Genomic DNA, 115,343 nt, shown 5'->3' on the forward strand with positions numbered 1-115,343 from the left:
CGGCATCTCTTTGCGGGACAACCCGTAAGCGAGCATGGCCGTGAAGACCAGATTCAGAAGCGTGCCCACGACGACTCTCAAAATCGTGACGCCGTACGCGTGATACAGCATCGAGCCTTCGGACAGCAACACCCGGTAAGCGCTGAAGTCGAGCTTCTCCGGCACGAGAATGAAGTTGCCCCTGCGGATCAGCTCGCTTTCCCCGACGAACGACGTGGATACGATCGCCAGAAAAGGAACGATGAACGCGAGCGACAGCAAGCCGAGCAGCGCATAATTGAATGCTTGGAACGCCGCTTCGCCGCCTCGCGGACGGCTTTGCGCGATTTTCGCCGACATGCTACCAGATCCCCTCCTGGCCGAATTTTTTCGCCAAATAGTTGGAGCCCACGACGAGGACGAGCGCGATGACCGACTTGAACAGGCCGACCGCGGACGCGTACGAGTAATTCACCTCGACCAGCCCTTTGCGGTACACGTACGTATCGATAATATCCGCCACTTCGTATACGGGCGGCGAGTACAGCAGGAAAATTTGCTCGAACCCGGCATCCATCACGTGGCCGATCGACAAAATGAGCAAAATGACGGCGATGGGGCGGATGCCGGGCAGCGTAATGTGCCATGTCTGCCTCAGCCGTCCCGCCCCGTCGACTTTGGCGGCCTCGTACAGCTGCTGGTCGACGCCGGCGATCGCGGCCAAATAGATGATCGTGCTCCACCCGACCTCCTTCCATATGCCGGACACGACGAGCACCGAGCGGAAGTAGGCGGGGTCGGTCAAAAACGGGATCGGCTCGAGGCCGAACGACTGCAGCAGCCCTTTGGCGAAGCCGTCGTCGGCGCTCAGCAGGGCGGTCAGCAAGCCGGCCACGATGACCATCGACAGGAAATGGGGCAAGTACGAAATCGTCTGGACGACCCGCTTGAACAAGCCGTGCCGCACCTCGTTGATGAGCAGCGCCAGCACGATCGGGGCCGGGAACCCGAACAAGATCCGATACAAGCTGATCAGAATCGTATTGCCCATAATGTCCCAGAAATAATACGATGACGCAAAATCGCGAAAATGCTTCAAGCCCACCCATTCGGAGGAGAAAATGCCCTTCAGCCCTTCGAACGGCGCGACTTGCTTGAACGCGATGATGACGCCGTACATCGGACCGTAATGAAACACAAGAAAGTACAGCATGCCCGGAATGACGAGCGCATAATGCAGCTTGTGCTTCCGGATCATGCGCAGCGCATTCCCGTTCAGCGCGAATCACCTCCGTCACGTTTCTTTGGTCTGCGCGGGCGCAAGCCGGCCGGAGCGGGGCGCCGGCCGAGGCGCCCGATCCCGGCCGATCCCGCACCGGCTACTTGCCTTTGACGCGGTTATACTCGGCGGTATACGCCTCGATCCACTTGTCCAGCCCGGCTTTGTACAGCTCGTCGACGAACTTGTCGTACTCGCCCATCGGTCTCGCCCCGGTGATGAACTTGATCGTTTCCTGCTCGATCATGCGGGCGATGTCCCCGGAGGTCGGCACTTTGTCGTTCAGCGCTTTCGTGTCGAACTTGTACTCGACGTCCGCGAGAGCCGACGTCTTCACCCGCTTCATGTCGGTCAAATAGTTGCGGATGAAATCGAATTGCGGTCCGAACGACGGATCGTTCTTCTCGTACTGCACCGTGTAAGCGAACGTAAGCCCGGGGACGAGGTCGCCCATATAGTCCGTATTCAAGCCCTCAATGATCCGCTTCGCTTTGTCCGCGTACTTCCAGTGCTTGCCCTCGATGCCGAAAAACAGCGTAAAGTAGTTCTCGATATCGGCGTGCACCCAGTCGATCAGCTTGACCGCCGCCTCCGGGTTTTTCGCGTTTTTGTTGATCATGATGCCGCCCGTGCTTACTCCGCCCAGCGTGGTCAAGTTGCCGTTCGGCCCTTTCAGCTCCGCGGCGACGGCGTACTTGGCTTCCGGTACGTTCTGCCTCAGCAAATGCTCGTTCGCGGTTATGGTCGTATTCCACACGATGCCGGAGGCGACGCGGTTTTGCTTGACCAGCTCGATTTGGCGCGTCCGGTTGGAGGAGAACGCCTCCTTGAACATGTACCCTTTCTTGTACCAGTCGGACATTTTGGCAAGAAAGTCGCGATAGCCCGGATGAAGCTGGGGCGGCTTCACCTTGCCGTCCTTGTCGACCCAGTTGCCGAAGCCGGTGTCCATAAATCCGGCGGCGAACCCTCCGTGCAGGGAGGCGAGGTCGGTCAAGAGCGGAATCGTCTGCCCGGAGCCGGCCGGGTCCCGGTCCTTGAACGCCTTCAGCACCGCCTCGTATTCGTCGATCGTCTTCGGCATCGACAGTCCGAGCTTGGCGAGCCAATCTTCCCGGACGAGTACGCCGTTTCCGGCGACGGGAGCGCCGGTCGGGATCGCCCATATGCGTCCGTCCGCCGTCGTCAGCGCATCCCAGGACTGCTTCCATTGCTCCGGCCACAGCTTGCGGATGTTCGCTCCGTACCGGTCCAGCAAATCGCCGATCGGCCGGGCGGCGCCGTTCGCCTGATGGACCGCCATCGAGCCGGCGAAAATATCGAGCGGCTCGTTGGAACCGAGAAGCACGTTCAATTTGTCCGCTTCCGATCCTTTGGGCGGAATGATCGGCACGATTTCGATGCCGATTTTGTCCATGACGACCTTCTTGACCTCCTCGACCGCTTCCGGCTTGCTGACCGTATTGGTGTTGGCCAAATTGCCGAAGTTGGCGTACACGTACACCTTCTCGATTTTTTGGGCCGTCCCCGGATCGGTTCCGTTCCCGCCGTCCCCGTCGCCGGACGAACAGCCGACGACGCCCGCCGTCAGCAAGATCGCCGCCGAGGCCGACAGCCCCCATTTGTTGTTGCGCATGCCGCATCCCCTTTCGTAACCGTTTGCAAGACAGCCGCCGGTTCGCGTCCCTTCCGCCCGTTCGGCGTCCTGTGATGGCAAGTATACGCCGGGGAGAGGACGGAACGGAATGCCGCACCCGTCACCCGCACCCCTTTCCGATGACAAATGTCATCATTCGGGTACGCCCCTCATCGTTGCGGTACGGTGCCGGCTTCCGCCTTCATACGCCGCCCCTCGCTTTCCGGTATTCGCCGGGCGTCATGCCGACGCATTCGCGGAACAGCTTGATGAAGTAGTCGCTTTTCAAGTAGCCGACCCGTTCGCCGATTTCTTTGATTTTCAAGTCGGTTTCGAGCAGCAGCTCCTTCCCGCGCTCCAGGCGCGCCCGCGTCAAATAGTCGGAAAACGTCTGTCCGCTGTGCTCCTTGAAAATGCGGCTCAAATAAGACGGATTCAGCCGAAGCCGGTCGGCGATCTGGACGAGCGAGACCGGCCGGTCCAGCTCGTCGCGGATGATCGAGACGGCCTGCTCGACGTACCGGTTGTTCTTCTCGCGGAAGGCGCTGCCGACGCCCGAGGCGAGCGCCGCCGTCAGCTTCCGCAGCCAGGCCACCGCTTCCTGCAGGTCTTCCCGGCGAAGCAGCTCCGCGTACAGGTTCGTCTTCTCCCCCGCCAGAGCGGACAGATCGATGCTCATCCGGTCGGCGGTCGCCACGAGCGAGCCGAGCAGCCTCATGAGCGCGTACTGGATTTGCCGGACGTGCACCCTTCCCTTGGCGCCGCATACGTCCTTGACGATTTGGTCCAGCACGCGTCCCGCCTGTTCCGCGTCGCCGTTCGCGACGTACGTGTTCAACGATTCTTCCTTGTCGGACGGGTAATGGAAAGCCGCGGTTCCGTCCAGCCGGACGTCTTCGATATAGATCACTTCGCCCGTCCCGACCATCCCGCGGTACCGGAGCGCCTCCAGCGCCTCGCCGTAAGCCCGGGGCAGCTCCCCGACGTCCCCGCACGGTTTGCCGATGCCGACGGAGCAGCCCGCTTTCGTCCGTTCCCCGATCGTGCGAATCCATCCCCCGGCGCATTCGAACAAGGCGGACATTTCGTCGGCCGGACAGTTGACGATGACGGCGAACGTGCCGTCCGCGATCTCGCTGACGATCCGCTTCCAATGGCCAGGCAGCCCCTCGCCGATCGAATCGGCGATCCGGACTTTGTCCATGCTCTCCGTCTCCGCATCGGCCGTTCGCCCCTCCGCCCGTTCCAGCGATACGACCAGGACGATCAGCCGCTCCAATTCGATATCGAAGCCGAGATAGCCGAGACGCTCCGCGACGTCGTCGCGCTTGTAGCCGTTCGGACGAAGCAGGGAGCGGACGAACGTTTCCTTATAGGCCGGGAGGCTCTCCCTCAACCGGTGGCGCAAGCTCCGCCGGTCCGTGAACGCTCCCTCCAAGCTGCTGCGGATGACGTGCCACTCGCCCGTCGTCCCGCTCTCGTACCGATCGTCCGAGCTTTTGATAAACTGGAGCATGCGCCCGATCGGCGCGTACAAATTCCGAGCCAGCAGCAGCGCGAACATGCAGGCCGCGGCGGCGAGCAAGCAGCCGTACAGCACGATCACCCGCTTCGCCTGCGCGACGCTTCCGTACCATTCGTTCAACGGGGACGCCGAGACGAACGTCCAGCCGAGCTTCTCCGACTTGACCCGCGTCACGAGCAGCCGCTCCCCGTCCACCCGCTCCTCGTAGGAGCTTTCCCCGCCGACTTGGCTCGCCGACCGTTCCGGGCCGCCGCCGAGCCGGACGTTCATCGGATTGGCCGGGTCGTACAGCATCGGCGTTCCTCCCGAAGAAAGAACGATGAACGGACGGTCCGCAACGGTGCCCGACCGGCGCACGAGGCTTTCGTAGATTTTGTCCGCGTCGAGATTGATGACGAGCACGTTGCCGTCGATCGACGTTTTGTAGACGAGGGGGATGACGTTCAAGGAGGTGCCCTCCGCCGTAGTCGCCCGGCGCATATCGAGTATCATCGGCAGTGCCGGATCGGTGCGCGAAAACCGATTCCATTCCTTGTCGTAGAAACGGTCCGGCTCGAACACGAGCAGATCGGACGTCAGAATCAGCTTCTTGACGCTGTCGAAGTAATAGACCGAGTAGATGAAATCGTTGGACAGCTTCAGCGCGCGCATGTTGCTGAGCGCCTGCTTCTTCCCGCGCAAATACGCCTCCAAGGCGGGCAAATCCTCGTCGTGCAGCGCCCCCGTCAACGTCTCGTAATACGAGCCTCGGGGAAACTGCTCGAACTGCCTCATCGTCGTCCCTTCCAGCGTCAATTGGCGGAAGCTGCTGCCGATCTGGTCGATCATCATTTCCATCGCGTTGGCCGTCTGGCTCAAATAAATGCCGTTCGCCCGGCGAAGCTCCTGCTGGACGGTCGATTTGACGTTATGGTAGTACACGACGCTGGTCGCGGTCAGGGGCAAGAGCGACAGGAGCAGCGCGACGACGACGACTTTGAAGTAGAAATGGCGCGATCGGACGGTTCGGAACCATTTCAGACGCGTGGACATGGGCGTCACCTCGAATCGATATTGATGTAAGCGATTACAATAAAAAGAAAACTTTCTTTGTCTTGCTATCTTTTTATGCCAAACCGCTTTTATCTATACTATGGTTCGACCAAATAGCGCATTACACCACTAGCGTATCCGATCCGTCCGGAACAATCAACCGGTTATTGCAAACAAGTAACGTATACTTCCGTTCGTCTTCCAAAACCAAGAGCCCGCCCTCGGCCTGAGTACGATTCAGACCGGGGCGGGCTTCTATGCCTGCGCGCGTTATTCGATGCGCACCGCCAACCGCTGCGCCAGAAGGCAAAGCTCCGCCGCCTTGAACGCATGGTCCTGCGTCATGGCGATTTCGGTGCGGTTCAGGCAGTCGAGAATGAGCTCCCCGAAAAACGGATAGCCCACTTGGCCGCTCAGCGCGAAGCGGAATTCCCCTTCGCGGTTGACCAAGTAAAGCTGGTCGCCCTGCGGATCGCGCGCAATGTCGATATATTTCCGCAGCTCGATATAGCCGTCCGTACCTTGGATGATCGTCCTTCCGTCCCCCCAGGTGCCGAGTCCGTCCGGGGAAAGCCAATCGACGCGGAAGTAGCCGGTCGCTCCGTTGTCCATCCGCAACAACGCATCGCCGAAATCCTCCAGCTCGGGGTATACCGTCTTGACGCTGTAGTTCGCGACCCGGCTTGCGACGACGGTCGCATCCTTCGCCCCCGTAAAGTGCAGCATCTGCTCGATCTGATGGCTGCCGATGTCGCAGAGGATGCCTCCGTAGCGCTCCCGGCGAAAAAACCAATCCGGCCGCGACGCGGCATTCAGCTTGTGCGGACCGAAGCCGGCCACGCTTACGACCCGGCCGATCGCGCCTCGTGCGATCAGCTCGGAGGCGTATACGGCGCTCTCCACGTGCAGACGTTCGCTGTAATAGACCATATATTTGCGTCCGGTCGCCCGAACCGCCGCCTTGGCCGCCTCGAGCTGCTCCAGCGAAGTAAACGGCGCTTTATCGGTGAAGTAATCTTTGCCGGCCTCCATCGCCCTCACGCCGAGCGGCCCCCGCTCGTTCGGTACCGCGGCGGCCGCGATCAGCCGGATCGACGGATCGTTCAGCACCTCGTCCAGCGATGCGGCGGCACGCGCCGAAGGGAATCGCTCGCGAAAACGCGATACTTTATCGGGATCCGGGTCGTAAACCGCGACGATGTCTCCGCCGGCCTCCTTCAAGCCGTTGCACATGCCGTAGATGTGCCCGTGATCCAGATGGACCGCCGCGAACGGAAACTCTCCTTTGGAAACGACCGGGTTCGGCTTCCCTTTCGGCGCGTAATGCATGCCGTCTTTCCGTGCTGCCATCGTTATGCCTCCGATCGTAGTCGCAATAGTAGTGTGCAAGACGAGACTGTTAGTCGTCCCGCCCAACCGGTCCGAGATCGAACATGTACGGCGTGAGCGGCTGCAGCAGCGCCATTTCCGATTCCGGCGCCGTGCCTTCGATCAGCTCGGCTTCGGGTACCGCGGGCCGGCCCCGGTCCAGGATGACGACGGAGATCGCCGTCTCCGTATCGTTCACCGCGCTTAGCAGCCTCCGTCCTTGCCAGACGGCGGTTCTCCATTCGACGCCGTAAACCGGCCGGCCCGTCTCCGCTTCGACGAGCATCGTCCCGCACAGCCCGGCGCTCGCAAGCTGCGGGAGAAGCCGGTCGCGGATGTGCGGCGCCGTCGGCGAATCGGACGGCAGCACAACCGCCCGGCCGAACAAGGCGCTCCGCTGCTCGTCGGGCAGCGGCCGATCATGCTGGTCCTTCCGCAGGGTGCCGTCTCCGATGACGACGACGGTGCCCGCGCCTTTTTCGACATACGCGCACAGTCCGCTTAACGTCTCCGGAAGCACATGCGTGGCGGCCGGAACGATCACGAAATCGTATCGTTCCGCCATTCCTTGCGCGACTTGCCGCTCCGAGAGGAAGCCGACCTTCACCCCGCTGAACGAGACGGCTTCGTACGCGTTCAGGCAGGCGGCCGGGTAGGCCGTCGAATAGACGGACGACGGAACCGCGTACAAGATGGCCACGCGCGTTTCCGCGTTCTGGAACGCGGTCACCTCCCGGGCGAGCCGGTTCAGGTCGTGGTTCGTCCTGCCGATCGCCGCCACCACGTCGGGTCTGTGCAGGACGCTTCCTTCCTTATCGTCCGTCGTGTCGTACGTCCGCTCCCATACCCAGATCGTCGTGGCGCTTTTGCCGTGCAGGGGCCCCTGCCAGAGCATCGCCCTTACATGCTCCGCATGGCCGGGAACATACCGCTGATCGCCGTCCGGGATGATATGATGCTCGGAATTAAAGACGGGAGCGGGTTTCATCGAAACCTGCAAATCGTAAAAGCTCATTTCCTTCGCGAACCCTCTGGCGCCTTCGCCCAAGTAGTTCCAGTTGTCGTTCCCGTTAATCTGGCTGAATGCGGAGAACGCCTCGATGTCGATTCCCCAGCCGAGGCTGCCCTGCGGGTCTCCCATAATTTTGGCGTGAACGGGCAGGTCGGGCGCGATGCTCCGGATGATCCCGGCCATCCACCGGTGCCATTCCGCGAATAGCTCCTGATTGAAGACGATCCAATCGTACGATATCGGAGCGGCGCCGACGCCGGGCGGCATCGGCACTTCTTCGAAGGAGGCGTAGGACGTCCCGTAGATCCGGTTCAGCTCGGCGATCCGCCCCTCGTACAGCCGCTGCAAATAACGATGCCAGGCCGGCAAGTAGTACGGATCTTTGTTCGTCTGATATACCGGCTCGTTCGTCAGCGTCACGCTGTGCAGCGAGCGGAAATCTTTGACCTGCGGAATGATCGTCCGCAGGAACTCCCCCACGATTCGGCGGGCGATCGGATGATCGATTTTGTAGAGCAGGCTGTGGCTGCATATCGAAGCGAGCTCCGGCCATTTGCGCAACGCCCAATCGGGAAAATAGTGCGGCGACAGCAGCAGGTTGACGGCAACGTCGTGCCGTTCGGCCTGCGCCAGCACGCGGACGATGTCGGCTTCGATTTCGGCCGTGCTGATCCCGTAATCGTCGTCCGGGGAGTCGGAACGACCGCCCGGATCGCCGCCCTGCTCCTTCTCCACGATGACGCTGCGCGGTCCGATTTCGATTTGAACGATGTTGGCGCCCAAATCTTGAAACTTCGGCATATCGGCGCGAACTTGGCCGAAATGGCCGTAGCCGTTAAAGAAAATCGGCTGCACCGTCTCCGTTCCGGTGCTTCGGGTCACGGTTCTGCCTACGAAGGCGCAGCCGTCGATCGCCGGCCGTCCGGTTGCGTAGCGGGGCACCGCTTTCGCGATTTTGGCGCCGGACAAATAATCGCTCAAGCTCCGGCAAGCCTCCCCGTGAAGCTTCTCCAGCTGTTCCGCCACATAGCGGGCCCGCCTCAGCCGGCCATGGCGGACATCGTCCTTGCCGTACGGAACGAAATCGCGAATGACCGCGGCGTGAATGCGCTCGTAGTCGACGGCGATCCCCTTCGCCTCGCATGCGGCCAGCAGCCGCTCCAGCTCCGGAAGCTTCGAGCCGGCTGCGTCCAGCCGGTCGAGCAGCGCTTCGGGGCGGTGCGGAACCTCGATCGTCGACGCCGCCCGCCTCGACGCGCCGCCGGCGGCCGTCAGCCGGAAGTCGAGCGTGTACGTGCCGGGCTCGACCGGCTCCAGCTCGAATCGCATGGCAAGGACCGATCGGGCCGGAACCGTCAAGTCCCGTACGAGGCCGAGCAGCCCGGATTCGAGCCGGTACGAAGCGGGGCGGTCGCTTATGTTCGGTACAACCAGCGTATAGGCGGTCGGCACGCCGGGCTGCGCTTCTTCCGGTCCTTCCGTCCAGACGGTCCACGGATCCAGCGCCGGGATGAGGTGAAGCCGGCCGTGCCGGCCGGGATCCTTCTCCCTCCCGAAGCCGGGCGTCCATTCGATCCAGCCGCGCCTTCTGCCCCCGTCGTTATCGTTGATCAGCAGGGCGAACGTCATGGAACCTTCCGGCGGCGGACCGGAGAATATCGCCTTCCAGGGCATTTTGACCGTATAGACGGTTTCGTCCCCGGTTCGGGTCGTCCGGGACTCGATCGCTTCCGGCCCGGACGTTCCGCTTCCCTGCTTCCATTGCGCAACGCGCGCGCCGTCCGACGCGCAGTTGAAGCCGAAATCGGGGCCGTACACGCCGTTCTCGCTGAAGGCGATCTGGATGCTGTCCCCCCGCCACATATCGCTGCCTTCCACCGGGACGTGGACGTCGTCCCGCACGCGGGCCGCCCAATACAAATGGCCGCTGTCGTAGGCAAACCGAATATCGGCCGACAGATCGCCCTCGCCTTTCCAGCCGTCCATGACGACCTGGGATGGGAAGGACGGCAGCCGGAAGCCGGCGCATCCCTCCCATCCGGCAAACGTGCCGTCGATCGTCAGGCTCCCGGGCCCCGCTTCCAGCACCGGCACGTGCCGGTAGGGCGAGGGACGGTGCCTGAACGACTCCCAATCGTAAACCGTTTCTTCGATACAGTCGGGGCGCAGGCGCGGGAATTCCGCTTCTGAACGGACGCGGGGCGTTCCCGCGTCGCTTCGGGATGTGTCGGACATGCCATTATCCTCCTGAACGTTCTGGATCCGGATCGCCGATGCCGGCGGACCCGTCTTTTCCCGCATGGCCGTTAAAGCGCTGCGGCGGAATGCGCAGCACGGGCTCGCCGGTCATGCTTCCGCCGCTCCATACTTGGAGCGAAACCGTTTCCGCCGCCGGACCGGTTTCCTGCGGGACATTTACCTGTAGGAGAACCGTATATTCGCTTCCTTGTCCGTCTCGGGCGGCCGCGAGCACGAACCGGTCGTTCCCGCTCCGCGCCGTCCGAACCGGACCGTCGCCGTCGAGACGCAAGCCTCCTCGCGGCTGGCGAATGGATATGCTGCCTTTCCATTCGCCCCGCTCGTCGAATCGGCCGTTGATGTGCAGCCGGACGCCCGAATCGCGGAACGTCCCGTTCATTTGAAGCGGACCGGCGCCGCTCTCGTAAACGGCGGCCGTTACCGCCGCCGTTTGGGCCGTCCGGTAATAGCCGTTCGGCGCCAGCTCCGCGGCGATTTCGTATACCCCCGGCGGCAGCCGGAGGTCAGCCTCCGCCGTGCCGGTTGCGTCGGTCGCGTACGATGGATTCGCGGCGGCGGCGTACGGCGTCTTCGTACCGTCCGCGCTCACCGTCCGAATCGCAAAGCGTACGGGCAGTCCGTCCAGCCGTCCGGGCTCCCCGTCCGGCTCCGGCAGCACCTGCGCGGCCAGCTTCGCGACGCCCGACGAATCCGCCAGCAGCATGCCGGTGTAGCGAATGGACGCCGCTTCCTTGCCGACGACGACCGTTCCTGCCGCCTCCGCCGCGGCATAGGGGCGGTCCGGCGGCGGCGAGTACCGTGCGGTAACGTCCCATGTCTGTGTCTCGTTCCCCGCGCTTATGCCGTGTTCCGCGCGATAGCGGAGAATAGCCGTTCCGTCCTCCCCGGTAACGGCGCTTCCTTCGAAGGAAACGCCGGGGATGGCATAGGTGATCGTCTCCCCTGCGACGGGATTCCCCTGCCTGTCGGTCAATCGTGCTGCAAGCGGCACGGTATCGCTGTACGAGCCGGATGCAGACTGCAGCTCGAGCGTCGTGCCGGCCTTCACAACGTCGCCCAGGTCGAACAAATACGGCGTCTCCGGCTTCAGAACGAGCGGGCCCGGGCTTGCCGGCACCCCTTCGATCAGCTCGGATACCGGCGTCAGTCGGCTCCCGTCCCGGTAAACCGATGCCGTTACCGGCGTATTGGACATATTCGTGGCGCTAAGCAGCGTGCGGCCTTCGTACTCGGCGGTTCTCCATTCGACCCCGTAAGCCGGCCGGCCCGTCGCCTCGTCGATCAGACGCAGACGCGCCAGCCCTTCCCGCTCGAGGACCGGAAGCAGCGCCGAGCGGATTTGCGGCGCCGACGCGCCCTCTTCGACCAGAACCGAACCGCCGATGACGTCCGCCACGTCCGTGGCGGAGGAAGGCCGGCTGCGCTCGTCGCGTTGAAGCGAGCGAGCGCCGACGACGAGCACGCTTCCGCCCTGCGCCTGGAACGCCTTGATGGCCTGCACCGTCTCCGGCTTCACGTGCGTCGCACCGGGGACGATCAACACTTTGTATCGGCTCCACAGGCCCTCGGCCATTTGCTTCTCCGTGATGAACGCCGCCTTCTCGCCCGTGAAGGATAGCGCCTCGTACGCCTGAAGCATCGTCTGGTGGGCGGATCCGGGGTTGTAAATCAGGGACGGTACGGCATACAGAATCGCCGCGTGCGGCTCCGCGTTCTGCAGGGCGACGACCTCCCGCGCCAGCCGGTTCAGGTCGAGGCCGGTTCGTCCGACGGCGGCAACCGATTCCGGACGATGCAGAATGCCCCCCGCCGCGCTGCTTTCGTCGTCATATGTCCGTTCCCAGATCCAGAGGGTGGACGCGCTTTTGCCGTGCAGGGCGCCCTGCCACAGCACCGAACGGATATGGGTCCCGTATTCGGGCCCGTACCGCCCGTCGCCGTCCTCGATCACGTGATGCTCGGAATTGTATACCGGCGCTTCGCGCAGCGAAGCCTGCAAATCGTAGAAGCTCAGCTCCTTCATATAAGCGGAAATGCCGCCGCCGATAAAATTCCAGCTGTCGTTGCCGCTTATGTCCGCGAACCCGGCCAACGCCTCGATATCGATCCCGTACTGGGGGCTTTTGTCGAAATGCCCCATGATTTTCGCGTGCACGGGCAGTGATGGCGCGATGTCGTGAATGATGCCCGCCATCCATTCGTGCCATCCGGTAAACAGCTCGCCGTTGAACATCGCCCAATCGTAGCCGGCGGGCGTCGGTTCCGCCCCTTGCGGCATCGGCACATCGTCGAACGACGCGTAGGAGGCGCCGTGGATGCGGTTCAGCTCGGCCAGATCGTCACCGTACGTACGGCTCAAGTAGCGGTGCCATTCCGGCAAATTATAGTCGTCCATATGCGAGTGATACTGCGGCTCGTTCGTCAGCGTTACGCTGTGGAGCGACGGGTGGTCCTTGACGAGCGGAATGACCGCGCGCAAATACGCTTCGATGATCTTCCTCGCCATCGGATGATCGAAAACGAAATCGAGATCCGGGCCGTATGCCGCGGACGTTCCGCTCTTCAGCTCCGGATACCTTTTGTACGCCCAATCCGGGAAATAGTGCGGCGATAGAAGCAGGTTGACGGCGATGTCATGCCGCTCCGCCCGCTCGAGCGTGTAGACGATATCGTTCTCGACCGCCGCGGTGGATACGATGTACTCGGTGCCCGGCGCCGCGTTCTCGAAGCCCGGGGTGAGGAGCAAATTGTTGTCGCTGCCCCGCTCGGTCATGCTGAGATCGTCGACCCATACCGTTCCGGCGTTCTCGGACAAAACGGTGAATGTGTAAAACGTTTCGTCCGGTCCCGTCGTATAGTCGGCGGTAACCTGCGTCCAATCGTACGTGCCGCTCGGGAACGGAGTCCGCTGCTTCCAGCCCGCGCCTCCGGGGAACCAGACGTCCTTCGCGTTGTCGCCTTTCACCCATGCCCGGAACGTATAGGTCGTGTTCGGCTTGACGGCCACGCGCTGCATCACGTTCACATAGACGTCGTTCTGCCTGGGAGTCCGGTTCGCAATCTTCAACGAACGTTCCCCCGAATGTCGTTCCGTATCGACGACCTCCACATCGGCGTCGACGCCTTTGTTTTTATTCACGCTGAACGCGTTGTCCGGGGAAAAGACGACGTGGCGCGGACCGATCTCGATCTGGATCATGTTGGCGCCGAAATCCTGGAAGTGCGGAATGTCTCGGCGCACCTGGCTGAAATGGCCGTATCCGTTGAAAAAGATCGGACGTTCTTCGGCCTTGTAAGTGCTTCGGACGACCGTATCGCCGACGAAGGCGTACCGGTTCAGCTCGGGACGGCCGGTCACGTAGCGGGGGGCGGCCTTCGCCGTCCGGGCTCCGGACAAGTAGTCGCGCAGCCCGCGCTCCGCCTCATCGTACAGCCGTTCCAGCTGATCGACGACATAGGCGGCACGGTCGAGCTCCCCGTTGGCGATATCGGCTTTGCCGTATTCGATAAACCGGCTGACGACGGTATAAGGGACCCGCTCGTAGTCCGTCGGAATACCGGCCGCCTCGGCCTGCGCCAGCAAGCGTTGCAGCGCCGGCAGCTTGGCCGCGACCGCATCGAGTCTATCGTTCAATTCGCCTGCGAACAGCGGAACGCGCACGACCAGCTCGGTTTGTCGGGATACGCCTCCAGCGTCCGTAAGCCGGAGGTCGATCCGATTGTCGCCGGAGCGCGTGAACGTGACGGGGAACCGTTTCGCCAGCACGGAGCGGGCCGGAACGTTCAGCTGCTGCCGGAGCCCGAGAAACGCCGAGCTCCACTCGAACGTCCGCGGTTGGTCGGAATCGTTGACCGTATACAGCGTATACGGCGTACCGGCGTCGGCCTGCGCCTTCCTCGGCCCGTCCGCCCAGAACGCCCAGTCCGCGCCGCCCGCAAGCCGGTACAGCGACGCCATAGCGTCCGGGTCCTTCGCGCCGGCGATGCCCGGCGTCCATTCGATCCAGCCGCGCCGGACTTTGTCGGTATTGTCGTTGTCGTTGATGACAAGCGTGAATACGCTCCGGTCGGTCGCGGGACGCGCCTTGTAAATCGTTTCCCACGGCATCCGCACTTCGTAGACGGTTTCGTCCCCGATGCGGGCACCCGCCGCCTTTATGTGCTCGAGTCCGAGCGAGCCGCCGCTCCCGCGCGTCAATTGCACGTTCACCGTTCCGTTCATGTAGTGAAAGGTCATTTCGGGACCGTAAATGCCGTCGTCGCCGAATGCGATCTGGATGCCGTCCCCTTTCCAGATCGAGCTTCCGGAGAGCGGGTTGTGTGCGTTATCCCGGACTTTGGCCGCCCAATACAGGTTTTCGTCGTCATAGGCGAAATGAACGCGTGCGGACAGATCGTCCTCCCCGCCCCATCCGTCCGTGTACACGACCTGCGCTTCCGATGCGGGGAGGGTGAGCCCCGACAGGGAGCCCCATTCGCTCAAATCTCCGTCCAGCGTGAAGCCGTCCGCCTTCAGCACGGCGGCCTGCTTTTGCCCGCCGAACGACTGCCGGAACGAATCCCACGGCAAGACCGCTTCCTCCGGCGGCGTCGTGTCGATCGTATAGACGAACGTCTGAACGGGACTCGCGTCGTACCCCTCCTTCACGGCGTACGCCTTTACCGTAACCGGACCGTTCACGGGAATCGGCGCCGAATACGCCGTCCTCGTATCGGACGACACCGGGTCGCTTTCGTCCAGCGTATAAAAAATCCGGGCTTCCGGCGTCGCCGTCGACAGCGTAATGGCGGTGCCGGGCTTTACGGCGCCGGCCGCGGGCGACGCGGTTACCGGCGCGGTCCGGGTAGGGGCGGTAATCCGAAGATTGTCGAAGCCGTAGGAAACCCGGGCGCGCCCCTCGAGCTCGGCATAGGTCGTTTTGACATACAGGTTGATCTGCGCCGCCTTGCTCTTGATCGCGGCGGATGCCTTCGACAGATCGAATTGGACCGTGTTCCAGCGGTTGGCCGCCAATCTCGGCAGCTGGCTTTCGAGGACGGTCCCCGCGCTTCCCGACAGCTTCAGCACGAGCGGCTCCTTCGACGACGCCGTTTGCGTCGTCGGATAGACGTCCAGGGTAACCGTTCCGGCGCGGGACAGGTCCGCGACCGGAAAGTTCCAGACGTGATTCAGCCACCCTTCCGCCCCCGCCGCCGGTTCATACGTCACGAGAGACGATTGCGCCCCTTCGGTCGCCGGCCCGAACGGCTCGTTTCCGATCGTGCCGGCCGTCCCCGTCGCCTCCGTCCAGACGGTCGGATGCTCGAAGCCTTCCTGCAGCAGCGTCTCCACCGGGTCGTCGAAGCCCGGATTGCGCAGCGCGTTCGCCGGTTGGCCCGCCTCCGTCATCCGGATGTCGTCGAACCAGACGGCGTCCGCCATGCCTTCGATCACGAAGCGGAGCGTGTAGCTCGTCTCCGTCGTCGTCCGGTGCGTCACCGTCATATCCTGCCAATCGAACGTGCCGGCGGGCACGAACGTTTTGTCCGTCCAGCCCCCGCCCGTGACGCCTCCGCCGAACCAGACGCCGTTCGCCTTTACGTTCGCTCCTCTGACCTGGACCGTCCAGCTGTAATCCGTATTCGGCTTGACCGGGATCGTCTGGTAGGCGGTCAAATAAACGTTCGGCGCCTTGGCCGAATCGTTCGCGAATTTCAGCGATTGCGTGCCGTTCGCCGCTTGTCCGGCATCCAGCGCATAGTCCGCCCGGGTTAATCCGCTGTAGTAAAACGTCCAGCCGGGCACCGACCTGACGGGCGATTCCGCCGCGCGGACGGTGCCGGAGCCGAGAAGTCCCGCCGGCGTCAGGCCGGAGAGGAGAAGCAGCCAAACAAGCGTGCATGCGATCCGTTTTTTGAACAATTCGTATCCCTCCCGTAGGGTCCTCATGTCCATCTTGGTTGAAGGCGTGTCCGTCTCGGCTCACGCTCCGTATTCGTCATGGCGCAACGATCTCCAGCTTGCCGTCCTCGTAACGGACGGCGATTTTCCCCGTCGGAACCGTCATTTCCAGCCGAAACGGCGGCATCGCTTTCGGCAAATGCGGCGTGAACGACACGGTCTCCCAGCCCGGCTTGCCGGGCTTCAGGCCGACGATGTCCTCGATCAGCACGGGGATCGGCGCGCTCGCCCACGCATGGCACAGGCTCGTATTCCATTTCTGCTCCTTGCCCCACGCTTCGAAGCAGCAGGTCGCCCCTTCCCGCAGCATATTGCTCCACGAGCGCTCGTCCTCGCACGTGATCAGCTCGTAGATCAGCTCGTATTCGCCCGCCTCCGCCAGCGCCTTCAGCACGAAGTAAGCCATATAGACGCCGCAGGACAGCCTTTTCTCGCGGATGAGCCGGACGATCCCGGGGACCGCCTCCTTGTCCGCGATACCGAACAACAGCGGAAGCGCATTCGCGTGCAGCGAGCTGTGGGCGCTGCCTTCGGCGTCGACGAACAAGCCGGTTTCGCGGTTCCCGAAAGCGGCGGCAAACGATCGCCTCAGCGCCGGAAGCCGATCCCGATATGGAATACCGAGAATATCGCGAATGTCTTGAACCGCTTTCACGCAGCCGTAATAAAAAGCGTTCAGCACGTTATGGCAGCCGCCGCCCACCGGCTTCGTCAGCGGAAAGTCGTAGCCGTCCCGCATCGGCTCCGGCCAGTCGACCAGATTCCATTTCTCGTCCACCCGCTCCAGCAAGCCGTCGGCCCGCGCTTACCGGCCGAAATATTCGAGAACGCCCTCGGCGTACGGATGCATCTCCCGCACGAAGTCGAGATCGCCGCTGTACCGGTAATACGTCAGCAGCTGCATCGGCCATTGGCACGAAAAATCGGCGATTTCCTGCATGAAGCTGCCCGGCGCGACCGCGAGAAGCCCGGGACAGACGGCGGACGACAGCGCGAAGTCGCGAATCGCTTTCTTGAACAGCCTCGAATCGCCGCTGATATACAAATGCGAATGGCCGATCACGGTGGTGTCGCCCGCATATTGCCCCTTCTCGCGGGTCGGGCAATCGACGAACGTCTCTTGGGCGCAGTTGAGCACGCCGTTGCGGCAAATGTCCCAAATCCCGTTCAAGAGGGGGCTGGACGATTCGAAACGGGAAGCTTCCGGGCCGAGCGGATAGAGGCGGACGACCGCCGCGAAGCTTGACGCGTCGATCGCGCTCTCCGGACCGATCACTTCCGCGTATCGAAACGCCTTATAGTCGTAAAACTCCGGCTCCTCCCCGGCGCGCCCCGACAATGTCCACTCCTCCCGATACCGGCAGTTGCAGCGCATCTCGTAACGGACCGCTCCGCCGTCCGCGGCCAGCTCCTCGCCGCATCGGATGTCGATCCGGTCCCCGGTTGCCCCGTTCGCCCGCATCGTGAATTGGCCGGTTATTTCCCGCCCGAAGTCGATCAAGTAACGGCCTGCGCCGAGCTTCCGGACTTGCGCCGGGTACGCCCGCGTCACCGCGACGGTCGGCGTCGGCTGCTCCACCAGCGTATAGCCGGGCTGCCGATTCACGACCGCGGCCGGCCACGACGAATCGTCATAATCCGGTTCCTTCCAGCCGTGGCGCCGGAGCCGGCCGTCGATCCGCTCGAGCAGCTGCGTATCGTTGCCGGTCGTCTCCGCCTCTCCGCCGCCGTATTCGAACGTCCGCACCCATTTCCAGGATTCGTCGCTCGCCAGCACCGTCCGGCCGTCGACCTCCAGCTCCGCGATCATCCCCTGCCGCAAATCGCCGCTGTTCAGCGCGCGATTGACGTACCCCATGTAAAACACGTGGACGGCGATCGCGTTCCGCCCCGGCCGCAGCCAACCCGTCACATCGATCCGGTTGTAGGGATAATGAAACGGGTACCCTTGCGCCGGTCCCTGCGCGGCGAATTCGCCGTTCACGTACAGCTTGTAGTAATCGTCGGCGGTGATGTCCAGGTACGCTTCGGCCGGCGAACGCTCCAGCTCGAGCGTTTTCCGGATCAGCATATGATGGTTTTTCAGATCGGCCGGATGCTCCATGGGTCCCGCGTCCGCCAGCTCCTTGCGAAGCGGCGAAACCGGCTCGAACCGTAGAAAGGCGGGGTCCGTAATCCATTTCGCGGTCCATCGCTTCGTCATGAATGTTCCCTCCTCCGCCGCGGGCCGATCGGCGAAGGGAAAGAACGCGGGCGTCTTTCCCTTCGCCGGGCGCCCTTACTGGGACTGCTTGGCCACCGTATCCCACAGGTCCTTCATCAGGAACGAAGAGTCCTTCTTGTTTTTGTACCAGTCGATCATGAAGTCGTCGATCTGTTTGCCGCCGGCTTTTTCCCACGTCGACAGGACGTCCTTGTACGCCTGCTCGACCGAATAGCTTTCGCCCCTCAGCACCGATTTCAGCCAAATGTCGTTGATGTCCTTGCTGACCGTGTTCATCGTCGTCTGCATCTCTTTCGGCAGTGTCGGCATATGCTCGCCGAGCGTGACGGTCCGGTACTGCTTGTTCGGATCCATGTACAGCTTTTTCGCCTTGCCGAACATGTCCAATCCCGCCTTCTGCTCCGGAACGCTCGGGTTGTATTGCGTCTCGTAAGCCGCGCATTTCGGGTCGAGCAGGTGCGAATACGATTGGGCGAAATCGCCGGCCCACGACACTTCGGTCTTCGTCTTCTCGGGGTCGATCGGCTGCGGGCAGCCTCGTTCGTTCAGCTTGTAGTGGGTGCCTTCGAGACCGAAGCGCAGCGTGCGGCCGGTCGAGAGACGATCGATGAAGTCGATGTACTTGATGGCCGCGACCGGATCCTTCGTCTTGGCGTTGATCGCGGTTGTCGCCTGAATCGGGTTTTGCAGCTCGGGGACGTATTCGCCCGCCGGACTTTTCGGCAGGGCGATCGGCTCGACGATCGCGCCCGGCGCCGCTTTTTTCAACGTCTGCATGTCCGTCACCGAAAAGTCGAACCAGCTGCTTACGAAAACGGGATAAATGCCGATTTTGCCGTTCAGGAAATCCTGCCTCGCCTTGGTCCCGTTTTTGTCGTTGGCGAAGTCTTTGTCGACGATGTTTTCGTCGTACAGCCGCTTCTTGAACTCGACGGCGGCTCTCGTATTCTCGAACGCGCGGCTCGGCAGGCCGTTGACGAGCCCGTAGCTGGAGCCGGGACTGCCGAACATGCCGTCGATGACGTTCTCCGACCGCCAGCTGAGCGCCATTCCGTACGTATCTTTCTTCCCGTTGCCGTCCGGATCCCGCTCGGCAAACGCTTTCGCAACCTGGTAAAGCTCCTCCGTCGTCTTCGGTACCTGCAAATTGAGGGCATTCAGCCAATCCGTCCGGATGAACATCGCGTTGAGCGGAATGGTCGTCAAGACGCGGCCGATTTTGTATATTTTCCCGTCCGGGCCCGTCGTCACTTTCTTCAAGGCCGGGTAATCTTTCAACAGCTGCTTGTACTCGACGCTATGCTTGTCGATCAGCTCGTCGAGCGGCATCAGCTGCTTCTGGTCGATCAGCGGGTTGAGAATGTTCGGATCGAATTCGTTCACGATATCCGGCGCACTTTGCGAAGCGAACAGCACGTTCCACTTTTGCCCCGGGTCGGTTCTCGGAATCGGCACGAAGGTCGCGTTCGCCGGGCCGTTCTCGTTGATCCATTTCGTCCATCGGTTGCTCTCGATTTTCCCTTCGGAAGCCGGCACGTTGCCCCGGTCGTACACCGAAACCGTAATATCGCCTTTTTTCGCCGGCGTGCCGGCCGCGGAACTTCCTCCCGGGTCGGCGGATTCGGCCGGATCCTTCCCGCCTCCCGAGCAGGCCGTCACAAGCGCCGCCGCTGCTACTGCTGCCAATGAAACGTACAACCATCTTTTCATTCGCGGTTGTGCCCCTTTCGATCATGAAGGTTGGTTTGCATACCCCTTGCCCCTTGCCGATTTTCTACAGATTACCATACTTCCGATCCCCGGCATCACCCCCTCTGTCGGTCCGTCGATCATCCTTTCACCGAACCGATCATCACGCCTTTCACGAAATATTTCTGCACGAACGGATACGCGATCAGCATCGGAGCGACCAGCACGACGATGCCGGCCGACTTGATGCCCTCCTCCACCACGTGCGCCTGCTCATCCGGCTGAACGAGCATGCTTTGCTGCAAGGCGCTCTGGTTTTTGATCATTTGCTGGACGAGCACGGACAAGTTCTGCATCGTCGAGTCGTTGATATAGATCAGCATGCTGAAGAAGACGTTCCAGTAGGCGACACCGTAAAACAACGTCAGTGTGGCGATGACCGGCAGCGAGATCGGCAGCAGCACCCGGACGAGCAAGCGCACTTCCCCGCAGCCGTCGATGCGCGCGGCATCCTCGATTTCCGAAGGGATCTGCTCGAAGTACGTGCGCAAAATCAGCATATTGTACGTGCTGACGAGGCCCGGCAGCCAGATCGCCCAGTACGTGTCGACGAGACCGAGAGCTTGCACGGTCAAGTAGGTCGGAATAAGCCCGCCGGAAAAAATCATGGTGAAAATCATCGCCAGCGTCAACGTCTTCCGTGCGTAAAACGATTGCCGCGATAACGGATAGGCGGCCAATATCGTCGCGGTCATGCTGAGCGCGATCCCGACCAGGGTAATGACGACGCTGTTCCAGAACGATCGGACGATGGATGTGCCGCTTGCAAGCAGCTTGTAGGTGTCCAGGCTGAATTCGACCGGCCAGAGGCCGACCTTGCCGGTTTGGATCGCCTCCGGGCTGCTGAACGACAGGGACAGCAGATGCAGCAGCGGAAACAGGCAGGAGCAGGCCAGCAAGGTCAAGAGGATATAGTTGACGGCATAAAACAGTCGTTCGCCGGGCGATGCGCGCATATCGATTCCTCCACGTTTTTCTTTTCGCTTCGCTGGGGGTCGTGCCTAGTCAGAACAATCCCCGCTGATACCGTCTTGCGATGCCGTTCACGGTGACGAGCAGGATGAACGAGACGACGGATTCGAACAGTCCCATCGCCGTCGTGAGGCTGAACTGCGCTCCCTGCAGGCCGACCCGGTAAATGTACGTGCTGATGACCTCGGATACGTCCTTGACCGCCGCGTTTTGCAATATAAACACTTGATCGAAGCCGACCTCCATCACCCGGCCCATCGACAAAATAAAAAGCAGAACCATCGTGGGGGCGATGCCCGGAAGCGTAATATGGATCGTTTGCTTCCATTTGCCCGCTCCGTCGATGTTGGCGGATTCGTAAAGCGACGGGTCGATCGCGGACATGGCCGCCATATAGATAATGGCGTTGAACCCCATGTCCTTCCAGATGCCGGAGCCGATGAAGATGGAAATCCAGGAGGCTTCGTTGTACAAAAACGGCACCGGCTCGTCGGCGATCCCATCCAGCCATCGGTTGATCGTACCCTCGATGCCGAAGATCGCGACGACGATGCCGCCGACGATCACCCACGAGAAAAAGTGCGGCAAATAGACGAGCGTCTGGACGATTCGCTTGAACCACATGCGGCGAACTTCGTGGAACAGAATCGCCAGCGCGATCGGGAACGGAAAGCCGACGAAAATGTGCAGCAAGCTTAGCAGCAGCGTATTGCGGATAATCATGACCGTATTGGGGTTGTCGAACAGCTTGTAAAAGTTGTCCAAACCGACCCAAGGGCTGCGGAATACGCCGTCGAAAAAATTGTAGTCTTTGAAGGCGATGACGGCCCCGACCATCGGCGCATACTTGAAGATCAAGTAAAACAGGATGACGGGAATAAACATGATAAGAAGCGGGGCGTTTTGCTTGAATCGTTTTCGGGCCGCCCGCTTGCCCGAATGGGCGATCATGGCGGCTGCTTCGTTCGTTTCGGCGATACTGCTCATCGGCATCTCCCTCTCCTGCGGCTGATCTGAGGCCACTATACGTCGTGCCGGCCGGCCGCGGCAATCGCCCGTTTTCCCCCGGATCAACGTATTTCCCGCCACAAGCCCGGAGAAGAAAAAAAGAACCGTGCGGCGGATGCGCACGATTCGCGACGATCGGTTCGGCCCGATCCCTATTCGGTTTAGACCCGATCCCTATAATGGAGTCCATCAACAAAAATCCGCATCAGGCTTTTCCCTGCACCTGCTTGCGATAATCGCCGGGCGTCAGCCCGACCTGCTTCTTGAACGAACGGATGAACGTATTCGGATGCAGGTAGCCGACCCGCAGCGTGATGTCCTGAATCGATTCGTCCGACTGTGCGATCAGCTCCTTGGCGCGTTCGATCCGGATCTGGGACAAGTAATCGATGAAGTTGACGCCCATCTCTTCCTTGAACAGCCGGCTGACCGTCTTGCCGTGAATGCCGAACGCTTCGCTCAAGTGCTGCAGCGACAAGTCCGGATTGTCGTAGTGCTCGCCCAGATAAGCGCGCATGTCCTGCACCAGCTTGTAGCTGCTCCGTGCCGACCGGATGTCGGACATCCGATCGGACAATCGCTCGAACACCGCTCGCAGCTTATGCTCCAGCTCGTCGATCGTCTCCCATTCCGCGGCCGCTTCTTCCAGCTTCGCCGCGCCTTCCCGCGTCCACGCCTCGTGAAGCTCGGACGGCAGCTCCATCAATTCTTTCTGCAGGAAAAACGCCATATAGCTGATCAGGTTCGTCATTTCGTCGCGGGAGTAGAGCCCTCCTCGCACCTCGGCGAACATGCGGTCGAAGCTTCCCGTCCATTCGGCGCCGCCGGTTCGGAGCGCGACGGCCAATTCGCGAATATGCTGAAGCGGATTGATCGAGCGGTGCTTGTCCGGCGTCTGAATTTGCCAGTAGCCGATCACCGGAGGCGCCCCGAGGGCGGGCTGGTAGGCAAGCGCTTCCCTCGCTTCGCCGTAAGACTCGTGAACCTGCTCGGCTCGGCGGACGGCGGATCCGATGCCCACGGATATACCGAAGTGAAGGTGCTGCACCGTCCAGCGGATCAAGTCGTCGGCCAGCTGTTTCACCCGTTCCTCCGGGGAACCGCCCGCCGCCGTTTCGGGGATCATGACGGCGACGGCCAGCCGGTCGTTCGTCATCCATTCCGCCCAACAGAACGCGCCGCCGGATTCCGACAATTCTTTGACGACGCTCGTCAGCACGAACTTGAGCAGGCTTTGATCGTGACGGGAATACGTATCGGTGAACGAATGATACTTGTTGATTTTGACCGTACAGACGACGAACTCGGCGAACGAATGCGGCAGCTCCAGGCTCTCCATTTCCCGGCGCCATTCTTCCGGCTTCAGCGGGCGTTCGCCCTCCAGCCATTCGGCGAAAAACGTTTTGCGCCGGTAGTACAAATTCTCCTCGTGCTGCCGCTGGAACACCTCGGCTTGATCCAGCAAGCTTTCCAGCGCGGAACCGATGATCTTGAATTCGTCGTCCGACTCCTTCTTGAACAGCTCCGTCTGCTTCTGCTCGGCAAAATACCGGATGCGGTCGACGATCGATTGCACCGGCTTGTAATTTTTTCGGGTCACGAGCACGATCCAGACGAGTCCGAGCAGAAAAAACGCCAGGCAGACGAGTATCCAATACTTCGAAAGCGTGGACACGATCCGGAACAAATTGCCGTTCACGACACCGTTGCGCACATTCCAGCCCAAATAGTCGGACCGGTACTCCGTCTTCAAAAATCCGTCCTCGTGCTCCTCCACATAGACGGGATGGCCGTCCCGGTCGTGAATGGCGATCCGGTTGCTCGGGATCGAGCTCGTCATCGACTTCACGAGCTTGGCGACCGATTCCGCCCGCACGTTGACGATAATCAGTCCGTCCGTACCCGTGAACAGCGGCGTGTAGCGGACAAGCGAGATCAGCTCGGCCGGCTCGTCGCCGGAGAAGCCTTTGCGGACGGTCATCCACGGCCGGTTCAGCGACAGCTGGCCCAGCGCTTCCAGAATGACCTTCTGGTCGTTGAACTGCTCGATCGAAAACACCGCGTACGGCGTCAAAACGGTCCCGTCCGCATGGCGGTACAAATAAATGGAATCGATCAGCGGCATGGCGGTCATCATCGTCTTCAGCTTGGTGCCCGGCTGCACCATCGAATAAAATCGATCCTCGCGCAAGCTTTTTTTGAAAAAGTCCATCATCGTATCGTCGGCCGCGATTTCGCCCGATACGAGATTGTCGATTTGCCGAAATTCGTTGTCCAGCGATTGAAGCAGCTGCTCCGCGAATAGTCGGTTGGACTCCACCGCCGTTTTGCGCGAAACGTCCCCGAGCGCCATCAGCAGCGTAATCATGATGAGCGGTATAATAAACAGAAGGATGGAAATGTATGAAAGCACCCATCGGTGAAACCACGTTTTCTTAAGCGAATAGGTTCCAGTCATCCCGCTTCTCCTTTGTCGGGTCGTCCCGATTGACGGGCTCGCTCTCCCGCTTGCCGTTCAGGCCTTCCTAGTCCGTATCCGTGGCCGCCAATACGGCCAGCGTGCGTCCGTCCGGGCGCAGGGCGACGATGCCGACGTCCCACGCGACTTGGCGAAACCACGGCGTCGGCGCCTCGAAATACGACCAATGGCAGCCTTCGATCCGCTCGATCGCGGAAGGAATATCCGCATCGTCGGGGACGCCGGCCAGCGCCATAGCCGATCGCCACGCGTCGAGCCGCCCGTAGGCGTTATGTCCCCCGCTGCTGTAGGCGCCTCCGTTGGCCGCCGCCCCGTATAGAAAGACGAACATGCGGTCGGCCGGCAGCGGCCGAAGCAGCACCGTCTCCGGCGCGGCCCCGTGCAGGCTTGCCAAGCCGAGCCGCAGCAGCAGCCCGGGCGTCACATGCTCGGGCTCGAAGCGGTCTGCGAACTCGAACACGGCAGCCTCCGATCTCCCGTTCGACCGTTCGCGCCAGTTTCGTACGGCCGCCTCCATACGCTCCGCTTCTTCGGCCGTATGGATGCTGCGGAAAGCGGCGGGCATGATTGCCGTCCGCTCGGCCAGCCCCCTCGCCGCTTCCCGATCCGTCTTCCCTGCGCGCCGTATAGGGCCGAAAGGGGTGGAATGTCCCCCGCTGCCGTCCGGGCCATACAGCCGGAGCGGAAGATCCCGCTCCAGCATCGTAACCCGCAGCGGAAGCCGGCTCAACGGGTGTCCCGCCTCCTGCAGCTTCTCGCGAATTCGCCGCACCGCGGCATGGCTTTCGTCGGCCTTCCCCCTGACCGCCATCTCGCACAGGAGAAGCGCGGAAGCCTCGAACGGCACCCGTTCGTTCCCGGCGGCGCGATCCAGCAGGCGATGCAGCTCGTCGGACGGCCGGTTATCCGCGATGACGGCCATGAAATACGGGAGGTCGTACAGCGCCGCATTTCTCGGAAAGGCCGAATCCGCACCGCGTCTTTCCGTCAACAGGCGGACTACCCAAGCCAGCGCGTCCGACTCGGCGGCAAGCTGCACCGCGTACAGATCGAGACGGTCCAAGACATGATTCACCTGGTTCCAGTGCCTCGGATCGGAGGGGCGTACATGTGCCTCCGCCCATTCGACGGACCGGAGCAGCAACCCGCCGTCACCCCGTTCCGACCATCGCTTCGCGATTCCGTACAGCTCGCCGGTTACGGATTCTTGGTAGCCGCTCTCGGCCAGCTCCGTCAGCTTTTGCCGAAACCGCTCGAACTCTTGGCGCTCCCCGGCTTGATCCGATTTCTCTTTCATGAAGCTTCCCTCCCGTGATGAACCGGCTTATGCCCGTTCGCCGCTCTCCGCTCCCCGTCCGGTCCGCTCTTTCTCGGACTTTGCGGAAGGAGTCTCCCCGATCAAGCCGTAAAAAAACAGCTCCATCAGCATGTCGATACGGCGATGCGGCCGTTCGGCATCGGTGGCCCCCCATAATCGCCCCAGCTCGTTTTTGTACATGTTGAAATAAACCGCCGTCGTCTCGTCCGACAAACCGTCGCGGATAAATCCTTCCCGTTTGCCGAGGGCCGCGTATTTCATGAAAAAATCGCGAACCTTCCCTTCGCCGTACGTCTCCAGCAGCTGCGTCAGCCGCCCCCGATCGGCGAACGGAGCTGTCGGCATCGCCTCCGCCAGCAGCTTCACGTTCGCCGCCTCCGCCAGCATAATCTCCCTCGTTTTCTCGGGAAACGAAAGGTCCGAATCGAGAATGCTCTCGTACCGCTCCAGCTGCTTGTCCATCCAGTCCGCCATCATGTCGAGATACAGCTGTTCCTTCGTACCGAAATAGTTGTAAATGGTGGCGGGGGAAACGTTCGCCTGCCGGGCGATTTCGTTTACGCTGACCTTGTGGAAGCCGAATTTCGAAAACAACGGGAACGAAGCCGTGAAAATCTTATCGACCTTCGCCTGCTTCCGCCGTTCGTAGCCGTCCATAACCTCACCTCGTCCACAGTAAGTGTAGCCGAAGTTTTGGAGTCGTTCAATGGGAACAGTATAAAACCTATTGAACTTGCCGGGACGACCGTGTCATAATAGTTATGGAGTCGATTGATATTTTTACTACAAAACTTGATGCATGCAATCGGAGAGGAAGTGGAAGCTTGAAGGCGATTCGAATCCCCGCTTTTTTGCATGACGTGTTCGGGGAGAGACAGACGGCCGGCGCCTTGGCGGCCGTCCTGCTGTTCGGCGGGGCGATGACGGCCGCGTCGTACGGCGCTTATCCCGGACTTGTCGACGGCGTAGCGTTCTGGCGCGGAGCGTTGGCCTTGCTGCTCGCCTTCGACATCTTCGCCGGATGCGTCGCCAACTTCACCGCCTCGACCAGCAACTTCTATGCGGAACGCCACACGAACCGCCTCGTCTTCATCGCGGTCCATATCCATCTTCCGCTTGTCGCATGGCTGTTGAACGCCGGTATCGGATTTGCGGTCGGGGTATGGGCGTATACGATCGGCGGCGCATTCATCGTGAACGGGCTGATCGGCCGACCGTCGCAGCGGTTCGTCGCAGGCGTTCTGCTGTCCGTCGGATTGGGAGGGATGCTCCTGCTGCCGGACGTCGATCCTTTCTTGCGAACGGTCGGTCTGTTCTTCATGGTCAAAGTGATGTACGCGTTCGCGGTCGATCATTACGGAAGGGCGTCGGCGGAAAGGATAAAGGGGGATGAACGCGATGTCGTATCGGGCGGTCGGGCCCGACGGGAAGGATAAGCACCTTCGAATCGCTTCGGTACGAGCGTACGGGGCGGTGACGACGTACGGGGAGCGGTCGAGAACGGAAAAAATGCTCGGCGGCTGCATCGTGAAAAAGCCGCGAGCGGGCGCGTTTCGGGGCGTATAAGTGCTGGTTTGTTTTCTCTTATCCCGCTGGCGTTCCGGTTCCGCCGCGCGTCCTGCGGCAGTTGAACGCGTACATGCGGCTCACCCTCCGGCGTCCCCGCCCGCCGCAAGCCGCAAAACGCCGTAAGGGCTGCAGCAGTCAGCATCCGCCGATCTGCCGCAGCCCTTACGGCGTGGAGGACTCACTTCCTTTTGCTCGCGCCGGAGAGCAGCATCTCCGTCTGCAGCTCGAGCTGCTTCTCCAGCGAGATCAAATCGCCCGCCGCGAATTGGTCGATGTTCAGCCGGTAGACGCGGCCGTTCTTCACGGCCGGCAGTGACTTCCACAGCTCGGAGTTCATGATGTCCTCCGCGCGCTTGTCTCCGCCGTCCGCCGCATAGACCGAGACGAACATGTGGTCGGCGGCGTACTGGGGCAGCGTCTCCAACGACATGTCCAAGCCCGAGCTGCCCCGCTTCCTGACGATGTCCTTCAACGAATCCGGCGGGCGGTAGCCCAGACTCGTATACAGGTTGCGCGTCCCGCGTCCGAAGCTTTCGCTGACCGCCCAGAAGCTCTTCGCCCATATTTCGTATACGCCGACCGTTTCGCCCGGGGCGACGACGCCCTCCAGTTTTTTCTTCGCCTCGGCCACTTTGCTTTCGAAATGAGCGATCGCCGCCTCCGCTTCCTTCGATTTGCCCAGCAAATCGCCGAAATCGCGGAGCTCCTCGTACACGTCCTTTTGCCCCCAAGGAATGACGATGGTCGGCGCGATTTTGGAGAACTGCTCATAGTTTTTGTCCGAGGGACGGATAATGAGGTCCGGCTCCAGCGAAGCGATCGCCTCAAGCGCGGAGGCGTCGTCCCCGATATCGACGATGCCTTCTATCCGGTCTTTCAGAAAATATTGCTTCATGGAAGCGCCGCCGGCTCCCACCGGCTTGACGCCGAGCGTAAGCAAATGTCCCAAATATTGCGTGGCGACAATTCTTTCGGGTTGCGCCGGTATTTCGATCACGCCCTTAATCGTCTCGTACTTGCGCGTCGCGCCCCCCGAATCGCCGCTTGAATTTGCCGATTGTTCCGGCCCGCCGTCTCCTTCCGGTCGCTCCGTTCCGCAACCGGCATCCAGAAGCAGCAATACGGCGATCAGCAGACCGGACATCCATGTTCGAAGTTGCACATGCTCGCCTCCAGTTGGTATTGATAATCATTATCATTCAATACGATAACAATCATCCCGTCCGGCGTCTATTTCCGAATATGGGACGTTCCATGGACTTTTGTAAGAAGCCGCGTCTGCACCTCGAGCTGAAGCTCCAGCGCAAGCGGATCGCCATGCTTGAACAGCTCCAAGTCGACCGGATAGACGTTACCGTTCCGAACGGCCGGCTGCGCCATCCACGGCTCGCTGGACAACACTTCCCTCGCCCATTGCTCGCCTCCCCTTTCGTTCCATACCGTAACAAAAATGCGATCGGGCGCGTACGCTTCGAGCTCGTCCGGCGACAGTTCGAGGCCGACGCCCGGATTCAATACGTACGGAGCCAGTTTCTCGGGCGGAGCGAAGCCGAGCGTTTTGTACAGATTGCGCACGCCTCTTCCGTAACCGATATTGACGGCCCAAATGCGCCCGGCCCATATTTCGTAGACGGCCGCGGTTTCCCCGGGGCCGATAACGGCCGACAATCGGCGCGCGGCCGCCTCCTCCTTCTCGGCGAAAGCGTCGATCCAGACTTGCGCTTCCTTCTCTCGGCCGAGCAGCTGTCCCAAATACCGAAGCTCGTCCAGGACGTCCGCCTCTCCCCACGGGATGGAGACGGTCGGCGCGATTCGGGAATAAGGCTCGCCGTTCGGACTCGACGTCAAGATCATATCCGGTTGGAGCGCGGCGATCCGATCCAGCGACCGGGGCGTGCCGATGTCGGCGACTCCACGCAGCCGATCCCGGTATGGGACGCCCTGCAGCAGCTTCGCGGTCGTGGCGACGGGCGTCACGCCGAGCGCGAGCAGATGCCCGACGTATTGCAGCGCGACGATTCGCTTCGGACGGTTCGCGTAGACGCTCGGCGGTACGCCGACAACCTGCTTGAATTTCCGGCTCAGGTACAAGCCGTCCCGATAACCGACATCGTGCGCGATCCGGTCGAGGCTTCGGCCGGGCCGCAGCAACAGTTCTTCCTTCGCCCGGGCGATCCGGATCTTCGACAAGTAGTCCAAAAAACCCGAACCGGTCGCTTTCTTGAACGCCGCGGAGAAATATTCCGGCGTCAACCCGACGCGCTCCGCCAGCTCGGCGCGCGTAACCGGCTCCCGGTAATGCCGCTCCACGTAATCGATCGCGTATTGGATTCGGCCGTCCGGCTCATCTTCCGGCGCCGGCTTCGGCTGCCTCAGCACGTAATGAAGCCATAGCGCGAATTCCGCCTCGAGGCGCAAGCCGTTCCCCTCCCCGCCTCGCTCCCACAGCCGCGCGAGCTGCCCGGCCGACGTCTGGGCGGCATCCGAAACGGCGGACGGGACGATTCCGGACGGTGCGATCGGGTCGAGTTTTTTCACATACGTGCGCTTGCACGGGCCGTCCTCCGCCAATTCCCACACTTCGAATCGAACCCAAAATAAGTCGAGCAAGCCCGCGGAATCGGTGCGCGCATCGATCGTAGAGCCGGGAGGACAATAAACGACCGTCTTGCCCTTTAGTCTGCAGCGGCTTCCGCCGCAGTAGAGGTAGCCGCTCCCCTCCGATACGATCGCGTATATGTGGGCATCCGCATAGGTCCCATACATGTTTTCCGCGGCATCCAATCGTACCCCTTGCACCTGTTTCAACGCGTAAAGTACCGAATCCGACGGCAGCATCCGATCCCCTTCTCCGCTATGCATCAATTAACTGAGAACAATTCTCAATTAATTCGATTGTATCGGAAACGGAAAAAGCTCGTCAACCACGTCGTCGGTCCATCCCCTATCAGCGGATGCTGATTTGAGGTGTGGGATGGCGTCAATGATTACCAGTACATAAAAATAATAAACGATTTAGCAATTCGGCCATTCCCCAATGACGGGAGTATGGGTTTTGCCCTTCCCCGTACTGTTCAGTCCAGAAAATGTCCAAAAAGTAAAACAAGATTTTAAAGGGAAAAAGCTAAAAGACGTTGAAGAAACGTTCCAGATGCACAACGATGATAGGACTTCGACGTAGGTACTCAATGAGGGACAAGACATGGTGATGAAGACCTCTTTTACAGCTGAGACGGAATTCTGGGGAAGATAAATGCATTCTTATCATCGGACAAAAGGAGTTGGATGAAAAAAATGATCTTCTTTAAATTCTTCGTGCCGATACTATCTCTTCTACTATTGGTATCCTGTCAAGAGAAAGGCTCAATTGTTGATGCCACTAGTACTCAGAAACCTGAAAAATTATATGACAGTAAGAGTCTGCCTGCAAATCATGTCGTTTTTGAGTTTCGGAACGACACCATGCAAAGGGATTTTACATTTCCTCTGAATGTAGTAGCTGACAAAGACTTTTATAAAAACAATCCGGTCCAGCGAGGCGATATTGTACTTGTCGAGCTACCTGAAGATATGGCGAAGCAAAATAAAAACGTTCCTGAAGAATCTCTCCATATCGAACGAAAACAACTTCTCCGTGTAGTTGGATTACCAGGAGAAACCATTGATATCCGAAAAGGACAAGTCTTTATCAACGATCGAAAATTGGATACCTTTTACGGTAGGGAGTATACGGGGGGAGTCCAAGCAGAGGGTAATGAGGCATTCAGTATGCCTAAACCCGTTGTTGTCCCGACAAAGCAATATTTCCTCCTTGCAGACCAATGGTCAAGGAGCGCGTACAGCAGTATCCGGACCTCAACATATGACGAGAGTGTTATACAAGGAAAAGTAGTTGGTTATATGAGATGAATATCACTACGATGCCATACCGATAGACCTCAAACTGGGGTCTATTTTATTTTTCACTGTTTTCTTCAATTCCCTTGCTATTTGAAGAAAAACTGTCCTAATCACTAGGATGCAGCCGCAGCGACGACCTGGCCAGTGTGCGGCCGACTAAAGTTGTATTCGGTCGGGCCGGGACTTGTACATTAGCAATCCATGAGAAACCGGTCATGCTGTTGGATGATAACATGTAGACATAAAGGAGGCTGTACATGGAACGGGTAAACCTGATGATGAATGTACAAGAAAACCAGGGGGGAGAGTCAGTCGCATGGCAAAGATCGTTTACGCATTGAACCAGTCTCTGGACGGGTTCGTCGACCACGACCACCCGGCATTCCAGCCCGACCCCGTGCTATTCCGTCATTTCATCGACGACGTGCGCGGCCTGGCGGGCATCCTGTACGGGCGCCGCATGTACGAGACGATGCGGTATTGGGACGGAGACCATATTGAATGGGATGCGCCGGAACGGGAATACGCAGCGGCGTGGCAAAGCAAACCGAAGTGGGTGGTGTCGAGGACGTTAACATCCGTCGGTCCGAACGCTTCTCTGATCGAGGGCGACCTGGCCGCGGCCATACGCGGGCTGAAGGCTCAGCATGAAGGGGAGATTGAAGTTGCCGGGCCGGAGCTGGCGCACAGTCTAACGGAGCTCGGTCTCGTCGATGAGTATCGACTCTATCTCCATCCGGTCGTGCTCGGTCACGGCAAGCCGTTCTTCGCCGGTCCGCGGCCGCCGCTGCGCCTCGCGGCAAGCGATCGAATTGGCGGGCAGGTGATCAGGTTGACCTACGTTCCGGCTTAGAGTTAGTGGTGCGGCTGACCCGGCGGCCTAAAGGGATACGTTAGTTCAACAAATACGGTCACTTGCATCCGGGAGCCCCGGCGGGCGGGATTGAAGCGGATCGCCCGGCGACAAACGAAGCCATGCAGGGCTTTCATTAGACCTTATCCCATTTTATATCTCATGGCTCTCTTTGGACTTTCTCAGCAAGTTAAGGGGACCTATCGGCCCCCTCTTCTTCGTTATAATCTGTCTACGAAATGCGCCGTCACTCCGAAGCGTCGCGGTACAGCTCGACTTCCTTCAGCTCGACGCCGCCCGGACCGCTGCGGTGCGTGAACATGAGCTTCACGTAGCGCTTATGCTGCATCGGTACGGCGATGTCGTCCGTCCCGCCGTCTCCGTCCTTGTCGTGCACGATGTTGTCGAAGGTTACGCCGTCGTCGGACACTTGGATTTTATACTTCGTCGAATACGTGTCGCCCCACTTCAGCAGCACGCGGTCGAACGAGCGGCTTTCGCCGAGATCGAGAACGATCCATTCCGAGTTTTTCGCGTCTCCCGTCCAGCCGCCGAACAGCTTGCCGTCGGTCAACGCATCCGTTCCCGCGTACACCGAAGCCGTTACCGTCGCTTGGCGGGCCAGGTTCGTTTGGTCACGGATGATGCGGGCCGCCATGGCGGTGTAGGCGGACTGGTTGTTGTACCAGGTCCAAGGATGCCCCTTGTCCAAATATTTCGCCTTCACGCTCTCGATATACGCGTCGACCCGCTCCCGATCCCCCATCTTCGCGGCCACGTAAGCAAGGTTCGCCCACGGGAACTGCGTCGTGTTGTTCAACGTTTGCCATTCCGGCCAATAAAGGTTGAACGCGTCGTACAAGCTCCGCGCCCGGTTCGCCGCGGGATCGATGACGCCGTTCAAAATCGGCCACATTTGGCCCGTGGAATCGGGGTAGAACTTGCTCCAGCTCGTCGTGGTCGACGGATTCGTGTAGTAGTAATGCTTGTACTTGTCCTGCGCGGACATCCAGAGCGTCTCGAGCCCCGCTCCGACCTCCGCCTGCTTCCCGGCGTAGTAGGCGGCTTTGACGGCGTCCCCGAACACGTACTCCTCGAGCCAGGCCGCCGCGCCGAGCCCTTCGTGCACCTCGGTGTTGTCCATCAAGTATTTGATCTTGTAGTTCATCTTCGCCCACGTCAAGCCGTCCGGCTGCTGGGTGGCCAGCGCCGCCCCCGCGATCCGCTCCAGCAAGGTCCGGTTCTGCACGAGGAAGGTGCGGTCGCCTCCCGCCTCCGCGTATTTGCGCGCCAGCATCAGGAACGTCGCGGCGGACGAATCGGACGAATCGTAATTGGCCGTCGAATACTCCTCCCCCGTCGCCCGGTCGATGTAATACACGTACATCGTCGCGTCCACGCCGAGATTGTCGGGAGCGTTCAAATGATCGAAATACCACTGCATCCAACGTTTGGCCGCGTCCAGATGGTCGGGAGTCGGATGCTCCAGCATGCCGACGGCGGCCATATTGGCGAAATACGGCTCCACTTTGTAGACGTATTTGCCTTCCCATAACCCGACCGCGTTGAACGACATGATCATCGCCCCGGAGGGCAGCTGCTGGTCGGCGATCCACTCGGCCTCGCTCTCCACGATCGCCGAATAGTCGACGGCCGCGTAAGCCGTACCGGCGGAGCCGGCGAGCATGGCGCCGGCGAGTCCGGCCAGCGCCCATCTTTTCATCTTCATCATCGTATCTCCTCCTTGAATTTAGAACGGATCGTAATACACGCCCGCTTCCCATATGGAAGCTTTGGCGGAGCCGGACGCCCGGGTCGTGAGCAGCAGCTTGACGTACCGGGCGTTCGCCGCGGCGAAGCGGATATCGTCCATGCCGCCGTCGCCCGTCGTCGTCGAATAAACGGTCGTGTAGGCGACGTCGTCATCGGACAGCTGGATCGAATAAGCGATGTCGTAGCCGGCGCGCAGCCAGTCGATCGCGACCCGGTTGATCGTCTTCATGGAGCCGAGGTCGATTCGGTACCATTGGTTGTCGGACGCCGCGCTCTCCCAGCGCGACGTCACGCTGCCGTCGACGGCTTGGGAAGCCGTGCCGCCGTTGCTGGAGGCGGTGGCGCTCCCGCCGAGCGCGAGATTCGGCCCCTCGGAGGCGTAGACTTCGACTTCCTTCAAGCTTGCCCCTCCGCTGCCGGACCGGTGCGTCAGCAGCAGCTTGACGTATCGCTTGCTCTGGACGGCCGTGTCGATCTCGTCGGTACCGCCGTCGCCGGCCGATTCGGTGTGGACGTCCGCGAACGTCACGCCGTCGTCCGACACCTGCACCTTGTACTGGTCGGCGTAATCCGCGTCCCATTTCAGGACGAGCCGGTTGAACGACCGCGGCGAGCCTAGATCGATCCGCACCCACTCGGCATTCGTCGCCGCTCCCGTCCAGTCGTTCAGCAGATCGCCGTCGGTCAGGCGGGAGGCGTCGGCCGCGTTCGATGAAGCGGTTACATGTTGCTGGTAGGCGATATTCGTCTTGTTTCGCATCAGCTTCGCCGCCCGAATCGCGAACCCGGATTGGTTGTTGTACCACGGATACGGATGATTGTTTTCGAAAAAGTTCGAGCGGGCGCTGGCCATGAAATTGTCCACCCGGCTCCGGTCGTCCAGCATCGCGGCGGCGAGCGTCAAGTTCGACCACGGGAAGCCGGTCGGGTTGTTCATCGAGGACCAGCCGGGATGGTAATCGTTAAACGTATCGTACAGGTCGGAAGCTCGGGAAGAAGCGGGAGAGAGGGCGCCGAACATCATCGGCCACAGCTGGGACGTCGCGTCCGCGTAGAAGGTCGTCCAATTGGTGGAAACGGACGGGCTGGTGTAATAGTAATGCTTGTACTTGCCGAAAGTCGGCTGCCAGAGCAGCGTTTCGATGCCGGTCTGCACGCTCGCCTGCCGGGCCGCGTAGTCCGCCGCCTTGGCGGCATCGCCGAACACGTTCGTTTCGAGCCAGGCGATGCTGCCGAAGCCGTCGTACACTTCGGCGTTGTCCATCAAATATTTGATCCGGTAATCCGGCTTCGCCCACGTCAGGCCGTCGCTTTGCTGATTGTCGATCATGACGTCGGCGATCGTCTCGATCGCGGACCGGTTTGCGTTCAAGTACGCCGTGTCGCCGCCGGCTTCGGCGTATTTTTTCAGCACGCTCATGAAGGTGGCCGAGTAGGAGTCGGTGGAGTCGTACTTGCCGCAATGCACTTCCGTGCCGTCGCTTACCTTGGCATAATGGACGTAGACGGTGCCGTCCAGCCCGTTGTAGTCGGGCGCATTGGCATGTCCGACGTACCAGCCGATCCAATCCTTGGCGGTCTGCAGATTGGCCGCGCTCGGATGCTCCAGCATGCCGAGAACGGCGAGATTCGCTTGGTACGGCTCGATTTTGTAATAATCGTCGCCGGAGCCGGTCGTGCAGACGCCGCCTGCGACCGTCATTTTGACCTTGGCCGTGCGCGACGACACGATCGCGCCCGACGGCTGCGCGAGGCCGGCGATATACGCCGCCTCGTTCTCGATGATGCGGGAATAGTCGACCGCGGCCGAAGCCGCGACCGGGCAGCCGAGCAGCAATGCCGCCGCGGCCGCCGTGCCGGCGAATCGTTTCTTCATGCGAATCGTCCCCTTTTCAGGTGGGATAATGAATTTCGGCCTTACTGGCGCTCGATTCGTAGATGCCGCACAGTATCTTCATCATCTCCACTCCGTCCTCCACCGGACTGATCGTCTCCGTCCGTCCCAGGCACGCGTCCACGAAATGGTCGATCTCGTTTTGAAACCCGTTGTTCGGATCGAACGTCAGGCTCGAAATTTGAGGCGTCGCATTCAGGATCGTATCGTATCTCTCGGTGACCAGGGACAGCTCCGGCTCCAGCTCCAACCCTCCTTTCTCGCCGTACAGCTTGACGGTCAGCTCCTCCTGCTTCGCGTGAAGCGAGAAGCTGACGTCGACGACGAGGGATGCCCCGTTCTCGAAGCGGACGATGGCGTTCGCCATGTCCTCCACCGTGTTGCGGCCCGGATCGTAATCCGACGACCGGTAGGATTGAAAGTTCCGCACATGGGAACGGTTCCCCAGCTTGACGTACGTGTTGCCGCTGACGGACTTCACCTTCGGCTTGCCCATCAAATACCAGCACAGATCGATGACGTGGACGCCGAGATCGATGAGCGGCCCGCCGCCGGACTTCTCCCGGTCCGCGAACCAGCCGCCGGGATTGCCGAGACGGCGAATACACGACGCTTTGGCATAGTAGATTTCGCCCAGCTCGCCGCCGTCGACGAATCGCTTGGCGACGATCGCGTTCGTGCCGAACCGGCGCACGTAGCCGACCTGCAGCGTCTTGCCGCTGCGCTTCGCCGCCCGCTCGATCGCGAGCGCCTCGTCCACCGTCATGCACAGCGGCTTGATGACGAGCGCGTGCTTGCCGGCGTCCATGGCGGCGATGCTCATCTCCGCGTGGAAGCAGTTCCACGTGCAAATGCTGACGGCGTCGAGCGCCGGGTCGGCGAGCATGTCGCGGTAGTCGGTATAGACGTGCGGGATTCGGTACTTCTCCGCCTTGTCCCGCGCCCGCCGCTCGTTCAGGTCGCATACGGCGTACAGCTCGGCGTGCGGGTTGTTCGCGTACGCGCGCAAATGCGTATCGGAGATCATGCCGGTGCCGATCATGCCTACTCGCAGCTTGTGGTCCATCGGTTCATCCGCTCCTTTAGCTTGTTATGGGCCCGGGAGGGCCGAGTCGGAGGTGCGCCCCAAGGGCCCCCGCTCACCCCACGATCCCCGTCCGCTCGATGCTCTTCATGAAATACCGCTGCAGCTCCAAGTAAAGGAGCAGCACCGGCAGCAGCACGAGCACGCACGCCGCCATGACGGTCGCCTGGTCGGGAATCGCCGTCGCCCCGCCGCTCATCGTGTTGATGCTTTGGCCGAGCAGCGGAAGCATCATCGGCAGCGTAAACTTGGCGTTGTCGACCAAATAGATCGACGGCTCGAAGAAGTCGTTCCAATGCCAGACGAGCGACAGGATGCCGGAGACGAGCAGCGCCGGCACGACGATCGGCAGCACGATGCGCACGAAAATGCCGACAGAGCCGCAGCCGTCCACCCGCGCCGCGTCCTCGAGCTCGTGCGGCAAATTGCGGAAAAACTGCCGGAAGATGAAGATGAACAGCGCCCCCCGCAGCCCGTGAGCGAAAAAGCTCGGCACGACCATCGGCAAGTACGTGTTGATCCAATCCAGCTGTTTGAACTGGATAAACAGCGGAATGATGATCGTCTGCGGCGGCACGATCATCGTGAACATCGCCAGCCCGAACAACATTTCTCGCCCCGGGAATTGGAATCGCGCAAAGCCGTAGCCGACGATCGAGCACGAGATCAGCTGGCCCGCCACGCCGAGCAGCGACAAGACCGCCGTATTTTTCAAATAAGGCAAGTAGTGCAGAGCCGCGTACGCATTGAAGTAGCTGTCCAGATTGATCGACTTCGGTATCCAGAAGACGGTCGGATCGACCAAATCCGTTACGGACTTGAACGACGTGGAGAGCATATACAGGAACGGGTACAGGAAGACGAAGGACAAGCCGATCAAGTACAAGTAGACGATCGCCCGGTAACCGAGCCCGAACACCCGGCGCATCCGGCCCATCCCGTTGTCCGCCAGCCGGCCCCGGCCCCCCGCTCGCCGGAGAAGCCGCGCGGCCGCCGTTTCCTTTTCCCGTCCGGGTAACCCGACCCGCTGTTCCATCGATAGGCACCTCCTTGACTTGAGTAAGGATCGAGCTTTCACCGTTCGCCGATGTAGACGACTTTCTTGCGCGTGAACGCGATGACGAGCACGACGAGCACGAAGACGAACAGGAAGTAGATCCAGCCGAGCGCCGACGCGTAGCCGAGCTCGATTTTGCTGAAGGCGGTATATTTGATATAGATCATCATGACGTTGCGCAGATCGGTAAACGAATCGACGAGCGTGAAAATCGCGTTCAGCAGCAAAATCGGCGTCATGAGCGGGAACGTAATTTTCCAAAACATTTCCCACGGCGTCGCTCCGTCGCACTTCGCCGACTCGTACAGCGAGTCGGAAATGCCCTGCAAGCCCGCGACGAACAGCAGGATGGGAATGCCCGTTTTCCAAAACGCCACGGTCAGCGTCCGGAGCACGTCGGACAGCGCCTCGGCCAGCTCCGGCGGCAAGTACGCCGCGACCGCGTCCGGGATCGCCAGCCCGCCGACCGCCTGGATTTGTCCGCCCCCGTCGCCCCCGGCCAGCTGCGTCATCGCCGCCTGCATCGGGTCCGCCTGCAGCCCGAGCAGCTGCTGCATGACGAACCCGCTGCCGATCAGCACCGGCAAAAAAAACGCGCCGCGAAAAAACAGCTTTCCCCTTACGTCCTGGTTGAGCATCGACGCGATAAAAAACGAAAACGACAGGATGAGCGGAATCTCGATCAGCGACGTCCGGATCGCATGCACGAAAAACGGCACGAACTGCGTATCCTTCAAAAACGCCCGCGTATAATTGTCCCACCCCACGAACGTCATCCTCAGCTCGGATACGTTGTTGATCGACTGGAAGCTCATGTAGAGCGACATCGCGAGCGGATAGACGAGGAAGGCGAGAAACCCGACGAACCAAGGCGAGATGAACAGATAGCCGCTCCACATTTTGCGCGTTTCCAATCCGACCTTAACCCTCGGCCTCCTCATCGTCCTCCTCCTCCTCCCCGGAACACTTCGTAGCTTTGCGGTCCGACCGCGATATCGCCCGACCGGTAGGCGGTTTTGCCGTAATTGACGACCGTCCGGACGCCGGACTCGTAAACCGTCTCGTAGACGCCCTCGGCCAGCCTCCGGTGGCCGGTCATCGGCTGCGCCCAGACGTCGCCGAGCTTCGTCTGCAGCTCCTTGTAGAGTCGCACGACCTCCGGCTCCCATTCGTCGAACGCCGAGCTGAACAGCTCGTTGTACCGCGTATACCGCAGCGGCTCCGGGCCGATCGCGGTCAGCTCGAAGTAAGGCATGCCGCCGTATTCGACCCATTTCAGCACGTGCTCCTTCGCATCGTAGTGCAAATTGTGCGGGATGTCGTCGCTGTACGGGACGTAGCCGTGCAGCACGAGCTGGACGAAAGGTACCGACTCGTCCGTGTACACGTAGCCCGAGCTGCGCATCGGGATGCCGGACAGCCGGTCCGCCGCCCGAAACGCGTAGCCGTTGCCGCCTCGGACCGCCGTCTTGCCGGACATGGAGCGCGCCTTGTCGATCAGCGCCATCCACCGTTCCGCCGACTGCCCGCGCGTCAGCCGGGCCCGGTCGTTGTAGTCGTTCACGACCGTCTCTCCGAGCCGGGCGAACTCGACGCCCGCTCCGTAGCCGGCCAGCTCGCCGCCGTCGGCTTCGAATCGCGCGTACGCCTGCGCCGCGTTCATCAGGAAGCGCGTGCCGAAATCGTTCGTCACCGGCAGCCGGTTCGGCGCCTTCACCGAATCGCGCTGCTCGGAGAAGCCGGGGTTGCCGGAGCGCGCATCGAGCAGGTTCACGCTTAGGAACAGGTCGTGCCCGTTGTCCCGGGCGAACGCCGACAGCTCCCGCAGCCCGGCCACCCCGCCCAGCTCCTTGGAGGCGCCGAACCGGTCCGGGACGATGCCGTAGCCGTCCGCCATCCAGCCGCGCGCGACGACGCTCATCGAGCGGACGCCGGCGCTTTGCAGCCGCTCCAGCATCCGCTTCGCCTGGGCGAAGTCGGTCGCCTTCACGAGCCGGTCGCGCAGCACCCGCTCCTCCTTCACCCCCATGAACAGGTCGAGTGCAAGCGGCAGCGGGGCGCCCGGACGAATGCGCCGGACAAGCTTGCCGCTATCGAGCAAGTAGCTCCGGTACGCCGCCGCCATGTCGGCGTATTCGGTCCGGCCCGGCTGCAGGAAGACGTAGTCGAGCGCGAAATCGGAGCCGGACCGCTCGCGCTCTACGTTCAGCACGCTCTGGTCTTTGCGGATCGCGGCCGAGAACGAGCGCCGGAACGTCCATTCCGCGGACACCCGGTTCAAGTTGACGACGTACCCGCTCGGGTAAAAATTGACGTTCGCGTCGTATTCGCCGCCGGTCATGTAGGCGACGAACGCCGCCCCGTTCTTCCGGACGCCGAACACGGGCAGGTAGGCGTTCTCCTCGCCCTCCCGGCCGGCCGTCACGCCGTCGTCGGGACCGTACACGCGGGCCGAATACGGCTTCGTATACGTCGGGTGCGACGGTTTGAACGTCGTGATGGCCCCGCTTCCGTCGGGATACAGCACGTATCCGTCGTCCTCGTCCGTGCCCGCGCCGAAATTCGGCAGCGGCTCGAGCGAGACGAGCACGACGCGCCCCGTCTCGCGGACGGAGGCGTCGGGGACGGCGACGCGCAGCTTGTCGCCGTCGAGCGTATAATCGATCGCGAAGCCGACGCCGTAAGCGGCGTACTCGTACGCGAACCGGACGCCGCCCGGGATTCGCTCCATCGCCGTCTTCGGCGCGTTCGCGACGGAATTCGTGCGGATCAGCTCGTGGATCGGCCGGCCCGTATCGGCGAACGTAACGTTGAACGCCGCCTTCGCCCCGTCCTTCAGCAGCTGGCTGCCGCCGAGCTTGTCGCCGGGCGCGTCGGAGGCGGACATCCAAACCGCCCCCGTCGCGGCGTCCTTCACCGCGATGTTCGACGTGACGGGGTCGGCGTAGAGCGCAAGCCGGGACGTCTCCGCCACCTTCGCGTACGCGGCCAAGTCGCCGAGCCGGGCGAGCGCCTCTTTGCCGGCGGGCGAGCTTTGCGCTCCGGCGAGGCCGCCGGCCGCCGCCTTTTGCGGCTCGTAGCGCTCCATCGCGAGCAGAAACGCGACGAACCCGGCCATGACGGCGGCCCAGACGACGAGACGAATCGTCATGCGCGCTTTTCGCATCGGTTGATCACCTCCCGGTTTTGTGCGTTGAATAGTCGGCTGCCGCTAGCGCGATCGTTCACCGTTACGGGCGGCGTCATGCGCTTCGTACGTACAGCTCCACGTACAGCTCCCGGAAAAAGCCGACCACATGGTCGAGCAGCATATAGAACAGAACGGCCGCAGCCATCAGCACCATCATCGTGAACAGGGCGACGAGGATGACGCCGACCGTCCGGAACACCGTGTAATCGTTCAGCGTCATAATCTGAACGAACAGAACATACCCCGCCCAGAGCAGGAACAGCCATTCGATTCCGCGCAGCAGCCCCTTCTCCTCGAGCGTCAGCACATTGCTGAGCAGCGTTACGAGCAGCTGGCCCACCCAGTAAGGAAGCAGCACGTAGGCGGACGCGGCGATCGTCTGCTTGAACGTCGATTCCCCGTCGAGGACGGTCGTCGTCGCCCACAGCGCCACGACGCCGGCGGCGATCGGCACGATCGTCTGCGCCGTCTCCAGCACGAGATTGGCGAACTCCGGACGCGTCTGGGCGAAATGGAAGCCGGTCGCGTAAATTTCGACGAAGCGGACGGCAACGACGCAGCCGAACAGGAGCAGCGCCGCGGGCAGCGAGGGCGCCGTCTGGATGCGCGCGAACGCCTCGCGCGGGTAGAAGACGAGCAGCGCGGCCTGCGACAGCGGCGTGCCGGCGGACGGCGACGACGCGAGGCGTCCCGCGTAGCCGCGCAGCCGGACGGCCGCGTAATACGCGGCGGCGAGCAGCAGCGCGCATCCGGCGGCGATCCAGCCGAACTGCCGCCGGAGCAGCTCGTGGCGCCAGCCGCCGAACGCCTTCGAGTAGTTCGCCGCGTCCTCGCCGAGCTTCAGCTGCACCATCGCTTCGCTCCACTTCTCCCGCTTCAGCAGCGCCTTGCCGACTCCGCGGTGGGCGAGCATGTAGTTGGCGTTCATCGCGAGCACCTCGTTCCAGGGCTCGAGTGCCTCCTCGTAGCGGCCTTCGTGGTACAGGGCGCTCGCCTCGTGAACGAGCGACGCGAACGCGTTCGGCCGGAGCACCTGCACTTGGCCGAGGGCGCGGTCGAGCACGTACAAGAGCCCTTCCGAATCGAGCGCGACGCTGACCGGCTCCTGGAAATAGCCGTTTTGCTGGCCGCCGCCGCCGAAGGCGAGCAGCATGTTGCCCTCCTGGTCGTACTGGTACAGCTTTTTGTGCCGCGAATCGACGGCGGTCAGCACGCCGTTCGGGGCGACCGCCAAATCGACGAGGTTGGCCGACGTCCGGAGACCGGCGCCGGATTGGCTGTATTCGCCGTACGTCTTGGCCGGGTACGTGTTCGTGCCGAGCAGGTTGAACCGCTTGATCTCCTCCGTCGTCGTGTTGCCGATGACGGTGTACAGATGCCCTTCCTTCGGGTCGACGACGACGCTGCGGTGGTTCGGCGGTACTTTTTTGCCCGATGCGTCGCGCTGGTCCTTCGTCGCGAAGACGCGGACGATCCAATCCTTCAGATCGAACTTGAGCTTGTTCGGCGCGATATAGCCCTGGAACGCGCCCGTGCTGTCCATGACGATCAGCCCGTGGTAGTCGTTGCCGCTTTGCACGTACAGGTTGCCCCGCTTGTCGAGCGCCACGTTGACCGGCTGGTACGGAAAATCGGCGTCGAGCAGATCGGACTTCGGCGCCGCGAACGTCTCGATCGGCTTGCCTTCGGGCGACAAATGGACGATGCGCGCATTGTTCGTATCCGCCACGTACAGATGGCCGTCGTCGTCGACGAACAATCCTTTCGGAGCGGCGAGCCCGAGCCGGTCCTCCTTCGTGCCGAACACCCGCAGCACGTTGCCCCATTTGTCCATCTGCACGACGCGGTTATGGTCCGTATCGGCCACATACAGCCGGTCTTGGGCGTCGATGACGAGCTCCGCCGGGTTTTTGAACGCGCCCGCGCCGCCGGCCGGCACGAGCACGCGTTCGACCGAATAGCCGAGCGGCGTCGGCATCGCGAACCCGTTGCCGTCGATCACGTAGCCTTCGGGCGGCGCCGCGGCGGCGGGGGCCGGGAAGACGGCGGCCGCCGCCGCGAGCGCGAGCAGCAGCGGCGCGAGCCGCAGCGCCGCCCGTCTCATTTTCGTTCGAAAGCGGTGCAATGTTTTCATCCGGATTCCCATCCTATGCCTCTATGACTTGATGCCCGAGTGGGCCATCGTGTCCATCACCTGCCGCTGCAAAATCATGAACAGGACGATCGTCGGGACGATCGAGACGAACGCGCCCGCCGCCGCGGCGCCCATCCGTCCGACCGCGCCGTTCGATATGCCGGCCAGGGCGAGCGGCAGCGTCTTCATCGTTTCGCTGGTCGTGTAGATGAGCGGCGAGAAGTAGTCGTTCCAGTCGGCGATGAAGGTGAAAATGACGACGGTCATCCAAGCCGGCTTGACGACCGGCATGACGATGCGCCAAAACGTCGTCCATTCGTTCGCCCCGTCCGTCCGCGCCGCCTCCAGCATCGGCTCCGGCAGCTGGTCCATGAACTGCTTCATCAGGAAGAAGCTGTACGGCACCGCGAGCTTCGGCAGGATGAGCGCCCAATACGTATTCACCATGTGCAGCCCCGAGATGACGAAGTACGTCGGGATTTGCGTCACCTGCGGCGAGAACATGAGCGCGGCGACGATGACGGCGAACAGGAGGCCCGAGCCCGGCAGCTTGTAGCGCGAAATGATGAACGCGCCCATCGCGCAAATGACGACCGTGCCGGCGACGGCGACGACGGTGATGAACACGCTGTTGAACAAATACCGCGTGAACGGCACGAGCAGACTGTCGGTCGCGATCAGCAGGTCGGTAAAGTTCCGAAGCGTCGGCTTCATGACGAAAAAGCGCGGCGGGTACAGGAACAGCTCGTCGAGCGGCTTGAACGCCGTCGAGATGACGTAGACGATCGGCGCGGCCGTCAGCGCGACCAGGACGAGCATGACGGCGTGCAGCGCGACGGCCGGGACGTAACGCGTAGCTTTCACGGACAAGCCCCTCCTTTACATGTCGTTCGACGAGAACAGCCGCATGCAGACGCGGCCGAGCACGAGAGTGAGCAGGAACAGAAACACTGCGACGGCGGAAGCGTAGCCGAGCTCGAACCGGATGAACGCGTAGTCGTATAGATGCGCGACGATCGTATGCGCCGCGTAGTTCGGGCTCGGCATGCCGACGAGCACCTTGGCGATGTCGAACACCGCGAACGAAGCGACGATCGCGTTCACCGCGCCGAACAGCAGCTGCGGCTTCATGAGCGGCAGCGTCAGCAGCCGCAGCTCCTGGAACTTGCCGCGGATGCCGTCGATCGCCCCGGCCTCGTACAGCTCGCCGGGCACGTTGCGAAGCCCCGCGAGGAAGACGAGGAAGCCCGAGCCCATGCTCATCCAGAGCGAGACGAACATGACGACCGGCATCATCGTATCGGGGTGCGCGAGCCAGATGAACGGCCGGTCCTCGAGACCGAGCTTCAGCATCAGCGAGTTGAGCAGGCCGTACCGGTCGCCGGAGAAGATATACATCCAGACGACCGACAGCGCGACCGAGCTCGTAATCGAAGGCGCGTAAAACCCGAGCGCGAAGACGTTGCTGAATTTCAGGTTGTTGATGATCCACGCGAACAAAAACGAAATCAAATAGCTGAGCGGCCCGGTCACGACCGCGAAGGCGAACGTGTTCTTGATCGCCGTCAAAAACACGTCGTCCTCCAGAAACAGCGTCCGGTAGTTGGCGAGCCCGACCCATCGGGGCGGCTGCAGCATGTTGTACGACGTGAAGCTCAAGCCGATCGACCAAAAGACGGGCACGATCGTGAACGCGACGAACAGCAGCAAAAACGGGGCGAGCATCGCATAGCGGAGTCCGTTGCGGCGGAGATGCGCCGCGACGGGAGACCGGAGCCTCGCCCGGACGGGCGGACGGCCGACGGCCGGTTGAAGAGCGTCATTCGTCGACGTCGAGCTCCCTTTCATGTCATCCGCCCTCCTTCCTGCCGCTTCCGGGTCCGGCCCGTTCCCCCGGCTTCGTCCCGGCGTCCGCTTCCCCGTATTCCTCGCGCTTCAGCTTCAGCTCCTTGTCGATTTCCTTGACGGCGTCCTCGAGCGACTCCCGCGGGTTTTGCCCCGACAGGACGACGCGGTTCCATGCGTTGTTCAGATGCCTGCCGGTGAAATAGCCGCCCAGCACGACCGGCTGCTCGCGGAACCACCGCCACATCTCCTCGAAGGCGGCCAAATCCTCCTTGCGCCACGGCAGCTCTCGGAACGCCTCGACGTTGGCCGTATTCCACCGCGCCTCGACGCCGAGCAGCGACTCGAGCTCCTGCCCGAACTGCACTTGGGTATCCTTGCTCATCCACCATTTCAAAAATTGCCACGACTCCTCCTGACGCTCCGACTGCTTGAAGATGAGCGCCGCCTTGAGCGCGCCTCCGGCCGTCCGGTCGATCGTGCCGTCCGGCCGCTTCGTGCCCGGCGCGGGGGCGATCGCCCATCGTCCGGCCAGCTCCGGCGCCGCCGTCGCCAGCTGCACGTAATGCTGGTAGCCGGCGAGACCGATCGGCATTTTGTCGGCGCGCATCCGGCTGAAAAAGTCGGCCTGGATCGGAATGCCGTAATTCGTATACAGGTCGGTCCATTTCTTGAACGCCTGGTACGCCTCGGGTGAAGACAACCCCGATTCCGCGCCGTCCGGGCTGTAATAGCTGCCGCCCTGCTGGTACAGGAACGGGTCGAACGAAGCCGGGACGTACGCGTCCATGCCGTTGCGCTGCAGCGCCGGCAGCATCGACAGCAGGTCGTCCCACGTATCCGGGATGCCGAGGCCGAGCTCCGCCAGCAAATCTTTGCGGTAAAACAGGACGTTGAAGTCTTGCGTCTCCGGCAGCGCGTAGTCGCCGCCGTCGTAGCGGAACGGGATGAGCGCGCCGGGCAGGAAGCGGGACGCCGTCTCCCGGTAATCGGCGAACCGGTTCAGGTCGACGACCGCGTCGCGGAACGCGAACTCCGCGGGCAGCGTGCCGTCCACGCCGACGGCGACGTCCGGCGCCTGGCCGGAGCTGAGCGCGAGCAGAAGCGTGTTGACGTGCCCGACCCCCAGCTGCCCGGCCGGAATCGTATTGACGTTGACCCCAATGCCGGTTTCCGGCGTGAAGCTTTCGTCCGCCAGCTCCTTGACGAGCTGGGCCCATTCCCTGCCGTTGCCGACCCATACGTCGATCGACGCCCGTTCGGTGCCGTCCGGCGCGTCGCCGATCCGGTCGTAATTTTTCGTGAACGACCGCCAAAAGTTTTTGAGCATGACGGCCCCCCGCTGCAGCGCGTTCGATTCGACCTTCGGCTTCTTCGCCCCGGCCGGGGCGATCCAGAAGTAGTCGAGCACGAGCGGCGAGTCGCCGAGACCGAGCAGCCAGTTGCCCAGCTTCGTCTGCCCGGCGGCGAGCTCCTCGAGCTGGCCCGGGATGCGGTCCGGGTTCGCCGCCATGTCGCGGAACTGGTCCTTCAGTCCGGCCAGACTGTTCACGATGGCCGGCGTCCGCCCCGTCAGCGCGCGCAGCTTCTCCATCTGCTCGCCGAGCTCGCCCTCGATCCGGTTCAGATCGGCCAGCAGGTTCGGGATGCGCTTCTCCAGCTCGTACCGGTAGTTCGGGTCCGGCGTCGAGCCGGTCACCATCTGGATGCGGCGGATCAGGTCGGCGATGCCGCGGATCGAGCCGTTCATCGACTCGATGATGTCGCTGTAGGGGCCGGTCTGGACGGTCATCCGGATCGTGTGCGTCCCTTCGGTCAGATGGAACCAGTAGGCGCCGTCGTCCGGCTTCCCCGGACCGCCGGGACCGGCCGGGTCGTCGTGACCGCCCGGTCCGCCCAGCACGTCCATGCGCCAATCCCGGTCGTACGAGAACCGGTATTGCTCGAGCTCCCGGAACGGCACTTTGCCGTCGATCTCGATTTTCCGGTAGACGGGCAGCCCGTCGCCCCACCATTGCCCCGCCTTCAGGCCGATCCGGTACAAGCCGGTTTCCGGCACCTCGAACGTCCAGCCGATCTGCTGGCCGCCCTTGCGCCACCGCCAGCCGCCCATGACGTTCAGCCGCTGGTAGCCGTCGGCCTTCGGCTCGACGAGCGGGTCCGAATTCGACTCGCGGCGCAAAGCCGGATCGGTCTTGTACGCGGCGTTCTCGGCCTGCACCTTGATCGCCGTCTTCGCCGTAGGGGCGCCTCCGGCGGCGGCCTCGTATCGCTTCCTCGCCTCCGCATAGGAGGGGATCGGCTCCGGCGATACGAGCGCGACGCTCGCCAGCGCGACCGGCTCCCGCAGCTTCGTCAGCCGGACGGTCCGCTTGCCCTGCGCGAAAGGAAACCGAAGCGGCTCCGCGTACTTCCCCCCGCCGTCCCCCATGCGGACCGTCTCCCAGCGAGCGGCCTCGACCTGCTTCGGCCGGACGTCGTCGCCCTGATCGTTTACCGTCGGCTCCCCGGCGTCGGTCCAAAACCGCGGCAGGATGAGCCGCTGCGCTTCGTTGAACGGATAGGTGCCGTCGATCCGCACGCTGCGCTCGATCGGCGCCCGGGTCCCCCCGACCGCGTAGTACGTCAGCTCCAGCTCGTACAAGCCGGTTTGCGGAACGTCGAACGTCCATTCGATCCAATCGGTCCCGTCGCCCCACAGTAGCGCCGGCTCGTTCCGGCCGCCGATGCCGCTCTTGCGCTCCGGCGGACCGGAAGCGGTCCCTGCCTCGGCCGGGGCGCCCGGCGGCGCGGATGCCGGGGCGGCCGAGGCGCCGAAGGCGCTGTACGACACCGCCGGCAGCTCGATCCGCAAGCCGCTCGTCGGGCGCGCCCCGGCCGCCTCGAGCTTTTGCAGCGCCTGCGGGTAAGCGGGCAGCTGATCCTCCGTATACGTGTCGAAAGCGATCGGCTTGAGCGTGTTCGCGCTGCGGTATTTCTCGGCCAGCGTCCGGTTACCCGAACCGACCGAACCGAGCGGACCGGCCGGACCGTTCGCCGCGCCGTCCGCAGCCGACGGCACGGAAGCCGTCCCGGCCAGCAAGCAGGCCGCGAGCGCGGCCGCCGCCGCCGCTTTCCGGCGTCTCGGGTGCAGCGCCATGGCCTTCTCCTCCTTCCCGGGAAAGACGTTTCCCGTTGGTCCGTTACTTATGCTGCTCGACGAGCGGCTTCATTTTGTCCGCGATCGTCTTGGCCGCGACCTCCGGACTGACTTTGCCGCCGAACACTTCGCTCGTGCCCTGGACGATCGCCTTCTGATAATCCTCGGTGAACGGGATGGAAGGGAACGTGACGACGTTTTTATGCTTCGACGCCTCGAAATACTCCTTGAAGCCCGGCACGTCCTTGAACGCCGGTTCGTCCATCGCCTTCGGCGTCGTCGGCAGGTTGCCGATCGCGGCGTCGAATTTGGCCATATTTTTCGGCTGCATGAACCAGTTGATGAATTCCCACGCCTCGTCCGGGTGTTTGGCGCCCTTCGGAATGTACAGGGTGCTCGCATTGACGACGGCGCTTCCCCGCTTATCCGGCGTTTCGGCGTCGTACGGCATCGGGGCGATGCCGTAGTTGAAGTTGGCCGGCGCGTTGTTTTTGATCATCGTGCCGTACCATTCGCCCGCGGACACCATCGCGTACTTGCCGACGAAGAACGGATCGTCCGGCTTGCCGTTTTGCCCGAACGTCTTGTAGAACGCGTTCAGCTTCTCCAGTCCGCCGACTTTTTGGTGCAGGTTGTTCATGAACGTCAGCGCTTTGATGAAGCCCGGCGATTGGGGCGAAATTTCCTGCTTGGCGAAGTCGTAGAAGCCGCCGCCGAACATATACGCGTAATGGTAAATGTCCAGGTTCGGGTTGATCGCGAGCCGCTTGATTTCGCCGCTCGGCTCGATGACGTTCAGCTTGTCGTAATACTCCTCGAGCTGCTGCACCGTCTCGGGCGGCTTGTCGTAGCCGGCCTGCGCGAGAATGTCCTTGTTGTAGAACAGCATGCGGATATGCATCGCGAGCGGCATCGCGTACGTGACGCCCTTGTACTGCGTCTGCTGAATGGCGGCCGGGATGAAATCCGACGCCTTCAGACCGGTTTTTTGCATGTACGAATCGAGCGGCGTCATGGCGCCCTGGATGCCCCAGGCGGCGCTGTTGTAGCCGAAATTGTTGGCGACGTCGGGCGGGCTCCCCCCGGTAATGGCCGTCAGCTGCTTCTTCTGGTCCGTCTCGAGCGTGCCCTTCACGACGATCCGGTCCTGGCTCGCGTTGAAGTCGGCGATCGCCTTCTCCATCGCTTCCCCTTCCGCCCCCCGCCAGCTGTACCAGAAGCTGATCTCGACCTTCTCCTTCGGCGCCTCCGTCTTCGGCGCCGTCGTACCGGGCGCCGGCGGCTCCGCCGTCTTGCCGCCGCTTCCGCCGGACGAGCAGCCGACGAGAGCGGCGAGGCACATCGTAACGACGGCCAGCCCTTTCCACTTGATCGATCCGATTGCTTGCATAGCTTCGACCTCCCTTATGGTTGAAAAAAAATGACGCTACACGGCATGAATGACCGGCCACGCCAGCTCGACGCCCCGGGCGGCCAGCAGCCGCCGGAATTCGGCCAGCTCCTCCGCGCCGTTGCGGACGTCGCGCGGCTTCGCGCCGCGGCTCAAGCAGTGCGCCGCCAGCGCGCCGGCCGCTTCCCCGACGTTCCACTCGACCGGGTGGAGCCGGTAGCAGCCGTTCGTAATGTGCGTCGTGCCGATGTTTTTGCAGGCGGGAAGCACGTTGTCCACCCGCTGCGGGATGAGGCTGCCGAGCGGAATTTGGAACGGCAGGCTGGAGATGTCGATATAATTGCGCCCGCCCGTGCTCGGGTGCAGGTCGATCCGGTAGCAGCCGACGCCGATCGAATCGGGATACGTCTCCGCCGCCGGGGACGCGGCGGCCGAGCCGTTCGGGCCGCTTGACCCGCCGCCGCGGCATTCCTTGGACAAATGCTGCTCCAGCACGGTGAATTCCGCCCGGATGCGCCGCGATTCGCGGATGTAAGGCGCCTTCGCGAGCCCGTCCTCGGTGCCGACGACGTCCGGGCGAAGCCGCAGCCCGCGGTAGCCGGCTTTGCCGTCCGGGCGAGGCGCCTCGGTCTGCATCCAGTAGAGCAGCGACAGGCTGAGCTGCTTCGCCCGCTCCAGGTGCGCCGTCCGCTCCTCCTCCGGCACGTCGATGACCGGGCCGAGCCAGTAGTCGTTTTGCGGCCAATTGACGAGTGTAATGTCGCTGTCGTACGTGCCGGGGGCGAAATGCTCCTTCGCCGCGATGCGGCGGTACAGCCAAAGCGACGCGCCGCCCTCCCCCGGGAACAGCCCGTACCGGCGGGGCTCGAGCGTGATCGGGTTGCTGCCGGTCCAGCTCAGCAGCGGCCCGGGCCAAAACGGCGGCCGGTAGTCCCGCCAAAACGCGTAGTCGCGCGGCCGGTCGATCGTATGGTCCTCGCCCTCGCGGTAATCCATCGCGAAGCAGTACGTGAAGCCTTGCATATCGTCCGGCCGGGCGTCGCCCTCCAGCGCGTGCGGCTCGCCGGTATCCCGCCGAGACTCCGCGCCGGCGACGTACTCGACGCCGGCGATCGGCAGCAGGTCGCCGCATTCGGTCGCGTCGAGGAAGTAGGCCGCCGCGATGTCGATCCGGTCGCCCGTCTCGAGCGAGCGGACCGTCACCGCCGTCACGGCGTCGCCCCGGACCGCCGCCGCGACCGGGACGTGCCGGTGCAGCAGGCGCACCCGGCCGGCGTGCACGTGCGGCGCGAGCATCTCGTGCAGCACGGCGAGCGCCGCGCGCGGCTCGTGGCACAGCCGGCTGACGCCGCCGCCGCCGGGGTTCAGGTCGGGCCGCGCCCGCGCCTCCGGCGTCAGCGGGAAGTGCCGGCGGTAGTACGCCCGGACGCCTTCCCGGAACCGCCGGTACGTCCGCGTGCAGCCGAACGATTCGATCCACGGATGCTCGTCGGGCGGCACCGCCTGGCTCGTCAGCTGACCGCCGATCCAGTCCGTCTCCTCGGTCATGACGACCGTTCGGCCCATCTCCGCCGCCGCCAGCGCCGCCGCGCACCCGCCGGTGCCGCCGCCGATGACCGCCACGTCGGCGTACAGTTCTTTGTGCATCTCGTTCAGCGCTCCTTTACGCGTAGGCCGCCGCCATGCGCTCGAAATTGGCATAGCTGCGGCGGATGCCTTCGACGTCGCTGCCGAGCCCTTCGTACTCCAGCACGAGCCGCCCCCGATACCCGGAGTCGGCCAGCAGCCGGAGCACCGCCGGCAGATCGGCATCGCCTTCTCCGGCCGGGACGCCTTCGTATACCCGACCGGAAAGCGATTTGTACCGGCCGCCCTCCCGCTCCTGGAAATCTTTGAAGTGGACGTGCCCGACGAGCGGGAGCAGCGCTTTCGCCGCCTCCGTCGGGCGCTCGTCGACGAGCAGGAAGTTGCCGGTGTCGAACGTCGAGCGCAGCGCCGGAGAGCCGACCCGGTCGATGATTTCCTTCACCTGCTCGCCGCGGCCGGCCAGCTTGCCGTGGTTTTCCAGACATAGCGTGACGCCCGCTTGCCCGGCTTCGTCCGCGGCCCGCTTCAGGCCGTCCACGATCCACCGCAGCGCGTCCCGGTATTCGATGCCGTCGGCCAAGTTGCCGGAGAATACGCGCATGACGTTCGTGCCGAGCCTCCGCGCCACGGGAATGTCATCCGTAATTTTGCGCAAGCCCGCCTCCCGCTCTTCCGGGTTCAGGCTGACGAGGTTGTTGGACACCGCGTAGCTGACCACCTCGATGCCGTTCTCGCGGGCGGTGTCGGCCGTCTCGTCGAGCTCGGCGTCGACGTCTTTCCAGAAATGGGCGAGCAGCTCCACCCGGAGCCACCCTTCCGTCTTGCAAAACCGCAGCCAATCGGCGGCGCTCCAGCCTTTCTCGCGGACCGTGCGGTGCATGCTGTACATGCTGAGCGACAATTCCATGTCGTCATACGCCCCTCTCTTCGTCTTCGGCCGACGGAGTCGCCGGTCGGTTGCACCCGCGCTGCATACGGCCTTGATCCGATTCGAGTTCATTATAGGATGCGGGGAGGGACGTTCCTAGACAACATCGATGACCTTTTGTTGAGCTTTCATGACCTACGTCGGAAGCCGGGAGCGCGATTAACGGCACACGTATTCAACGCCGCGAATAAAACGAAAAAGACACGGGCGTCCCCGTGTCCGTTTCTTGCCGTATGGCCCCACTCCTCGCGAACCGGCATCCTTGCGGCCCGCCCGCCGAACGCCCTGATTCGCGTATTCGATCCTGAAGCGGCAACGGTTTAGCCCATACCTCTTTCGCCGCATCAATCGCTCCCTCACACCGCTCCGTCTTTCGTCGGGCAGCCGTAGCCTCAAACCCGCTGCGCGCCGAAATTGTGCTTGATTTCGCCCGGCGATACGCCCCAATATTTGCGGAACACCTTCGTGAAATAGCTGACGTGCCCGTAGCCCGTCATGGCGGCCGCGTCGTACACCTTTACGCCCCGTGCGAGCGCCGCCTTGGCGCACTCCATCTTCCGCTCGAGCACGTACGCCGAAAACGTCTTGCCCGTCTCCTGCTTGAACAGCCGGCTCAAATACGACGAGTTGACGAAAATCCGGTCGGCGACGTCGTACAGGTTGAGCTCCTTGTCGATTTCCGCCTCGATCAGCGCAAGCACCGTCCGGACCGTCTGATGGCCGCCCGTCTTCCGCCGGGATTCGGCGTACCGGGCGAAGCCGCGGACGATCCGGCCGAGCCATTCCCGAATTTGCGACTTCTCCGTCAATCTCTGCAAGCCGTGAAAAAACGCGTAGTCGTCGCCCGCGACCTCCTTGAGCGGCCAGCCGTGCTGGTGCGCGGTGCGCACGAACAGGCTGCCCGCGAGCAGCAGCCGTTCGCGCACCTCCTCCGCCGAGCCGGCCCGCTCCATCCGCTCGTCCCACCACGCGTCCAGCGCGGACGCCGCCCGCTCGAACTCGCCCGTCTCGAGCGCCGTCTCGAGCGCCTTGAAGGCGGACGGCGCCTCCGCATCGGCGGGCGAGTCCGCCGATGGCTCGCGGAACGGAATCGCGAGGCCCGGCCCGAGCGCCGCCCGTTCGCTCAGCGCGCTTCTCGCCTCGCGGTACAGCCGCTGCACCAGCAGCGCCGAATCCGCGCAGCCGCTTATGCCCGCGCTGGCCGTTACCTTGAGGCACTCCTTCACGTTCGTCAGCACTTTCACGAGCTGCAAATGGACGCGCAGCGTGAAGGCGTCCGGCGGCTCGTCGGCCGAAGCCGAGAAGAGGACGACCGTCGCCCCTTCCGCATCGGGGAACAGACGGCACGACGCCCCTTGCAAAAACTCCTTGGCGATGCATTCGACGGAAAACCGCAGCAGCGACACGTCCTGCTGCAAAAACCGCGTCTCTCCCTCGAGCAGCGGATCGATGTCGAGAACGGCCGCGATATGCCGTCCCTCCTCGGCGAACAGGTCGAGCTGAACGTCCCTGCCTTTTTGCTCCATTTCCCACGAAGCGTACTTGCCGGCGAGACAGTTTTGCCAAAACAGCTCCTGCAGCCGCGGCAAATGGTCGTTCCACTTCCGCATGAGCGCCTCGCGCCCGTGCACCTCGTCGAGCCGGTCTCGCAGCTGCTCCGCCGCTTCGCGCACCGCCTCCATGATCTCCTGCTTGCCGGCCGGCTTGAGCAAATATTTGACGACGCCGTATTCGAGCGCCCGCTGCGCGTATTCGAAGCTGTCGTGGCCGCTCAGCACGATGACCTTGAGCGGCATGCCGCTCTCGCGGATGCGCCGGGCGAGCTCCAAGCCGTCCATGTCCGGCATTTGGATGTCCACGATCGCGATGTCCGGCATCTTCTGCTCCATGAGGCGAAGCGCCTCGTGACCGTTCGAGGCCGTGCCGATCACCTCGAAGCCGTACTCCTCCCACGGCATATGGACGGCCAAGCTGTTGCGAAGCCGCGCCTCGTCTTCGACGACCATAATGTTCACGCCGATTCCCCTCCCTCTGTCTGCCGTTCGCTCCCGTCCGCCTCCTGGTCCTCGCACGCCGCCAGCGGAAGCAGCAGCACGATCGAGGTGCCCGTCCCCGGCGCGCTGTCGATCCGGCACGACGCCTCGTCGCCGTAGACGATTTTCACGCGGGCGACGACGTTGCGCAGGCCGAACAAATCTTTCGCCCGGTTCGGATCGAAAGGCGACAGCACCGTGTTGTCGGTCGTGACCGCCCCGATTTCCCGGCGGATATAGGCGAGCCGGTCGGCGGACATGCCGACGCCGTTGTCCTCCACCCCGAGCGCCAGGTACGGCCCCTCGATCCGTGCGGATATCGTCAGCGTGCCGCCGAGCGGCGCTTTCTCGAGACCGTGCAAAATCGCGTTTTCCGCCAGCGGCTGCAGCAGAAGCCGGAGCACCCGCAATCGTTTTGCCGCCTCGTCGATCCGGTATTCGACCGTGAAATGGTATTGAAACCGCAGCTCCTGCACCCGGATGTAATGGTTCAAATGCTCGATCGTTTCCGCCACGGTGACCGTGTCCCGCCCTTTTTGCAAGCTCAGTCGAAAAAACTTCGACAAATGGTACACCATCTCCCCGATCTCCTCCGCCTCGTATTCCTGGGCCGTCCAATAAATCGAATCGAGCGTGTTGTACAGGAAATGCGGATTGATCTGCGACTGCAAAAACTTGAGCTCCGCCTTGGACAGCTGCAGCTGCTGCTCGTAATGGTCGCGGATGAGCGCCCGCTGGTCGTGGGCCATCTGGTTGAACGATTCCGTCACGTAGCCGAGTTCGTCCTTTCGCCGGTTGGCGAGCGTTACGTTCAAATTGCCGAGGCGAATTTGCTTCATGCCGAACGACAAGCTTTTGAGCGGCGAGGCGATGCCGCTGTACACCATCCACGAAATCCAAAACGCGAGCACGACGCTGATCGCGATTATGGTGAACGTGAACAGCTGGAGCTGGCGGTTTTCCTTATACAGCTCCGATTCGGGCTGCAGCGTGACGAGCGACCAGTGCGTCTGGGCCGACCGCACCTTCACCGCGAGCATCGTCTCGCCGCCGCCGGGCACGTCGGCCCGGGCGGTCACGGCCGCCTCGTCCTCCCCCTCCCACAAGTTCGGCCGCAGCGGGGCGTGCTCGGGATCGGTGCCGACGACGAGCCGGTTGTCGTGGTCGTATAAGTACGCCCGCGTATGGGCGGAAGGCAGCGAGGAGGCGATCAGCTTGAGCAGCGACTCTTTTTTGATGCCGAGAATGATGAAGTTCGGAAAGGCGGACCGGTTGTACACGTTCATGCTGCGGATCAAATAAACGCCGTCCTTGGCGAACACGTACTCGCCCCGTATCGGATAGGCGTTCTCGGACGGGAGGTGCAAATAGCTGAAGCCGTTCTGGTACGCCGCGTTCCGGTACCACGACTCGAGAGACGCGTCCTTCAGCCGGACGCCGCCGAAGCGGGACGACAGCAGCGTATCCGACGGGGAATGCAGCACCGACACCTGGTACAGCAAATTGTTCAGCGCCACGATTTCCGACAAATCGCCGATCAGCTCCCCGAAGTTGACGACCGACTCGACCGACAGCTCCGGCCCGGCCGCGGCCAGCCAGCCGTTCACCGCTTGGTTGCGCGTCAGCAGGTTGGAGATTTCCTCCATGTTGCGCATCGTCAAGTCGATGTAATCGATGGCGGACAGAAGCGAGCTTTTCGTCCGCTCGACCGTTTTGCGCTCCAAAATTTGGTGCGACCGGATGTTCGCGAACAAGCTGACCGCCACGAGCGGGACGAGAATCAGCAAAAAATGGACGGTCAGCCTCACCTGAATATGACGGGTGAAGGCGTCGTACGCCCAAGCCCACAATCGTTTCATGACCCCGTTACCGCCCCCCGCCGTATGCCGTCCGCTTCGCGAACCATTCGTTCGCCTCGTCGGTCATGTCCCGGCCGCCTTCGCGGTACCATCGTTCCGCGAACCGGTCGAACGCGTCGAGCGGGTCGACGCCCGTCACGATTCTCGTAAACGCGCTCTCCTGCATCGCGAGCAGATTGGCGCCGTGCATCGTCATCGCCGGCGTAGGCGGACCGTTGAACCGGTTGCGGATCAAGTTTTGCGAAATGCGCTCGAGGTTGTCGGACAGCCGGAACTGGACGCCGAGCGAATCGAGCCGTTCGCGGTCGACCGCCGGGTCGGCCGCATCGGCGAGCGCGCCGTAAATGCCGCGGTAGCTTTGCCGGTTATGCTCCTCGAAATTGGTGACGAGCTTGTCGCCGCGGCGCGTCCATACCTGGTTCTCGAACCCGAGGTTGAGCGTCTTGTAGCCGTCGCCGACGATGAAATTGAGCAGCTTGACGACCGCCTCCGGATGCTTGCTCGTCGCGGGCACGACGTTGAACATGCGGGCGACGGCGTTGTCGGCGACACCGTGGCGGCCGTCCGGACCTACCGGGTAATCGAGCGGGATCCATTCCGCCTTCGGGTCCGCTTTCCGGCTCGCCTCGATCGGGCCGCGCGTGTCGTACCAGACGGCGGAGAACAGGCCGGCTCGCCCGTTCACGATTTTCTCTTCCAGCGAAGCCAGCTTGTTCAGCGGGAATTCGGGATCGATCGCCCCTTCCCGGTACAAGTCGGCCATGAAGCGCAGCGCTTCCTTCGTTTCGGGCAGCACGCCGGAGTATACGAGCTTCCCTTCGCGCTCGTACCACGCGTTCATTTGCGTGCCGAAGGCGCCCAGCAGCGGGGCGGTGCGCACGAGGCCGCTGCCGATCAGCAGCCCGACCGTATCGTTCCGCCCGTTGCCGTCGGGATCGTCCCGCGCGAACCGGCGCATCACCTCCGCATATTCGGCGATCGTCCTCGGCGGCTGCAGGCCGAGCCGGTCGAGCCAATCTTTGCGGACGTACATGATTTCGTTGCCGCGCACCGAGTTCAAGCTCGGCACGGCGTAGATGCTGCCCTCGAAGCGGACGAGATCCCACGCTTCCGGCGGGATCCGCTTTTTCAAGTCGGGGCCGTACCGGTCGATATAGTCGTCGAGCGGCAGCAGCGCGTTCCGCTTCACGTAATCGGCGACCCAGGCGTTGCTCGTCGTGTTGACGAGATCGGGCATCTTCGACGATTCCATGATGACGTTCAGCTGCTCGTTGTAGCCGTCCTCGAGCGGAAGCTTGACGGTTACGTCGAGCCCGGTGCGGCTTTCGATGAAATCGAGGTACGGATTATGGTTCTCGTCGTAGCCGTCGGGGAACGAATAGTAGGCGCCCAAGGCCACGATCGTGATCGCCTCCCGGCTTGGGTCGGCGCGGCCTCTCCCTTCCGTCTTGGCGTCCGGCAGCGCGCCCATGAAGCCGTAGACCGCCGCCGCAGCGACGGCCGTGCTGAGCCCGATGCCGATCGCGGCGTACAGGCTGGATCTGGTTGCGAGCGGGGAGCTCGGCTGCTTCGGCTGCTGCTCGTTCAAGCGGGTTCGCCCCTTCCCTTTTCCGACGGGTGGCGGTTGTGGTTCGAAAGCCGTGCGGATTCCTTTCCATTGTAAAAGGAAACGCTTTCAACAGAACAGAAACTTTGATGACATCTTGTTGCACTTCGATGACCCGTTACTTCCATTGTAGGCGATGGCGGCTCGGAGCGACAAGAGAAAACGGCGGGCGATGCGGCAGCGGGGGGGGGGTGAAACGAGCGAAGCGAAGGCGGACGGGCAAATTCGTGTACGTTCGTGACTGCCTGCGGCTCCGTCGGAACCAGCGGATCGCGCCGCACGCTCCCCGGCCGGACTACGCAAAAAAGCCGCCTCCCGTCGCGGAAAGCGGCACCCAAGCCAAAGCCGGCCCGGCCGGTTTAGCCGATTGATTATGAACCCCGTTAACGGGTTCGACAACTTCCGAACGCTGCCCCGCTCCCTTTCGATACGCCGTTACGCCCGTATGCCCCGTTCATGCAAAAAAAGACCGATTCGACGCACCGCTTCCGCCAGCTTTTCCTCCTCCTGGACGAGCGCGATCCGTACGAACCCTTCTCCCTGCTCGCCGAACGCGTCTCCCGGAATTACGACAACGCCTGCGGATAACAAAATTTCCCGGGAAATTTGTCGAGATGTCCAACCCGCCGGAATCGGCGCCCAGACGAACATCGTCGCTTTCGGCCGCGGCACGTCCCAGCCCGCCTCGCGCAGCCCGTCGACGACGATGTCCCGCCTTCTTTCGTATATGGAGGCGACCTCCCAGCCGGAGCCGGCCATATGATCCTCCAAGGCGACGATGCCGGCTTCCTGCACGGCGGAAAATACGCCGTAATCGATGTTCGACTTCAGCGTCCGCAGCGCTCCGACCGCCTCCGCGTTGCCGACAAGAAAGGCGATGCGGCAGCCGGCCATATTGAAGCTCTTCGACAGCGAATGGAATTCGACGGCGATTTCCTTCGCGCCGGGCACCTCCAGCACGCTTCTCGGCCGAAAGCCGTCGAACGCCATCTCGGAGTATGCCGCATCGTGGACGACGAGCAGCTCCCGTTCGCGCGCATAATCGACAAGCCGTTCGTAGAAGTCGAAATCCGCTACCGCCGACAGCGGATTGCTCGGATAGTTGAGCAAAATAAACTTGGCGCGGGCCGCCGTCTCCTCCGGAATTTCGTCGAGACGGGGCAGGAAGCCGTTCTCCGCGCGCAGCGGCAGCAAGTAAGGAGTCACGCCCGCCAATGCGAGACCCGCCGAGTAGATCGGATAGCCCGGATCGGGCACGATGGCGGTATCGCCGGGGTCGGCGACGGCCATCGCCAGATGGGCCAGCCCGTCCTGCGATCCCATCAGTGTCGTCACTTCCGTTTCGGGGTCGAGCTCGACGCCGAAGCGGAACCGGTACCACCGGGCGACGGCGTCGCGAAACCGCGGCGTTCCTTCCGACGTCGGGTAGCCGTACTGCTTCGGATCGCGCACCGCCTTCGTCAGCGCTTCCATGACCTTGGCCGAAGGCGGCCGATCGGGGCTGCCGATGCCGAGGTCGATCATCTCGTGTCCCCGAGCAGCCGCTTCTTGCTTCCATCCCGCCACCTCGGCGAAAATAGCCGACCCCAATCGTTGAAGTCGGCCTGATTTCATCGGTTTCATCGCCTATTTCCCCACCTTAACGTTTGATCCCATTAACCGTTAGCGTCATTTTCGAAGCGCATGGAAAAAGCCGCCCTGCGACGCCATCAATCCTTCCACGATGTCGAGCATGACGAACAGGACGACGGCCAGCACGCCGTAGCCGATGCCGAACTTCCAGCGCACGCGGCTCGGCACGGTATAATAGTCCGCATTCTCGTGCGGCTCGTAATCGATCTGGTAGCGGAGGACGAGCGTCTTTGGCGTATGCTGCCACCGTCGTTCGACCTTCGTCCCGACGACCGAGCGGATGAGCCCTTGCTCGAGCAGCTTTACCGTTTTGACCGCGCCCGCTTCCTCCCAGACGATGTCGATGTACTGGTGTCCGTCCAAGTCCGAATACGTGCGGAACGGCAGCTCTCCGCCCTCGCGAAACGTCTGCAGCATCCAGCGATCCCCCGGAATGTCGCCGAACGGCACCTCGATTTTGCCCCAGACGGAGTAGTCCGCCGGCTTTCCCCGGTGCATGACGTATTTCGAGAACAAGTCCCAGACGAACAGCGCCCACAGCACGAAAAACAGCACCGAGCGCAAATGGATCGCCGCGAACAAGCCGCCGGCGGCCCCCGCGACCCACAGCCAGCGCGTCACGGTGGAAGCGATGCGCCCCCCGTCGAGCGGATGGATCGGAAGCAGATTGATCAGATTGATCGTGAAGCCGATATAAGCGATCGCGTAAAAGAGCGGGTTATCGGCCGCCAAGCCGATCAGAAACGCGACGATGGCGCCGATCGTCCCGACGAGCGGACCGCCCAGCGCCACATAAGCTTCCGTCTCCGCGTCCCGCGGGTTGCGCTTGAGCATGATCAGCGCCCCGAGAAACGGGATGAAGAACGGGGCCGTCACCGGAATGCCCTTATGGCGAGCCGCCGCGACGTGTCCCAGCTCGTGGACGAGCACCATAACCGTCACGCCCAGCGCGAACTCCCATTGATAAAACCACGTATAGACGGCCGTGGCGGCGGCCATGCTGAGCAGCGCCCCGCTTTTTTTGCCGAGCTGCAAAAACTTGAGCAGCGCCTTCACCCGGGCAAGGAAAAAGACGCCGAGCGCCCCCGGCGTCCACCGATCGTCTCTCGCTTGTTTCGTTTGTCGCCTCAACCGCGTTCGGCCTCCTTTCCCGTCCCCGAATCCCGGCGGCCGCAAGGGCCGTCCGATGCGCGTTCAACCTCCGCTGCGGTTCCAGACGCGTTCGTACTCGTCTTCCTTGTAGCCAACCGTCACCCGCTCCCCGTCATAGACGATCGGGCGCTTGATCAGCCTGCCGTTGGACGCGAGCAGCGCAATCATCTCGGCCTCGCTCATCCCCGGCAGCTTGTCCTTCAGCTGCATTTCTTTATACACTTCGCCCGACGTATTGAAAAACTTTTTGATGCCGAGTCCGCTCTTGGCGATGATCTCGGCGAGCTTTTCGCCGGTCGGCGGCGTCTCGAACACGTTGACGGTCTCGTCGGGCTTGACGCCCTTGCGTTCCAGCGATTTCAGGGCGTCCCGGCACGTGCTGCATTTCGGGTACCCGTAAAACGTCGTATGTACGCTCATGATGTCCTTCCTCCTATCCGTCCGAAAGCGGAACGTTACACGCAGCCGAGCTCCGCTTCGAATGCAAACATTTCCTATTATACATGAAAAGTCGCTGCAAAAAAGTGGCGCCTCACACAAAATCGCCGTTTCCGGCGGATAAAAACGGGCGGAACTTGAAAAAGTAAGCAGGAAAGAGACTGAAAGCCGCTTCCGGGCCACTGTCCCCGGAAACGGCCGTTATTCGGGAGGTATACGCTTTGAATCGAAAAGCTGCAAGCGCGGCCGCCGCCGTCCTTCTGCTGGCCGCTTTCGCGGTCGGCTGCGGACGGGAGCGGGAAGACCCTAGCATCAAGGCGCAAAACGACCCCCAGGGCGGCGCCGGCAACAAGCTGCACAAGGGCGATCTTCACTCCAAGTAACCGCCGCTCCCGCTGCCGCCGCGCCTCAGCAGGTCGAGCCAGCGCGCCATGTCGTCGGGCAGCGGCGCTTCGAAGGCGACGGGGCGCCCGTCGGCGGGATGCGCGAAGGCGAGCCGCGCGGCGTGAAGCGCATGACGGTCGAGGGGTTCCCCCGCGACCGTCTTTTCGCGTTCGGGGCTGACGCCGTACATCGCGTCGCCGAGCAGCGGGTGTCCGATATGGTTCATATGGACCCGGATTTGATGCGTCCGTCCCGTCTCCAGCCGCAGCCGGACGAACGTCGCCGCCTCGCCGAGCCTTTCCAGCACCTCGTAATGGGTGACGGACGGATAGCCGCTCGGCGTGACGATCCGGACGTGGGGGGATGCCGGGTCGCGGTCGATCGGTTCGTCGACGGTGCCGCTGTCTTCCCGAACACGGCCGTGCACAATCGCCACGTACGTTTTGTCCACCCCGTTCGCCTGCATCTGCGCGGAAATATGCTGATGCGCGTACGGGGTTTTCGCGATGGCGAGCACGCCCGACGTTTCGCGGTCGAGCCGGTGCACCGGACGGAACCGCACCTTTCGCCCGGCTTGCCGCCAATGAAACACGACGGCGTTGGCGATCGTATTCATATAGTGCCCGTGCGTCGGATGAACGATCATGCCCGCCGCCTTGTTTACGATCAGCAGCTGGTCGTCCTCGTGCAGGATGTCGATCGGGATGTCCTGCGGCAAAATGTCGTCGGACTCCTCCTCCTGCATCCGGATTTCCACGACGTCGCCGGAACGGACGCGGGACGTCGTATACCGCCGCTCGCCGTTGACGGTAATCCCTTCGGCCGTCAGCTTCAGACGGGACAGCAGCTTCCGGGACAGCTTCATCCGGTCGTGGAGAATCGTCTTCAGCATGATGCCGTCCTCGGCGGGCGGCACGACGTACGAAAGCGGCTCGTAATACCCGGTCATCGCTGCTTGCGGCGGAACACTTCGGGGCTTCGCTCGTATTCGACGTCCGGCTCGCCTTCGCGGAAGTTCGCCGTGCGTGCGGCCGTGAAGAAAAAGTCGGACAGCCGGTTCAAATAACGGCGCACCTCTTCATTGATGTCCGCCTGCTTGGACAGCGTCACGACCCGGCGTTCCGCCCGCCGGCATACGGTGCGGCACACATGGAGGAGCGAGGAGGCCGTCGACCCGCCCGGCAAAATAAAGCGGGTAATGTCCGGCGTTTCCGCGTCGTACTTGTCGATCCACGTCTCCAGCCGGTCGACCATGTCGGCCGTCACCTTGTACGGACGAAGCTCCGGCTTGAGCAGCGCGAGATCGGAGCCGCAGTCGAACAGCTCGTGCTGGATCAGCTGCAGGTCGGCCTTCATGTCGGCCAGCTTGTCGCTCGTCATGACGCTGATCGCCTGACCGACGAAGCAGTTCAGCTCGTCGGTCGTGCCGTACGCCTCCACGCGTACGTCGTCCTTGTCGACGCGCCCGCCGATGACGCCCGTTTGGCCTTTGTCGCCCGTTCGCGTATAAATTTTCATGCGTCCCGTCCCCTTTCGTTATCCCCGTTAATCATCACATAAATCCGCTCCATATCCAAATGGCTCCGTACATGATCCGCCAACCGGTCGAACGCCGCCTCGCGTCTGCTTCGAAACTTCAGCTCGCCCGGGAGCGGCGCCCAGCCTTTATCCGCGCGAATCCGATTGATCCACGCCCGCCGCAGCCCGTCGTTGTGCAGTATGCCGTGCATGTACGTCCCCCATACTTTTCCGTCGGGCGATACGGCGCCGTCCTCGTGATACGAAGCGGGCTCGTCCGGCGCGTCGTGCACGCGGATCGAGAACGGCCTCGCCACCGGCTCGACGAACGTCGTGCGGCCCATATGAATTTCGTAGCCCTCGACGGCGAGCGTTCCGACCTCGGGCCATTCGGCGACGCCCGTGACCAGTTCGGTCCGCTTGTCCGGCGTAAACGTCGTCACCGACGGGAACAGGCCGATGCCCGGCAGCTCTTCCGTGTCCGATTCGATCCGGTCGGGGTCGAGCAGCCGGCGCCCGAGCATCTGGTAGCCCGCGCAAATGCCGAGCAGCCGCCCGCCGCCCGCGACATACCGGCGAACGCTCGCCTCCAGTCCGGTCGAGCGCAAATAGGTCAAATCGTCGACCGTATTTTTGCTTCCCGGAATGATGACCGCGTCGGGCTCGCCCCATTCGGACAAGGAGGAGACGTAGCGGGCGTGAACGTCCGGCTCCTCGAAGAGCGGGTCGAAGTCGGTAAAGTTGGACAGGCGCGGCAGACGCAGGATCGCGATGTCCACTTGGCCGTCGCGCTTCGGCGCACCCGTCCCCTTCTTCGCGTCGAGCGAAGCCGAGTCTTCGTCCTCCAGCCCGAGCTCGGGCAAGTACGGGATGACGCCGAGCACCGGCTTGCCGGTCCGCCGCTCCAGCCAGTCGAGCCCGGGCTTCAGCAGCGAGACGTCGCCGCGGAACTTGTTGATGACGAACCCTTTGACCCGGTCGCGCTCCTCCGGGGTCAAAATGTCCAGCGTCCCGACCAGCGACGCGAAGACGCCGCCCCGGTCGATGTCGGCGATCAGCACGACGGGCGCATCGGCCCAGCCGGCCAGTCGCATGTTGACGATGTCGCGGTCTTTCAAATTGATCTCGGCCGGGCTGCCCGCCCCCTCGATGACGACGACGTCGTACCGGCTCCGCAGCCGAGCGAGCGCGTCCTTGACGATTTGCTCGGCCTCGCCCAAGTATGTTTCCCGGTAGGAGCGGGCGTCGTAATCGCGAAGCGGCTTGCCGTGGACGACGACTTGGGACACCATGTCCTTTTTCGGCTTGAGCAAAATCGGGTTCATGTCCGTCGTCGCGGCGATGCGGCAGGCGTCCGCCTGCATCCCTTGCGCCCGGCCGATTTCTTTGCCGTCCGGGGTGACGTACGAGTTGAGCGACATGTTCTGCGACTTGAACGGCGCCACCCTGCGGCCGTCCTGCAGCAAAATGCGGCACAGCGCCGTTGTCAGGATGCTCTTGCCCGCATCGGACGAGGTGCCTTGGAACATGATCGTCGGCGCGAGAGCCGGAGCGGCATCTTCCGAGTCGGCCGCATTCCCCGAATGGTCCCGAACGCCCGCGTCGGTCCCTTCCTCCGGCGCTTTCGCGCTCCGGACTTCTCCCGTCATCGCTTGCCGCAGCTTCGCGAGCATCGTCTCGTTCTCGGCGCGAAGCCTTATCGCCAGCCGGAAGTACGATTCGTCCAAGCCCGGAAACAGCGAGGCGTCGCGGATGAGAACGCCCGCTTCGCCCATGCGCCGCTGCAGCGTCTTGACGTCGAGGCCGATTGAGGCCGGAATCGAGACGAGCAGGAAGTTGACGTCGCTTTCGAAGACGCGCAGCCCGAGCTCCAGCAGCCGCTCCGTCAGCCAAGGCCGTTCCTCGGCCAGCCAGAGGCGCGTCCGATCCGCATACGCCGTCTCGCCGAATGCGGCTTGTCCGATCCATTGCGCGATCGCGTTGACGCTCCACGGCACCTGCAGCTCGGCCAGCTTGCGGATCGCCTCGGGGCGGGCGACCATGAAGCCGAGCCGGACGCCCGGGACGGCGTAAAACTTCGTCATCGACCGGATGACGTACAGCCCGTCCGTCTCCGCGGCATGACGGATAAGGCTTACTCGGCCTTCGTCCGGGACGAAATCGACGAACGCCTCGTCGACGACGAGCCGGACGTTGTCGCGGACGAGACGCAGCAGCAGCTCGCGGTCGGCAAGCCGCCCCGTCGGGTTGTTCGGATGGCCGAGCACGAGCAGATCGGCCCGCGCCGCCGCTTCGCGAAGCGTCTCCTCGCGCAGGGCGAAGCCGTCCTCGGCGGACAGCGGAACGTCGACGACGTCGCCGCCGATTTTCCGCACCGCCTCCTCGTATTCGGAGAAGGACGGCCGCGCCAGCGCAACGCTGCGCGGAGCGAGCACGCGGACGGACAAATCGATCAGCTCGGCCGCGCCGTTGCCGACGAGCACGCTCTCCTCCGGGATGCCGTAAGCCGCCGCGATCGCGCGCCTCAATCCGCGGACCGCCGGGTCCGGATACCGGGCCAGCTCCCGCCACCGTTCGGCCAACAGCCGGCCAACGGCGTCCGGCGGGCCGAACGGATTCATATTCGAGCTGAAGTCGAGAAATCCGCCCGCCGGCCGGCCGTATAACGTCTCCGCCGTCGTCAAATCTCCGCCGTGCCCGTACTGTTCCAACATCCCGTTTCCCCCTCGTATCCATGCTTTTCCACCCGCCGGACCGAGAATAACGTACGTTTGTACGCTAGTCCGACGATTGTACGCCAGTCTGACAATTGTACGCTAGCCCGACGACTCGCGGCCGCCCTACCGGCTTCCCGCCGCGACGGCCGCGAGCAGCAGCGCGCACTCGAGCAGCTCGATCAGCGCGCCGTACGTGTCGCCGGTCAAGCCGCCCAGCTTGCGCGCCATCGACCGCGCCAGCCAATAGCCGAGCAGCCCGCTCAGCGCGGCGAAGCCGACGGCGTACCCGACCGCGGCCACCCACGGGAAGCCGCACGCGAGCAGCGCGGCCACGCTGACCGCCGCCGCCCAGACGGTCGCCGTCCTCGCTTCCGACCGGGTCACCGCCGCGAACAGAGCGCCGAGCCCCTGGCCTTCCCTCGCATACGGCCAGCCCGCGATCGCCCAGACGGCGAACCAGCGGCTCCACACCGGGGCCGCGATCAGCAGCCCGAGCCACCGGTCCGGCGCCGGGACGATCGTCAGCAGCAGCGCAAACTTCAGCAGCAGCAGCAGCACGCCGGCGACGACGCCCATCGCGCCGACGCGGCTGTCCTTCATGATCTCGAGCATCCGCTCGCGCGACCGATGACTGAGCAAGCCGTCGGCCGTATCCATCAGCCCGTCGAGGTGGAGCGCGCCGGTCGCGGCCACCCAGACGCCGAGCGCGAGGACGGACGCCGGGGCCGGCGGCACGACCCGCCCGAGCAGCCATGCGCTGCCCGCGACCAGCAGCCCGACGGCCAGACCCGCGATCGGGTAATACGCCGCGCTGCGGCGGAACAGGTCGTTCGTATAGTCCAGCGATACCCGCACCGGCAGCCGCGTCAAAAACTGAAGCGCCGCCAAGCACGCCTTCCATTCCGTCATCCAGCCGCCGCGGCGGCGATCGCTATCGCGCATAAGAGCCCTCCCGCCACCAGATAGCTTACCCCATAGCATATTCGGGTCGCGAGGACAATATCTCCCCGTCCCTTCGCGCGCAGCGGCCAGCCCATCCTCGCCCGGTCGCTCACGACGTCGCCGTACCGGTTCAAGCCGCCGAGCTCGATGCCGATCGCCCCCGCGACCGCCGATTCCGGAATGCCGCTGTTCGGGCTCGGATGCAGCGACGCGAACGCGACGATCGACTTCGCCGCCCGCACCGCCGACAGCCCCCTGCCAAAGCAGCAGACGACGACGATGAAGAGGCCGGTCAAGCGGGCCGGCACGTAGTTCAGCACGTCGTCGAACCGGGCCGACGCCCAGCCGAAATACCGGTACTTGTCGTTGCGGTAGCCGACCATCGAATCGAGCGTGTTCGCCGCCCGGTACAGCATCGCCAGCGGCGCGCCGCCGAGCAGCGCGAAGACGACCGGCGACACGAACGCGTCGACCGTATTCTCCGCCACGGTCTCGACGGTGGCGCGGACGATTTCCGGCTCATCGAGCTTCGTCGTATCGCGGCCGACGATGTAGCCGACATATTTCCGCGCATTCGGCAGGTCGCCTTCGGCCAGCGGCCGGAATACTTGCATCGCCGCGTCCTTCAACCCTTTGACGGCGATCGTCGTCGAGATGAACCATACGTTCGCGGCGTACCCGAGCCACGGGTGAATCCAGCGGCAGACGAGCACGACGCCCAGCAGAACGGAAAAAGCCGCCCCGACCGTCAATACGGTCAAAGCGACGCCCGAAAGCCGCACCCGCGCCCGCACCCGTCCCGCCTCCGCGGACGCCGCCGGCTCCCCGCGGCGCAGCGCCGCCTCGAGCCGGGCGATCAGCCTCCCGATCAGCACGACCGGGTGGGTCGGCCACCGCGGATCGCCGACGAGCCAGTCCACGGCGATGGCCGCGACGATCATCCAAGCCGTTTCTTGCCAAGTATACAGCAGCATCGCCGTTTCCCTCCCGTCCCGTTAATCGAACCGGAAAGCGAGCCGCTTCAACTCCACGGGAATGCCGCTCGTCACGAGAAACACTTCCCCGCACGCTTCCGCGACGCGCTGGTTCATCCGTCCCGCCAAGTCGCGGTAAACCCGGCCGAGCTTGTACTCCGGCACGATGCCGCTGCCGACCTCGTTCGTCACGAGCAGCACCGTGCCCGGGTATTCGCGAACCGCCGCGGCCAGCTCCTCCACCCGATCCCCGACCGTCCGCTCCATGTCCGACTCGCTCTCATGGCGAAGCACCCAATTGGACAGCCACAGCGTCAGGCAGTCGATCAGGACGGCTTCGCCGTCGGCCGGCGCGTGCCGCCGCAACCATCCGGCGATGTGGAGCGGCTCCTCGATCGTCCGCCACGGAAACCCCGAATCGTCCCGCCGTTTCCGGTGCAGCGAAAGCCGCTCCTCCATCTCCGCATCGAACGCTTGCGCGGTGGCGATATAAACGCCGCATTTCGCCAGATGGGCCGCATACCGTTCCGCGAACGAGCTTTTCCCGCTGCGCGCCCCGCCCGTTACCATAATCCGCATCGCGCACGCCTCCTCGCCTCTGCCTTCCGCGAAACCGCCGGTCAATTCTCCGAAACCCCGGCGCTTTCGAACGTCGCCATCTCGTTCATCAGCTTGACGGCCGCTTCCACGATCGGGAACGCCATGACGGCTCCCGTCCCTTCGCCCAGCCGCATATCCATTTGCAGGATCGGCTTCAGCCCGATATGCTCCAGCAGCAGCCGGTGCCCCTGCTCGTGCGACAAATGCGACGGCACCATGTACCCCTTCGACAGCGGCGCGATGCGCGACGCCACGAGCGCCGCCGCGGACGAGATGAAGCCGTCCACGACGACCGGGCACCGGTTCGCCGCCGCGCCGAGAATGACGCCGACGAGACCGGCGATCTCGAGCCCGCCGACCTTCGCCAGCGCATCGATCGGATCGCCGGCGTCCGGCCGGTTCGCCTCGAGCGCGCGGCGGACGACGTCGCGCTTGCGCCGGAGCGCCTCGTCGCCGATGCCCGTCCCGCGCCCGACGGCCGTCTCGACGTCCGCTCCCGTCAGCGCGACGACCAGCGCCGCGCTCGGCGTCGTGTTGCCGATGCCCATCTCGCCGGTCGCGAACATCCGGTACCCGTCCCCGGCCAAGCCTTCGACGATCTCGATGCCCGCCTCGACGGCCCGCACCGCTTCCTCGCGCGTCATCGCCGGACCGGACGCCATGTTCGCCGTGCCGTACTTGACTTTGCGGACGACGAGATCCGGATGGCTCAAGTCGGCGTTGACGCCGATATCGACGCAGACGACGTCCGCGCCGACGTGCCGCGACAGCACGTTGACCGCCGCGCCGCCGTTCAGGAAATTCAGCACCATCTGCGGCGTCACCTCCGCCGGAAAGGCGCTCACCCCTTCCGCGCATACGCCGTGATCGCCGGCCATGACGACGACCGCCTTGCGCGACAAATCCGGGTTCAGCAAGCCCGTAACGCCCGCCGCCTGCCGGGCGATCTCCTCCAGGCGGCCCAAGCTGCCGGGCGGCTTCGTCAGCCGGTCCAGCCGATGCTCGGCGTCGCGCATCGCGCCTTCGTCCAGCGCGCGGATGCGGCCGACCGTTTGCTCCAATACGGATCGCGATTCGTTCATCTTTTCCCCGCTCCTTCCTTTATTTTACACGGTAAACGTCCCCGCCGTCTGCCTGTCCTCGTCGCTGTCCTCCCGGCCGCCTCCCGACGGGTACGAGCCCGGCTGCAGCAGCAGCTGCGGCGCCCCCGTCACCGGATGGGCCGTCACGATCGGCTCCGTCTCGTACACCTCGGCGATCAGACCGCGCTCGAGCACCTCCCACGGCGTGCCGAGCTTGGCGATGCGCCCGCGATGGACGAGCAGCAGCCGGTCGCAATATTGCGCCGCCAAGTTCAGGTCGTGCAGCACCGCGACGACGGTCAGCCGCTCGTCCTGCTGCCACTTGCGGACCGTATCCATCATCTGCATCTGGTAGCCGATGTCGAGATAGGTCGTCGGCTCGTCCAGCAGCAGCAGCCGCGGCTGCTGCGCCATCACCTTGCCGAGCGCGACGCGCTGGCGCTCCCCGCCGCTCAAATGCTCGAGCGTGCGCGATGCGAACGGCGCAAGCCGCAGCTTCTCGACGATGCCGTCGATCAAAGCGGCGCTGTCCGCCGGCTCTTCGCCGAGCCAGTTCTGGAACGGGAACCGGCCCATCTCCAACACTTCGCGCACCGTGAAGCCGACCGGCGGCAGCGCATCCTGCTGCAGCACGGCGAGCCAACGGGCGAGCTCCTTGCGCGCATAAGACGCGATCGGCTTGCCGTCGAGCCGGATGTCCCCCGCATCGGGCGTCTCCACGCCGGAGACGAGCTTCAGCAGCGTCGACTTGCCGCTGCCGTTCGGCCCGATAATGCCGAGCGTCTCGCCCCGCGCCACCGAAAACGAAATCCCGTCCAGCACGCGCCGGCCTTCGAACGATTTCGACAGTCCCTTCACCTCGATCATACGATCAACCTTTCACCATCTTCTTTTGTCTCGATAGCAAATAAGCGAAAAACGGCGCGCCGAGAAACGCGGTGACGACGCCGAGCGGAATTTCCGTCGGGCTGAGCACCATGCGGGCGAGCGTGTCGGCCCACAGCACGTAGATGCCGCCGAACAGCAGCGACAGCGGCACGAGCAGCCGGTAGTCCGGCCCGACCATCATCCGCACGAGATGCGGCGTGATGAGTCCGACGAAGCCGATGACCCCGCATACCGACACGGCCGCCGCCGTCAAGATCGTCGAGACGATCAGCACGATCCGCTTCGTCCGGTCGACCTTCACGCCCAGATGCGCCGCATGCCGCTCCCCGAGCGCGAACAGGTTCAGCGATCGCCCGTACGCAACAAGCACGACCGCCCCGACCGCCAAATACGGCAGGACGACCGTCGTATACGGCCATCCGCGAAGGGCGAGGCTGCCCATCAGCCAAAAAATGATTTCATTGACGACCTTATTCGCCGACAGCGACACCATGAACGAAACGATCGCGCTCAAGAAAGCGGAGACGACCGTGCCGGACAAGATGACCGTCTCCGTCCGGAACCGCCCCTGCACGCCGGCCAGCCGGAAGACGATCCACAGCGTGACGAGCCCGGTCATGAAGGCGACGATCGGAATCGTCCACATGCCGAACACGACATATTGGAGCCCGAACAGGATGAGAAACGCCGCTCCGACCGACGCGCCCGAGGCGACCCCGAGCGTGTACGGATCGGCGAGCGGGTTGCGCAGCACGCCTTGAAAGCCGGCCCCGGCAACCGACAGCGAAGCGCCGATCAGCACGCCGAGCACGATGCGCGGCAGCCGCACCTTCATGATGATCTGCTCGGAGGACTCCGGCCACGTGACCGGTATCCCGTCCCCGACGAGCGGCACGCGGTGCAGCAAAATGCGCCATACGTGAGGGATCGGAATGTGCGCCGAGCCGAGCGACAGGCTGACGACGACGGAAACAAGAAGGAGCAGCAAGCCCGCCGCTCCCCACATCAGCAGTTTCCGTTTCATGCTACTTCACCAGATCCGGATAGATGCTTTTGGCCATTTCGGCCAACGCCTTCGTAATGCGCGGTCCCGGACGCGACAGCAGATTGTCGTCGAGCCCGATAACCTTGTTCGCCTGGATCGCGGCGATCTTATCCCAGCCCGAGCGGCCGCGGATCGTCTTCTCCAAATCCGGAACCGCCTTGGCGAAGAAAATGACGTCCGGGTTCGACTGGATGACCTTCTCCTCGCTGATCTGCTTCCAGCCCTCCAGATCGGAGGCGACGTTCACGCCGCCGGCGAGCGTGATCAAGTCGTCCATGAACTCGCCCCTGCCGACGGTCCAGCCCGGCGAAAATTCGATGTACACGTTTTTCCTCTGCTCGGGCTTGAGCGACTTCAGAGCGTCGACGACCTGCTGCTTTTCCTTCCGCATCTGCTCGGCGATCTTCTCCGCCTGCTCCTGCGTATCCGTAATTTGGCCGAACAGCAGCACGCGCTCGATCGCCTGATCGACCGTCTTCGGGTTCGTCTGGAACAAGTTCATCTTCAGCTCGTTCAGCTTGTTCACCGAGTTTTTGTTCAAGGACAAGCCCGCGAATACGACGTCCGGATTCGCCGCGATGATCGCTTCCGGATTGCCCTGCAAATTGCCCATCTTCGGCTTGCTCTTCGCCTCCTCGGGATAGTCGTCCAAATTGGAGACGCCGACGATCTTGTTCCCGAGGCCGAGCGCGAACAGCACCTCCGTCTCCGTCGGCGACAGCGAGACGATCCGCTCCGGCGCCTTCGCGAACGTAAACTCCTTGCCGGAGCTGTCCTTCACCGTGAACGGGTACGTCGTCCGCTTGGACGCCGCCTCCTTCCCCGTCTTGGCGTCGCCGGCCGCTTGGGCCGGATCTTTTACGACCCCGCCGTTATCCTTGTTCGTGCCGCACGCGGCGACCGAAATCGCGAGCGCCGCCGTCAGCAGCGCCGTTCCCCATTTTCTCAACACGTCTGGAACCTCCCCTGCAAATGACCGAAAAAATAGCCCTCGCCTTCGATACGGCAGCACAACGGAAAAACCCCCATCCTCGGCGGGACGGGGGCGCAGCGAACGCGGGCAATCGTACGGCAATGGCACGAAAGGGACTTGCATTCCCGAATTAGCCGGTTCCTTTTCCTCGAAGGAAACTGGAGCTGTACGCGAACAGGCAGGTCTCCTGACTCCCGGATGCGCATCGTTGCCGCGCCGCCTCCTCGCCTTCCCGTCCGGTACGGACAGTGGCGTTACGAGTTGGCTTCCGGTTCACAGTGGCGGGACCGTGTCGGAATCGCACCGACTTCCCTTTTAACCCGAGCGTCGAACGCTGCGGGCACCTGTTCCGCTTATCGTCGTATACATGTCGAAGGCTTACGGACAAGCATCATGCTTACGGATCGATTATAGGCCAAATCCGACCGTCTGACAATAGGCCGCGCCCCGGAACGCGCCGCTGGACGACGCGCCCCGCACCGTATTACAATACGGGGGAAAGCTCGCGGACCCCATCGATCGCCGCTTCAGGCTGGAGGAGAGACCATGGCCCCGTTCCCCGAATATCAGGACGCGCTCGCCGCGGCGAATTTGAAAAAAGGGCAGCTTCCGTTCTACATCAAGCTGAATACGATTCATCGGATGACCCGCCTTCACCACCACGACTTCGCGGAGCTGTCGCTCGTCGTCGAAGGGCGCGGCACCGAAATCGTCAACGGGAAGGCTCACGAGATGAGACCCGGGGCGGCGACGTTTTTGCTCCCGCATCACGTGCACGAAATCTATAGCGAGCCCGGACGGCCGATCCGGCTGTACAGCTGCATGTTCGACTTGAGCGTGCTGTTCGGCCCGCAAGCCGACGACGAGCTCGGCAGCCTGCTGCTGCAGGCCGGCGACGCGCTGCCGTCGTTCAACCAGCTGGACGAACGGCAGACGGCGGAGATGAAGGACGTCTGCGCCAAGCTGCTGCGGGAATATGCCGAGTCGAACGTCGCCCGGAACAGCTACATGCGGACGAAGCTCGTCGAGGCGCTGCTGCTGTACGTCCGCTCCCACGCCCCGGCGCTCGCCGATCGGGCGGAACGAGCCGCACCGGATGGACACCGGCCGATTTGGGACATCGTGCAGTACGTGCATACCCATTACTTGAACCGGCTGACCTTGGACGACTTGGCCGAACGGTTCGGTTCGAGCGTATCCGGCATCAGCCGGTCGTTCAAGGAGGCGCTCGGCCTGAACTTCCTCGACTACGTCCACGCGCTGCGCGTCCGCCGGGCGACCGGCCTGCTCGCCACGACCGGCATGACGGTTCAGGACATCGCCGAGGACGTCGGCTTCGACTCGTACCGGACGTTCTCCCGCGTCTTCAAGCAGCTGAAGGGCGTCACGCCGAGCGAATTCCGCCGCGGCTACCGGGAAAGCTTGGCGCGGGAAGACGGCGAGCCGGGCGCCGGCGACATCGGCGGGAGCGAACGGAAATAAGCGAAGCCGCAGGCGAAAGGGCCGGCGGCTTCTTGTTGTTCCGTTAGACGGCCGAATATCGGCGCGGCCGGCGCTGCAGCAAAAAAAACGGCCGCGCATCGCTGCACGGCCGTCCTCGTATCGCGTTCCGTTCTTACCGTTCCGCCATCGCCTTCAACACCTGCTTCGCCTTCTCCTGCTCCTTCACCCGGACCGTAATGAAGGCGAACACTTCCTCGCCCTTATAGCCCGCATCCTTGAGCAGCTTCGAGTCTTTGAGCGGAATGCCGATGAGCTTGTCGTTATGCACGCCCTCGGGGAAATCTTCCTTCTTCAACACGTCGTCGAGCGGCACGAAGCCGTCGTCCTTCTTGAAGTTGTCGAACTGCTCCTTCGGCAGCACGAACACGCCGTGATCGCCGGCGGCCAGCTCGACGATCATTTTTTGCAGCTCGAACATCGGGCTGACGCTCACGTCCACGGTCGGCGCCTCGCCCACCTTGGCCTGCAGCGCCGTCTTGAGCTCGTCCTGCTTGTTGAACGGCGAATTTTGCGGGAACATCATGAATACCGACACGTCCGCCTTCGGCCCACCGCATGCGGCCGTCACGGCGACAAGCAACGCAAGAACCGCCGCGGCGACGCCGATTTTCCACGATCTCGCTTTCATCTGGTTCTCCCCTCCGAGTGCGCTCCTGACTCTTTTGATGTCTATATGATACCACGGGAGCGGAGACAAACGAAAGTTTACGTTCGCGCCGGACCGATCCGCATCAGCTTACGACGAATTTGCCGATTCCGTCCTTCACCCGGTCCGCCGTCTGTCTCACATCTTCGGAGGAGGCCGCCAAGGCGTCCATCGTCTCCACCTGACGCTCGACCGCGGAGGCGATTTCCTGGGCGTTGCGCGACGACTGCTCCGCCGCCCGCGCCAGCTCCTCCATCGTCGCCGCCATTTCCTCGGAGCTTGCGGAGAGCTGCTCCGTCGCGGCGGACACTTCCTCGACCTGGGCGGTGATGCTGTTCATCGCCTTCGCGATCCGGTCGAAGCCTTCATGCGCCTGATGGACGATTTCCGCTCCGCTTAACGCTTTTTGCGCCCCGATCGTCATGCTCTCGGCAATTTCTCCGGTCACCTCGTTCGTGCCGCGGATCAGCTCGGCGATTTCTTCGGACGACGCCCGCGTCTGCTCGGCCAGCTTGCGGATTTCTCCGGCGACAACGGCGAAGCCGCGGCCGTGCTCGCCCGCCCGGGCCGCCTCGATCGAGGCGTTGAGCGACAGCAAATTCGTCTGCCCGGCGATTTCGCTTATAATATCGACGATGCCCTGGATATCCGAGGAGCGCTCCAGCAGCAGACGAAGCTTCTCCGCCGCGAGCTGGACGCTTTCGTTGATGCTCTCCTTCTGCGCGACGGTCTGCGCCATCAGCTGCCGGTTGGAGTCCGTCTCCGCCGATACGCCCATCACGTGCTCCGTGACGTCGCCCGCGGACTGTGCGATCCGTTGGACCGCGACCGCCATTTCCTCGATCGCCCGCTTCGCTTCCTCCGTGCTTTGCAGCTGCGTCTCGCCGTTCGCCGCGATTTCCTGGATACGCCCCGCGATCGATTGGGCGGCGCTCAAGCTTTGACCGGAGCCGTCGCGCATCGTATGGGAAGAGGCGACGACTTCCTGCGTGGAGCTTCGGATTTCCTGCAGCAGCGTGGAGACGCTTCTCAGCATCTCGTTGAAATTGTGCTTGAGCCGACCGAACTCGTCCTTTCTCGTCACCACCATCTGGAACGAGAAATCGCCGCCGGCCGCCCGCTGCGTCGCCGCCGTCAGCTCCTTGAAGGGCGCCAGCTGCCGGACGATGATATACCAGATCAGGCAGGAGAACAGCAAGCCGAGCACGAGGGCGATGCCGACCGACTCCAGCACCTTGTTGCGGAGCACCTTCTGGACTTCCCCGTATGTAAAGTCGAGCCCGAATATCGCGATTACTTTGCCGTTCGCGTCGGTAATGCGGGACAGCGTGCTGATGAACGTGCCGTTCGAATCGGTATACGAATCCGTAAGGACGACGTCCGACTTGTCCAAGCCGGAGACGGCTTTCATGAAGATGTCGTTCAGCTCGTAATCGCTATTGGACGGGAGCGCTTCGGCCAGCTTCGTATTCGATGCGAGCATCTTCAAGTACGTCTTGCCGTCCCGCTGGACCGAGTCCGGAAAAAACAAGTAAGCGTTTTCCACCAACTCCTGCCCGACCATCGAATCGAGAACGCTGACCACCGTGCCGGCGTCCGTGTCGTTCTTCACGTTCCCTCCGGCCTTCAGCTTGTCCTCCGTCGCCGCCACGAAGCTGCCGACGAGCGTGGCCGTCAAATCGTTCGTCTCATGGATCGTAACCATCGTATCCATGTGCTGAGCGCGCTGGGAAACGTACGAAATATAAGCCGCACACAGCGAGAAGACGATCAGAATGCAAAAGATCATGATGGTCAGCTTGCGGGAAACGCTTCGAGTTACCGTGTTGAGCATGAAGGCGACCCTTCCTTTTCCGTTAGTATGAATGGCAAATTCCAGTAAATTGGAATCTCCACTTCATGATAGCACGACGGGTCGAATTTTGTAAATTGAAATAGAACAGTGTCGAACTCCTGGAATCGATCCCCTTGAACGTAAAAAAGGACCAGGTTGCCCTAGTCCTTGCACGAGACTTTCATATACTCGTTGATCTTGGCGTCCAGCATCCGGCTAATTGCGACGACCGGATCGGAGGTCAGCGATTCGCATTCCAGAAAGGCGTCTTCCATTTTTCGGCGCAAGCTCGTAATCTCATCTTCCAAAGAAACCGCAGCGACCGCTGCGCCGGATCGGGACTTCCGTCTGACGCGGTGAGGCCAATGTACCGTTCGGACCGGTTCGGTGACGCCGCCGTCAAGCAGCATGTCGCCCTGTCCGTAATCCAAAACCATCAAGCCAATCCCTCCCTTTCGACGAATCTTTGCAGACGCTCGCCACAAGCCAGCGAGTTGCCTCCATTATACCAAAAATGCTGGAAAATGGGTATCTGTTTTCCATTCGTCTCAGGGACTTCGGTCACGCTTCCGCCTTCACCTTGCGGATAAACCCGTCTATGCGCTCCAACGCCTCCTGAAGCTGTGCGACGGAAGTCGCATACGAGCATCGGATGTAGCCTTCTCCGCCGAGACCGAACACGTGGCCGGCGACGGTCGCCACCTTGCCTTCGCGGAGCAGCCGCTCGCAAAACTGGTCGGACGTCAGACCGGTGGACTTGATCGAAGGAAACGCGTAGAAGGCGCCTTGCGGCTCGTGGCATTCGAGACCGATGTCGCGGAAGCCCTTCACGACGAGACGGCGGCGCTGGTTATACGACTCGACCATCCGGTCCTTTTCCTCGAGTCCCCGGGTCAGCGCTTCGTGAGCCGCCACCTGGCCCATGACCGGCGCGCACATGACGGTGTATTGATGAATTTTCAGCATCGCGGCGATCAGCTCCGGATGTCCGCACGCGTAGCCCATCCGCCAGCCGGTCATCGCGAACGCCTTGGAAAACCCGCTGACCAAAATGGTGCGGTCCTTCATGCCGGGCAGCGAGGCGATGGACACGTGCTTGATCCCGTACGTCAGCTCGGCGTATATTTCGTCCGTAATGACGAGCAGGTCGTGCTCCTGGGCGATTTGAACGATCGGCAGCAAGTCCTCGTACGTCATGACCCCGCCGGTCGGATTGCTCGGGTAGCACAGGATGAGCACCTTCGACTTCGGCGTCAGCTTGGCGCGAAGCGCTTCGGGCTTCAGCTTGAAGTTGTCCTCGGCGAACGTCTCGATGCCGACCGGCGTCCCTCCCGACAGCGTCGTAATCGGGGCGTACGGAATGTAGCACGGCTCGGGCACGAGCACCTCGTCGCCGGGGCTGATGAAGGAGCGCAGCGCCAAGTCGATCGCTTCGCTGCCGCCGATCGTCACGATAATTTCGTTTTTCGGCTCGTAGGTGACGGCGAACTGGTTATGCAAATATTCCGCGATCGCCTCGCGCAGCTCCGGCAGTCCGGCGTTCGGCGTGTACGTCGTCCGGCCGCGCTCGAGCGAGGAGACGGCCGCGTCGCGGATATGCCAAGGCGTCACGAAATCCGGCTCGCCTACGCCGAGGGAGATGATCTCTTTGTTGCCGCTGGCCAGGTCGAAATATTTCCGAATGCCCGAAGGCGGAATCGAGCGCACTTGCGGATTCAAAAAACGGTTCATCGATTGGGAATCGCGGGCTTGTTCCGTTTGTAACGGTTCCTGTTTGATCATCGGAATCTTCCTTTATGAATTTATGGGGAAATGTGCATCCGGTAATCTTCGACATGATCCTCGAAGATGATGCCGTCCTGCTTATATTTTTTAAGGATGAAATGCGTTTTCGTGGAAAGGACGCTTTCGATCGGCGACAGCTTGCTCGATACGAACGAAGCGACTTCCTTCAAGTTTTTGCCCTCGATCTCGACCAGCAGGTCGTAGGCGCCGGACATCAAGTAAACCGACTTCACTTCGGGGTGGAGATAGATGCGTTCGGCAATCGCGTCAAAGCCGCGGCCGCGTTCCGGAGTAATTTGCACCTCGATCAGCGCGGTCACCTTCTCGTCGTCGACCTTGCTCCAGTTGACGACGGTGGCGTATTTGACGATGATATGGTCCGCCTCCATCTCCTTGATCGCTCGCCGTACCTCGTCGACTTCCACGCCAAGCATCGTGGCCACCAGCTCCGGGGTCCGACGCGCGTCCTCCTTCAGCAATTCAAGCACCTTCAGCTTCAATTCGTCCATCTCCAAGTGTACCTCCCGTACGATTGGCGGATATCGCCCCGCAAACATGACAATCAACGTTATGTAAAACGTTAAAACCACTATACAACAATTCGGGGGCGAAGCAAAGCAAAATAAGCCGGAGTTCGGGCGCCCGCTCCTATGGGTTGACCCTTTATTCTATGCGGCCGGACACGAAAAAAACACGGGAGCGAAAACGTCCCGTGCCTTCGATCTCGTATCCGGTTATCGGCTCCGCCGCGTTCAGGCCCGCTTCGCCGTCAGGCGTGGGCGGGATGCGCCGCCTTGCGGCTCTTCAGCAGCTTGAAAATGGTGCCGACGATGTCGCGGCTCCGGTAGTCCGGCAGTACGACGATATCGAGCCGGCCGTCGATCTCCTCGCCGGAGGCGCCGCCTTCCACAAACCGTCCGAGCCCGACGAGCTCGTCGCGGTCGTATGCCGAGACGAACCGGCACCGCTCCCGGCCGACGTCGAAAAAGCGGTTCACGTCCCAATGACCCTCGAGCCCGCTTGCTTCTATTAAAGCCGCCACTTGATCTTTGGCCGGCAACGTATTGTCAAACGCGATTTTCATGTGCGCTCACCTCGTTAATAATCATACATCATAATGTATTTTTATGCAACGAAAGTGTGAATCATTCCCCCGCCCGATTTCGCACGGCTTGGACGGCCCGTCACTTCGGTTCTCTTATACCGTCGCCACTCGAACGCAAAAGAAGCCGCCCCCGTTGCGGCGGGTGGCGGCTCTTTCTTCGGCCGGCCGGCCGGCTATCGGCGGCAAGCCATCAGCAGATTGCCGTCCGGGTCGCGAAAGGCGAACCAGTGGTCGTCCATCGTTTCGGTCACGAGCTCGACGCCTTTGTCCTGCATATACCGGTAGGCGGCATGCAGGTCGTCGGTCAGGAACATAAAGGCCGGCGTCCGGAAAGTCGGCGGTCCGCCCGGTTCGTCGCCGCCCCACATCGGCATCTTGTCGAGAACGAGGCCCGGGCCCTCCATCGGCAGGGGGCACAAATGGCCGAAGTGGATTTCCGCCCGCTCCGCGGGCAAATTCAACATCTCGCAATACCAATCTCGCGCTTTCTCGATATCCCGGACCGGTACGAATACGCTGCCGATCCGGCTCAAAAACGGGCTGGACATCTCGGTTCTCCTCCAGGACGGTCGATTGAGATTGAGGTCTCGCCTTAATCAACGGTATCGCCGGCCGATTCCTTACGGAAGTACGGAAAAAAGAATGCTTGCTGCCGGATCGCCCCATGCGGCAGCACCGCATGCACGCCCTTGACGCCGTTCACGATTTGCGTCACCCGCAAATCGACGACGAGGCTCGCCAAGGCGAGCGCCTCCTTCCGCCCGTACCCGTACCGCTCGCCCATCGGGTCGAGCATCCCTTCCAGTGCAAGCGCCGCCGCTTCCTCCAAGCTTTCGTGAAAGCCGAACGTCAGCCACCCGGACGCCGTCTCGGCTCGAGGCATGCGCGGCCGGACGTCGTCGCGGCGGTCGTCCCTCCTCGTCTAGGCCAACTGTCGGCTTGCACCTACAAGCCCGCATCGTCTCCCGGCCCCAGCGCAAGCCTTCCGATGTACGTCAGCGCCTCGGGCTCCAGCCCGTCGGCCGCACCGTCGAGAATGCGCCGGACGCCGTCCAGCGTGTCGGCGAGCGGCGTCCATTCCCCGGGGCGGTTCGTGAACGGCTCCGCCACGTAGAACGGCTGGGACAAAAACGCCTCCAGCCGTTCGCCCTGCCGGTAGGCGGTCTGCTCCGCCTCCGGAATGCGCCCGGCCCCCCAAGCCCGGGCGAGCGCGCGCAGCTCGCGATAACGGCGCAGCGTCTTCCGGGCGCGCTGCTGGACCGTCAAATGAGCCGCCTCCAGCTGGGCGCCCTCCAGCACCGTGGACGTCGAGCCGACCGGGTCGACGGCCGGGAACAGATGCCGCGCGGCCAGATCGGCGTCGAACTTCCACAGCGTATCGAGCGGGCCGTACGGCACGTCCTCGTCCATCGACTCCCCGCGCGTGTCGACGAGCACGATCGTAACCGGCCGGGCGCCGGCCTCCCGCAGCCGCTCGCGAAGCGTCTGCAGCTCGCCCGACAAGACGACCTCGCGGTCCGCCCCGAGCAGCACGTCGCGGGAATCGCGGGCGGCGCATACGGCCGCGTACGTCTCCTCCATCGACGCGCATACCGCTTCCGCCTCCCGCACCGCGTCTTCGACGCCCGCGCTCTCTTCCTTCGGCCGCCACAGCACGGTCGCATAGCCGCGCTGCCGGCCGATGCGGCGGAACAGCTCGGCCAGCAGCACCAGCTGGCCCATGCCCGGCCGCGCCACCGCGCCGGCGGTCCCTCCCCGGACGAGAGGCGCGAACAGATCGAGCGCCTTGATGCCCGTCTCCAGTACGCCCGCGCCGGCTCCGCGAATGACGAGTTCGTCCATCGTACAGCCCGCCAAGGCGGCGAGGATGGCGACCGTGCGCACCTCGGCGCGGCCGACCGGAATTTTGCCCGTACACAGATTCGAAACGGTCGCGGGACGGAGCCCGGCCGCTTTGGCGGCGGCCGTCAAGTTCGGCACGCGGCGGCGAAGCAGCGGAACGTTCAGGTGCAAATCGTCGATCATCGGATCAACCTCCTTTGATTACTTTTAATAGTAACATTAATTACTCTATAGCGAAATACCCTTTTCCTTTATTTCACAAATCCGGCACAGTTCCCGTCTCGGCCCGTTTTTCCCGTGCCTCCCTTCCGCCCGGACGTCCGCTCCGGTATAATCGGTTTCGATCGAACCGAAATCCGGGATACCGTTCACCTATACGGAGGGAACCCTGTCATGCGCCTTCACATCCGCTACGATCACGATATTCCGGTCAACGTGTTCCGCTGGACGCCGAGCCCGGTCAAGCAGCCGCTGCACGTTCACGAAAGCTTGGAGATCGGCTGCTGCGTCTCCGGACGCGGGACGTTTTATTTCGGCAACAAAACGTACGGGGTCGGTCCCGGCGACCTGTTCATCGTCAACCATCAAGAAGAGCATATCGCGGAGTCCGATCCGGACGACCCGAGCGTCTACCTGTTCGTCAATTTCGATCCGTCGCTGCTGCTCGCCGAGGACGAGTCGCTGCTTCTGCCTTTCGCCTACAGCCCGGAGCGGTTCCAAAACCATATTCCGGCCGGCAGCCCGGCGTCCCGGTCGATCGTTCCGCTGATCGAAGCGATGCACGAGGAGCTGCAGCATAAGCGCGAAGGGTACCTGACCGCCGTCAAAAGCTTGCTGCTGCAAGCTTGCGTCGGCATTCTCCGCCATTTCGCCGGAAGCCCGGGACACCGGCTCCGCCGTCTGGAGTCCGGCACCCGACGCAAGCTCGGCCGGGCCGTCGCCTTCCTCGAGCGGCGCGACGGGAGCGGCGATATCGGGCTGAAGCAGCTTGCCGACCATCTCGGCATGACCCCGTCGGGCGCCGCGCGGTTTTGGAAGCAGACGATGGGCTACGGCTTTCACCGGTACGTCACGCTCCGCCGGATTCGCGACGCGAAGCGGGAGCTGGCGGCCACGGATCGCCCGATCGCCGACATCTGCTTCGACTGCGGGTTTCAAAGCTTGGCCACGTTTTACCGGCTGTTCAAGGAGCATGTCGGCGTGACGCCGCAGCAGTACCGGAACGAACATCCGGTTTCGGACATTTTTGAGAACGAATGAGCCGGAATTGCGAAGAAACGGCGCGGACGGCTTTCCTATAATGGAGACATCAAGCGGCGCTTGCCGCCGCGCAAGGAGGAATGACCGTGTACGATACGAACCGTTTGACTTCGCTGATCCGGCTGGAAATCGTCCAACGTCGGGAGGAAGGCTGCGACGTCGCCGGCTTCGGCGAACGGCTGGACGCCGCCGCCGGAGCGGGCCGCGATGCGCTGATGGCGCTTTATCGCGAGCTCGCGGAGCTGCCCGTCTCCCCGGACTTCCCGTTCGAGGAGCCGTCGGAGCTGGAGCCGATCCGCCGATCCCGCCCCGAAGGCCGGAGAAGCCTCGAGGCGAACGTCTCGTCGGACGAATCCGCTTGGAAGGACAAAATGTACGGCGCCTGGCTGGGTCGATGCGCCGGCTGCGCGCTAGGCAAGCCGTTCGAAACCGGCGCGTTCGTGTACGGGACCGCCGATGCGCCTCCCTGGAAGCACGTCCACCGCTGGCTGGAAGGCGCGGACGCCTGGCCGATCCGCGGCTACGTCCCGGAGACGTCCCGGGCGGCGGCCGAATTCGGCCTGAAGCTCAACCCGCAAGGCATGGACAGCACGCGCGAGCGCATCCGCTTCATGGAAACCGACGACGACATCCGCTACACCGTGCTCGCCCTGAAGCTGCTGGAGGAAAAAGGGCTCGACTGGACCTCGTGGGACATCGGCCGCCTCTGGCACCGGCTGCTGCCCGCGGGACAGACGTATACGGCCGAGTGGGCCGCCTACTTCAACGCGCTCGCGATCGATTACCCCGGCCGGGACGATGCGGACGCGGACGCGAAGCGGCATTGGGTGCGGACGCATCTGAACCCGTACCGCGAATGGATCGGAGCGCAAATCCGCGCCGACGGCTGGGCGTACGCGGCCGCGGGCCGCCCGGAGCTGGCCGCCGAGCTGGCTTGGCGCGACGCTTCGTTCTCCCACGTGAAGAACGGCATCTACGGCGCCATGTTCGTCGCCGCCATGATCGCCGCCGCCTTCGTCGTGAACGATCCGGAGGAGATCGTCCGGATCGGGCTCGGCGAAATTCCGGCCGGCAGCCGGCTAGCCCGCGATATCGCGCGGGCCGTCGACATCGCCCGCACGAGCGACGAACCGCTCGCGCTGGTCGAGCGTCTGCACGAGGCGTTCGGCCATTACCACCCGATCCATACGAACAACAACGCCGCCCTCGTGGCCGCCGCCCTTGTGTTCGGACGCGGCGATTTCGAGACGTCCATCGGCGCCGCCGTCCTCGGCGGCTGGGATACGGACTGCAACGGCGCGACCGTCGGATCGATTCTCGGTGCCTCGCTCGGCGCGTCCGGACTGCCGGCCCGTTGGACGGAGCCGCTTCGGGATACGCTCCATGCCGAGGTGCCCGGCTTCCACCCGATCCGCATATCCGAATGCGCCGACCGGACGTACGAGGTGTTCCGCCGGTTCCGGGAGACGACGACCGTGTAGCGCGGCCGCTTCGCCGATTCGATTTCCGCCCGGCCCGGACGGCCGGAGGGGCGTTGCCCGAAACGCCCCTCCTGTGCTACCATTAGGTTCTTATGGAAACGCTCGGCAGGCCGCTCCCGACCGAACGGGACGGGAGCTCGGCGAACGATCCGACGATGCCCTTCCCCCTTATGCGGCGGCGGCCGGTTGGATACACTGTAGCCAAGAAGACCGCATGGCGGACGACCAAACCGAACGGGCGAAGGAGCCGGAGGATCGAACGTGCAAAAACAAGTGAACGAAACGAACGAGAAAGCTTGGAACGAAAAGTCGTACGAAGCTTGGGTGAACCGGTACGGCCCCCCCGAAGCGGCGGCGGCCAAAATCGTGCAGGACCCGGCCGCGCGCATTCGTTCCTTTTCGCGTTATCTGGACGAGCTGGCCGGCGCGAAGATCGCGAACCTGCTCGGCTCGCACGGCCACAAGGCGGTGGCGATGGCGCTGCTCGGCGCGCGGGTGACGGTCGTCGATTTCTCCTCCGAGAATGCGGCATACGCCCTCCGGCTCGCGGAAGCGGCCGGGACGTCGATCCGCTACGTCGTTTCCGACGTGCTCGACCTGCCTCCCGGGGAGCTGAGCGGCGATTACGACGCGGTGCTGATGGAATTCGGCATCCTGCATTATTTTCTCGAACTGGCGCCGCTCGCCGCCACCGTCTCGAGGCTGCTCAAGCCCGGCGGCCGGCTCGTGCTGCAAGATTTTCACCCGGTATCGACGAAGCTGATCCGCTCGCGCGGGACGACCGCGAACATCCGCAAGCATAAAGTGACCGGCGACTACTTCGACGCCTCGCTGGAAGAAACGGACGTCGCCTACGCGAAATTCGTCCCGGAGTCCGAGCGGGCGGCTCTCCCCAAGGTGCTGCTGCGCAAATGGACGCTCGGCGAGATCGTGACCGGCTTCGCCGGCGCCGGCCTGATCGTCCGCCTGCTGGAGGAGGAGCCGAACGCCTCGTCGGACGTGTTCGACAAAGGCATTCCGAAGACGTTCACGCTTGTGGCGGAGAAGCCGTAACGGTTAACGGCGCGAACGGTTCGGCCCGTTAATCGTTAACGAGCCGAGATGAAGGAATTCGATTGGGGTTCGATGCACATTTCACGGGAGGTGGCACGCATGCGCTTGCCTTCATGCCTGATCGTGGAGCGAGGCTATCCTTTCGAGGGTGGCGCGATCATTCCGCTTAGGCATGCCGACTTGATATTGGGCCGAAAAGTCGAGTCATGGGAGCCGGATGTGGCGTTCGACAACGTCTTCGTTTCCCGGAAGCAGGCTTCCGTCTACTTCGATAACGGCGTCTACTTCATCATGGACATGGGCAGCAAGCACGGCACCGCCGTCAACGGCTGCCGGCTCGCCCCGTTCGCGCCGAGACCGCTCGGTCCGGCCGACTCGATCTCGTTCGCCAAAGGCTCGGTCGTCCTTTCGTTCTCGCCGGTCAACCTGGAGGAAACGCTCGACTCGATCCCCGCGGCGCCCGAAAGCGGCCGTCCCGCCGACGGCTATTCGCTGGATCCGGTCCGCCAGACGGTCCGGCTGCGGGACCGCGATTACCGGTTCACGGACAAGGAATTCCGGTGCGTCGAGCTGCTTCTCGGCAAAGAGCGCCAATTCGTCCCGCGGGACGAATTGATCCGCCACGTATGGCCGGAGCGGAGCGGCGAGGACGGGGGCGATTCCGCGGCGCCCGAAGAAATCAACTCGCTGCTGTACCGGATCCGCAAAAAAACGGGCCGCGCCTTCTCGATCGAAAACATCCGCGGCAAAGGCTACATCCTGCACGCGCTGCCGCCGGAAGAACGGAAGGCGGCCGGAAAAGGCGTCTCGGCTCCATGAGCCGGACGCCTTTCCTTTTCCGCGCGGCGGCGATTTCCGTCGTATCCGGCTTTTCCGGACGTTCATTCGTTACGGCTGCCGGTTCGCCTGCTGGAAAATGCGCTTCGCCTTCGGCGTCACGTACCCGCTGCCGCCCCTCCCCTTCACGTCCTCGACCATGATCGCGAGAAGCAGCTTCGGATCGGCCGCGTCGAAGCCGACGAACCAGCCGTTCTCTTGACCGTCCGCGTCCTTGCTCGCCTTCAATTCCGCCGTACCCGTCTTGCCGGCGATTGCCGCGCCGGGGACGTAGGCGCCGTGCCCGGGCCCGGCCGGGCTCGCGACCGCTTGAATCAAGTCGTTCCGCAGCAGCGCGGCCGTTTCCGGCGACATCGCGTTCGCCTTCCATACGTCCGGATGCGGCGCCCCCTCCTCCCGCGTCAACGCCGGGTAGACCATATCGCCTTCGCCCGCAACGGCGGAGAAGACGAGAGCGATATGCAGCGGCGTCATGATCACCTCGCCCTGCCCGTATCCCGTGTCGGCCAGCTGAATGTCGTTGCGGATGCCGTCGTTGGACAGCTGCGATTTCTTGAACGGATACGGAATCGGCAGCTCTTCGCCGATGCCGAATTTGGCCGCCGCCTGCGCGAAGGCCGGGGCGCCGATCCGCAGCGCCGCCTGCGCGAAATAGATGTTGTCCGAATAAGTCAGCGCATCCGTCAGCCGGACGGGGCTTTTCTCGTGAACGCGCTTGACGTAGTAGCCGCCCCACGAACGGTCCTTGCTCCAGGATAAGCCTTGGATCGGCACCGCTTCCCCGGGATCGAGCGTCTTCGCGTCCAAGCCGATGGCGGCCGTCACGAGCTTGAACGCCGAGCCGGGGGAATACCCCTTCGAGAACCGGTTCAAAAACTGCTTGCGCGGATCGCGGTTCCATTCCTCATACCGGGCGTCGGACAGTCCCCGCGCGAACGCGTTCGGGTCGTACGACGGACTGCTCACCAGCGCGAGAATGTCGCCGGAAACCGGATTGATCGCCGCCGCCGTCGCCGCGTCCTTGCGCAGCTCGTCGTAGGCGATTCGCTGCAGGTTCGCATCGACGGTCAGGCGGACCGTTTCACCGGCGGCGGGTTCCGTTTCGGCCAGGACGGCTTTTTCTTTGCCGCCTGCATCGACGATCGAGACGCGCACGCCGCTGCGGCCCCTCAGCCGATCTTCGTACAACTGCTCCAAGCCCGACTTGCCGATCCTCTCGCCCGCCGCGTAACCGCCGTCCTTCCGCTTCTCCAGCTCCTCCGCGCTGATCTCGCCTATGTATCCGGTCAGATGGGCCGCCGCCTCGCCGAGCGGATACGCGCGCACGCTTTTGCTCCGCTTGTCGACGCCGGGGATTTGCAAATAATCGCTCATCCGCTCCTCCTCGACGAACGCGATCGGGACGAACACGTCCGGCTTCACCCAGGGAGCGGCCAGCTTCCTGTCGATCTCCTCGGGCGCGATCCCGAGCAAGCCCGCCAGCTTCGCCTTGGACGTCTCGGCTTCGGCGGCCCACTTGCCCGGCACGATGCCGATTTGCGAAGCGGCTCCGTTCACGGCCAAGCCCACTCCGTTTCGGTCGACGATCTCGCCCCGCTCTCCCGGCGTCGTCTGCACCCGGACTTTATCTCCTTCGGCCATGCCCGGGAACAGAAGCGAAGGCTCCCAGGCGATTCTCCATTCCGTCCGCTTGCCGACGGCCGTCCGGCGCAGCTTCGCCCGATGGTCGAACTCGATCGGCCCCGCCACCGTATCCATCCGGACGTGATAGCCGATCTCGACTTCGTCGGCCGATTTGCCGGCATCGGGCCCGGGCGCGTCCGCCGCGACGGACAGCCGCTTCGCCTCGATGCCTTCGTATATCGTGCGGTACCGGCCGACGAAGTCCTCCTTCGCGATCGCCGCCTGCGCTTCCGGCGTCAGCCTGTCGTACATGCCCTCGAACTGCTGCCGGTCCCAAGCCGTCACATAGGCCAACAACGCGTCCTCCGGCCGCTCTTCCTTCTTCTCGCATCCGCCCAGCGCCGCCGCGAGCAGCAGCAGCGCCAAGGGGACGTATCGACGTATCGTTCGGATCGCTCGCATCTTGCGTCTTTTTCGCCTATTTCGCATCGCTGCGCTTCCCCCTTGACCGAATATACGGCGGCGGAGGAGAAGGAGCCGATCGGACGAAGCACCATCGATCGTCCTCCCCGTTCCGCCGGTTTTTATCATAGGGCAGCACAGGGAACCGTTCAATGGAACGACCGTCACAGCGGGATGACAAATCGATAAGAAAAGCTTCTGATCGAAGCCTTTCGACGCGGTACATTCGTGTTTTCTTGGTACAGAATGTCGCATTCGCTTTTTGCAAAGTTACACTTTCCGTAGCGTCAAGAAAAAAACACCCTCCTGGGGAGGGTGCCGGACGAAGCAAGGGAACGCTTGGGCGGCGGAACGCGCCCCGCCGATCGTAAAGTCGGGCTCGGCCGCGTCACGAGCCGGACCGCGCCGCAAGCTCCTTCGCCTTGTTCAAATATTTGACCACCGCCAGTACGAACGTCGCACTCGACCACGTCAGCGGCGCGACGGACAGCGGGCTCCCGTCGAACGGATCGAGCTGCTCGGGCAGGACGCCCGTCTCGAGCGCCTGCCGCGTCACCCATTCGAGCGTGGCGCGCGGGGCGGCTAGCTCCTCCGGCGTGCGGGCGCATTCGATTTCCCACTCCGCCATCCACAGCGTGCAGATGATCCACGGATTGCCCGGAATCCGGTCGATATCCGACGACCGTTGGAAGTAGTAGTCGTTTTTGTACCGCGCCACGCCGCCGACCTCGGTGCGGATCGTCAGCTCCTGCCGCAAGCTCCGCATCGTGCTGACGACGCGGGGATCGTCGGCGGCGAGCACGCCGAACTCGAAGATGCCGTATACGCTGCTTTCCGGCGTCATGTCCTTCACCCACACCCCGTCCTGCCAAAACAGCCCGCGCGCGAACCGGCCGGTCTCTTCGTCCCACAAATGCTCGAGCATCCCCGACTTGACGTATTCCGCGGACTGGGCGTACCGCTCGCTCCGCTCCTGATCGCCGAACAGCGCGGAAAATTGCGCCGCCGCCTTCAAGCCGCCGTAAACCGCCGCCACGGTAAACGTGTAGATGCCGTACCGTTCCTCCCACAAATCGTAGCTCGGCTTCGGCAGCTTCAGCTCCGGCTCGATGTAGCCGCGCAAAAATTTCGCCGACTTGCGGATGAGGCTGCCGTACAGCGATTGGCACAGCTCGATGTTGCCGGACTGCCGGTAAAATTGCCAAAGCGAGAACAGCACGAGCGCCGTCTCGTCCTCCTGGATCGGCAGCTGCGCTTGACCCCCGGCGATAAACGGATGCCAGCTCGAGCCGACCGTCCCGTCCGGATTGTATTTATGATGCAGATACCCCTCCGGCGCCAGCGTCCTTTCGCAAAATGCGTAGAACGGCACGACCGTCTCGTGATACCCCGCCATCGACATCGCGTAGGCGATCAGCGCGCCGTCCCGCGGCCACATGTAGCTGTAATGATCGCGATTGTAGTTCATGATATCGGTGTCGTTGGCCGCGATGATGGCGCCGCGCGAATCGGTCTGGGTGCGGACGATGAGCAGGCTTTGCTTGAACATGGAGACGACCGGCTCCGGCAAATCGGCGTAATCCCGCTCCTCCTTGTTGGACCACCGCTGCCAGTACACTTGGACGCGGTCCAGCAGCTTGCCGGGAGCGCTGTCGCGCACGTATTGGTCGAGTCGCTTCACTTCCTCGAGCGACTCGCCGACGGACAGCCAGTAGTAGGCGACGTCCGTTCCGCCCGCGGGCAGGCGCAGCCGGAAGCCGATCGTGCTGTCGACCGAGCCTTGGGCGATCGAATTGCCCATCAGATGCCCGTCCTCGGCGTCCCTCCACGTGCCTTCCGCCTGATGGAACCGCTTCACGCCCATCGAATATTGGACGATGCCTTCGCCTCCCGCCGAGCCGTTCGCCATGAAGTAGCGGTTTTTTTTGTAGTGAAACACCGTCCGGTTGTGCGGGTAAAAGGCGGCCGTATCCCCGACCTCGGTTTCGTTGATCGCGAAGTCTTGGGTGAAAAACAGCCGGACCTCCCGCTCCGCCGCCATCCGGTTCGACACGCGAATCCGCTTCAAATAAATGTTGTCCCGCTGGTGGACGCCGTCGTTGATGTCCAGCGTCAGGCCGAGCGCCTCGTGAACGGCTCGCACTTGCGTAACGAGCGAATCGGCCACGTAGCCCGCCTCGATCGTCCATCCGTCGTCGCCGAGCCACGTGAACGCGCCGTCGGCCCATACGCCGATCCGGCAGACGTAGCCGCCCACGTGGTTCAGCTGGCCGACGTACGGGTAGTACAAATCGCGGATGCGCGTAAACCGGTCCAAATTGATCAACATGTTGCCGTTACCGACGGCGAAATGGCGAGGCATACAGTCCGGTCACCCTCTCTTCGGTAGTCTAGTGCAAGTTCGCGCGCGGTCTGGCTCCGGGAGGCTCCGGGCGAGACTCCGCCTCCGCCCCGGCTCCGGCCGGCGCCGCCGCCAGCGCGCGGTACGCCTGCGCCGTCCGCTCGGCGACGTCGCGCCAGCGGTAGCCGCGCAGCGCGAGCCGCGCCCGGCGGGCCATCCGCTCGGCGGCGTCCGGCTCGCGCAGCTGCCGGGCGATCGCCACGGCGAGCGCGGCGGCGTCGCCCGGCGGCGCCGTGCGGCCCGTCACGCCGTCGCGGACGAGCTCGGCCAGCCCGCCGCAGCCGGACGCGACGAGCGGCGCGCCGTGGCGCATCGCTTCGAGCGCGGCGAGGCCGAACGGCTCGTACAGGCTCGGCACGGCGCAGACGGCCGCCCGCTTCAGCAGCGCGACCCGCTCCCGCTCGCCGACGAAGCCGGCGAACCGCACCTTCGCGCCAAACGGCGCGGCCCGGTCGCGCAGCTCCCCGAGCAGCGGCCCCGCTCCCGCGATCGTCAGCCGGGCGGCGGGGAACTCCCGCCAGACGTGCCGCATCGCGTCGAGCAGCACGTGCACGCCTTTCTCGTAGACGAGCCGGCCGACGTAGACGACGTGCGGCCCCTCCGCTTCTCCGCCGGCTTCGCCACCCGCAACGCCGCCGTCGCCGTCGCCGTCGCCGGCACCGCCTCCGCCGAACAGCCGGTTCGGCGGCTGGCCGAGCACGCCGTTCGGGATCGTCGCGATGCGGCCGAACGGCACGCCGTACAGCGCGGCGACCTCGTCGCGCATCGCGCCGCTGCAGACGATGACGCGCCCGGCCGCGCCGCACAGCCGCCTTTCCTCGGCGGCGATGCGCCGGTGCAGCTCCGCCGTCAGCCGCCCGAAGCGGCGGCCCGGCTCGGTCGCGTGGATCGTCGCCGCGAGCGGCGCGCCGTGCCGGCGCGACAGCTCGATCGCCGCGCCGGCGACGAGCCAGTCGTGCGCGTGGACGACGTCGGCGCGGATCGCGCCCGCGTCCAGCAGCCGCGACGCGCGGCGGGCGAGCCGCACGTTCAGCGACGCCACCTCGTCCCATAGTCCGCCGGAGCGGACCGGGGACGGCGCGGCGACGCGGTGCACGTGCAGCCGGTCGCCGATGCGGGCGTACGCGGCGGCGCCGTCGGAGCGGCGCGTTACGACGTGCACCGTGTGGCCCGCGGCGGCCAAATGGAAGGCGAGCCCGCACACGGCCCGCGACAGCCCCCCGACGACGAGCGGCGGAAATTCGGAGGCGAGCATGACGACGCTCATCGCGCCGCCGGCCGGGCCCTTCCCGCTCCCGCCGCCGTCCGCCGGGACAACTCCATCCGCTTCACCGTCGACGGCCTCCCAGACGTTCAGCGCCAAATCGTGCCGGGCGTGGACGAGCGGCGCGTCGGCATAGTCCGTGTACGCCGAAAAGGCGCCCGCCGCTCCTTCCGCCGCACCGGACGCGCAATACGCATCGTCCGCCCCGCCGTCGGCACCGCAAATCGCGGTCCAACCCGCAACGGCTTCCGCCGCGGCCGCCGCCGAACCGGAGCGCGCCGTTCCCGTCGCGCCCGGCGGTTCGAACGGCACGCTCTCCGTCAACGGGACGAAGGCGCCCTCGGCGCTGACGATGCCGAATACGGCCGCATACCGGAATTCCGCCGGCAGCGCGCCGAGCCGCAGCGCGCCTTCGTCCGCCTCGGCATCCGCCGCCGTCCGGACGTCCGGACGGAAGGGGGGGACGACCGGCAGCGGACAGTCCCGATACTCGGTACGCCGCCACGCCTCGGACGCTCCGGCCGCAAGCGGCGCCCGGAGGACGCGCACCCGTTTCGGCAGCGACGCCCACGGTCCGCCGTAGTAGAGCTCCGCCATTCTCCTCGTCCGGGGGGAGATCGCCCAGCGGACGATCGCGGCCGCGGCCGCGCCCCCGCCGAGCCCCGCTTCGATTCCGATCCGGTCGTCCGCCGCCCCGGGCAAGCGAACGCGGCTCAACTCAAATCCGCTTCCGTCCGGAACGTCAAATCGGCCGTTTGCTGGACCGAACGGCCGCTCGTCATTTTGACGAAGCAGTCGTATTTATTCGAGGACGCGCCCAGCACGGAATACTCCTCCCACGAGACGGGATAGATCCGCACTTCCCCTGTCGTGAAATGAGCGATCATGCACGAGCGCTCGCGGTCGTATTCGACGTAACCGACTTGCTTCGATTCGATCGGAATGACGTCCACATCGCACACCTTCCTTATCATTGGAAATGACGGATCAATTCCCGTCTGTACCGTTCGGCCAGCTCCGCCGCCGCCTCCGGGCGTTCCCCGTGGGCGATGAGCGTGAAGCTCGGCTCGTCGGTTTCGGGCAGCAGCAGCACCCAGCCGGATTCGTCGTACACCTTGATCCCGTCCAGCAAATCGGCTCGCCCGTCCTTATGCTGCTCGGTCAACAGCCGCATGAGTCTTCCCTTCTCGTCCCACGGCACTTCCACCGACGTCCGGTGAAGCGAGAAGGCGGGCAAAAACTCGAGCAGCTGCGATACGGACAGCCGGCTTTCGATCAAGTTCCGCGCCAGCAGCCCGACGCCGAACGGCGCGTCGTACAGCGGGTGGAACGGGCTTCCCGCGGATGGCTCCAGCACCGCGCGGGAGTTCCGCTTCGTCCGGACGACGCGGTTGCCGAGCCCTTCCGCCGCCGAGTCGAGAAACGACGGCGCGCTGAGCGGCACCCCGATCGTCCGGCCGCGGAAGCATTGGAAGTAAGACATGTACAGCAGCACGTTCGCCCGTTCGTGGGGGACCGGAGCGCCCGTTTCGTCGTACAGGCGGATCGTCTGGCCGCCCGCATCGAACAGGACGCCGAAATCGATGCCCGCGCCGTTGGCGGCCGCTTCGATGCCGGCGTCGCCGAGCGCCGGATCGACGAAGGACGCCTCCCACTGAAACGCATCGGCCAACCGGGCGACGATGCGGCGGACGACCGGATCGCCGGCGATGACGGCCAGCCGGAGCGGACGGCGTTCGGTATAGCCGATCTCCGCGATCAGCCGCTTGCCGTACGAATCCGTCAAGCCGTCGACGGTTTTCGCCGCCTCGATGGATGCGGCGTCCACCCGGGAATAATCCTCTTGAACGAACGCGTTCTCGACTTTCCGCTCGACGTTTTTGCCGATCGGAAGACCGGCCGCGTCCATGCATTCGAGCCGGCAGGCGATCCGTCCGCCCGAATCGGCGCACTGCACGTGAATGCCGCCGTCGACGTCGAGCAGGGCGACCCCGTACCGGGCGACCGACGACGCGCTTTCCCCCGCGTCGGTTACCCGGACGCCGACGGCCTGCAGCGCCGGAACGAGCACCGAGCGGATGAGCCGGGCGAAGCCGTCCGCCGACGAGCTGACGGCAAGCCGCTTTCCTTTGGCCAAGCTCGCCCCGTACGCGCCGGCGAATTTCGCCGCGAATTCGGGAGTAATTTCTTCGTTCGCGAATCCGCGCACCGCTCCGTCCGCGAACAGCGGCTTCGCCGCTCCGTCGCCCCAAATGACCGAGCTGTTCAGCGTCGCGTGCTCGCGCAGCCGTTTGTGCGGCCATATTTTCACATGGGGCAGCACGTGCGTCTTCGGCCCGATCGTGCAATGGCTGCCGACGACCGCCCCGTCGCCGATGACCGATTCCGGGTAGCTGCGGATCCGGCTGCACAGCGTCGCCCCGTCGATTTCATTATTCTCCGAAATATGATTGTTATCCCAAATAATGGCTTGTCGAAGCATGCTTCCTCGTCCGACCCGGTTCCCCGAGCCGATGACGCAGTACGGGCCGATCGCCGCCGCGTCCTCGACGACCGTACCGTCCCCGATATAGGCGGGGCCGTTCCAGACGATGCCGCCGGCCGGCAGCGTCACCCCCTCCCCGACGTATACGCCGGGTGCGACCCGCCGTCCTTTGATCGCCGCCTTCACTTTGCCTTCCAGCATATCGAACTGCGTCCGGCGGTACTGCTCCATATTGCCGATGTCCGACCAGTAGCCTTCGGCGGCATAGCCGTACAGCGGCTCCCCCCGCTTCATCAGGAGCGGAAACAAATCGTTGCTGAAATCCTGCTCCTTGCCCGTCTCGACCCATTGCAGCGCCTCCGGCTCCAAGACGTAGATGCCGGTATTGACCGTGTCGCTGAACACCTCGCTCCAATCCGGCTTCTCGAGAAACCGGACGATCCGTCCCGCGTCGTCCGTCATGACGACGCCGTACTCGAGCGGCCGTTCGACCCGCGTCAGCACGATCGTCGCGAGCGCTCCCCGCCGCTCGTGAAAGTCGACCGCCCGGCTCAAGTCGAAGTCGGTCATCGCGTCGCCGCTGATGACGACGAATCGTTCGTCGAGGAAGCCGGCGGCGTTCTTCACGCTGCCCGCCGTGCCGAGCGGCGAATCCTCCTCGAAATAATGGAGCTCGACGCCGAAGTCGCGCCCGTCCCCGAAATGGCTGCGGATGGCGTCCGGCATAAACTGCATCGTGACGCCGATTTGCGTAATGCCGTGATCGCGCAGCAGCTCGATGATATATTCCATGCACGGGCGATTCAACAGCGGTACCATCGGTTTCGGAAGCTGGCAAGTGAGCGGCCGCAGCCGCGTTCCTTTGCCGCCTGCCATGATGACTGCCTTCAAGCGTTTCCCCCCTGTATCGTTTCTTTGCGATTTCCGGCGCTCCCGGCCGGTCAGACCGTCGCCTCCAGCACGGGCGCCGTCCGGTACGTCAACCGGTCGTACTGCCGCTGCACCTCGGCGGCGATCGCATCCGGGTCGTACCGTTCGCGCAGCTTCCCATAAGCGCGCGACGCCATCCGTCCCCCCGATTCCGGCGCCAGCAGCAGCTCGGTCACGTGCCAAGCGAGCGATTCGACGTGACCGGGCAGCGCCCTGTAGCCGTCGACGCCGTGCTCGACCAGCTCGGCGAGACCGCCGACGTCCGAGACGACGAGCGGCGTACGCGACGCCATCGCCTCGAGCGCCACGATGCCGAACGGCTCGTAAAGGCTCGGGAAGACGCACACGTCGGCGGCCGCGTACAGGCGCGCCTTCGTCTCGTCGTCGACGAAGCCCCAGAAGGAGGCGCGATCGCCGAGGCCGAGCTCCGCCGCCCGCCGCTCCAGCGATTCGCGCATCGGCCCCGCTCCCGCTACGACGAGCCGGGCCCCCGGCGCGCGGGCGATGATGTGCGGCATCGCCTCCAGCAGCACGTGAACGCCCTTCTCGTAGACGAGACGCCCGACGTACAAAATGATCCGATCGCTATCGGCGAACCATTGCCGTCTGGCGCTCGTGCCATCGAAAGCGAGTCTGTCCGGCGCCTCGGCGATCCGGATGCCGTTCGGCACGACGTCGACCTTGTCTTCCGGAAGCTGGAACAGCCGGACGACCTCCTCCTTCATGTAGGCGCTGCAGACGAACACGCGGCTCGCCTCGTACGTCAGCCGCCATTCGAGCCCGTGAATGCGGTGCTGCAGCTCGCCGTGCAGCTTGCCCTGCTGCCGTCCCCACTCCGTCGCATGGATCGTCGCGACGAGCGGCAGCCCGTAGCTGTGCTTCAACTCGCGCGCGGCATGGAACACCATCCAGTCGTGCGCGTGCAGCACGTCGATCCGGCCGCCGTTTTCCTTCCAGGCGACGAGATGATCGACCATCGCCAGGTTCATTTCGAACGTCCAATGATAGAAGTCGGTATCCCCCGAGCAGAGGACGGGAACCCGGTGCACGTAAACGCCGTTTTGCCGTTCGAACGCCGGCGCCCCCTCGAACGACGTCGTCACGACGTGCACCTTCTCGCCGCGCGCCGCCAGCGCCTCGGCCAGATCGGCGACGGCGCGGGACAAACCCCCGACGTATTTCGGCGGGTACTCCCAGGCGAGCATGAACGTGTTCGGACCGTCGGCGGTTTCCTTCAAGAGCCGTTCCCACTCGCGCGCGTCCGGTATGAGCGGCACGGGCGAGGCGGGCCGTACGGCGACATAGTCGCGATAGTCGGCGTCCGGGAAGCAGTCGTCCTTGCGCTCCAGCGCGTCGAGGAACGTTTCGTCCACCTTACCCGCCTCGATCATCCCGCACAGCTTGTCGAAGCAGCCGAGATGGTCCTTCGTCCGCCGGACCGCGTACTCGACGACCGTGCGGCTGTCCATGATGAACGCCCAATCGCTCCCCTGCGCGAGCAGCAGCTCCCGGACCGCCTGATTGAGCGCCCGCTTGAGCGCCGACGCCGGAAGGGCGCGGGTGCCTTCCAGATGGGCATGCCGCGTCGCGAGACGGACCATGCGTTCCTCCGCCTCGTGAAGATGCCGGTATATCCAATCGTTGTTTTCCTGCAGCCATACTTCCGACGAATGGTTCCGGCCCCAGCTCGACTCGTTCAGGCGCCCCGTATCGGCCACCGGGTACTGGCGCAAATATTCGCTCGGCGTAATCATTTTGATCGTCTGCTGGTCGTGGAATATTTTGCGGCACAGCATATCGATCCAGATCGGGCCTTCATACCACCAGTGTCCGAACAGCTCGGCGTCGTACGGCGATACGATGATCGGCAGCCGGTCGAGCCACCGGCTCCACGCTTCCGCCTGCTTCTCGCGGTTGAACAGGAAATGGCCGGCATGCTCCGCCGCCGTCTTCCGCGCCCATTCCGGATTATAGGGCTCGCGGTGCTGGCCGCGGCCGGTAATGCGGTAATATTTCATCCCCGTATTGATTCTCTCGTTCGTCGGCAGCACGTAAGGACGGATATACTCCCATTCCTCGGGGTCGTTCCAGCCGAGATCCCAGCCGATGTCGCGATAATATTCCCGGTAGTCGTAGTGCCCGGGATAGCCGTCCGTCGAGCTCCACACTTGCTCGGACGATTCCGGGTCGCGCGGGAACGCCGTCACGCCGTACGGCGTCATGAGCGGCCCGAGCAGGTTGCGGTTCGGCGCCGGCGTCGCGAACGCGACGGCGGTCGAGTCGGCGATGAAGTAATCGAGCCCTTCCATTTTCAAAATCCGGTCGATCCCGGCCGTATAGCCGCATTCGGGTAGCCATATGCCGGACGGCCTGCGGCCGAAATGCCGCTCGTACTCGCGAACCCCCGTACGGATTTGGGCGCGGATCGCCTCTTCGGTTTTCATAAGGGGCAAGTAGCCGTGCGTGGCGGCCGACGTCATGATTTCCAGCTTCCCCATGTCCTGCAGCCGGCGGAACGCCGTCATGACGTTGCGGCCGCAGCTTTCGAACCGGCTTTTCAGCAGCCGGAACTTCTCGGCGTACATCGCCGCGAGCGGATAGAAGCGCTCGTCGTCCTCGAGCCGGATCCTTTCTTTGTCCGCCAGCCCGATCAGACGGTCCAGATGGGCGGCGTACCGTTCCTGCATGAGCGAATCCGCGCACAGCGTCATCAAGGTCGGCGTGACGGACATCGTGATGCGGAAATCGACGCCGTCGTTCACGAGCCCGTCGAATACGTCGAGCAGCGGCAAGTACGTCTCCGTCATCGCCTCGTAAAACCAACGCTCCTCCATCACGTCGTCCCGGTCGAAATGCCGGATATACGGCAAGTGGGCATGAAGTACCAAGGCCAAATATCCTTTCAATTCGGGACGCGCTTTCCACCGTTTATACATCGAACCCCCCGCTTCTGGCTTTTCTCGTTTTTTCGGCTTACCGGCTAGGAATGAAATGCTCGAGATCGTAAGGCGGTATGTAGGACGTAGAATGAGAACGGGACGCCTCCGGCACGACGGCCACGATCGGCTCTCCCCAGCCGGCCGGACAATCCCGCGGCGTCCGTACCGGGTCGGAGCGAAGAAACGGCACGAATTGGCGCTCCCACGTATACACCCCGAGATCGGCCATGTAGACGGCTCCGGCGCCGAGTCCGGTCGCGTACCAGTCCTGCGCTTCCGGCGTCAGCTCGATATCGAGGACCCGGTTCGCGTTATGGCCGTTGAACGTGATGTACGTGACGTCGTACAGACGAAGCACTTTCGGCAGCTGGCTCCAGTCGCATTGAAAATGCTGCGAGGCCAGCCATTTTTTCCGATCGGTGATTTCCCAGTAAGCGTAAAGCGTGTGCGCGTCGCGCACCATCAGGCGCAGCGTGTCTTTGCGGTACGCGTCGGGCGGCTCGTAGCCCGCAAGCTGCAAAACGTCGCTCAAAACGGATCCCCCTTTCCGCATGCTCATCGTTATCCCCGATTGGGATACGAATTAGGATACGAAGCCCGTTTCCCTTTTATACCATTTGACAACCGTTCGGTTTGCACGTTTCCTTCGTCTTTCTTATACTTGGGATTGTACGACATGCGGTCTTCCTTACGCCCTTGCGGTGTTGAAAGGGGGGGACGACGGAAATGGCGGGGTGTACGCGATGTCTTATGTGGAATGTCTTGTGCTCGGCCTGCTCCATTCCGGAGCGACGTACGGGCACGCCATCGATAAAATGCTCGACCGCTGGAACGCTAGGCTGTGGACGAAAACGAACCGGGCCGCCATCTACCAGGCGCTGAAACGGATGGAGAAAAAAGGGTGGGTCGTCACCTCCCGCGAGAAGGTCGGCAATATGCCGGAGAGGACGACGTACGGACTGACCGAGGAGGGGCTTGCGGCGCTGCGGACGATGGTCGCCGACGGGCTCGCCTCTCGCGAGCTCGTCACGTTCGACTATACGGTGCCGGCCGGGCTGCTGTTCGTGCTGCCGCCGGACGTCGTCGTCCGCCAGCTCGCGATCCGGATCGAAGCCGTCCGGGGATATATCGATACGTTCGCCCGGTCCGAAGCGGAGAGCGCCGGCGCCTATATCGGCAAGCGGGCCAACATCCGCTTCCTGCACGCCTATTACCGAACGGAGCTGGAATGGCTCGAATGGTTGACCAAGGAGCTGGACAACCCGGCGAAGCCCGACTTCGGTCCAGTATCGGACTGACCCGGGGGCCGTTTCCGACCCGGCGGCGCAGCTAGTATGCTGGATACATCTTGTGCGCCGACACGTTCGGGAAAGGGGATTTCCATGCTGGTCTTGTGGGCGTTCGACGCATTCGTCGGGTGTCTGCTCGCGATGCGCGTCATTCAGGACGGAGATGGCGAAGACGATCCGGAGCTGGCCGCGCTGCGCATCCGGTCGCTGCTCATGCTCGGCGCCGTCTCGGTCGGCTGCGCCGTTTCGGGTGCCGTCGACGTGCCGGAGCGGCCGTTTCGCGCGGACGTTCATATCGTCGTATGGATTTGCGCAGCCGCCGTCGTTGCGGCCATGCTGGCTGTCACGTTGGCCCGAAGGCCCCGGTCGTCCGCCAAAGCCGCCGGAGCGTACGCGATGGAGGCGGGAGCCGCGGCAATCGCGCTCGTGCCGATGTTCGCGACGCCCGAGCTTTACCGGTTCCAGCCGTTGGTCGTGCTGGCCGGAATGGGGGGCCTGTTCGGAGGATACGTCGGCCTGCGGAACATCCGCCGGCGCCGCCGGTAATGACGGCGAAAGCCGCCGTTCGTCCGACCTTTTTTATGAGCAATTGGTATGTGATATACTAGTTTATCCAATACTAAGGGGTGCACGTTTTCATGTTCTATGTGATGTACGGAATGGACTTTCTGCTCACGCTTCTCCTCCTGATTTTCGCTTGGATCGCCGGCTCGGGCGCCGGCAAGCTCGCTTTCCGCAAGCGGGAGAAAGCGCGCCGGAAAGCGTGGATGCTGGCGATCAGCGCCGGCATCGCCCTCTTCCTCGTCGTATGCAGAATCTTATGGGCGGCCGCCATTTGGCAAAGCTTCGGCCCCCGGTTCGCGATCGACAGGCTGATCGATTCGCTGCCGCCGGTCGTCGTCCCCGCGATCGCCGTTCTTGCCTTCACCGTCCCGCGGCTGCGGGCCGTCCTCCGACAAACGGCCGAAGGCCGGTTCGACCGGCCGAACGCCGCCGCGCCCGCTCTGGTCGTGCCGGTGCAAAGCTTGGCGCTCGGCGCGGCCGCCGGCTTGTACCTCGTCTTCTTCCCGCCCGCCCCGCCTTATTGGGGAACCGGGCTCGTCATGGCCGTTCTCGTGCTTGCCGGGACCGTTCTGCTCCATCTGAAGCAGACGGGCCGGGTCCGCAAGCTCGGCGGCGAAGCCGTCGAGACGGCGGTCGGGGCGATGCGCCGGCGCCATTCGCTGGCGTCGGCCGGCCTCGCCCTCGCCGGCATCGTCGCGCTCGGCGTCTGGTGGACGGCGGCGGAGTCCACCAGCCGACTGCCGGAGCGGCTCAACATGGGCAGCCACGGCTCCGTCGACTACGGCGGCGGTCCCGTTGTCGCGCACGGCTCGGGCCACGCCGGCCACGGCGGATCGACGGCAGCCGCCGCGGCTTCGGTCCGAACCGTCAGCGTAGCCGACTTGACCGGCCCGCAGTCGGGGACGCCCGACCGCCGATTCACGCTGACCGCGCGGAAGCAGACGATCCGCAAGGCGGACGGCCGGACCGAGGAGGGATGGTCGTTCAACGGCCAAATTCCCGGTCCGGAGCTGCGCGTCGCGCAGGGCGATCTCGTCGAGGTCGTCCTCGTCAACGAGGACGTCGATCAAGGCGTCACCGTCCATTGGCACGGACTCGACGTGCCGAACGCGGAGGACGGCGTCGCCGGCTTGACGCAGGACGCCGTCCTTCCCGGCCAAACGCATACGTACCGGTTCGTGGCCGAGCAGACGGGCTCGTTCTGGTATCATTCGCACCAGCAATCGTCCGAGCAAGTGCACCGGGGGCTGTTCGGTCCGCTGACCGTCGTGCCGAAGGACGCCCCGCCGGACGTGCGGGACATCGCGGTCGTCTCGCACGACTGGGCGGTAGCCGACGGCTCGGACCGTCAGGAGGTGAAGCCGGGTACGCCCGTCCGGCTCCGCGTGACGAACCCGAGCAGCTACCCCGAGCGGTTCACGCTGACGGGCACGCCGTTTCGCGTCGCCGCGATCGACGGCACCGACGTGAACGAGCCGTCGGAGCTGACCGACTCCCTTCTGCTGCTTGCGGGAGGCGGGCGGTACGACCTCGTCTTCGCGATGCCCGACCGCCCCGTCGCGCTTCGGGCGAGCTATCGCGACCGTCCGGTCGTCGTCTTGAGTCCGGACGGCAGCGGACAGGCGCCGGAGGCGCCGGCCGTTACGACCGACTTCGACCCGGCCTCGTACGGCAAGTCGGCCGAGACGCCGTTCGGCGCGGACAGCAAGTTCGACCGCGCGTTCACGCTCGTCTTCGATTCGCATCCGTTTTCGTTTTACGACGGGACATTCAACGACGGCTTTACGATCAACGGCAAGCTGTTCCCGCATACGCCGACGCTTCTCGTTCGCGAGAACGAGCTGATCAAGACGACGTTCGTCAACCGCTCGTACATGGACCATCCGATGCATCTGCACGGCCATCATATGCTCGTGCTGAGCAAAAACGGCAAGCCGGTCACCGGCAGCCCGTGGTGGACGGACACGCTCAACGTCGCGCCCGGCGAGACGTACGAGGTCGCCTTCCGGACCGACAATCCGGGCATTTGGATGGACCATTGCCACAACCTCATCCATGCGGCGGCCGGCATGACGATGCATCTCGCCTACGAGGGCGTGACGACGCCGTTCGAGGTCGGCAGCGCCACCGTGAACCGGCCGGAATAAGCGCCCGGCCGACGCCTTGCCGCCCGTACGGTCTTCCGCCGCGACGAAAAGCCCGCCTTCCGGCCGTTAGGCCGAGAGACGGGCTTCGTTCGGTTTCGGTCGCGCAAGCGGATCGGACGCCGGTCACACCCGGATCGTCTTCCACGCGCCCTTCTTGAACCGCCGGAAAATAAGCACCGAGCGGACGAACTGGTCCGCCGCCGCGGCAAGCCAAATACCGTACAGGTCCATCCGGAACGCGTACACGAACAGCAGGCTGAGCGCCACCCGGAATCCCCACACCCCGACGAACGTCGAATACAGCGGATACCGCGTATCGCCCGCGCCGCGCAGCGCGCCGCCCAATATGAACTGCGTCGCCTGCGACACTTGGATGAAGCCCATGATGCGGATCGACAGCGCGCCCTTGTCGATAATTTCCGGCTCCGTCGTGTACAGCAGCATGATTTGCGGAGCGAACAAGATGAAGCCGACGCCGAGCAAGCCGGCGACGTACATGCCGATTTTGCGCACCTGCCAGCCGTACCGCTCCGCGAGATCCGGCTTTTGCGCCCCGAGCGCCTGGCCGACGAGCGTCGACGCCGCGATCGCGAACGCCATGCCGGGCATGAACGTCAGCCCGAAAATGCTGAAGGCGATTTGCGTCGCCGCGACCGCCATCGTCCCGAGGCTGGCCGCCACCTTGACGAAGATGAGCATGCCGAGCCGCATGACGATTTGCTCGACGGCCGACGGGAAGCCGATCTTGCAAATGCGCGCGACGATTTCCCGGTCGAAGCGGAACATATGCCGGAACGACAGGCGGACCTGGCTTTTGCCGCCGAACATGACCGCCGTCATCCAGACAGCCGCGACGAATTGCGACGCGATCGTCGCCAGGCCCGCCCCGGTCAAGCCCAATCCTTCGAAGCTCCCGATGCCGTAAATGAGCGGGAAGCCGATGACGACGACGAGAATGTTTGCGATAACATTAATCTTCATCGGCGTCCGCGTATCGCCCGCCCCGCGCATCGTCGCCGAGAACGACATCGTGATCGTCGTGAAGCCGATCGACAAAAAGACGATTTTCGCGTACGTCAGCCCGTGCGCCACCACTTCCTCGGTGCCGCCCATGAGCCTCAGCAGCTGCGCCGCATAGATCGTGCTGAACGCCATCGTGACGACCGACAGCGCGATGTTGATCAGAAACGCCTGCCCGGCCGCCCGGTTCGCCTCGTCCAGCTTGCCGGCCCCGACCGAGCGCGCGACGATGACCGTCGTCCCGACGTTCAGCGTCATGAAGATCGCGAGCAGCAGGAAGAAGGGCTGATTCGTCAGTCCGACCGTAGCTACCGCCTCGGGACTAAGCCGCCCCACCATGATCATGCTGAGCATCTGCGTGAAGTTCGTCAGCATCATCTCGACCAAGGACGGACCGGCCAGCCGCAGGATCGACTGACGGACCGCTTTTTTGTCGTCGGGATCGACGAGATACGCCTCGTCGGCCGATGCGGCCGTGGCCTCAGGTCGCGCACCCGACGCGGCCGGACCCCGTTTCTCGGTTTCCACGTTCATGATATCGCACCTTCGTTCGCTATGATGTTAGATCCATCATACCACAGATCGGCGGACACGAACGGACGAAAAACGTCGAAGGCCGCAAAAAACGGTTTTCCCGGCGGCTTCATGAAGAAGCCGCGCCGCCGCCAAGCCGGCAAGCCCCGAGCCGAAACGCCCGGGGCTTGTTTACTTATCGCCATCGCACCGGCTCATCGCTTCCCGGCCCGATCAGTAGTAAGTCTTGTCCTTCTCCGCGGAAGCGACGACGTCGATTTCGACGAGCAAATCGTAGTTCAGCTCGCAGTAGACGACCGTCCGGGCCGGATACGGCTCGCGGAAATACGTCTTGTACAAATCGTTGAAGGGCACGTACAGGCTGCGGTCCGCCAAGTAGACGGTCGCTTGCACGACGTCTCCCAGCGTCATGCCGGCCCGGGCCAGCACCTCCTCGATGTTGCGCATCGTAAAGGCCACCTGGGTATCCAAATCGGGCCCCGCTACCGTATTCGTGCTCGGGTCGATGCCCGCTTGGCCGGATACGTACAACGTTTGCCCGTTGCGCACCCCCATCGAGAAGGGCGGGCCCTTCAGCACTTCCTGCGGCGAGTATCGTTCCATGCTCCTCGTCCTCCATCCGTATTATCTATAGTCGGACCGACCGGCGATCGATCGGTCGGTCCGCGTCCCTTCACTCGCGAGCGTTCGCGCAAGCGTGCCCTTGCCCATACGGGATGCGGAGCCCGGCCGTGTCGATCGGTCGCTGCAAGTAGAGCGACGCCATGCCGGCATTGATCAGCCCCGTCGAATACAGGATGCGCTCCATCGGACACGGGGGCTCGCCGGTCGCGACGAACGTCTCGATCAGCCGCGTCAGACGCCCGAAATGGCCGAACGGACGGTCCGTCTCGCTGTTGCACCGCGCCGCCGTCACGCTCCCGTCGCCGCCGCGGAACGCATAGCCCCATTGCTCGATCAAATCGCGAAATTGGACGACGTATCCCTTGCACCCGTCGTCATATTCGACGGCAAACAAAACCGGTTCGGTCTGCGTCTCGCGCGGATGCCCCTCCGGCAGCCCGTCGTAGACGGACAGCGCCGCATGCATCAGCGCCTCCGGCCACTCTCCCCGGTCCATCGCCTCCCACACGTCCGCTCCTTCGAGCGCCCATACGCGCCGCACTCCCTTCTCTCCGCCGTCCCGCTTCTCTGCGATCGACTGGAGCACCTCGAGAGCGTGGTAGCCGTAAGCCTCGACGGACGTCGAGAAGCTGACGACGAGCCATTCCCTTGCCCCGCCGAGCAGCGAAGCGTCGTAGGCCGGCACCGGGTCCGTATGCGGAATCGACGAGCCGCCGAAAAACGGGATCCCCCTTCGCTTCAGCTGCGCGTACATCCATTCCGCCTCGTCCGGATCGTAAGACAGATGCTTGTCGGAGAATATCGGGACGCGCAGCCCCAGATCGTCGAGCGCCGCCAGCGTCTCCCGCAGCAGCCGGCAGCGCGGGTACATCTTCTGCCGCTTCTCGTTCGTCGGATAATCGCCGTGCTCGCCGATAATGAGGACCCCATCGATCGGCGAATCGAGATGCGGCGCCCGCACCGCCTCCGCGATCGTCGGGTAGATCGGCACGCCGTGACGCGCCGCCATCTCCCGGCTCATGTCGTTGTCCGGCACCTGATCGGTGTAGATCGACGCCGCCGCAAGCTCCGGCTCGTAACCGAAATCGCCGAGCAGCCGGCCTACAATGACGTCGGCGTGCGAATTGTACCGGTATTCCGTCACGATGACGGCGACCCGCTTGCGGCGACCGCCGTTCCCGTCATTCCGTCCGCTCATAGCGTCTCCTCCCCCCGCTCCATCGCCCGGATCGTCCGGACGAGCCAACCCGACACGCTGTCCGCGATCGTCTCGAGGTACAGCCGTCCTTTCCCGGCCGTCGCCAGCTTCGGCGCGTCCGTATACCCGTCGCAGCCGGTCAGCTCGCCGTGCCGGCCGACGAATGCGCCCGGCGGACCGGCGAATATCCAATCCCGCTCCGGATGGCTGTCGCCGATCCGGTCCTCGCGGACGAGCTCGGGGCGGAGCGCCATGACCGCCGCCGTCTCGAACCCGCCGGCATGTCCCGGCACCGGACCGACCTCGCTCGCGCGAATCGCGGCGAGACTTTCCCGCGCGAGCGACCAATACGAGGCCGCCGCCGTCCAGATCGGGTGCCGGACGGCGAGGTCGTTCGCGACCTGCTGCATCATCGGCTCGTTGCCGCCGTGCCCGTTCAGGAAGACGATTTTGCCGAAGCCGGCCTTGACGAGGCTTTCTCCGATGTCCCGGACGACTTGGAAATACGTCATCGGCGACAGCGAGATCGTCCCGCCGAACGACAGATGGTGCTCCGAGCAGCCGATCGGCAGGAGCGGCGCGAGCAGAACCGGCACGTCGTCCGCCGCCCGGCGAACGGACCTCTCCGCCACGTCGCCCATAATGAAGCTGTCCGTGTAGACCGGCAAATGGGGACCGTGCTGCTCCGTAGCCGCCAGCGCCACGACGACGGCGCCTCCCGACCGGGCGAACTCGCCGACCTCCTCGCGCGTATGGTCGTGCATCCAAATCGATTTCACGCTCACAGATGGTACCCCCCGTCCACCGAATAAAGCGAGCCCGTTATGTACGACGCCAAGTCCGACAGCAAAAACGCCGCCACCCGGTTCACCTCGTCGCTGCTGCCGCTTCGTCCCAACGCCGTCTCCCGGCGCATCATCTCCTGGTGCGACTCCGGCAGCGAATCGAGCCGCTCCGGCGACTTGAAGTCGCCCGGCACGAGCACGTTCGCGCGGACGCCCCGGTCCGCGTAATCGGTGGCGATGACCCGCGTCAGCTGGTTGACGCCCGCCTTGCCGGCGCCGTAGCCGAGGCAGCCCTTCTTCGGCAGATGGCCGAGGACGGACGACGTATTGACGATCGCCCCGCCTCCCGAGCGGATCAGGAGCGGCAGCGCATGTTTGCAGACGAGGAACGTGCTCGTCAGCGTGCCGCGCATCGTCCGCTCCCATTCGTCGAGCGACAGCTCGAGCGCCGGCTTCCAAATGTTCGTGTACACGTTATGGTACGTGCCGTCGAGACGGCCGAACTTGGCGTCGGCGGCGTCGACGACCATGCGCACCTGCTCCTCGTCCGTCGCGTCGGCCGTCAGGAACAGAAACCGCCCGTCGCCGTATCGCTCCAGCGCGCCCTGCAGCTCCGGCGACCGGTCGAGCGGCACGATGTCGCAGCCGACGACGTTCGCCCCGTATTCGAGAAACATCGGCACGGCGGAACGTCCCAGCATCCCCGCCGCGCCCGTAATCAGTATCGTTTTCCCTTGCAGCATAAGTCTCCAGCACTCCTTTACCGTTTCGCTCCCCGTGTATGTCCCTTATCCTTTCACCGCTCCGAGCGTCGCCCCTTCGGCGATCCGTTTCTGGAACGCCATGTAGATGAGCAGCGACGGAATCATCGCGATCGTCACGCCGGCGAACAGCGTCACCCAGTCGGCGCTGTACTGCATCTTCTGGTTCGCGTGGAACATGTTGACCCCGATCGTATATTTTTTGGCGTCGGTCAAGTAGATGAAAGGGCCCAGGAAGTCGTTATACAGATTCAAAAATTTGAAAATCGCCACTGTCACGATGCCCGGCGTCGACAGCGGCACGATGATGCGCCAAAACGTCTGGAACAACGAAGCCCCGTCGATGTACGCGCTCTCCTCCAGCTCCTTCGGCAGCGAACGCATGAACCCGCCGAGCAGCATCAAGTAAAAGACGCTTTCCCCGAGACTGTTCAGGATGATCAGTCCGGTCAAGCTGTTCGTCAAATGCAGCTCGCGCATGAGCACGTACTGCGGAATGAGCGCGTTGATGCCCGGCAGGAACAGCGACAGCATGATAAGCCCCCAGATAAACCGCCGTCCGCGGAACGTCACCCGGGTGAGCGCGTACGCGTTCAGCGTCGTCAGGAATACGCCGAGCGCGAGCCCGCCTCCGACGTAGTAGAGCGTATTGAGCACGGACCGTCCGAGCTCGTACGTCTTCCACGCCTTCGCGTAATTTTTCCATTGCAGCGCGTCCGGGAACGCCCAGATGTCTTGGAAAAACTCCCGGTTCGTCTTCAGCGACTGGTACAGCATCCAGACGATCGGCAGCAGGATCGATATCGCCCACAGCAGCAGCAGCAGCCTTAGCAGCGGGTCGAGCCAACTCCGTTTGTTGTCGATAGCCGGTCCCTCCTCTCCCGTATCCCGGTCGCGGTCAATATTCGTAGCCGTCCTTCTTCGTGTATTTGTCCACGATATACTTCGCGACGACGAGAATCGCGAACAGCAGCATGCCGATCGCCGACGCGTAGCCGTAATTGTGGCTGTCCGCGCCGAACGCCAGATTGAACATGTACAGCCCGATGACGTCGGTCGAGCCCGCGGGGCCGCCGTTCGTCAAGATGAGCACCATCTCGAACCCTTTCAGCACGCCGAGCACGAGGAACAGCGTGCTGACGTAGATGACCGGGCTGATGAGCGGAATCGTAATCCGGAACAGACGCGTCCAATGCGAGGCGCCTTCCATGACCGCCGACTCGTACAGCGACTCCGGAATCGAACGCATCGCGTTCATGAAGATGACGATGTAGAAGCCGACGCCGCCCCAGATCATCGGCGGGAGCAGCGCCCACAGCGCGGTGCTCTTCTCCCCGAGCCAGTAATATTCGCCGATCTCGATGCCGAGCAGGCGGATGAGCCCGTTCAGCAAGCCGTAGCTGCCGTCGTAGATGAACGCCCACAGCAGCGTGACGACGACCGTGGCGAGCACGTTCGGGAAGAAGAACAGCACCTTGTAAATCGACGCCTCGCGATACTTCTTGTAAATGAGCAGGTAGGCGAGACATAGCGACAGCAGCACCGTCAGCGCGGGGACGGTCAGCATGAGCAGCGCGTTGTGCCCGAGCGCCCTCCAGACGAACTTGTCTTTGATCATGTAGACGAAGTTTTCGAACCCGACGAACTTCTTCTCGGATATGCCGTCCCAGCTCAAAAACGCGTAATAGACGGACAGCAGGTTCGGATACAGCGTGAACAGCAAATATCCGGCCAGGCAAGGGCCGACGGCGAGCAGAACGAACACCCGTTTCTGCACCTTCGCCCGGGCGGTCCATCCTCTCTTCGGCGCCGCCGGAGGCCGGGCCGTTGCAGGCGAGACGGTATCGGACAAGCCGATCCCTCCTTTCCGTGTGAAAGGCGGCGGCGGGCCGGGGAAGCCCGCCTGTCTGTCGCATCCCCGGCCGCGGCCGCCGCGATCCGCTTATCGCGGGTCGAACAAGTCCGCTACTTCTTCTGCGCGTCAAGCCCTTCCTTGAACAGCTTCTCCAGCTCCTCGAGGAACGCGACCGGGTCCTTGTTGCCGAGCGCCACGTCGGGAAGCTGCTCCTTGTAAATTTTCGCTACTTGGGCGTGGGCCGGGTGAGGGTCCAGCACGACGTCCTTTTGCAGCGTTTCGAAGCGGGTTTTGTTTTTCTTCGTATATTCGAGCACCGAGCGCGGGGCGTCCTGCATTTGCTCGAGACGCTTCGGATCGTCGGCGAAATCTTTGCGGATCGGCAGGATGCCGGCGTTTTTGTTGTTGAACGCCTGCACGTCGTTCGTGAACAGCCACAGGTTGAATTCCTTCGCCCATTTCTTGTTCAGCTCGGGCTTGTTTTTCCAGATCATCATGCCGCCGGAGCCGGTGCCGTTCTGAATCCATTTCGTCTGCTCCGGCTTCGTGCCGAACGGAATGACCATGAAGCCCCATTTGAACCCGTCCGGTACCGAATCCTTCATCTCGTTCTGCACCCAGTCGCCCGTAAACACCATCGCCGCCTTATGCTGCAAAATTTGCATTTGCGACTGCGTGTGGGTGAGCGCCGACACCCCTTGCGGGAAAAAGCCTTTTTTGCCTAGCTCGGCGAGCCGTTTGTACGCCTCCACGTTTTCCGGCGCCATGTAGTTCGGCAACTTCTGGTTTTTGTAGTCGGAGAGCGCCTTGTCGAGCGTGCCGTTGATTTCCGCGAGCTCGAACCGCTTCAGCGCGAAGCCGTAATCGAGATAGGTGGCGTAAATGCCAGGGAACGTGAGCGGCACGATTCCTTTCGCCTTGATGTCGTCAAGCAGCTTGACGAATTCGTCCCACGTCTGCGGGTTTTGATTCCAGCCGTTCTTCTCGAAAAACGCCTTGTCGAAAAACAACCCCGTCGCGTAGCCCCCCATCGGCAGGTCGTACGTCTTGTTGTCGAAGCGGCGCTGGTTTTTGTACGCGCCGTCGATCAGCATGTCTTTCAGCTTCTTGCCCGGAGCGTCGGGAAGCTCGCGCTCCCACAAGTCGTCGAGCGGCTCGAATTTGCCCGCCAGGATGAGCGACGTCTTCTCGTTGTCTCCGCCCGTGAACGACGGGGAAATGATGTCGAACATGTCGTCGTCGTTGTTCGCCGCCACCTTCGTGCTGATGACGGTGTTGATCTTCGGCGAGTACGTGACGTCGAACTTGACGTTCGGGTATTTCTTCGTGAACGATTGGATCGCATTGTCGATCCATTCCCGGCCGTAGCCGTTTTCCCAAAATCCGAATTTCAGCGTCACCTTCTCGTTTTTGGGCAGTCCGTTCTCCGGGTAAACCTCCTTTTGCCCCGCGGCGCCCGCGGGATCGGACGGTTTCGCCGTGGTACCGCTTTCATCTTTGCCGCAGCCGACCGCCGCGACGGCAAACGTCAATAGCGCCGTCGCCAGCACGGAAAACGATTTCCATCGATTCATTCGCGACCCTCCATATGGTTGAAGATGCGGGACCGCAGCGGATCGGGAGACGGACTGAGACGGGCTTGCTTGAAGCGTCCCCTGCTTCCCGCTCTCATCGTAACCCGATCCAGAAATTATTTCAAGACTGTTTTTACAAGGTTGTGAATTTTATTTTTATACATGAAATCAACGAATGAATTTAGATCCTAAATCGTTATCGCCGTTAATCGTCCATGAAACAAAAAGAGCCGGAGAGACGCTCCCCGCGTCCGTCCGGTCGGCATTCAATTTTGGCAGTACACTTTGTAGCTGAGCTCGCGGCATCCTTGCCGGATCCATTCCTTCGCCCGCGCCCATAGGTCCTCCGAAATGCGGATCGTCGGGATCGAGACGCTCATCGAAGCGACGATGACGCCTTCCGGATCGTAGATCGGTCCGGCGATGCAGTGCACGTCCCCTACCGTTTCTCCGAGGTTGTAGGCGACACCTTCCTTGCGGGCCGCGTCGACCTGCTTCACCAACTCGTCCACCGTGGCGATCGTGCGCGGAGTAAGGGACTTGAGCGGCTCGCTTTCGTACAGGTCGCGGATTTCCTGCTCCGAGCAGTTGCCGAGCAATATTTTGCCGGACGCGCTGGCGTACAGGGGAAGCGTTTTCGTAAACTGACTCGTAAACCGGAGAGGCGCGGCGACGAGCTTCTCGGCGATATAGATCAGCTGGCTGCCTCCGCGGATGCCGAGGAAGACGGCCTCGTTCACATCGTCCACGATCCGCTCGGCCACCCGGTAAAACTCCGAAATGAGGCTCGTGTTGCGCATGTAGCGGGTGCGGATTTCGAATATTTTGTACCCCATCCGGAACTGCTTGCCGGACCGGTCCGTCTCCAAATAGCCGCGTTCGAGCATGTTCTGTACGAGCATGTAGGCGCTGCTCGCCGGCATTTGCAGCTTCGTCGCGATATCCGTCACGCTGTACGATTCCTGCTCCCCGGTGAACAGCTCCAAAATGTCGAATACGCGATCCGCCGACTTCACTTTGTGCGCTTGTTTTTCCAACGGCTCCAAACCTTTCGCAAAAAGATTTTCACAGATATGAATTCAGTCTATTCCACCCGGACGGGAAAATGCAAGCGAAAGTTGGGGCGAAGAGACGGAGCGGCCGGACGCCGGTTAAGGCTCTTACAAGTAATCGCTCCGCGGTTCCCAAGGTGTAAACGTCGTCGTCAGCCCGTACCGTGCGCCCGTCTCGGCGGAGCGGTAGGCGCCGAACAAAATTTCGTGCACATGAAGCTGCTGCCAGGCGGACTGAACGGTTAGACGTGTGGCGCTGCGTTGCTGTTCATCTTGTAGCCGATCGGATACGATTGGGGTTGCCGGGACATGAGCGACTCGAGCTTTGGGAAAAGCGGTACAATGACGCCGAGGCCGAAAGGAAATCGATGCCATTTCGCCGAATAAGGGAATGCCGGCCGCCGAGGGCGCCGGCTATCAGTTACTTAGCGGCAGGAGGAGAGCCCATGCCCGACCGTTCCGACCCGTCCATCCCGTCCCGTTTCCCGCATTACGATTCGTTGAGGCGATACTGCCGCATGCTGGCGGGCACTCCGTGGGACGGGGAAGATTTGCTGCACGACACCGTGCTGAAAGTGCTGAAGGCGGTCCCTTCCGAACGGCAGCGCGATCAATTGCCGCTCTCGTATTGGTTTCGGGTCGCGACCCGCACGCGGATCGATGCTTGCCGCAAGCGGAGGCTCGCCGTCGAGCCTTACGAGGACGAGCGCATGCCGGCGACGACGGGACCGGCGACGACGGCTGCGATCGATATCGCCGAAGCTATAGAACGGCTCGTCTATATGCTGCCGCCCAAGCAGGCGGCCATCCTGCTTCTCGTCGACGCGTTCCGCTTCACGACCCGGGAAACCGCCGAGCTGCTGGAACATACGAGCGACGGGGCGGTCAAGACGGCGCTCCGCCGCGCCAGGGCGAAAATCGCCGACTTCGCGGGACGCGAGACGGCTGCATCGGACCGGCGCCTGCCGGATGCGAAACGATGGATCGATCGGTTCACCGATGCGTTCCGGCGCGACGATCCGCTTGCCGTCGTTCGCGCCTATCGGGCGCTGACGGATGCCGGAATCCGCGTGGAGCGAAGGGTCGTAGCGAACCGGATCAGCTTTGCGTTCACCGATCCGGAAGGCTATTGCATCCTGCTGTCGATGAATTCCTGATTTTTTTTTCGAACGATGTTTCTTTTCGCGCATGCGATTCGTTTATCATACGCAACCATTCATTCCGAAGGGAGGTCGTGATCGAGCCGATGGGAGAGAAGGACAATCCGCTGCGGCTGAGCGGCTGGGTTCAGTTTTATCATCATGTCCGGGACGTCGATCGGGCGAAACGGTGGTATGCCGACGTAATCGGCATGGAGCCGAGCCACGAGGCGGAGCATGGAGGCGTGAAGCTCGCGTTTTTGCGCATAAGCGATTCCCGCCCGAACGTGGAGTTCGCGTTGGTCCAATCCGACAAGGAGAACCCGAAAACGCATGCCGTCCTCGACTTCCGCGTGGACGACCTGGAAGCGGCGAGAGCGCGGATCGCGGCGAAAGGCGTGGAAGTCAGCGATATTCGCCGGGTGACGGAGACGCGGCGCGACGTCGAGCTGATCGATCCGGACGGCGTTCCCGTTCTGCTGCACGAACGGGTGGAGGTCGGCGCGGCGGAAGCCAAGCCTCGCCCGGCTGACAAGGAGCGGGAGCCGGTATGAGGAACACGCCGATATTGGAGACGATCTTCTGGCAGCATGTCCGCTCGCCGGACCGAGCCTTGGACTGGTATACCGGGGTGCTCGGCTTGCGCGATACCGGCAGGCGCATCGGCGACGGCACGCCCGTGCTGGAAGTTCCCGGCCAAGGCGCCATGGCGGTCGCCCTGACGGTTACCGGCCTCGAAAACCCGAAGACGCACGGCATTCTGGATTTGCGGACGTCCGATATAGACGAGGCCCACCGGGTATTAACCTCGCGCGGGGAAAACGTTACGCCGATCGACAATATATTCGATAATTACTACGAATTTCACGTCACCGATCCGGAAGGCCATATGATCAAAATACATAGCTTCGCCGATACGGGAAGCCTCGGAGGGCATCGTCGATGACCAACCCTTTATTGAACCGCGTAGACACCATCTTCGTGCACGTGACCGACTTGGAGCGGTCGATCCGCTGGTACAGCGAATTGCTCGGCTTGGACGTGCGGGAAGGCCCCCATGCCGGTCCCATCTATACGCTGGACATGGGGCCAGGACGACCGGGACTGACGCTCGACAATCACGGTCTGGACGACGACTACCAATTCGTCCCTTCCAACCAGCCCTTGTTCAATTTGACCGCAACCGACATCGAGGCCGCCTATGAACGGGTGAAGTCGCACGGCGCCGAAATCGTGTCCGGCATCGTCCGGTTCCCCGATTTGTCGGAGTTTACGTTCAAAGACTTGGACGGCAACATCATCATGGTGTGCCAAATGCACGGGGCGTAACCCGACAAGATGACCGTCCGGCGAATGCCGCGACGGTCATCTTGTCGGAAGCGCCGGAGCGTGCCGTTTTATTTGATGTACCGGATGTTGATATCTTTCGCCGACTTCAGCTTTTCCGCCAGCGCGTCCTTCAGCTTGGAATCGTCGTTGATTTTCCAGGTGGCCGACAGCCTGCGCGTCACTTCCTCCCGCAAATTTTCGTACTTGTCCTTCTGCTTCTTGTGCTGCTTCGACAGCGAGCCCGCGTAGATGAAGGTGGAGATGCCGACCAGGACGAACAGAACCGAGGCCTTGCTTTGGGCGAAATAGTCGAGCACGTCCATCATATTGCCCCCCGCATCGCTTTGCAGCTTGAACAGCCATAACGCGATCGTCGCCGTCACGCACGCGTTGACGATCGTCACGTACACGAGCCTCGCTTTGTAATACCGCTCCTTCTCCTTGCGGGCGATCAGCTCCTTCAGCATCCGCTTCGTATCCTCGGCGACGGCCATTCGGTCGATCCATTGGATCGTCTCGTCCATACGAGCACCCCCTCCTTCGATATGTATGAGCTTGACCGGCTTTTCTTGCCGCCCGCCGCCGAAGAAACAAAAAAAGAGCCGGGGTACCGAAAGGGTACCCCGGCTTCGTTAGCCGTTTACGATCCGCGCTTTCTCACTTGGAAAGAAACGGTAGCGCCTTCGCCGGCAGCGCTCGCAATGTCCAGTCCCCTGCCAAAGATTTGGCGGAGACGGCGGTTCGTGTTCCGCAGCCCGATCCCGACGGACGGGTCGGGCGAATCGTTCGACAACCGGCGCAAAACGTCCTCGGCAAAGCCGACCCCGTCGTCCGACACCCGAATCTCGACGCAGTCGCCGCGATCTTCCGCGCGAATGTGCACGGTTCCGCCCCGACTCCGCTTCATAACGCCGTGGCGCACGCCGTTCTCCACCAAAGTCTGGATCGAGAGGGGAGGGACCGGGGTCGACAGCAGCCCCTCGGGAACGTCCCATTGTACGCGAAGCCGCTCGTTGAAGCGCGCTTGCTCGATGAACAAATAAGCGCGAACCAGCTCCAATTCCCGCTCCAGCGGCACCAAGCGCTCGAAGTTGCGGAAGTCGAAGCTCGCCCTCAAGTATTTGCCGAAGACGGAAAGCAGGGATTGCATCCGGGGCGCATCCAGCTCGCTCAAAGCGGCAATCGAATTGAGCGTATTGAACAGAAAATGCGGCTGCACCTGCGCTTGCAAAAAGGCCGCCTCCAGACGCATCCGTTCCGCGGTCGTCCGCTTCAGCTCGGTCAGCGCCCGCACCCGGTGACGCAGCTCCAATCCGTCCGCCGGCTTGGTCATGTAGTCGTTGGCCCCGGACTGGAAGCCGGCCGCGATATCTTCGGGCCGACTTCGGGCCGTCAGCAGTAGCACCGGCAACTCGGACATCGCGAATCGCCGTCGGATCATGCGGGTCAGCTCGTAGCCGGACATGCGGGGCATCATGACGTCCGTCACGACCAGATCCCACTCTTCTTCGTCGATCCGCTTGAGCGCCTCCTGCGCCGAATGGACGGCCGATACCCGGTAGCGGTGCCGGGGCAGCGTCTCTTTCAAAATGTGAAGGTTGACCGGGTCGTCGTCCACGATAAGCACGTTCGGCTTTTCCGCGTCCGCATCGACTGCCGAGTCCGCCCACGAAACACCCGGCTCTTGCTCCACCGCCGTTTGCCGCCGGGACAGCTCGCCCGGCTCCGCCGCATCGGATGGCGGACTCGCCGTCTCGCCTATTCCCTGCGCGATCGGCAACGTTAGCCGGAAGACGGACCCTTGGCCGAGTTCCGAATCCGCCTCCAGCGTCCCTCCGTGCAGTTCGGCAAGCTGCCGGCTGATACGGAGCCCGAGGCCAAGCCCGCCGCCCATAGCCGTCAGGCTGGAATCCGCCTGCTCGTACGGCAGGAACATCCGCTGCAGCATATCCCGGGCGATCCCGACCCCGGTATCCTCCACTTCCAGCACGGCCCATTCTCCGCGAACGAACCCCCTAATGGCGATATGGCCCTCAACCGTGAACTTGACCGCAT

87 protein-coding genes, 1 pseudogene and 1 riboswitch (2 of these 89 cut by a window edge) are annotated in these 115,343 nt (G+C 63.1%); of the genes and pseudogenes, 16 read left to right on the forward strand and 72 right to left on the reverse strand.

All coding sequences use genetic code 11. From position 1 onward, the window contains the following. The 14 genes and pseudogenes from DLM86_RS03280 to DLM86_RS03345 all read right to left on the reverse strand — a co-directional run. Positions 1-339 carry the start of a carbohydrate ABC transporter permease gene (locus tag DLM86_RS03280; protein WP_110838511.1) on the reverse strand. Its footprint begins 564 nt before the window's first position, so the window shows 339 of its 903 coding nt (coding positions 1-339); the start codon lies at positions 337-339; its stop codon lies off the left edge, out of view. A gap of 1 nt (position 340) precedes the next feature. Next, a complete protein-coding gene (locus DLM86_RS03285) occupies positions 341-1,237 on the reverse strand; it encodes an ABC transporter permease (RefSeq protein WP_110838512.1) in 897 nt (298 codons plus the stop codon). Between the two features lie 121 nt (positions 1,238-1,358). Next, the gene (locus DLM86_RS03290) at positions 1,359-2,894 is read right to left on the reverse strand and encodes an extracellular solute-binding protein (RefSeq protein WP_110838513.1); all 1,536 of its coding nucleotides are present in this window, start codon (positions 2,892-2,894) and stop codon (positions 1,359-1,361) included. Between the two features lie 202 nt (positions 2,895-3,096). Beyond that, the gene (locus tag DLM86_RS03295) at positions 3,097-5,451 is read right to left on the reverse strand and encodes a helix-turn-helix domain-containing protein (protein WP_110838514.1); all 2,355 of its coding nucleotides are present in this window, start codon (positions 5,449-5,451) and stop codon (positions 3,097-3,099) included. A gap of 270 nt (positions 5,452-5,721) precedes the next feature. Beyond that, complete coding sequence (locus DLM86_RS03300; RefSeq protein ID WP_110838515.1) at positions 5,722-6,801, reverse strand: Gfo/Idh/MocA family protein; 1,080 nt, start codon at positions 6,799-6,801, stop codon at positions 5,722-5,724. A gap of 49 nt (positions 6,802-6,850) precedes the next feature. Then, positions 6,851-10,066 carry a sugar-binding protein gene (locus tag DLM86_RS03305; RefSeq protein WP_158289299.1) on the reverse strand — a complete coding sequence of 1,072 codons (3,216 nt, stop codon included), beginning with the start codon at positions 10,064-10,066 and terminating at the stop codon, positions 6,851-6,853. A gap of 4 nt (positions 10,067-10,070) precedes the next feature. After that, on the reverse strand, positions 10,071-15,992 hold the full coding sequence (locus tag DLM86_RS03310; RefSeq protein WP_158289300.1) for a beta-galactosidase: 5,922 nt from the start codon (positions 15,990-15,992) through the stop codon (positions 10,071-10,073). Between the two features lie 76 nt (positions 15,993-16,068). Next, positions 16,069-18,234 (reverse strand): annotated as a pseudogene (locus DLM86_RS03315) (family 78 glycoside hydrolase catalytic domain). A 75-nt stretch (positions 18,235-18,309) separates the two neighbouring features. Next, a complete protein-coding gene (locus DLM86_RS03320) occupies positions 18,310-19,965 on the reverse strand; it encodes an extracellular solute-binding protein (RefSeq protein WP_110838518.1) in 1,656 nt (551 codons plus the stop codon). Between the two features lie 119 nt (positions 19,966-20,084). Next, positions 20,085-20,960: a carbohydrate ABC transporter permease gene (locus DLM86_RS03325; protein ID WP_110838519.1), complete on the reverse strand. Its 876-nt coding sequence runs from the start codon at positions 20,958-20,960 to the stop codon at positions 20,085-20,087. Positions 20,961-21,009: 49 nt separating this feature from the next. After that, the gene (locus DLM86_RS03330; protein WP_425453936.1) at positions 21,010-21,927 is read right to left on the reverse strand and encodes an ABC transporter permease; all 918 of its coding nucleotides are present in this window, start codon (positions 21,925-21,927) and stop codon (positions 21,010-21,012) included. Between the two features lie 262 nt (positions 21,928-22,189). Further along, a complete protein-coding gene (locus DLM86_RS03335) occupies positions 22,190-24,442 on the reverse strand; it encodes a helix-turn-helix domain-containing protein (RefSeq protein WP_110838520.1) in 2,253 nt (750 codons plus the stop codon). Between the two features lie 67 nt (positions 24,443-24,509). Next, a complete protein-coding gene (locus tag DLM86_RS03340) occupies positions 24,510-25,760 on the reverse strand; it encodes a DUF6183 family protein (protein WP_110838521.1) in 1,251 nt (416 codons plus the stop codon). 27 nt (positions 25,761-25,787) lie between these two features. Further along, complete coding sequence (locus DLM86_RS03345; protein WP_110838522.1) at positions 25,788-26,438, reverse strand: TetR/AcrR family transcriptional regulator; 651 nt, start codon at positions 26,436-26,438, stop codon at positions 25,788-25,790. Between the two features lie 167 nt (positions 26,439-26,605). Between DLM86_RS03345 and DLM86_RS03350 the strand changes: the two genes are divergently transcribed. Continuing rightward, positions 26,606-27,217: a hypothetical protein gene (locus tag DLM86_RS03350; RefSeq protein ID WP_110838523.1), complete on the forward strand. Its 612-nt coding sequence runs from the start codon at positions 26,606-26,608 to the stop codon at positions 27,215-27,217. A 311-nt stretch (positions 27,218-27,528) separates the two neighbouring features. Here the strand turns inward: DLM86_RS03350 and DLM86_RS03355 are convergent, their stop codons facing one another. Further along, entirely contained in the window at positions 27,529-28,512 is a 984-nt protein-coding gene (locus DLM86_RS03355) for an ABC transporter substrate-binding protein (RefSeq protein WP_245954318.1), read from the reverse strand. Positions 28,513-28,580: 68 nt separating this feature from the next. Continuing rightward, positions 28,581-30,188: an AraC family transcriptional regulator gene (locus tag DLM86_RS03360; RefSeq protein ID WP_158289301.1), complete on the reverse strand. Its 1,608-nt coding sequence runs from the start codon at positions 30,186-30,188 to the stop codon at positions 28,581-28,583. Positions 30,189-30,635: 447 nt separating this feature from the next. On the opposite strand from DLM86_RS03360, the gene lepB reads away from it, so the two are divergent. Both lepB and DLM86_RS03370 read left to right on the forward strand, forming a co-directional pair. Beyond that, on the forward strand, positions 30,636-31,259 hold the full coding sequence (lepB, locus tag DLM86_RS03365) for a signal peptidase I (RefSeq protein ID WP_110838526.1): 624 nt from the start codon (positions 30,636-30,638) through the stop codon (positions 31,257-31,259). Between the two features lie 307 nt (positions 31,260-31,566). Next, positions 31,567-32,103, forward strand: coding sequence for a dihydrofolate reductase family protein (locus DLM86_RS03370; RefSeq protein ID WP_110838527.1), 537 nt, complete (start codon positions 31,567-31,569; stop codon positions 32,101-32,103). A gap of 247 nt (positions 32,104-32,350) precedes the next feature. Here the strand turns inward: DLM86_RS03370 and DLM86_RS03375 are convergent, their stop codons facing one another. The 19 genes from DLM86_RS03375 to DLM86_RS03465 form a co-directional block, all read right to left on the reverse strand. Beyond that, on the reverse strand, positions 32,351-33,835 hold the full coding sequence (locus DLM86_RS03375) for a discoidin domain-containing protein (protein ID WP_110838528.1): 1,485 nt from the start codon (positions 33,833-33,835) through the stop codon (positions 32,351-32,353). Between the two features lie 18 nt (positions 33,836-33,853). Further along, the gene (locus DLM86_RS03380) at positions 33,854-35,752 is read right to left on the reverse strand and encodes a discoidin domain-containing protein (RefSeq protein ID WP_110838529.1); all 1,899 of its coding nucleotides are present in this window, start codon (positions 35,750-35,752) and stop codon (positions 33,854-33,856) included. Between the two features lie 16 nt (positions 35,753-35,768). After that, positions 35,769-36,836, reverse strand: a complete 1,068-nt coding sequence (locus tag DLM86_RS03385) for a Gfo/Idh/MocA family protein (protein WP_110838530.1) — start codon at positions 36,834-36,836, stop codon at positions 35,769-35,771. 73 nt (positions 36,837-36,909) lie between these two features. Continuing rightward, positions 36,910-37,890 (reverse strand): carbohydrate ABC transporter permease, encoded by a 981-nt coding sequence (locus tag DLM86_RS03390; RefSeq protein WP_110838531.1) that lies wholly within the window; start codon positions 37,888-37,890, stop codon positions 36,910-36,912. A 38-nt stretch (positions 37,891-37,928) separates the two neighbouring features. Next, on the reverse strand, positions 37,929-38,852 hold the full coding sequence (locus DLM86_RS03395; RefSeq protein ID WP_146250143.1) for a carbohydrate ABC transporter permease: 924 nt from the start codon (positions 38,850-38,852) through the stop codon (positions 37,929-37,931). After that, the gene (locus DLM86_RS03400) at positions 38,849-41,077 is read right to left on the reverse strand and encodes a DUF5696 domain-containing protein (RefSeq protein ID WP_110838533.1); all 2,229 of its coding nucleotides are present in this window, start codon (positions 41,075-41,077) and stop codon (positions 38,849-38,851) included. The genes DLM86_RS03395 and DLM86_RS03400 overlap by 4 nt, the downstream gene beginning before the upstream one ends. A 76-nt stretch (positions 41,078-41,153) precedes the next feature. Then, on the reverse strand, positions 41,154-43,235 hold the full coding sequence (locus DLM86_RS03405) for a YIP1 family protein (protein WP_158289302.1): 2,082 nt from the start codon (positions 43,233-43,235) through the stop codon (positions 41,154-41,156). Between the two features lie 21 nt (positions 43,236-43,256). Next, positions 43,257-44,099, reverse strand: a complete 843-nt coding sequence (locus DLM86_RS03410; RefSeq protein WP_245954319.1) for a carbohydrate ABC transporter permease — start codon at positions 44,097-44,099, stop codon at positions 43,257-43,259. Positions 44,100-44,114: 15 nt separating this feature from the next. Continuing rightward, positions 44,115-45,083 (reverse strand): carbohydrate ABC transporter permease, encoded by a 969-nt coding sequence (locus DLM86_RS03415; protein ID WP_110838535.1) that lies wholly within the window; start codon positions 45,081-45,083, stop codon positions 44,115-44,117. Position 45,084: 1 nt separating this feature from the next. Beyond that, the gene (locus DLM86_RS03420; RefSeq protein WP_110838536.1) at positions 45,085-48,219 is read right to left on the reverse strand and encodes an extracellular solute-binding protein; all 3,135 of its coding nucleotides are present in this window, start codon (positions 48,217-48,219) and stop codon (positions 45,085-45,087) included. Between the two features lie 43 nt (positions 48,220-48,262). Next, the gene (locus tag DLM86_RS03425; protein ID WP_110838537.1) at positions 48,263-49,609 is read right to left on the reverse strand and encodes an ABC transporter substrate-binding protein; all 1,347 of its coding nucleotides are present in this window, start codon (positions 49,607-49,609) and stop codon (positions 48,263-48,265) included. 36 nt (positions 49,610-49,645) lie between these two features. Next, positions 49,646-51,256 carry an FAD-dependent oxidoreductase gene (locus DLM86_RS03430; RefSeq protein WP_110838538.1) on the reverse strand — a complete coding sequence of 537 codons (1,611 nt, stop codon included), beginning with the start codon at positions 51,254-51,256 and terminating at the stop codon, positions 49,646-49,648. 16 nt (positions 51,257-51,272) lie between these two features. Then, on the reverse strand, positions 51,273-52,103 hold the full coding sequence (locus DLM86_RS03435) for a sugar phosphate isomerase/epimerase family protein (RefSeq protein ID WP_110838539.1): 831 nt from the start codon (positions 52,101-52,103) through the stop codon (positions 51,273-51,275). A gap of 413 nt (positions 52,104-52,516) precedes the next feature. Beyond that, on the reverse strand, positions 52,517-54,130 hold the full coding sequence (locus DLM86_RS03440) for a response regulator transcription factor (RefSeq protein WP_245954336.1): 1,614 nt from the start codon (positions 54,128-54,130) through the stop codon (positions 52,517-52,519). Positions 54,131-54,135: 5 nt separating this feature from the next. Then, complete coding sequence (locus DLM86_RS03445) at positions 54,136-56,016, reverse strand: sensor histidine kinase (RefSeq protein ID WP_110838541.1); 1,881 nt, start codon at positions 56,014-56,016, stop codon at positions 54,136-54,138. A 7-nt stretch (positions 56,017-56,023) separates the two neighbouring features. Continuing rightward, positions 56,024-57,604, reverse strand: coding sequence for an extracellular solute-binding protein (locus DLM86_RS03450; RefSeq protein WP_245954320.1), 1,581 nt, complete (start codon positions 57,602-57,604; stop codon positions 56,024-56,026). 453 nt (positions 57,605-58,057) lie between these two features. After that, complete coding sequence (locus tag DLM86_RS03455; RefSeq protein ID WP_110838542.1) at positions 58,058-59,245, reverse strand: aminotransferase class I/II-fold pyridoxal phosphate-dependent enzyme; 1,188 nt, start codon at positions 59,243-59,245, stop codon at positions 58,058-58,060. 45 nt (positions 59,246-59,290) lie between these two features. Next, the gene (locus DLM86_RS03460) at positions 59,291-60,385 is read right to left on the reverse strand and encodes a site-2 protease family protein (protein ID WP_110838543.1); all 1,095 of its coding nucleotides are present in this window, start codon (positions 60,383-60,385) and stop codon (positions 59,291-59,293) included. 63 nt (positions 60,386-60,448) lie between these two features. Further along, the gene (locus tag DLM86_RS03465) at positions 60,449-60,826 is read right to left on the reverse strand and encodes an arsenate reductase family protein (protein ID WP_110838544.1); all 378 of its coding nucleotides are present in this window, start codon (positions 60,824-60,826) and stop codon (positions 60,449-60,451) included. Positions 60,827-61,065: 239 nt separating this feature from the next. Between DLM86_RS03465 and DLM86_RS31980 the strand changes: the two genes are divergently transcribed. Next, positions 61,066-61,227 (forward strand): hypothetical protein, encoded by a 162-nt coding sequence (locus tag DLM86_RS31980; protein WP_158289303.1) that lies wholly within the window; start codon positions 61,066-61,068, stop codon positions 61,225-61,227. Here DLM86_RS31980 and DLM86_RS03470 read toward each other — a convergent pair. The 10 genes from DLM86_RS03470 to DLM86_RS03515 all read right to left on the reverse strand — a co-directional run bounded on the left by DLM86_RS03470 (position 61,215) and on the right by DLM86_RS03515 (position 71,946). Continuing rightward, the gene (locus DLM86_RS03470) at positions 61,215-62,177 is read right to left on the reverse strand and encodes an RluA family pseudouridine synthase (RefSeq protein ID WP_110838545.1); all 963 of its coding nucleotides are present in this window, start codon (positions 62,175-62,177) and stop codon (positions 61,215-61,217) included. The two genes, DLM86_RS31980 and DLM86_RS03470, sit on opposite strands and share 13 nt — an antisense overlap. Then, on the reverse strand, positions 62,174-62,746 hold the full coding sequence (locus tag DLM86_RS03475; RefSeq protein ID WP_110838546.1) for a cob(I)yrinic acid a,c-diamide adenosyltransferase: 573 nt from the start codon (positions 62,744-62,746) through the stop codon (positions 62,174-62,176). The genes DLM86_RS03470 and DLM86_RS03475 overlap by 4 nt, the downstream gene beginning before the upstream one ends. Then, positions 62,743-65,460, reverse strand: a complete 2,718-nt coding sequence (locus tag DLM86_RS03480; RefSeq protein WP_110838547.1) for a cobyric acid synthase — start codon at positions 65,458-65,460, stop codon at positions 62,743-62,745. Before DLM86_RS03480 ends, DLM86_RS03475 begins: the two co-directional genes overlap by 4 nt. Positions 65,461-65,586: 126 nt before the next feature. Then, positions 65,587-66,405, reverse strand: coding sequence for an adenosylcobinamide-GDP ribazoletransferase (gene cobS, locus DLM86_RS03485; protein ID WP_245954321.1), 819 nt, complete (start codon positions 66,403-66,405; stop codon positions 65,587-65,589). Further along, positions 66,369-67,379, reverse strand: a complete 1,011-nt coding sequence (gene cbiB / locus DLM86_RS03490) for an adenosylcobinamide-phosphate synthase CbiB (RefSeq protein WP_110838548.1) — start codon at positions 67,377-67,379, stop codon at positions 66,369-66,371. Before cbiB ends, cobS begins: the two co-directional genes overlap by 37 nt. 21 nt (positions 67,380-67,400) lie before the next feature. Then, positions 67,401-67,958 carry a bifunctional adenosylcobinamide kinase/adenosylcobinamide-phosphate guanylyltransferase gene (cobU, locus tag DLM86_RS03495; protein ID WP_110838549.1) on the reverse strand — a complete coding sequence of 186 codons (558 nt, stop codon included), beginning with the start codon at positions 67,956-67,958 and terminating at the stop codon, positions 67,401-67,403. Positions 67,959-67,999: 41 nt separating this feature from the next. Further along, complete coding sequence (cobT, locus tag DLM86_RS03500) at positions 68,000-69,061, reverse strand: nicotinate-nucleotide--dimethylbenzimidazole phosphoribosyltransferase (protein WP_110838550.1); 1,062 nt, start codon at positions 69,059-69,061, stop codon at positions 68,000-68,002. A 24-nt stretch (positions 69,062-69,085) separates the two neighbouring features. Continuing rightward, positions 69,086-69,928 (reverse strand): ABC transporter ATP-binding protein, encoded by an 843-nt coding sequence (locus DLM86_RS03505; RefSeq protein WP_110838551.1) that lies wholly within the window; start codon positions 69,926-69,928, stop codon positions 69,086-69,088. Between the two features lie 4 nt (positions 69,929-69,932). Beyond that, positions 69,933-70,973, reverse strand: a complete 1,041-nt coding sequence (locus tag DLM86_RS03510; RefSeq protein WP_110838552.1) for a FecCD family ABC transporter permease — start codon at positions 70,971-70,973, stop codon at positions 69,933-69,935. A gap of 1 nt (position 70,974) precedes the next feature. Next, on the reverse strand, positions 70,975-71,946 hold the full coding sequence (locus DLM86_RS03515) for an ABC transporter substrate-binding protein (protein ID WP_245954322.1): 972 nt from the start codon (positions 71,944-71,946) through the stop codon (positions 70,975-70,977). Positions 71,947-72,127: 181 nt separating this feature from the next. Continuing rightward, a riboswitch (cobalamin riboswitch) is annotated at positions 72,128-72,330 on the reverse strand. A gap of 183 nt (positions 72,331-72,513) precedes the next feature. On the opposite strand from DLM86_RS03515, the gene DLM86_RS03520 reads away from it, so the two are divergent. Then, complete coding sequence (locus tag DLM86_RS03520) at positions 72,514-73,449, forward strand: helix-turn-helix domain-containing protein (protein WP_110838554.1); 936 nt, start codon at positions 72,514-72,516, stop codon at positions 73,447-73,449. Between the two features lie 133 nt (positions 73,450-73,582). Here the strand turns inward: DLM86_RS03520 and DLM86_RS03525 are convergent, their stop codons facing one another. The 9 genes from DLM86_RS03525 to DLM86_RS03565 form a co-directional block, all read right to left on the reverse strand. Next, positions 73,583-74,098 (reverse strand): hypothetical protein, encoded by a 516-nt coding sequence (locus tag DLM86_RS03525; protein WP_110838555.1) that lies wholly within the window; start codon positions 74,096-74,098, stop codon positions 73,583-73,585. Positions 74,099-74,201: 103 nt separating this feature from the next. Next, positions 74,202-75,950, reverse strand: coding sequence for a methyl-accepting chemotaxis protein (locus DLM86_RS03530; RefSeq protein WP_110838556.1), 1,749 nt, complete (start codon positions 75,948-75,950; stop codon positions 74,202-74,204). Between the two features lie 161 nt (positions 75,951-76,111). Next, complete coding sequence (locus DLM86_RS03535) at positions 76,112-76,387, reverse strand: aspartyl-phosphate phosphatase Spo0E family protein (RefSeq protein ID WP_245954323.1); 276 nt, start codon at positions 76,385-76,387, stop codon at positions 76,112-76,114. A 124-nt stretch (positions 76,388-76,511) separates the two neighbouring features. Next, a complete protein-coding gene (locus DLM86_RS03540; protein ID WP_110838557.1) occupies positions 76,512-77,732 on the reverse strand; it encodes an aminotransferase class I/II-fold pyridoxal phosphate-dependent enzyme in 1,221 nt (406 codons plus the stop codon). A gap of 20 nt (positions 77,733-77,752) precedes the next feature. Then, complete coding sequence (locus DLM86_RS03545) at positions 77,753-78,244, reverse strand: Lrp/AsnC family transcriptional regulator (protein ID WP_110838558.1); 492 nt, start codon at positions 78,242-78,244, stop codon at positions 77,753-77,755. A 260-nt stretch (positions 78,245-78,504) separates the two neighbouring features. Next, the gene (locus tag DLM86_RS03550; RefSeq protein ID WP_110838559.1) at positions 78,505-78,819 is read right to left on the reverse strand and encodes a hypothetical protein; all 315 of its coding nucleotides are present in this window, start codon (positions 78,817-78,819) and stop codon (positions 78,505-78,507) included. Between the two features lie 194 nt (positions 78,820-79,013). Next, positions 79,014-79,388, reverse strand: coding sequence for a VOC family protein (locus tag DLM86_RS03555; protein ID WP_110838560.1), 375 nt, complete (start codon positions 79,386-79,388; stop codon positions 79,014-79,016). Positions 79,389-79,432: 44 nt separating this feature from the next. Further along, a complete protein-coding gene (locus DLM86_RS03560) occupies positions 79,433-79,723 on the reverse strand; it encodes an acetamidase/formamidase family protein (protein WP_211326471.1) in 291 nt (96 codons plus the stop codon). Between the two features lie 62 nt (positions 79,724-79,785). After that, complete coding sequence (locus DLM86_RS03565; protein ID WP_110838561.1) at positions 79,786-80,865, reverse strand: F0F1 ATP synthase subunit beta; 1,080 nt, start codon at positions 80,863-80,865, stop codon at positions 79,786-79,788. Between the two features lie 210 nt (positions 80,866-81,075). Here DLM86_RS03565 and DLM86_RS03570 point away from each other — a divergent pair, with 210 nt between their 5' ends. From DLM86_RS03570 to DLM86_RS03585, 4 genes are all read left to right on the forward strand, one after another. Then, positions 81,076-81,942 (forward strand): AraC family transcriptional regulator, encoded by an 867-nt coding sequence (locus tag DLM86_RS03570; RefSeq protein WP_110838562.1) that lies wholly within the window; start codon positions 81,076-81,078, stop codon positions 81,940-81,942. 80 nt (positions 81,943-82,022) lie between these two features. After that, complete coding sequence (locus DLM86_RS03575; protein WP_110838563.1) at positions 82,023-83,423, forward strand: ADP-ribosylglycohydrolase family protein; 1,401 nt, start codon at positions 82,023-82,025, stop codon at positions 83,421-83,423. Positions 83,424-83,684: 261 nt separating this feature from the next. Then, complete coding sequence (locus DLM86_RS03580; RefSeq protein WP_110838564.1) at positions 83,685-84,476, forward strand: class I SAM-dependent methyltransferase; 792 nt, start codon at positions 83,685-83,687, stop codon at positions 84,474-84,476. A gap of 99 nt (positions 84,477-84,575) precedes the next feature. Further along, complete coding sequence (locus tag DLM86_RS03585) at positions 84,576-85,295, forward strand: FHA domain-containing protein (protein WP_158289304.1); 720 nt, start codon at positions 84,576-84,578, stop codon at positions 85,293-85,295. 69 nt (positions 85,296-85,364) lie between these two features. On the opposite strand, the gene DLM86_RS03590 is transcribed toward DLM86_RS03585, so the two are convergent. The 7 genes from DLM86_RS03590 to DLM86_RS03620 form a co-directional block, all read right to left on the reverse strand. Further along, positions 85,365-87,398, reverse strand: a complete 2,034-nt coding sequence (locus DLM86_RS03590) for a penicillin-binding transpeptidase domain-containing protein (protein WP_110838641.1) — start codon at positions 87,396-87,398, stop codon at positions 85,365-85,367. A gap of 388 nt (positions 87,399-87,786) precedes the next feature. Next, positions 87,787-89,760, reverse strand: coding sequence for a glycoside hydrolase family 15 protein (locus DLM86_RS03595; protein WP_110838566.1), 1,974 nt, complete (start codon positions 89,758-89,760; stop codon positions 87,787-87,789). Positions 89,761-89,788: 28 nt separating this feature from the next. Further along, on the reverse strand, positions 89,789-91,780 hold the full coding sequence (locus tag DLM86_RS03600) for a glycosyltransferase family 4 protein (RefSeq protein ID WP_110838567.1): 1,992 nt from the start codon (positions 91,778-91,780) through the stop codon (positions 89,789-89,791). Then, positions 91,777-92,016, reverse strand: coding sequence for a hypothetical protein (locus tag DLM86_RS03605; RefSeq protein WP_110838568.1), 240 nt, complete (start codon positions 92,014-92,016; stop codon positions 91,777-91,779). The genes DLM86_RS03600 and DLM86_RS03605 overlap by 4 nt, the downstream gene beginning before the upstream one ends. A gap of 17 nt (positions 92,017-92,033) precedes the next feature. Further along, positions 92,034-94,439, reverse strand: a complete 2,406-nt coding sequence (locus DLM86_RS03610) for a sugar phosphate nucleotidyltransferase (protein ID WP_110838569.1) — start codon at positions 94,437-94,439, stop codon at positions 92,034-92,036. A 50-nt stretch (positions 94,440-94,489) separates the two neighbouring features. Then, positions 94,490-97,366: a 1,4-alpha-glucan branching protein domain-containing protein gene (locus DLM86_RS03615; protein ID WP_342773046.1), complete on the reverse strand. Its 2,877-nt coding sequence runs from the start codon at positions 97,364-97,366 to the stop codon at positions 94,490-94,492. A gap of 85 nt (positions 97,367-97,451) precedes the next feature. Continuing rightward, entirely contained in the window at positions 97,452-97,949 is a 498-nt protein-coding gene (locus DLM86_RS03620) for a DUF4912 domain-containing protein (protein WP_245954324.1), read from the reverse strand. 211 nt (positions 97,950-98,160) lie between these two features. Between DLM86_RS03620 and DLM86_RS03625 the strand changes: the two genes are divergently transcribed. From DLM86_RS03625 to DLM86_RS03635, 3 genes are all read left to right on the forward strand, one after another. After that, positions 98,161-98,715: a PadR family transcriptional regulator gene (locus tag DLM86_RS03625; RefSeq protein ID WP_146250144.1), complete on the forward strand. Its 555-nt coding sequence runs from the start codon at positions 98,161-98,163 to the stop codon at positions 98,713-98,715. A gap of 84 nt (positions 98,716-98,799) precedes the next feature. After that, entirely contained in the window at positions 98,800-99,252 is a 453-nt protein-coding gene (locus DLM86_RS03630) for a hypothetical protein (RefSeq protein ID WP_110838573.1), read from the forward strand. A 92-nt stretch (positions 99,253-99,344) separates the two neighbouring features. Further along, positions 99,345-101,417: a multicopper oxidase family protein gene (locus DLM86_RS03635; protein WP_110838574.1), complete on the forward strand. Its 2,073-nt coding sequence runs from the start codon at positions 99,345-99,347 to the stop codon at positions 101,415-101,417. Positions 101,418-101,540: 123 nt separating this feature from the next. Here DLM86_RS03635 and DLM86_RS03640 read toward each other — a convergent pair whose 3' ends face one another. From DLM86_RS03640 to DLM86_RS03680, 9 genes are all read right to left on the reverse strand, one after another. After that, positions 101,541-102,971 carry an MATE family efflux transporter gene (locus DLM86_RS03640; RefSeq protein WP_110838575.1) on the reverse strand — a complete coding sequence of 477 codons (1,431 nt, stop codon included), beginning with the start codon at positions 102,969-102,971 and terminating at the stop codon, positions 101,541-101,543. A 213-nt stretch (positions 102,972-103,184) separates the two neighbouring features. Continuing rightward, positions 103,185-103,574, reverse strand: a complete 390-nt coding sequence (locus tag DLM86_RS03645) for a RidA family protein (protein WP_110838576.1) — start codon at positions 103,572-103,574, stop codon at positions 103,185-103,187. A gap of 70 nt (positions 103,575-103,644) precedes the next feature. After that, positions 103,645-104,793 (reverse strand): hypothetical protein, encoded by a 1,149-nt coding sequence (locus DLM86_RS03650; RefSeq protein ID WP_211326472.1) that lies wholly within the window; start codon positions 104,791-104,793, stop codon positions 103,645-103,647. Then, on the reverse strand, positions 104,790-105,578 hold the full coding sequence (locus DLM86_RS03655) for a creatininase family protein (RefSeq protein ID WP_245954325.1): 789 nt from the start codon (positions 105,576-105,578) through the stop codon (positions 104,790-104,792). The genes DLM86_RS03650 and DLM86_RS03655 overlap by 4 nt, the downstream gene beginning before the upstream one ends. Next, positions 105,575-106,321: an SDR family NAD(P)-dependent oxidoreductase gene (locus DLM86_RS03660; RefSeq protein WP_110838577.1), complete on the reverse strand. Its 747-nt coding sequence runs from the start codon at positions 106,319-106,321 to the stop codon at positions 105,575-105,577. Before DLM86_RS03660 ends, DLM86_RS03655 begins: the two co-directional genes overlap by 4 nt. A gap of 45 nt (positions 106,322-106,366) precedes the next feature. After that, entirely contained in the window at positions 106,367-107,116 is a 750-nt protein-coding gene (locus tag DLM86_RS03665) for a carbohydrate ABC transporter permease (protein WP_245954326.1), read from the reverse strand. 121 nt (positions 107,117-107,237) lie between these two features. Continuing rightward, positions 107,238-108,191, reverse strand: a complete 954-nt coding sequence (locus tag DLM86_RS03670; RefSeq protein ID WP_110838579.1) for a carbohydrate ABC transporter permease — start codon at positions 108,189-108,191, stop codon at positions 107,238-107,240. 113 nt (positions 108,192-108,304) lie between these two features. Beyond that, on the reverse strand, positions 108,305-109,768 hold the full coding sequence (locus DLM86_RS03675) for an ABC transporter substrate-binding protein (RefSeq protein WP_110838580.1): 1,464 nt from the start codon (positions 109,766-109,768) through the stop codon (positions 108,305-108,307). 266 nt (positions 109,769-110,034) lie between these two features. Then, positions 110,035-110,805, reverse strand: a complete 771-nt coding sequence (locus DLM86_RS03680; RefSeq protein WP_110838581.1) for an IclR family transcriptional regulator — start codon at positions 110,803-110,805, stop codon at positions 110,035-110,037. 461 nt (positions 110,806-111,266) lie between these two features. Between DLM86_RS03680 and DLM86_RS03685 the strand changes: the two genes are divergently transcribed. From DLM86_RS03685 to DLM86_RS03700, 4 genes are all read left to right on the forward strand, one after another. Beyond that, positions 111,267-111,977, forward strand: a complete 711-nt coding sequence (locus DLM86_RS03685; protein WP_158289305.1) for an RNA polymerase sigma factor — start codon at positions 111,267-111,269, stop codon at positions 111,975-111,977. 77 nt (positions 111,978-112,054) lie between these two features. Next, on the forward strand, positions 112,055-112,513 hold the full coding sequence (locus tag DLM86_RS31985) for a VOC family protein (protein ID WP_158289306.1): 459 nt from the start codon (positions 112,055-112,057) through the stop codon (positions 112,511-112,513). Continuing rightward, positions 112,510-112,905, forward strand: coding sequence for a VOC family protein (locus tag DLM86_RS03695; RefSeq protein ID WP_110838583.1), 396 nt, complete (start codon positions 112,510-112,512; stop codon positions 112,903-112,905). Before DLM86_RS31985 ends, DLM86_RS03695 begins: the two co-directional genes overlap by 4 nt. Continuing rightward, complete coding sequence (locus DLM86_RS03700; RefSeq protein WP_110838584.1) at positions 112,902-113,288, forward strand: VOC family protein; 387 nt, start codon at positions 112,902-112,904, stop codon at positions 113,286-113,288. Before DLM86_RS03695 ends, DLM86_RS03700 begins: the two co-directional genes overlap by 4 nt. A 68-nt stretch (positions 113,289-113,356) precedes the next feature. Here DLM86_RS03700 and DLM86_RS03705 read toward each other — a convergent pair whose 3' ends face one another. Continuing rightward, positions 113,357-113,812: a DUF2663 family protein gene (locus DLM86_RS03705; RefSeq protein WP_110838585.1), complete on the reverse strand. Its 456-nt coding sequence runs from the start codon at positions 113,810-113,812 to the stop codon at positions 113,357-113,359. A 116-nt stretch (positions 113,813-113,928) separates the two neighbouring features. Continuing rightward, a protein-coding gene (locus DLM86_RS03710; RefSeq protein WP_158289307.1) for a hybrid sensor histidine kinase/response regulator crosses the window boundary here: on the reverse strand, positions 113,929-115,343 show its end. The gene runs 1,543 nt beyond the window's last position; the window shows 1,415 of its 2,958 coding nt (coding positions 1,544-2,958); the start codon falls outside the window, past its right edge; the stop codon is at positions 113,929-113,931.

It is taken from the genome of Paenibacillus flagellatus, from assembly GCF_003217775.1.
Classification (GTDB): Bacteria; Bacillota; Bacilli; order Paenibacillales; family NBRC-103111; genus Paenibacillus_AB; species Paenibacillus_AB flagellatus.

Excerpts from the sequence above, each read along its gene's own strand:
- DLM86_RS03285 (WP_110838512.1), bottom strand. The coding sequence starts at position 1,237 with ATGATCCGGAAGCACAAGCTGCATTATGCGCTCGTCATTCCGGGCATG.
- DLM86_RS03290 (WP_110838513.1), bottom strand. The coding sequence starts at position 2,894 with ATGCGCAACAACAAATGGGGGCTGTCGGCCTCGGCGGCGATCTTGCTG.
- DLM86_RS03295 (WP_110838514.1), bottom strand. The coding sequence starts at position 5,451 with ATGTCCACGCGTCTGAAATGGTTCCGAACCGTCCGATCGCGCCATTTC.
- DLM86_RS03300 (WP_110838515.1), bottom strand. The coding sequence starts at position 6,801 with ATGGCAGCACGGAAAGACGGCATGCATTACGCGCCGAAAGGGAAGCCG.
- DLM86_RS03305 (WP_158289299.1), bottom strand. The coding sequence starts at position 10,066 with ATGTCCGACACATCCCGAAGCGACGCGGGAACGCCCCGCGTCCGTTCA.
- DLM86_RS03320 (WP_110838518.1), bottom strand. The coding sequence starts at position 19,965 with ATGAAAAGATGGTTGTACGTTTCATTGGCAGCAGTAGCAGCGGCGGCG.
- DLM86_RS03325 (WP_110838519.1), bottom strand. The coding sequence starts at position 20,960 with ATGCGCGCATCGCCCGGCGAACGACTGTTTTATGCCGTCAACTATATC.
- DLM86_RS03330 (WP_425453936.1), bottom strand. The coding sequence starts at position 21,927 with ATGATCGCCCATTCGGGCAAGCGGGCGGCCCGAAAACGATTCAAGCAA.
- DLM86_RS03335 (WP_110838520.1), bottom strand. The coding sequence starts at position 24,442 with ATGACTGGAACCTATTCGCTTAAGAAAACGTGGTTTCACCGATGGGTG.
- DLM86_RS03340 (WP_110838521.1), bottom strand. The coding sequence starts at position 25,760 with ATGAAAGAGAAATCGGATCAAGCCGGGGAGCGCCAAGAGTTCGAGCGG.
- DLM86_RS03345 (WP_110838522.1), bottom strand. The coding sequence starts at position 26,438 with ATGGACGGCTACGAACGGCGGAAGCAGGCGAAGGTCGATAAGATTTTC.
- DLM86_RS03360 (WP_158289301.1), bottom strand. The coding sequence starts at position 30,188 with ATGCTGCCGTCGGATTCGGTACTTTACGCGTTGAAACAGGTGCAAGGG.
- lepB (WP_110838526.1), top strand. The coding sequence starts at position 30,636 with ATGAAAAAAATGATCTTCTTTAAATTCTTCGTGCCGATACTATCTCTT.
- DLM86_RS03370 (WP_110838527.1), top strand. The coding sequence starts at position 31,567 with ATGGCAAAGATCGTTTACGCATTGAACCAGTCTCTGGACGGGTTCGTC.
- DLM86_RS03375 (WP_110838528.1), bottom strand. The coding sequence starts at position 33,835 with ATGATGAAGATGAAAAGATGGGCGCTGGCCGGACTCGCCGGCGCCATG.
- DLM86_RS03380 (WP_110838529.1), bottom strand. The coding sequence starts at position 35,752 with ATGAAGAAACGATTCGCCGGCACGGCGGCCGCGGCGGCATTGCTGCTC.
- DLM86_RS03385 (WP_110838530.1), bottom strand. The coding sequence starts at position 36,836 with ATGGACCACAAGCTGCGAGTAGGCATGATCGGCACCGGCATGATCTCC.
- DLM86_RS03390 (WP_110838531.1), bottom strand. The coding sequence starts at position 37,890 with ATGGAACAGCGGGTCGGGTTACCCGGACGGGAAAAGGAAACGGCGGCC.
- DLM86_RS03395 (WP_146250143.1), bottom strand. The coding sequence starts at position 38,852 with ATGAGGAGGCCGAGGGTTAAGGTCGGATTGGAAACGCGCAAAATGTGG.
- DLM86_RS03400 (WP_110838533.1), bottom strand. The coding sequence starts at position 41,077 with ATGCGAAAAGCGCGCATGACGATTCGTCTCGTCGTCTGGGCCGCCGTC.
- DLM86_RS03405 (WP_158289302.1), bottom strand. The coding sequence starts at position 43,235 with ATGAAAACATTGCACCGCTTTCGAACGAAAATGAGACGGGCGGCGCTG.
- DLM86_RS03415 (WP_110838535.1), bottom strand. The coding sequence starts at position 45,083 with ATGAAAGGGAGCTCGACGTCGACGAATGACGCTCTTCAACCGGCCGTC.
- DLM86_RS03420 (WP_110838536.1), bottom strand. The coding sequence starts at position 48,219 with ATGGCGCTGCACCCGAGACGCCGGAAAGCGGCGGCGGCGGCCGCGCTC.
- DLM86_RS03425 (WP_110838537.1), bottom strand. The coding sequence starts at position 49,609 with ATGCAAGCAATCGGATCGATCAAGTGGAAAGGGCTGGCCGTCGTTACG.
- DLM86_RS03430 (WP_110838538.1), bottom strand. The coding sequence starts at position 51,256 with ATGCACAAAGAACTGTACGCCGACGTGGCGGTCATCGGCGGCGGCACC.
- DLM86_RS03435 (WP_110838539.1), bottom strand. The coding sequence starts at position 52,103 with ATGGAATTGTCGCTCAGCATGTACAGCATGCACCGCACGGTCCGCGAG.
- DLM86_RS03440 (WP_245954336.1), bottom strand. The coding sequence starts at position 54,130 with ATGGTCGTCGAAGACGAGGCGCGGCTTCGCAACAGCTTGGCCGTCCAT.
- DLM86_RS03445 (WP_110838541.1), bottom strand. The coding sequence starts at position 56,016 with ATGAAACGATTGTGGGCTTGGGCGTACGACGCCTTCACCCGTCATATT.
- DLM86_RS03455 (WP_110838542.1), bottom strand. The coding sequence starts at position 59,245 with ATGAAACCGATGAAATCAGGCCGACTTCAACGATTGGGGTCGGCTATT.
- DLM86_RS03465 (WP_110838544.1), bottom strand. The coding sequence starts at position 60,826 with ATGAGCGTACATACGACGTTTTACGGGTACCCGAAATGCAGCACGTGC.
- DLM86_RS03470 (WP_110838545.1), bottom strand. The coding sequence starts at position 62,177 with ATGACCGGGTATTACGAGCCGCTTTCGTACGTCGTGCCGCCCGCCGAG.
- DLM86_RS03475 (WP_110838546.1), bottom strand. The coding sequence starts at position 62,746 with ATGAAAATTTATACGCGAACGGGCGACAAAGGCCAAACGGGCGTCATC.
- DLM86_RS03480 (WP_110838547.1), bottom strand. The coding sequence starts at position 65,460 with ATGTTGGAACAGTACGGGCACGGCGGAGATTTGACGACGGCGGAGACG.
- cobS (WP_245954321.1), bottom strand. The coding sequence starts at position 66,405 with ATGCGCGATAGCGATCGCCGCCGCGGCGGCTGGATGACGGAATGGAAG.
- cbiB (WP_110838548.1), bottom strand. The coding sequence starts at position 67,379 with ATGCTGCTGTATACTTGGCAAGAAACGGCTTGGATGATCGTCGCGGCC.
- cobU (WP_110838549.1), bottom strand. The coding sequence starts at position 67,958 with ATGCGGATTATGGTAACGGGCGGGGCGCGCAGCGGGAAAAGCTCGTTC.
- cobT (WP_110838550.1), bottom strand. The coding sequence starts at position 69,061 with ATGAACGAATCGCGATCCGTATTGGAGCAAACGGTCGGCCGCATCCGC.
- DLM86_RS03505 (WP_110838551.1), bottom strand. The coding sequence starts at position 69,928 with ATGATCGAGGTGAAGGGACTGTCGAAATCGTTCGAAGGCCGGCGCGTG.
- DLM86_RS03510 (WP_110838552.1), bottom strand. The coding sequence starts at position 70,973 with ATGAAACGGAAACTGCTGATGTGGGGAGCGGCGGGCTTGCTGCTCCTT.
- DLM86_RS03520 (WP_110838554.1), top strand. The coding sequence starts at position 72,514 with ATGGCCCCGTTCCCCGAATATCAGGACGCGCTCGCCGCGGCGAATTTG.
- DLM86_RS03525 (WP_110838555.1), bottom strand. The coding sequence starts at position 74,098 with ATGAAAGCGAGATCGTGGAAAATCGGCGTCGCCGCGGCGGTTCTTGCG.
- DLM86_RS03530 (WP_110838556.1), bottom strand. The coding sequence starts at position 75,950 with ATGCTCAACACGGTAACTCGAAGCGTTTCCCGCAAGCTGACCATCATG.
- DLM86_RS03535 (WP_245954323.1), bottom strand. The coding sequence starts at position 76,387 with ATGGTTTTGGATTACGGACAGGGCGACATGCTGCTTGACGGCGGCGTC.
- DLM86_RS03540 (WP_110838557.1), bottom strand. The coding sequence starts at position 77,732 with ATGATCAAACAGGAACCGTTACAAACGGAACAAGCCCGCGATTCCCAA.
- DLM86_RS03545 (WP_110838558.1), bottom strand. The coding sequence starts at position 78,244 with ATGGACGAATTGAAGCTGAAGGTGCTTGAATTGCTGAAGGAGGACGCG.
- DLM86_RS03550 (WP_110838559.1), bottom strand. The coding sequence starts at position 78,819 with ATGAAAATCGCGTTTGACAATACGTTGCCGGCCAAAGATCAAGTGGCG.
- DLM86_RS03555 (WP_110838560.1), bottom strand. The coding sequence starts at position 79,388 with ATGTCCAGCCCGTTTTTGAGCCGGATCGGCAGCGTATTCGTACCGGTC.
- DLM86_RS03560 (WP_211326471.1), bottom strand. The coding sequence starts at position 79,723 with ATGCCTCGAGCCGAGACGGCGTCCGGGTGGCTGACGTTCGGCTTTCAC.
- DLM86_RS03565 (WP_110838561.1), bottom strand. The coding sequence starts at position 80,865 with ATGATCGACGATTTGCACCTGAACGTTCCGCTGCTTCGCCGCCGCGTG.
- DLM86_RS03570 (WP_110838562.1), top strand. The coding sequence starts at position 81,076 with ATGCGCCTTCACATCCGCTACGATCACGATATTCCGGTCAACGTGTTC.
- DLM86_RS03575 (WP_110838563.1), top strand. The coding sequence starts at position 82,023 with ATGACCGTGTACGATACGAACCGTTTGACTTCGCTGATCCGGCTGGAA.
- DLM86_RS03585 (WP_158289304.1), top strand. The coding sequence starts at position 84,576 with ATGCGCTTGCCTTCATGCCTGATCGTGGAGCGAGGCTATCCTTTCGAG.
- DLM86_RS03590 (WP_110838641.1), bottom strand. The coding sequence starts at position 87,398 with ATGCGAGCGATCCGAACGATACGTCGATACGTCCCCTTGGCGCTGCTG.
- DLM86_RS03595 (WP_110838566.1), bottom strand. The coding sequence starts at position 89,760 with ATGCCTCGCCATTTCGCCGTCGGTAACGGCAACATGTTGATCAATTTG.
- DLM86_RS03625 (WP_146250144.1), top strand. The coding sequence starts at position 98,161 with ATGTCTTATGTGGAATGTCTTGTGCTCGGCCTGCTCCATTCCGGAGCG.
- DLM86_RS03630 (WP_110838573.1), top strand. The coding sequence starts at position 98,800 with ATGCTGGTCTTGTGGGCGTTCGACGCATTCGTCGGGTGTCTGCTCGCG.
- DLM86_RS03635 (WP_110838574.1), top strand. The coding sequence starts at position 99,345 with ATGTTCTATGTGATGTACGGAATGGACTTTCTGCTCACGCTTCTCCTC.
- DLM86_RS03640 (WP_110838575.1), bottom strand. The coding sequence starts at position 102,971 with ATGAACGTGGAAACCGAGAAACGGGGTCCGGCCGCGTCGGGTGCGCGA.
- DLM86_RS03645 (WP_110838576.1), bottom strand. The coding sequence starts at position 103,574 with ATGGAACGATACTCGCCGCAGGAAGTGCTGAAGGGCCCGCCCTTCTCG.
- DLM86_RS03650 (WP_211326472.1), bottom strand. The coding sequence starts at position 104,793 with ATGAGCGGACGGAATGACGGGAACGGCGGTCGCCGCAAGCGGGTCGCC.
- DLM86_RS03660 (WP_110838577.1), bottom strand. The coding sequence starts at position 106,321 with ATGCTGCAAGGGAAAACGATACTGATTACGGGCGCGGCGGGGATGCTG.
- DLM86_RS03665 (WP_245954326.1), bottom strand. The coding sequence starts at position 107,116 with ATGCTGTACCAGTCGCTGAAGACGAACCGGGAGTTTTTCCAAGACATC.
- DLM86_RS03675 (WP_110838580.1), bottom strand. The coding sequence starts at position 109,768 with ATGAATCGATGGAAATCGTTTTCCGTGCTGGCGACGGCGCTATTGACG.
- DLM86_RS03685 (WP_158289305.1), top strand. The coding sequence starts at position 111,267 with ATGCCCGACCGTTCCGACCCGTCCATCCCGTCCCGTTTCCCGCATTAC.
- DLM86_RS03695 (WP_110838583.1), top strand. The coding sequence starts at position 112,510 with ATGAGGAACACGCCGATATTGGAGACGATCTTCTGGCAGCATGTCCGC.
- DLM86_RS03700 (WP_110838584.1), top strand. The coding sequence starts at position 112,902 with ATGACCAACCCTTTATTGAACCGCGTAGACACCATCTTCGTGCACGTG.
- DLM86_RS03705 (WP_110838585.1), bottom strand. The coding sequence starts at position 113,812 with ATGGACGAGACGATCCAATGGATCGACCGAATGGCCGTCGCCGAGGAT.